56 protein-coding genes, 2 tRNA genes and 1 pseudogene (2 of these 59 cut by a window edge) are annotated in these 115,343 nt (G+C 46.0%); 24 read left to right on the forward strand and 35 right to left on the reverse strand.

The features are described 5' to 3' along the window. Together gltS and hutG are read right to left on the reverse strand one after the other, a co-directional pair. Positions 1 to 626 carry the 5' portion of a sodium/glutamate symporter gene (gltS, locus tag HP398_RS07280; RefSeq protein ID WP_017250271.1) on the reverse strand. It extends 562 nt beyond the left edge of the window, so 626 of the gene's 1,188 nt are visible here — the first part of the coding sequence; the start codon lies at positions 624 to 626; the stop codon falls past the left edge of the window. 12 nt (positions 627 to 638) lie between these two features. Then, positions 639 to 1,607 (reverse strand): formimidoylglutamase, encoded by a 969-nt coding sequence (gene hutG, locus HP398_RS07285; protein ID WP_173622259.1) that lies wholly within the window; start codon positions 1,605 to 1,607, stop codon positions 639 to 641. Positions 1,608 to 1,717: 110 nt separating this feature from the next. Here hutG and HP398_RS07290 point away from each other — a divergent pair, with 110 nt between their 5' ends. Continuing rightward, entirely contained in the window at positions 1,718 to 2,608 is an 891-nt protein-coding gene (locus HP398_RS07290; RefSeq protein WP_017250273.1) for a LysR family transcriptional regulator, read from the forward strand. A gap of 37 nt (positions 2,609 to 2,645) precedes the next feature. Here the strand turns inward: HP398_RS07290 and HP398_RS07295 are convergent, their stop codons facing one another. Beyond that, a complete protein-coding gene (locus HP398_RS07295; RefSeq protein WP_254475909.1) occupies positions 2,646 to 3,680 on the reverse strand; it encodes a hypothetical protein in 1,035 nt (344 codons plus the stop codon). A 160-nt stretch (positions 3,681 to 3,840) separates the two neighbouring features. Between HP398_RS07295 and HP398_RS30850 the strand changes: the two genes are divergently transcribed. Continuing rightward, positions 3,841 to 4,065 carry a hypothetical protein gene (locus tag HP398_RS30850; protein ID WP_017250275.1) on the forward strand — a complete coding sequence of 75 codons (225 nt, stop codon included), beginning with the start codon at positions 3,841 to 3,843 and terminating at the stop codon, positions 4,063 to 4,065. A gap of 109 nt (positions 4,066 to 4,174) precedes the next feature. Here HP398_RS30850 and HP398_RS07300 read toward each other — a convergent pair whose 3' ends face one another. The 13 genes from HP398_RS07300 to HP398_RS07360 all read right to left on the reverse strand — a co-directional run bounded on the left by HP398_RS07300 (position 4,175) and on the right by HP398_RS07360 (position 80,778). Then, the gene (locus tag HP398_RS07300) at positions 4,175 to 5,341 is read right to left on the reverse strand and encodes a cytochrome P450 (protein WP_017250276.1); all 1,167 of its coding nucleotides are present in this window, start codon (positions 5,339 to 5,341) and stop codon (positions 4,175 to 4,177) included. Between the two features lie 44 nt (positions 5,342 to 5,385). Further along, complete coding sequence (locus tag HP398_RS07305; RefSeq protein ID WP_254475911.1) at positions 5,386 to 6,675, reverse strand: hypothetical protein; 1,290 nt, start codon at positions 6,673 to 6,675, stop codon at positions 5,386 to 5,388. Positions 6,676 to 6,795: 120 nt separating this feature from the next. Beyond that, complete coding sequence (asnB, locus tag HP398_RS07310) at positions 6,796 to 8,613, reverse strand: asparagine synthase (glutamine-hydrolyzing) (protein ID WP_173622262.1); 1,818 nt, start codon at positions 8,611 to 8,613, stop codon at positions 6,796 to 6,798. A gap of 26 nt (positions 8,614 to 8,639) precedes the next feature. Further along, positions 8,640 to 14,654, reverse strand: coding sequence for a non-ribosomal peptide synthetase (locus HP398_RS07315; protein WP_173622263.1), 6,015 nt, complete (start codon positions 14,652 to 14,654; stop codon positions 8,640 to 8,642). Between the two features lie 54 nt (positions 14,655 to 14,708). After that, positions 14,709 to 22,067, reverse strand: coding sequence for a beta-ketoacyl synthase N-terminal-like domain-containing protein (locus tag HP398_RS07320; RefSeq protein ID WP_173622264.1), 7,359 nt, complete (start codon positions 22,065 to 22,067; stop codon positions 14,709 to 14,711). A gap of 18 nt (positions 22,068 to 22,085) precedes the next feature. Continuing rightward, positions 22,086 to 33,311 carry an SDR family NAD(P)-dependent oxidoreductase gene (locus HP398_RS07325; RefSeq protein WP_173622265.1) on the reverse strand — a complete coding sequence of 3,742 codons (11,226 nt, stop codon included), beginning with the start codon at positions 33,309 to 33,311 and terminating at the stop codon, positions 22,086 to 22,088. A 2-nt stretch (positions 33,312 to 33,313) separates the two neighbouring features. Next, entirely contained in the window at positions 33,314 to 54,838 is a 21,525-nt protein-coding gene (locus HP398_RS07330) for a non-ribosomal peptide synthetase (RefSeq protein ID WP_173622266.1), read from the reverse strand. Further along, entirely contained in the window at positions 54,835 to 66,765 is an 11,931-nt protein-coding gene (locus tag HP398_RS07335; protein WP_173622267.1) for an SDR family NAD(P)-dependent oxidoreductase, read from the reverse strand. Before HP398_RS07335 ends, HP398_RS07330 begins: the two co-directional genes overlap by 4 nt. Continuing rightward, positions 66,762 to 74,987 (reverse strand): SDR family NAD(P)-dependent oxidoreductase, encoded by an 8,226-nt coding sequence (locus HP398_RS07340; RefSeq protein ID WP_173622268.1) that lies wholly within the window; start codon positions 74,985 to 74,987, stop codon positions 66,762 to 66,764. The genes HP398_RS07335 and HP398_RS07340 overlap by 4 nt, the downstream gene beginning before the upstream one ends. 20 nt (positions 74,988 to 75,007) lie before the next feature. Continuing rightward, a complete protein-coding gene (locus HP398_RS07345; protein ID WP_173622269.1) occupies positions 75,008 to 75,823 on the reverse strand; it encodes a class I SAM-dependent methyltransferase in 816 nt (271 codons plus the stop codon). 1 nt (position 75,824) lies between these two features. Further along, a complete protein-coding gene (locus HP398_RS07350; protein ID WP_173622270.1) occupies positions 75,825 to 76,628 on the reverse strand; it encodes an alpha/beta hydrolase in 804 nt (267 codons plus the stop codon). A gap of 38 nt (positions 76,629 to 76,666) precedes the next feature. Further along, the gene (gene fabD, locus HP398_RS07355) at positions 76,667 to 79,933 is read right to left on the reverse strand and encodes an ACP S-malonyltransferase (protein ID WP_173622271.1); all 3,267 of its coding nucleotides are present in this window, start codon (positions 79,931 to 79,933) and stop codon (positions 76,667 to 76,669) included. Between the two features lie 83 nt (positions 79,934 to 80,016). Then, positions 80,017 to 80,778 carry a 4'-phosphopantetheinyl transferase superfamily protein gene (locus HP398_RS07360; protein ID WP_371736720.1) on the reverse strand — a complete coding sequence of 254 codons (762 nt, stop codon included), beginning with the start codon at positions 80,776 to 80,778 and terminating at the stop codon, positions 80,017 to 80,019. 370 nt (positions 80,779 to 81,148) lie between these two features. Between HP398_RS07360 and loaP the strand changes: the two genes are divergently transcribed. The 4 genes from loaP (at position 81,149) to HP398_RS07380 (ending at position 84,144) form a co-directional block, all read left to right on the forward strand. Continuing rightward, complete coding sequence (gene loaP / locus HP398_RS07365) at positions 81,149 to 81,682, forward strand: antiterminator LoaP (RefSeq protein ID WP_173622321.1); 534 nt, start codon at positions 81,149 to 81,151, stop codon at positions 81,680 to 81,682. Between the two features lie 199 nt (positions 81,683 to 81,881). Beyond that, positions 81,882 to 82,712: a lipase family protein gene (locus tag HP398_RS07370; RefSeq protein ID WP_173622322.1), complete on the forward strand. Its 831-nt coding sequence runs from the start codon at positions 81,882 to 81,884 to the stop codon at positions 82,710 to 82,712. A gap of 40 nt (positions 82,713 to 82,752) precedes the next feature. Continuing rightward, complete coding sequence (locus HP398_RS07375; protein WP_173622273.1) at positions 82,753 to 83,571, forward strand: lipase family protein; 819 nt, start codon at positions 82,753 to 82,755, stop codon at positions 83,569 to 83,571. 162 nt (positions 83,572 to 83,733) lie between these two features. Beyond that, positions 83,734 to 84,144 carry a hypothetical protein gene (locus HP398_RS07380; RefSeq protein ID WP_173622274.1) on the forward strand — a complete coding sequence of 137 codons (411 nt, stop codon included), beginning with the start codon at positions 83,734 to 83,736 and terminating at the stop codon, positions 84,142 to 84,144. 323 nt (positions 84,145 to 84,467) lie between these two features. On the opposite strand, the gene HP398_RS07385 is transcribed toward HP398_RS07380, so the two are convergent. Genes HP398_RS07385 through HP398_RS07395 form a run of 3 tightly spaced genes read right to left on the reverse strand, consistent with a single transcriptional unit; the run spans position 84,468 to position 85,672 of the window. Further along, positions 84,468 to 84,602 carry a cyclic lactone autoinducer peptide gene (locus tag HP398_RS07385; protein WP_017250293.1) on the reverse strand — a complete coding sequence of 45 codons (135 nt, stop codon included), beginning with the start codon at positions 84,600 to 84,602 and terminating at the stop codon, positions 84,468 to 84,470. Beyond that, a complete protein-coding gene (locus HP398_RS07390; protein ID WP_017250294.1) occupies positions 84,592 to 85,128 on the reverse strand; it encodes an accessory gene regulator ArgB-like protein in 537 nt (178 codons plus the stop codon). The genes HP398_RS07385 and HP398_RS07390 overlap by 11 nt, the downstream gene beginning before the upstream one ends. Then, positions 85,121 to 85,672, reverse strand: coding sequence for a hypothetical protein (locus HP398_RS07395; RefSeq protein WP_238144487.1), 552 nt, complete (start codon positions 85,670 to 85,672; stop codon positions 85,121 to 85,123). The genes HP398_RS07390 and HP398_RS07395 overlap by 8 nt, the downstream gene beginning before the upstream one ends. A 353-nt stretch (positions 85,673 to 86,025) precedes the next feature. Between HP398_RS07395 and HP398_RS31480 the strand changes: the two are divergent. Beyond that, positions 86,026 to 86,133, forward strand: a pseudogene (locus HP398_RS31480) (tyrosine-type recombinase/integrase); the annotation flags it as partial. Between the two features lie 368 nt (positions 86,134 to 86,501). Here the strand turns inward: HP398_RS31480 and HP398_RS30855 are convergent. After that, the gene (locus tag HP398_RS30855; RefSeq protein WP_254475913.1) at positions 86,502 to 87,770 is read right to left on the reverse strand and encodes a hypothetical protein; all 1,269 of its coding nucleotides are present in this window, start codon (positions 87,768 to 87,770) and stop codon (positions 86,502 to 86,504) included. Between the two features lie 745 nt (positions 87,771 to 88,515). On the opposite strand from HP398_RS30855, the gene HP398_RS30860 reads away from it, so the two are divergent. Next, a complete protein-coding gene (locus tag HP398_RS30860; RefSeq protein ID WP_371736721.1) occupies positions 88,516 to 88,629 on the forward strand; it encodes a putative holin-like toxin in 114 nt (37 codons plus the stop codon). Positions 88,630 to 88,730: 101 nt separating this feature from the next. Further along, the gene (locus tag HP398_RS07405) at positions 88,731 to 89,558 is read left to right on the forward strand and encodes a hypothetical protein (RefSeq protein WP_173622275.1); all 828 of its coding nucleotides are present in this window, start codon (positions 88,731 to 88,733) and stop codon (positions 89,556 to 89,558) included. A 350-nt stretch (positions 89,559 to 89,908) separates the two neighbouring features. Here HP398_RS07405 and HP398_RS07410 read toward each other — a convergent pair whose 3' ends face one another. Then, positions 89,909 to 90,421, reverse strand: coding sequence for a hypothetical protein (locus HP398_RS07410; protein WP_017250301.1), 513 nt, complete (start codon positions 90,419 to 90,421; stop codon positions 89,909 to 89,911). Positions 90,422 to 91,038: 617 nt separating this feature from the next. Here HP398_RS07410 and HP398_RS07415 point away from each other — a divergent pair. Both HP398_RS07415 and HP398_RS07420 read left to right on the forward strand, forming a co-directional pair. Further along, on the forward strand, positions 91,039 to 91,818 hold the full coding sequence (locus HP398_RS07415) for a S1 family peptidase (protein ID WP_173622276.1): 780 nt from the start codon (positions 91,039 to 91,041) through the stop codon (positions 91,816 to 91,818). Positions 91,819 to 91,853: 35 nt separating this feature from the next. Then, positions 91,854 to 92,354 (forward strand): DUF3221 domain-containing protein, encoded by a 501-nt coding sequence (locus HP398_RS07420; protein ID WP_254475915.1) that lies wholly within the window; start codon positions 91,854 to 91,856, stop codon positions 92,352 to 92,354. 448 nt (positions 92,355 to 92,802) lie between these two features. On the opposite strand, the gene HP398_RS30865 is transcribed toward HP398_RS07420, so the two are convergent. From HP398_RS30865 to HP398_RS07445, 4 genes are all read right to left on the reverse strand, one after another. After that, positions 92,803 to 93,516, reverse strand: coding sequence for a GNAT family N-acetyltransferase (locus HP398_RS30865; RefSeq protein WP_254475918.1), 714 nt, complete (start codon positions 93,514 to 93,516; stop codon positions 92,803 to 92,805). 148 nt (positions 93,517 to 93,664) lie between these two features. Continuing rightward, a tRNA-Val gene (locus HP398_RS07435) sits at positions 93,665 to 93,740 on the reverse strand. A gap of 25 nt (positions 93,741 to 93,765) precedes the next feature. After that, positions 93,766 to 93,842, reverse strand: a tRNA-Ile gene (locus HP398_RS07440). 419 nt (positions 93,843 to 94,261) lie between these two features. After that, on the reverse strand, positions 94,262 to 94,855 hold the full coding sequence (locus HP398_RS07445) for a phosphatidylglycerophosphatase A family protein (RefSeq protein ID WP_017250306.1): 594 nt from the start codon (positions 94,853 to 94,855) through the stop codon (positions 94,262 to 94,264). Positions 94,856 to 95,035: 180 nt separating this feature from the next. Between HP398_RS07445 and HP398_RS07450 the strand changes: the two genes are divergently transcribed. Continuing rightward, entirely contained in the window at positions 95,036 to 95,740 is a 705-nt protein-coding gene (locus HP398_RS07450; protein WP_017250307.1) for an alpha/beta hydrolase, read from the forward strand. Between the two features lie 2 nt (positions 95,741 to 95,742). Here HP398_RS07450 and HP398_RS07455 read toward each other — a convergent pair whose 3' ends face one another. Next, complete coding sequence (locus tag HP398_RS07455) at positions 95,743 to 95,901, reverse strand: hypothetical protein (RefSeq protein ID WP_017250308.1); 159 nt, start codon at positions 95,899 to 95,901, stop codon at positions 95,743 to 95,745. Positions 95,902 to 96,046: 145 nt separating this feature from the next. On the opposite strand from HP398_RS07455, the gene HP398_RS07460 reads away from it, so the two are divergent. Together HP398_RS07460 and HP398_RS07465 are read left to right on the forward strand one after the other, a co-directional pair. Beyond that, positions 96,047 to 96,556 (forward strand): YjcG family protein, encoded by a 510-nt coding sequence (locus HP398_RS07460; RefSeq protein ID WP_017250309.1) that lies wholly within the window; start codon positions 96,047 to 96,049, stop codon positions 96,554 to 96,556. 78 nt (positions 96,557 to 96,634) lie between these two features. Further along, positions 96,635 to 97,090: a GNAT family N-acetyltransferase gene (locus HP398_RS07465; RefSeq protein WP_017250310.1), complete on the forward strand. Its 456-nt coding sequence runs from the start codon at positions 96,635 to 96,637 to the stop codon at positions 97,088 to 97,090. Between the two features lie 105 nt (positions 97,091 to 97,195). Here HP398_RS07465 and HP398_RS07470 read toward each other — a convergent pair whose 3' ends face one another. After that, positions 97,196 to 98,095, reverse strand: a complete 900-nt coding sequence (locus HP398_RS07470) for an NAD(P)-dependent oxidoreductase (protein ID WP_017250311.1) — start codon at positions 98,093 to 98,095, stop codon at positions 97,196 to 97,198. Positions 98,096 to 98,295: 200 nt separating this feature from the next. On the opposite strand from HP398_RS07470, the gene HP398_RS07475 reads away from it, so the two are divergent. After that, complete coding sequence (locus HP398_RS07475; RefSeq protein WP_017250312.1) at positions 98,296 to 98,811, forward strand: TetR/AcrR family transcriptional regulator; 516 nt, start codon at positions 98,296 to 98,298, stop codon at positions 98,809 to 98,811. Between the two features lie 105 nt (positions 98,812 to 98,916). After that, a complete protein-coding gene (locus tag HP398_RS07480) occupies positions 98,917 to 99,339 on the forward strand; it encodes a DUF3995 domain-containing protein (RefSeq protein ID WP_017250314.1) in 423 nt (140 codons plus the stop codon). A gap of 62 nt (positions 99,340 to 99,401) precedes the next feature. Here HP398_RS07480 and HP398_RS07485 read toward each other — a convergent pair whose 3' ends face one another. Then, the gene (locus HP398_RS07485; protein WP_017250315.1) at positions 99,402 to 100,247 is read right to left on the reverse strand and encodes a PHP domain-containing protein; all 846 of its coding nucleotides are present in this window, start codon (positions 100,245 to 100,247) and stop codon (positions 99,402 to 99,404) included. Between the two features lie 106 nt (positions 100,248 to 100,353). Here HP398_RS07485 and HP398_RS07490 point away from each other — a divergent pair, with 106 nt between their 5' ends. Further along, the gene (locus tag HP398_RS07490; RefSeq protein ID WP_017250316.1) at positions 100,354 to 100,716 is read left to right on the forward strand and encodes a hypothetical protein; all 363 of its coding nucleotides are present in this window, start codon (positions 100,354 to 100,356) and stop codon (positions 100,714 to 100,716) included. Here the strand turns inward: HP398_RS07490 and HP398_RS07495 are convergent. After that, entirely contained in the window at positions 100,686 to 101,615 is a 930-nt protein-coding gene (locus tag HP398_RS07495; RefSeq protein WP_017250317.1) for an MBL fold metallo-hydrolase, read from the reverse strand. The genes HP398_RS07490 and HP398_RS07495 overlap by 31 nt on opposite strands. 9 nt (positions 101,616 to 101,624) lie before the next feature. After that, the gene (locus HP398_RS07500) at positions 101,625 to 102,347 is read right to left on the reverse strand and encodes a YitT family protein (protein ID WP_173622278.1); all 723 of its coding nucleotides are present in this window, start codon (positions 102,345 to 102,347) and stop codon (positions 101,625 to 101,627) included. A gap of 285 nt (positions 102,348 to 102,632) precedes the next feature. Between HP398_RS07500 and HP398_RS07505 the strand changes: the two genes are divergently transcribed. Both HP398_RS07505 and HP398_RS07510 read left to right on the forward strand, forming a co-directional pair. Then, positions 102,633 to 103,997: a hemolysin family protein gene (locus HP398_RS07505; RefSeq protein WP_173622279.1), complete on the forward strand. Its 1,365-nt coding sequence runs from the start codon at positions 102,633 to 102,635 to the stop codon at positions 103,995 to 103,997. Positions 103,998 to 104,068: 71 nt separating this feature from the next. Next, complete coding sequence (locus HP398_RS07510; RefSeq protein ID WP_173622323.1) at positions 104,069 to 106,483, forward strand: UvrD-helicase domain-containing protein; 2,415 nt, start codon at positions 104,069 to 104,071, stop codon at positions 106,481 to 106,483. 149 nt (positions 106,484 to 106,632) lie between these two features. Here HP398_RS07510 and fabI read toward each other — a convergent pair whose 3' ends face one another. The 3 genes from fabI to HP398_RS07525 form a co-directional block, all read right to left on the reverse strand. After that, the gene (gene fabI, locus HP398_RS07515; protein ID WP_016742464.1) at positions 106,633 to 107,406 is read right to left on the reverse strand and encodes an enoyl-ACP reductase FabI; all 774 of its coding nucleotides are present in this window, start codon (positions 107,404 to 107,406) and stop codon (positions 106,633 to 106,635) included. A 96-nt stretch (positions 107,407 to 107,502) separates the two neighbouring features. Then, entirely contained in the window at positions 107,503 to 107,670 is a 168-nt protein-coding gene (locus HP398_RS07520; RefSeq protein WP_174224066.1) for a hypothetical protein, read from the reverse strand. A gap of 39 nt (positions 107,671 to 107,709) precedes the next feature. Next, positions 107,710 to 108,435, reverse strand: a complete 726-nt coding sequence (locus HP398_RS07525; RefSeq protein ID WP_017250322.1) for a ZIP family metal transporter — start codon at positions 108,433 to 108,435, stop codon at positions 107,710 to 107,712. Positions 108,436 to 108,668: 233 nt separating this feature from the next. Between HP398_RS07525 and HP398_RS07530 the strand changes: the two genes are divergently transcribed. Continuing rightward, positions 108,669 to 109,286: a MerR family transcriptional regulator gene (locus HP398_RS07530; protein WP_017250323.1), complete on the forward strand. Its 618-nt coding sequence runs from the start codon at positions 108,669 to 108,671 to the stop codon at positions 109,284 to 109,286. A 154-nt stretch (positions 109,287 to 109,440) separates the two neighbouring features. Further along, on the forward strand, positions 109,441 to 110,529 hold the full coding sequence (locus HP398_RS07535) for an HD-GYP domain-containing protein (protein WP_017250324.1): 1,089 nt from the start codon (positions 109,441 to 109,443) through the stop codon (positions 110,527 to 110,529). Between the two features lie 41 nt (positions 110,530 to 110,570). Here the strand turns inward: HP398_RS07535 and HP398_RS07540 are convergent, their stop codons facing one another. Continuing rightward, positions 110,571 to 111,251: a TerC family protein gene (locus tag HP398_RS07540; RefSeq protein WP_017250325.1), complete on the reverse strand. Its 681-nt coding sequence runs from the start codon at positions 111,249 to 111,251 to the stop codon at positions 110,571 to 110,573. 86 nt (positions 111,252 to 111,337) lie between these two features. Between HP398_RS07540 and HP398_RS07545 the strand changes: the two genes are divergently transcribed. Then, positions 111,338 to 111,859, forward strand: a complete 522-nt coding sequence (locus HP398_RS07545; protein ID WP_017250326.1) for a hypothetical protein — start codon at positions 111,338 to 111,340, stop codon at positions 111,857 to 111,859. Positions 111,860 to 112,078: 219 nt separating this feature from the next. On the opposite strand, the gene HP398_RS07550 is transcribed toward HP398_RS07545, so the two are convergent. Next, positions 112,079 to 113,077, reverse strand: coding sequence for a hypothetical protein (locus tag HP398_RS07550; protein WP_217368554.1), 999 nt, complete (start codon positions 113,075 to 113,077; stop codon positions 112,079 to 112,081). A gap of 590 nt (positions 113,078 to 113,667) precedes the next feature. On the opposite strand from HP398_RS07550, the gene HP398_RS31485 reads away from it, so the two are divergent. Next, positions 113,668 to 114,486, forward strand: a complete 819-nt coding sequence (locus HP398_RS31485; RefSeq protein WP_483296510.1) for a DUF8189 domain-containing protein — start codon at positions 113,668 to 113,670, stop codon at positions 114,484 to 114,486. Positions 114,487 to 114,900: 414 nt separating this feature from the next. Next, on the forward strand, positions 114,901 to 115,343 hold the 5' portion of the coding sequence (locus HP398_RS07560) for a chemotaxis protein CheW (protein WP_017250329.1). It continues 31 nt past the right edge of the window; 443 of the gene's 474 nt are visible here — the first part of the coding sequence; it begins with the start codon at positions 114,901 to 114,903; its stop codon lies off the right edge, out of view.

Genomic DNA, 115,343 nt, shown 5'->3' on the forward strand with positions numbered 1-115,343 from the left:
GTAATCGCTTGTCCTTTTTCTTCTACTGTCTCTACTACTTCTTCCGTTTCTGTCGGCTTCAGATCGTATTTCGTAATCAAATATTTCACAGTCGGTCCGCCAACCAAGCCCCCTGCTACGAGACCAAAGGTAGCTGCTGCGATCCCAACCGCCAAAGCAGATTGAATGCCCATGTCCTCAAGTGTTTGTCCAAAAGCTCCAGCCGCTCCATGTCCACCTTCCATGGAAACAGCTCCTGCCATCATCCCGATCAGTGGATGAATGCCGAACACGGAAGCCAAAGACACACCAATTACGTTTTGTGCCAAAGCCAGAAATCCACAGGCGATCCAGTAAATAACGAGCAACTTACCGCCAAGCTTGATCAGCTTAAAGCTCGCTCCCAATCCAACGGTAGTAAAGAACGTGAGCATGAACAAGCTTTGTAAGGAAGTATCCAATGTAATTTGTAAAATTCCGGTCGCTTTCAAAACAGTTGCAATGACAGCGAACAACAAGCCCCCAACCACTGGTGCCGGGATACAAAACTTTTGCAAGAAACTAGCCTTTTTTACGAGGAATGTACCTAATACGAGAAGTGCTACTGCGAGAAAAATCGTCGTTACTTGATTAAGTGCTAACGTCATAGTTGTCTCCCCTTAGTTGTTCTCTAGTAATCCCATGATGGCTTCATTCGTCAAGTAAGCACCTAACTTTACTGTTCTTCCGTTTTCATCTAAAATCGGATTCACTTCACAAATATCAAAAGAAAGCGTTTTCTTATGAGCGGCAACGGTACGGATCAAAGTGCGGACAACCATTGGTGTTAAGCCAAAAGGAGAGGGAGCACTTACCCCTGGTGCAAAAGCTGCGTTTAAAACATCTGTACATAGCGTCAGCATGACATGATCGTGTTTTTCGATGAATTCGCTTACAGATAAAGTAATTTCATCCATTCGCGCGTCTGTTATCTCTTCTTCATACACATAACGAACACCGAGCTCATCTGCTTTATCAAATAGCTCCTGCGTATTTCCGAAACGCTGAATCCCTAACACAAAATAGCTGCTATTTTTGTCATGCTCTAGTATTTGCCGAAACATCGTCCCAGATGAAGGCTGAACTTCATAGGAACGCAAATCGAAATGAGCGTCAATATTGATAATGCCCAGAGAAGCCTCTTTACCAATATGCTTTCGGACACCTACGTAATGTCCATACAATGTCTCATGGCCTCCGCCTAAAATAATGGGCGTCATGGCTTTGGAAAAGATTGCTGAGACGGCGTTCCCCAATTCTTCCTGGGCAGCTTCTAGCTCTTCGTTTGGACAAGCAACATTCCCCACATCAACAATCCGTTTCCCTTCCTCCACTTTCCAAGGAAGACTTGCAAGCGCTTGCCGAATTGCGTTTGGAGCTTTGGCGGCACCTAATCGTCCTTGATTGCGCCTCACTCCCTCTTCACATTCAAACCCAATGATAGCGACTGTGCGATCCTTGGCCGCTTGCAATGTATCCAAGTCCGTTATTTCTACAATCTGATGGTAGCGAAAACTGCTTCTTCTCTCCGTATGGTCAGTCCGGCCGGTCCACAAATCTGCTGATACATTCTTTGGCAAGCTATTCATCCTTTCTGAACCTTTTGTTTATTGATTATATAATGACAAACTTATTATTTCTAATATATAATTTAAATAAATTGATAGCTTAAAGCTATAAATGAAGGTAGGCGATCCAGTTGGACATCAAACATTTGCACTATTTTGTGACAGTTTGCGATCAGTTGAGCTACTCCAAAGCCGCACAAAAACTGCATATTTCACAGCCTTCCTTAAGTAACGCGATCAAAAATCTGGAGCAAGAGGTCGGCTCTCCACTGCTCGAGAGAAACACGAGAAAAATGGAAATGACGGACGCTGGTAAAATTTTATATCAGAAATCGTTGCTGCTTCTTTCCCAAATGAACATGCTGAAAAAAGAGATGGAAGAAGTAAAGTTAACCGGAAGCGGCGATCTCATCATCGGCATCATTGAGTCCGTGAAGCATTGGATTCCAAAAGTCATTCGCGAATATCAGAGGCGTTTTCCCTCTATTAACATCAAGCTAATCGAGGTGCTGAGCGGGAAAGCTGTCAAGGAATCACTGCGGAAGTATCATACGCATTTACTCATAACCAACCAATTCATCGATGAAGAAGATATCGAATCCTTTCCCCTGTATGATGAGCGCTTAATGCTGGTGCTACACAAGGATCATCCTCTGGCGGAAAAGGAATTGATTCGATTGAAAGACTTGGCTAGTGAGCCATTCATCATTAGTACAGAGGGATTTCAGACGCGGGAGGATATTTTAACGGCCTTTTCGTTTGAACAAGTCAACCCGCAAATCAAATTTGAGATTGAGCGATTTGAAACCGCGTTAACGTTAGTGAGGGAGAATTTGGGGGTTACGATCATTCCTGAGAACTATTTGTCTGGATCAACAGATGCTTCGCTTGTTCGGAAAACGATTGATTCGCCTGCGTTGGAGCGGACGGTTTATTTAGCGTATTTGAAAAATCGTTATTTGGCCCCAGCGGTGCAGGCATTTTTAGAGGAGGTTCGGGGGAAGTTTCCTTCCAAAACATAGCCAATACCCTCTACATCACATAGAGGGTATTGGGTTACTACTTCTGAGGAATCGTCACCGTTAACTCTTCTTCCTTATTCTTCTGATAATCTTGCTTCCAGTAGAGGAGCTCTGTTTCACTCTTCCATTCGAGCGGAAAGTAGTCGGTATGATCATCGGCTTGAAGAAGCTTCTTCTGCTTCCCTGTAGATAATTCATACAACCAAATGTCTTCAGTCTCTTCATCTTCCATCCCGTATTTTTCTTTCGAGGTTATCCCACTTAATTGAGAAAATGCTGCCCTTTTCGAATCTGGTGAGAATCGGAATTGGGAAATATACGAGAAAGGCTCACTCATTCTATCGTTTGCTACCTGATAGATTTGTCCGCCGCGATGTCTGCTCGTTCCCGTATCCAATAAGAGATACTCAGAATCGGGAGACCATGTAAAGAAATAGCGGTCGATGACAGCCTCTTTTATTGGGGAGGGTGAATCGTTGCCAACCTTCCAAATGTATGCCTGACCATCTTCGGTAGTCCCCTTATAATAGGCAACTGCTTGAAAGTTCGGCGACCATTCGGCGTGAAATGTATCCTCGCTTGTATACAGCTTCTGCTCGATCTTGTTCATTTGCTGCCATGTTTCCGGATTCACCTGTATACTTTCGGTCTCCAAGGTTGTCAGTGGATAAGTAGCGGGATCAAAAAGATGATAGAAATACTTCAAACCATCTTTTCCATATACTTTTACATGGTGAGTCGAACGTTCATAGTAGCGGGCGTTTCGGCGATCCCCGTCCTTGTCGGGTAGGTGAAATGTGTATTCATCCTCTTTCCACTCCCCCTGATATGTTCCCCCTTTCACTTTTTCTATTTCACGGATTTTATTGAGTACTTGATAGGGTGACAGGGATTCTTTTTGTTGTTCTTCCACTGGTTGATTGGTAGGTGCTGTAGAGACTGAGCTAGAGGTAGGAAGTGGAGCGGGGATTGGTTTTGCTGTGGCCTCTGTTGTTTTCCCGGCGTTCTCCGATGTTATTGGCTTGTTCGGTTCATGTTGACACCCGGTTACCAATGCGATCGTACAGATCATCGAAAGCCATCTAATTTTGTTCAAAGCTTTTCTCAATGGTTAAGCGCCTCCAAGAGTGGAAAAAAGTAGAAAAATACATTTCGATTATACCATTTCACAATTCCCATATCCTTTTATATAATTGGGAAAGTCTTGAAAAAATTCTAAAGCAGGTGATCCTTTGGTTCAAGTAAGCGATGCTCCCTCTAACTTTATTGTGTTCCTCCCGTTACTAATAATCTTATTTTTAAACATCATTAACATTGTCATCAGTATCTGGGTATACCGCGATGCAAGGAGACGAGGGAATAGCAAGGAATTCGCTATCATCGGGCTTGTTGCATCCTTGTTTTTTCCGGTTATTGGGTTGATTGTTTATTTGGTGATCCGGAAAGATAAGTATTGAAAAATAAGGAATTCTCTTTTCCTTCTCTCCAAATAAAAAAAGCAGTTGAACAGGGATAACCTTCCTGCTCAACTGCTTTTTTAGATACGAAAACGGGCAAACGAGAGGATTAGCCTCTCGTCACATTGAGGATCAGATCGTTTTCAAATCCACCGATTGAGATGTCAGAATAGCACTTGATCATTTCTGTTAGCATCACCTTTGCTTCCAGTCTGGATAGTGGTGCGCCCAAGCATAAGTGGCAGCCTTTTCCAAAGGATAGATGCTTATTGCTATTAGGTCGATGGATATCGAATTGGTCTCCCTGCGCAAAGGTATTTTCATCACGATTGGCAGAACCGAGCCATGCCATGACGATTTCGCCTTTTTTCATCATACTTCCGAACATATCCGTATCTTCTTGAACCTTGCGCATCAAAACCTGTGCTGGCGGACGGAAGCGCAATACTTCCTCGATCGCTTGATCTACCAGCTGCGGATTCTCTCTTAATTCACGATAGACACCTGGTCGATCTAGTAAAAAGCAGTAGAAAACACTGAACAAGAGCGTACTTGTCGTGACATTTCCGGCAAGCAGCAAGCTGATTGCAATATCAATAATCTCGCGGTCAGATAGTTTTTGTCCTTTGTATTCTGTTTGCGTTAAATCGGAAAGAAAGTCTTTTGCCGGATTCTCTCTTTTTTCTTGAATGATCGGAGAGAGATAAACGGCCATTTCCTTCATGATTTCTTCCTTTTTGAGGTTAATATCCTCATACGTTTCGCGGGTTCCGGAAGAGATGAGCACATCGGACCATTGTTTGAACAGCATCCAATCACTGGACGGTACACCGAGCAAATCGGCAATGACAATCACTGGCATCGGAGTTGCGAGATCACCTAAAATTTTGATGCTTTGCTTTTCTTTTACTTCCTCTAGCAAATGACGTGAAATTTCTTGAATACGCGGTTCCCACTCTTGGAGTGTTCTGGTTGAAAATGCCTTTGTATAGAGAGCTCTCCTTTTTCCATGATCAGGCGGGTCCATCTCTGTGATCCCCTTTTCTTTCAATGCGAGGGAACCAGCGATTCGTTTGCCTGTATCGCTTGAAAAGAGGTGATAATCGGTCAGCACACGCTCTACATCCGCATACAGAAATACGTTCCAAACTTGTTGCTTTTCATCGTAATGTACCGGGCTATTTTTTCTCATTTCTGCATACCAGCCGTAGGGTTCAAACTGTTGTTGCAGATTCTCGGCACCTGATATTTCATTAGGGAATACTACTTTATTCATTTCATTCACTCCTTATCAAAATGGGTAGGTATTGCTACAAACGGCTACTCTTTGTATGACTTGATTTCCTCTAACATGGTATCCATGAGTTTTTCTATTACCCCAATGTCTGTGTTCGATTCAAAGAAGGAAATAGTGAGGGTTATGCAATCTTGATACGTACTGACTCCAAGCATCAGTCCTGGTGCGTAATAGGCTGGCGAGACGATATACGCACCTGCAACTTTCACATCATCGAATGATATCTGACTTGTACTAATCACACCGAAATTTGATAATATTGGCGTGCTGTTTCCATCTGCTACGATTTGTTTTCTTACATCCTGAATGATCTGCAATGTGTGATGGAACTCTAAATTTTCCACAAAGGCAAAAGTGTTTACCGCATCATGCAGAATCTCTTTATTATCGCGTTGATTTTTCATGAATTCGGCCACTTCTTTCACCTGATCTGCAAATGTCCCTGTTGCTTGATTCATGCAGGCGTGAACTACGCCAGACAAGTTGTAAATAGCGTCTGCCTTGCCTGTGGGTAAAAATTTTCTTACATTAACAGTGACCATGACTTTGATTTGCTCTGCCGGAACGTTCTCCATCTGTTGAGATAAAGCGCGCATATAGGCAGCCAATAACACATCATTTACCGTGAACCCTTTTTGTTTAAATCCTTGCACTAGCTCCAACCACTCTTCGCGCGGTATTCTGCGAATGGCTTGTCGCCTTTTCGCTGGTTCTCCAGGCGTAAAAGGAAGTGTTGGTCCCTGCGGTTCTGGAGCTTGCGGCATCCCGCCATTTGGGATACCCATCTCCTTGAACAAACGACTCTGATCTCTGCCCTCAGGGTTTGACTTGGGGACGTAGCGAGGGTTTTGGGCCAGCTCACTATATAACGAAGCTAGCAGGTGAACATACTCTATCAACCCTGCACCATCGCTGCATAGATGATTTAATTTGATGCAAATGATATCTTTGGTCCAGGTCCGTAGAATGCGAACTTTGACCATCGCATCAGCATCGATGTCTATTGGGCTCGACAGCCACTCCTGTACGGCTTTCTCTTCGGAATCGGACTCACTGAGAAGTTGTAAGGAACACCAACCGCTTGACGCCAAATCGCTGCGTCGCTCCCAATAGGGGCGGACTGAATCTTTTATAAAGCGGCAACCCATGATAGGTTCAGCAATGGTGCTTGCCTCCATCGCTTGAAGCAATCGCTGTTGATTCACATGTCCGTCCATTTCCAGCACCATTTGAAGTTGGCAATCGGAAAGATAGCTGACCATGTAATTAAACCTGTCACTTCCGTTTGCAGGCAGACGTTGTGGGATTGCCATGTTCTGATTTACCTCACTGACATTCATTTCCTCCACACCCCTTCAAACTTAATTTTTGAAAGAAAAACAGTCAGGAAAAATCATCCTGACTGTCCTTTTTATCAGCAAATCCACGGGCTTCTATCGAATGGAAATCTTGTATTCCTCTAACCACATATTGATCTGAACGAGGTATTCGATCAGCTTCGTTGATTGAGCTAGATTCATCGGTGCTTTTCCATCCAGTACAAATTGGATCACAGACTTATTAATCAATGGTAATAGAGGCGAATTAGGGTTCGTTAAAATTTGTTTCATATGGTCCAAAATCGCATGGTAATACTCTGGATGATAGGTCATCGGATATGCGCTTTTGTTGCGGTACAATACTTCTTGCGGCAAATATCCTTTATACGCTCTGCGAAGCAAGCCTTTTTCGATTTGATCAATATTTTTTACTTTCCATGGGACATTCCATAAATATTCAACTAGACGGTAATCACAATAAGGAACACGTACTTCAAACCCCGTATACATGCTCATTCGATCCTTGCGATCCAATAGCAGCGGAAGAAAGCGTGTGATAAAGAGGTACGACATTTTGCGCTGTTGCGCTTCCAATGCTGTCTCCCCTTCCAAAGGATGTACCTCTGCAATCCCTTCTTCATACCGCCTGCGAAGATATTCTTGTGGGCGGATTTTTTCGATGGCTTCTTCATTTAAAAATGAACTCCACCCGTCATGCTCCATCCAAGGGAATTTGCCTGAATTCAAGAATTTCTCCTTCTGAAACCAAGGATACCCGTTAAACACTTCATCTGCCGATTCACCTGATAGCGAGACGGTCGCGTTTTTCTTCATTTCACGACAAAACAAATAGAGCGACGTATCCGTCTCCCCTAATCCCGGCAGATCACGCGCTCTCAACGGCATATGAAAATGAGTAATCAGATCTTGAGCGTTGAAGGTAATCTCTTGATGCTTCGTTTGTACATACTCTGAAACTGATTTCGCCCATGGTGCATCCAAACTAATGTGCAACAAACCTTCTTCAAAATGCTGATCATTGTCAACAAAATCAACCGAATAGGTGTGCAACGTCTTCCCTTTTTTACGAAGCTCTTCAGCGGCTAAAGCTACTAAGCCACTCGAGTCCAAACCGCCAGACAGCATACTAACCAATGGCAGGTCAGAGATTAACTGACGTTGAACCGTGTCTTGTAACAGAGCGCGTATCCTTTCTGTCGTTGTATCTATATCGTCAGTATGCACGTTACTTTCCAGCTTCCAATAGGCCCTTGTTCTGATTTGATCCTTCGTGACTGTTACACAATGTCCAGCGCGAACCTCATTGACATTGCGGAAAATTCCAAATCCAGGCGTTCTCGCCGGACCGAGTCCGATAATATCCGCTAACCCATCCGCTTCTACTTCAGGCTTCACTTTTGGATGGGCAAGCAAAGCTTTCAGTTCGGAGCCGAACAAGAACGAGCTCCCTCGTTGGCAATAAAATAATGGTTTCACACCTAAGTGGTCACGCGCTAAAAACAATCGATGATTTTTTTCGTCCCAAATGGCGAATGCAAAAATTCCATTGAGATGACGGACACATTCCTCTCTCCACTCCAAAAAAGCGTGCAGTAATACTTCCGTGTCAGAATTGGTTTGAAAGGAGTGTCCGAGCAGCTCTAACTGGCGGCGCAGTTCCAAATAATTATAGATTTCGCCATTAAACGATAGGACACACGTCTGATCTCCTTCTCGGTAGATCATGGGCTGCTTGCCGCCTTCTGGGTCGATCACGATCAGGCGCCGATGCGCAATCGCTGCCCGAGGAGACAACCAATATCCCTCTTCGTCTGGCCCGCGATGCTGGATCGCTTGAGCCATTTTGTGCAAAATAGCATGCTGGGATGACAAATCGTCATCCCAATCAAGCCATCCCACAATTCCACACATAGTAACCTCTCCTCTTGTTCGCCAATTTAGTGTTGGGGATGATACGTTATCGTATTGATTAACTCGCTTACCTTTTGCTCTGGGGTCGTTACCAATCCTTCTAAAAGAGTATTCAAATGCTGCAGCATACCGCTAATCTCCTTATCGTTGAAGAAACGTCGATAATAGTTAATATGCAGGACTAACACTTGTTCATAGAAAAGGATTTCCACTCGTAACGGATGCTCCGTCTGAGCGATAGAATCATAGATGGTAGCACCGAGGACATCATTAAATCCTCTAAACACAGAAGAGAAATCAGGGAGCTGTTCGCTTACCAGATAACTGTCAAACAAAAGCCGATCTCGTGGGATATCGCACCACTCGTATATTTTTTTCAGCGGCGTGTATTCGTACTGACTCGTCTCTACTACCTTGGACTGCATGTTTTGGAGCCAAGACAAGAACCTCATGTTTTGCTCAATGCTCACGCGAATGGGCAGAATATTGAAGAAAAGCCCGACAGAATGCTCGACCTCCATCATCGCAATGCTGCGGCCGGAGAAGATCGTACCAAAAACAACGTCTTCCTTACCGCTGTAATGATGGAGCAGCAATGCCCAAGCCCCCTGCACCAATGTATATGGCGTCAGATGATACTTTTTGGACAAGGATAATAGCGCCGAGGAGACTTCTGGCGATACGATGAACCTTTCTTGAGAATAGGGAGGTTCATCGGCAGAGATATTCTTCCTGCTCGCTTGCGCCCATTCAAGAGTGGAGCTGGTCATTCCTTTCAGATTTTTCTTCCAAAACAACTCGGCATCCGTTAAGTCCTGCCCTTTTTGTAGCGCAACATAATCCCGATAAGGATAGACAGGCACAATATCAATCGCCGTCCCTTGGGAAAACGCTTGATAATATTCGAATAATCTTTTCACGATCAACGTATAGCTCCAGCCATCCTGCAACATCAGGTTGAAGACATAAATAAAGTAGTAGACATCCTCTCCTACTTGAAGCAGAGCAAGATGCGCATGTGGTGCATGGCCCATCTCAAATCCTTGTTGTCTAAGCTTTTGAATGTAGGATTGCAATTGTTCATGTTGATCATCTTCCGGAATGTCACGCCAATCTTCCTGTTTGATGTGGATATCCACTTTCTCATGCACGATCTGCATCGGTTCATCCAGCTCTTCCCAGATGAAGGAAGTTCGCAATGCAGGGAATTGTTGGATGAGATGCTTCCATGCCTGCTCGAAAGCAGATACATGGAAAGGGCCACCCTCTATGCGAAAAGCATGATGAACCACATTCAAACCAGGCTCTGGATGATGCTTGTATCGATAAAGCATATTCTCTTGCATGATCGTCAGCGGATAAACATCCTCCATGTATGGGTTATCTCCTTTTATCCGATCCAGCTGATGCTTATCCAATGTTGGTAACTCTACTGCGTTTGGAGTTCGCTTCGCGCTTTGGGTGGAGGCCCCACCTACAACCTCTGCTAGTTCAGCTATGGTCTGGAATTGGAAAATTTGCTGTGGAGTCAGTTCCAGACCGAATTGTTTTGCTCTCGCAACCACTCGAATGGTATGAATGGAGTCGCCACCCAATCCGAAGAAGTTATTATGTATGCCAACCTTATCCAAGCCCAATATTTCAGCCCAGACATTGGCAAGAATGTTTTCCGTCTCCGTCGTCGGTGGTACAAAATCTCCCTCCATCTCTGGCACTTCCATAAGCGGCGCAGGAAGCGCTTTGCGATCCAATTTTCCATTCATGTTCACTGGCATTTCCTTGATAAACTCAAAGATAGACGGAACCATGTAATCTGGGAGCTTATCCCGTAAATAACTGCGCAGCTCTGGAATGAACTGGCGAGCAACTCTGTCTGTCAAAGGATCATTCGCATACGTTTCGATCGGCTGGTAGTGTTTCGCTGGACGGTGCCACGCGGTGACCACTGTGTTACGCTGTCTTTTTTCTAGTAAATGCTCAGGTCGGAGCACAGCTTCATAGCTACCATCCTCTCTATCACCCATCCAAGCAATATCCACGCTGTATCGAAGCTCAGCGCCCAACTGCCAAAGCTCCTCAGGATCTATTCCAGTGCCTGGATGGTTTTGATCTGTTCTCAGTTCTTCTACCGTTTTGAGAACATCTTTGTCAGCAAGCAATGACTGGTATCGATTCGCCCTGTCCAACCGCAAATTTGGGATATTCGTAAGCCCTAAGATTTGCGGTTTATACTTGGTCATGATTTGACGAAGTCCATCAATATTTTGGAATCCCTCCTCATGCCAATCCAGCCAAGAAAAGTCCTCAATCGGCTGCACTTTTTTGCCGAGATGAAGAACCACATCATAGCGATAGCGAGTTAATTCGTTATGATGACTTCCTCGCTTTAACTTGATTTCTACATGGCTGATCTGATGCAGCTGCGCTTGAAGCGCATAGAAAAATGCAGGATCGATAACCAGCTCCTGCTCTTGTCTCATTCGCTTCTGCACGCGGTGCTGCAATTGATCGATAGTCAACGTCGCCGGTGACTTTTCCATCTCAACCTCAGTGAGGAAGGTTTGCAGTAAAGAAAGATTACGAACATCACCGACAAAGATTGCTCCTTTGTCATTCATGGCGTGTATGGCCTTTTTCAGCACATCCAACAGGTAGCTCGCATCCGGGAAATACTGCACCACAGAGTTGAGCACGATCACATCGAACTTCTGTCCCTTTAGCCCACGAAAATCATCCGCATAGCTCTTACGCAGTGTGACATTAGATAAATCCTCTCTTTGGTTGATCAGATTCGCCGTAATGTAATCCAACGCCATCGACGAAAAATCTGTTCCCCAATACTGCTCACAATGAGGCGCTATCCGGGATAATAACAGCCCTGTACCACACCCGATTTCGAGTACTTTTTTCGGTTGCAAGGCAAGGATACGATCTACCGTCGAATTGACCCATTCACGCATTTCTTCCGCTAAAAGGGGGTGACCCGTATAGCTGCTGTTCCAGCTGGTAATGTTGAAGTCTGCCTCATATTTATTTACATCATCATAGGCTTTATCAAAGACATCCTGCCATTCTGATACCTGTTCCGCTGGAAGCGCTTCTTCTTCTGTTGCCTTTTTCAGTTTTTCCTTGGCCTGTGAATCTGGCACGATATAAGATATCAACTGCTTATGCCCTGGTCTCTGCTCGGATTCATGAACGATCACAGCCGCTTTTTGTACATGTGGATGTTCATCCAATACAGCTTCAATCTCACCCAGCTCGATACGGAACCCTCTTAATTTGACCATAAAATCAATTCGACCTAGATACTCGATCGTTCCATCCGGCATGTAACGTGCCAAGTCACCTGTTTTATAAAGGCGTGCTCCCTCTTTTTTGCTGAATGGATCAGGGATGAATTTCTCTTCTGTCAGCTCAGGTCGGTTATAGTATCCGCGAGCCAGCTGTACACCACCGATGTGCAGCTCGCCGGCAACACCCACGGGAACAGGATTCAGGTGCTCGTCTAACAGGTAGATTTGGGTGTTTGCCACAGGACGTCCAATCGGCACGGATCTAAGCTTGCTTCCTTTTTGACATGCCCAGTACGTGACATCAATCGCCGCTTCTGTAGGACCATAGAGGTTGTGCAATTCCGCATCGAGACACTCGAAAAAGCGCTCCTGCGTTGCATAAGATAAGGCTTCGCCACTGCAAATGACTTGTCGTAGCGTATCGCAGCCGCTAATTTCTGTCTCCTCCAGGAACACCTGAAGCATCGAAGGAACAAAGTGCATGGTAGTGATTTTCTCTTTTTTGATCAAACGTGCCAAATAAGTCGTATCTTTATGACCTTCTGGACGAGCTACTACCATGCAAGCGCCCGTCATTAACGGCCAGAAAAATTCCCAAACCGACACATCAAAGCTGAAAGGCGTCTTTTGCATGACGCGATCGGTTTCATTCAGTTGATATTGTTCCTGCATCCATAAAAGTCGGTTGACGATACCGCGATGAGCATTCATCGCACCTTTTGGCTTTCCAGTGGAACCTGAGGTGTAAATCATGTACGCCAAATTGTCGCTGTTGACTCCGCTTGCAGGCGCCATATGGCTCTCCATGCTAATTGTCTCCCAATCTGAATCGAGGCAAATGAGTTGTCCACCGTATTCAGGGAGCGTGTTCTTCAGCTCCTCCGCAGTCAAGAGGAAAGAAGGATTCGCATCCGTGATCATGAAGGCAACCCGATCTTGCGGATAGCTTGGATCTAGGGGAACGTAGGCCCCACCTGCTTTGAGGATACCTAACAGCCCAATGATCATCTCAAATGAGCGCTCCATATAAATGCCCACAAGCGTTTCCGCGCTTACACCCTGTTTTACGAGATGGTTAGCCAGTTGATTCGCCCGTTGATCCAATTCACGGTAAGTGAGTTGCTTCTCTTCAAAAATAACGGCTGGGGCATCTGGTGTTTTGGCAGCCTGCGCTTCGATCATTTCGTGGAGGCACCTATCTTGCTGTGGGTAGTACGTCTTCGTATCGTTCCATTCGACCAACAGCTTTTGCTCTTCCGCAGTGGTCAAAATCGGCAAATCTGAAATCGGCTGGTTCGGATTCGCGACAATGCCTGCCAGCACGATTGTAAAGCTTTCTAACAAGCGACTAATTGTCGATTCATTAAAAATATCGGAATTGAACTCGACGTCTAGGTCAAGGATATCGCCTTTTTCTACAACCTGAATCCAGAGGTCAAACTTGGATGTGTTGTTACGGAACTCTTCAAATTTGACCAAGGAAAAACCTAATGCAGACATGTCCGATTTTTTCGGCATAGGAAAGTTCTGCAACACAAAGCAAACTTCAAACAGTGGATTTTGACTCATATTACGCTCAGGCTGCAATTCGTCCACTAATCGTTCAAATGGTACGTCTTGATGTCTGTATGCGCTGTTCGCTGTTTCTCTCACACGTGACAACAGTTCTCTAAAGCTTTGATTGCCGGAAACATCTGTTTTGAGAACCAACGTATTTACAAAAAAGCCAACCAGATTCTCCATTTCCACTCGGTTACGATTCGCTACGGGCACTCCCACCCGGATATCATTTTGCCCGCTGTAACGGTGCAACAATATCTTTAACGCGGTGATCAAAACCATATACAGCGTGGCATTTTCTTGCTCGCTCAGCGCTTTCATGGCATGTGAAAGGGAAGAGGGAATCTGTAGTTTTAGGCTCCCTCCTTGAAACGTTTGGATAGGAGGTCTTGTACGGTCTACTGGTAGCTCTAACGCGCTACTTTCTTTTCCAAGGGTTTCTCTCCAGTAAGAAAGCTGTTTCTCAAGCACTTCTCCTTGAAGCCACTCCCGCTGCCAGCTTGAAAAATCAGCATACTGGATCGGAAGCTCAGGCAATGGGGAAGGCTTGTCCGCAAGATATGCTTGATAAAGCAGAACCATTTCTCTGAAGAAAACTCCGACTGACCATCCGTCTATGATGATATGGTGAACGTTCAAAAGTAGAATATTCAAGTCTTCGCCGAGTCTGAATAAAGTAACACGCAACAACGGTCCCTTGGTTAAATCGAAAACATACATGCTTTCCTCTTTCGCGAGTCGGCGAAACTCATCCTCCCTCTGCGCCTCGTGATGTCCTGTCAGGTCGACAATAGGAAAAGGAATTTGCAAGGCAGGAGCAATGAGCTGATACGGCTCTCCGTTTGCGACTTGAAAGGTAGTTCGCAGGGCTTCATGGCGTTCCACTATCTCATTAACGCACTGCTCCATGATGTTTGTGTGAAGCTCACCCGATAGATGGAAGGCGGCAACCACATTATAGGCAGGACTGTTCGGTACCAACTGGTCTAAAAACCATAGTCTCTGCTGGGCAAAAGAGAGGGGCACGAAGCCCTCTCTTGAACGCCGCGGAATCCCAGTCTTTTTCGTCTCCAGTTTTGAGCCTTTCAGCTTCTCCAGCAATGCTAGTTTCTTCTCGGAAAGCTTCGATCTGCTCTCGGCAAGTATCTCATCTCTTGATTTAGCTGATTCCTTCTCATTGATCATCGGATTGCTCCTTCCCACATGGTGATTCTGCTGCCTTTTTTATAGATGAATTCATCAGCTTAATAGCTCCAAAATCGCCTCTTCTGGAAGCTCATCAATAGCAGCAATCAGTTCCTCTTCAATCAGCTCCGCCATCCCTGCCACGGTTGGCGCGGAAAAGAGATTGTCTAAATCCAAATCAACCGGGAAGCTATTCTTCAATCTGGAAATAATCTGAGTGGCCATGATTGAATCGCCGCCAAGATCTTGGAAGTTTTTGTGAATGTCAACCTTTTTCACGCCAAGTACCTCTTCCCACGCAGCAGCAATTTTTCTCACGAGTTCGTTACGTGGTGTATCATCATCGTCAGCAGGTATGACATCATGATGGATCACCGAGTTTTGGATTTCTGTCTCGCTCCCATCTGCTTCTTCCACCTGAACACGAGGTAGCTCAGTTGAGTTGGCTATGTCTGCTGCTCTGTGTTCGTGTTTTTCTACTGTCCGTTCGGAAGTGGCGGCTGCTTCTTGATGGGTTCGGTTGCCTACGACAACTTTGGGTAAACGGTATCGTTCCTTGGCAAAAGGATAGCTTGGCAGGCCTGATAGACGACTTACCATTCCTTTTGGATAGAGAGCTCCCCACTCTATTTCGTTACCATGAACCCATAGCTCCGCCAGCTTTTTGATCTTCTTGTTCAGAGCGAGATTGCGGATAAAATCCCTTCCCTCTTCGGTATCGCCGATCTTGATTCCGCCCGTTTTGTTTATTTCTCCGATAAACAGATCAGCCGTTTTCGCCCCATTACTTTGTATGAATTGCTCTAACTGCGCAATCAGCTGTTCCTTACTGTCTACCACGATTGCTACTCGATGAGACATCGATTCCCTCGCAGTCTGATAGGTATAAAGGAAATCTGTCAGTTTCACATCATGATGATTCTCTACAAATGCTTTTGTTTTCATGGCATAGGCCACCAATTGTTCACGTGATTCTGCTGACAGCACGAAGACTCCCGTCGCTATCTCTTGACCCACAACAGGAGCAGAGGCTCTTACCTTGCTTCTATCAAACTCTTCGATCACCAGATGAGCATTGGTGCCGCTGAAGCCAAAAGAGCTGACCGCTGCCAATCGAGAGCCTTTGGAATTGGTCTGCCAATCTTGCAGCTTCGTATTCACGTAAACAGGGCTGTTTTCAAAATCAATGTGTTCATTCTCTTTGACAAAATGGATCGAAGGGGCCATCTTCTTGTTTTTCATGCTGAGTAAAACCTTGATGACACTCAACACCCCAGCCGCCGCTGTGGTATGGCCGATGTTGGCTTTCAAAGAACCAATGGCGCAGAATCGTTTCTTCGGTGTGAATTGGCGGAAGGATTCACTCAGCGCATGAATCTCTACAGGGTCCCCTAATTTGGTTGCGGTTCCGTGTGCCTCGATATATTGAATGTCTTCCACATCCATCTGTTTTTTCGCGTAAATGGATTTTTGCAGGTCGCTTTGCGCTTGGAAGCTAGGCACGGTAATGCCCAATGTCCGTCCATCCTGATTGGTCCCACTGCCACGGATGACACCATAGATGCTATCGTTATCTCGTAATGCATCTTGCAATCTTTTTAAAATCACAACGCCAACGCCATCCCCAACTACAATGCCATTGGCTCCATTGTCAAACGGACGGCACTCCCCTGTAGGAGATAGCATCCTTGCGTTACTCATCGAAATAAACGGGGCAGGATGGGAATAAATCGTAATTCCTCCTGCGATGGCCAGATTGACCTCTTCCGTCTTCAGCTTTTGGCAAGCAATATCGATCGCCACCAAAGAGGATGAGCAAGCTGTGTTCACAGCCAGAGCAGGTCCTTTTAGGTCAAGGAAATAAGCGATGCGCGAGGCGAGTATACTCGTATCCGATCCGAGCATGCCAAAATGAGAGAAATCTTGTTCTACTGTCATTCCCGCCATTGCGCCAATGACGGTTCCAACGGGTTGTCCTCTCAGCATCGACGGGGTATAACCTGCGTCCTCTAATGCTTTATAGCTCTCTTGTAAAAGGATGCGCTGCGTGACATCCATTGATTGGGCTTCGGTAGGAGAAATTTTGAAAAACGCTGGATCAAAATATTCAATATCCTCCATCGCCCCGTATTTCATCGGAATATCTACTAATGCATTTTCTTTGAAAAAGGCACGCCATTCTGGATTGGTCACTTCTCTGATGCAATCTTTGCCCTGACTGACGAGCTCCCAGAATTCATCTTGCCCCCGGGCTCCTGCTGTGCGGCAGGAAATCCCAATGATCGCAATATCATCGGAAGCAGCTTTAGGTGGCTCGTAGGCAATATTCCGCGTCGAGACTCTCTCTGTATAAGCAGGCTTCTCGTCAAGATTTCCATGATTTTGGTTAAGCGATTCTGTCTGCGCTGATTGGCGCTCTGGTAGATGAGTCGCGATGTAGCTCGCCAATGCATCTAGCGTATTATGCTCAAACACAACACTCGTTGGTAGTTTTAGATGAAACTTGCTATTGATGGCTTCGGATAATGGAACGGCATTGAGCGAGCCGATTCCCAAATCCTTAAGGGATTCTACCTCTTCCAGCTCTTCTTGTCTCAAGCCTAAAATGGTCGAAAAGACCTGGATCAGATCCGCTTTGATTTTTGTCCGATCCGGAATGGACTGATCTGCTGCAAAAACACGTTTTTGTTCAGAATATTCAGATGTCATTGATTGATTTTGAGCATCCGACACGAATGGTTTACTTGCATGGAGCTGGCTTGGCTCGTATTGCTGCAAATGGCTAGCAATATAGCTTGCCAACGAATCTAATGTATTATGTTCGAACACAACGCTGGTCGGTAGTTTCAGATTGAATTTGCTATTAATCATTTCGGATAAGGCAACGGCATTAAGAGAGCCAATTCCTATATCCTTCAAGGTCTCTACTTCTTCCAGCTCTCCTGGTAGATGACCTAAAACGGCAGCAAAAGCCTCTACCAAAGATTCTTTGATGGTTTCCCTATTCCAATGAAAGCTGTGACCATCCTGATTTGGATTCGGGAGCGTTCGCGTTTGCTTTTTCGGATAAGGAATAGAACCGCTGTTTACCATTTCCGCTAATGCTTCTGGATACGGTCTTTTCTTCGATATTTTGCTGGCATTCCATTCACAACGCTTCGTGTACGCAAGATACGGAGCCTTTTTTAGCTTAAACAAGCAATAGCTGATCCACCCTCGTTCGAGAGAGATAGATTGATTCACTGTGTTGATATACAAATCTTGAACAGCTTTAGGTAGATGCTTGATGTACTGTTCCACGTCAGGATCATGCAAGGCGTTAGCAATCTGCGGCGATACGTCAATGATTTCATCAATCACCAACTGATGCTCCGCTAAAAGCTCAATCCATTCTTGCACGGTGGGAATGCTGACTTCTACGTTCTGGTCTACGATTGGTCCTCGCGTATTCGCTATGTAATCGATCAACAGAACGGTTCCCTCTTCGTTCAGAGAAGAAGAGATATTTTGAAATAATCCATGTTTATTTCGAATATGGAAGCTCACTTCAATCCCGACAATCATGTCGTAGAGATCAGGGAAGGCATCCTTGGAGCTGTCTTTGTTGAAAATTTTCGCACGAGCACCCAGATTTTTCTGCGCGATTCGTTGATTGCCAAGCTCTGCTTGCGCCTTGGTAATCGTAAATCCGTGGGTTTCTATATGCGGATAGAGCTCTGCTATTTGAATCACATCTGTCCCATGACCGCATCCAAAGTCCAACACTTTTTGCACGCGCGAAAAATTTTCTTTGCAAAAAAGTACTTGTCGCATCTCTACTTGCTTCTCTCTTACCATTTCTCTTTCCAACGGATATTTTTCCGGATTCAAAATGACGCGACTCATTGAAAAGCCTGGAATCTTCTTTTCAAATGGACATACGGTCAAGTAATCCTCCGAAAACTCCGCTTCGCTGCTGTTGGCGCTATAGGTGTAAATCTCAACGGCCTTGTTTTCGAATTCTGGATGAGCGGATGTCATGCTCGTCTCCCTCCTAGAGTGATTCGTTTGATTGCGTTCTATCCAGCACGTTCTCCTCTTAAATGGATAGGTTGGGAGCTTAGCTACTCGGGATAACTCCTTCCCTTCATGCAGCTTCTGCCAAGGGATGGGATTGCCTAGAACCCACCATTTTGCCAGTTCCCCTACATCTCTTAGTTCGATTGCCTTAGCAACTCGGTCTGGCATCCATTCTTTGTTTTCCTTGAGATCCCCAAAAAAGCAATGATCCGTCTCTGCTTGATGCTCCAACCAACGTTCTAATTTCTGGTAAAGTTCTGTTTGACTATTGGTGATGACAGCTAAACGGCAAGGCATTTCTTCTCTTCCGATTTGAAGGGTATAAGCTGTATTCGCTAGATCGATATGTTGGTGCTTTTGCAAATAACCAATCCAGCGATGAATGTACGCTTGCAATCTCTCTTTCGTCTTAGCCGAAAAAACAAACAGCTGAGGCTCTGAATCATTTACTCTACTTGGTGAATTTCGGTTGTATTCCTCAACGATAAGATGGGCATTCACTCCACCGCCGCCAAAGCTGGTAATGCCTGCTCGTCGGGGGACTGTCTGCCCATCTACAGTGACCTTCTTCCATTCCGATACCTCTCGCTGCAATTGAAAGGGGAGTTGATCAAAAGGAATAGTTGGATTCAAATCGTCAGGAATCAGGGTTGGAACCAGCGTCTGATGCTGTAACGACAAAATCACTTTCATCAGCTGCGACATACCGGAAGCTGATTCACAATGCCCGATATTCGGTTTGACCGAACCGAGTCGATAGTCCCCTTCTGTTCCTTGACGGTTGTGAAAAGCTTTCGTCACCGCTGTCATTTCGACCGCATCGACGATGTCTGATCCATAGGCAGACATTTCTAGATAACTAATGGATCGAGGGTCCAGTCCGCCTTCTTCCAATGCTTCTTCCATCACATCTGCAATTGGGGTGGGGCTTGGTGTCATGTAGCTATTGGCTTTGCCCTTATGGTTGACGGCGCTTCCTCGTATCACGGCATAAATATGGTCCAGGTCCTGTACAGCCTGATCGTAATCCTTGAGAACAACAGCACCCACTCCCTCACCAGGCACAAAACCTATTCCGCCGTTCCCAAAGGCAGCACTGTCAGATGTATGGGAGATGAGCTGTCCCACTGTCAGACCAAAGTAGGTATGCGGATGGGTGTACAGATTCACCCCACCAGCAATCGCCATGCTTCCCTTCCCGTTTCGGATGTATTCACATGCTTCATGAATCGCTACTAACGCTGAGGAACACATCGTATCGATCGGCATACTCGGACCCTGTAAGTTTAGATAGTAGGAAGCCCGATTTACCATCGATGAATATGAGGTTGTCGGAAAGTGATGGGTGGTTTCCGTGCTATACAGATGAAAACCTTGTTTCGTAATGCCACCAAATACCCCTGTTCGCTTTCGCAGTTCCGTAGGCATCTTCGATGAGGCATAGCCTGCATCTTCTAACGCCTTCCAACACTCTTCTAAATAGAGGCGCTCTTGAGGGTCTATATTTTCTGCTTCTCGCGGAGTCATATTGAAAAATAACGGATCAAACTGATCAAATTCTTCTAAGAAGGCCCCCCATTTGCTATAGCTTTTTCCTTGGGAAATGGCTTCCTCTCGATTTGGATGATAATACTCTGTCCAATCCCAACGCTTGGCTGGAATTTCTGAAATAGACTTTTTACCCTGCACCAAATTCTCCCAAAACTCATCCAATGTGTTAGCTTGAGCAAAGCGCCCACTCATGCCAATAATCGCTATTTTACCGGAGGACGCAGGCTTTGACGCCGTCATTTGCGAATGAGCAGATGACGCAAATGCTCTCGCTTTTCCTGGGATTCGTTTCCCTTCGATTTTCGGCAATGGAGAAAACTCAACATGATCTTCCGTTCGATTTGGCTCCTGCTTGTGATCATCCAATCCTGTGAGTGAAATCAGTGCTTCCCTTTGTGTCTCTAGTAAATGCTCGACTAAGTCATCTACTGTCTGATATTCAAAAAACAATGTACCGCTGATCGTTTCCCCGAAAATTTTCCGAAATTGATTGATCAGTTGTACAGATAAAATGGAATCCATCCCATATGCCTCTAAAGACTCTGAAGTATCCATTCGGTTACTCGGCATTTTCAGCGTTTCAGCAATCAACTGTTTGATGTATTCCATACTTTTTCCGCGCAGGACTTCCTCGATTGCCTTTCCTTCAGGAGCGGAAGGTATGTTCACTCTCTTTGGTTTTGGTTGTTCCGCATTTATGCTCGTTGCAGGTTTAGGCTGTTGTTTTTGCTGTTGGCGAATCACGCCGTCGCTTTCGGTAACAATAATCTGCTGCCCCATCACGTGCGCCTCTTCTGTTGGGAAAAAGACCGACTGAAATCCTTCTTCCTCCAATACTCTCTGCCACTTTGACGAAGATAGCCCAGGGCAGCCTGAAAGGCGCAGCTCTGGGTCTTCGTACAGCCACCATCCCTCCAACAAACCAAAGGTAAGATGGAGGAAGATGGTGTTTTTACTCATTTCATTCAGCAGTAGCAAGCCGTTCTTCTTTAAAACAGCTTTCGCGTTACGCAGCGTTTGGCGAATATTTTTGGTGGCGTGCAGGACATTGGCTGCAATGACAATATCATACCTGCCTAGATCAATTCCTTGTCCCGTCACCGACTCTTCTACGTTAAAAATCTGATAGGTCAAATAAGGATTGCTTGGGCCATACTCTTTTTCTGCATGTATGAAAAAGGCTTTGGACAGGTCTGTGTAGCAATATTCCTGGATATGCTCTTCATACACCTTTAGTTTTTGGAAAACAACAGCACTTGTTCCTCCCGTACCTGCACCAATCTCGAGAATGCGAATGCGGGCCGCAGAATCTTGGTTCAGCCGTTCCTCAACAAAAGCAACCACTGTATCAGCGAGAACTTCATTGAAGTAGTCGGAAACCGTGTTATTTTTGTATACCTTCTCGACTAATTCCATCGACGAATTGGGAAAGATGACTTCTGTGGCCCGCACTTTTCCAGTGAGAATTTGCGGTAAAGCACGCAGGGTTGCCTCGACTAGCTTGACTTGCGCATTCGTATCCGAATTCTTTAGCCAGACTTCTTTTTCTTGCTCCCATTCTTGCCAGACAGCCGTACTGGAAATGGGAGCAGTATCGATCACGGTAGATGTTGCGCGATCGTAAACGAGATAATCATTCCGAGCCAAAACAGAAGCCGTTTCTTCGAGCCACATGTCATATAAGTCAAGCAGACCGCTTTTTCTTTTGAGATCGCTGAGCGCTTGATTCTTTTCCGTAAAGCAGTCAAGCGACTGCATTTGACCCCATAGTAACTTTAAGAGAAGCTCGTCCATTTTGTTCATTCTAGGCACTCCTTCGGCTTACACGTATAGAACCGGTTTGTCCTGTTCTCTTTCTGATTGAGATTTCAGGGTGGTATTGACTAGAAATTCAGTGATGTGCTTAAGCGTTGGGTAGTCCATCATCACAGCAGGTGTCAGTTCAAGCTTGTACTTCTGATTGATTTTGGTAGAAAATTCGGTGAGCTTGACTGGATCGAAACCGTACTCCTTCCATTCAATATCCGTATCAATTTCTTCACTCTCTACCTTCAGGATTAGAGAGGCGAGTTGAATGATCGTAGCTAGTACGTTATCAAACAAGCTGTTCCTGTCCGTATTTGTTTCTGATGCAAAATAGGCTGCTGTGGGCATTTCTTTTACTTTTAACTTGTTTTTAATGCTTGCCATGCTGGAGGAAATTTTGGTTGAAACGACTGTAACAGATTCGCTTGTATGGATTCCTTCCATATCGAGTGGCTTGGTTGTTTTCATCAACGCCAATTGATTCATCGGACCTGATAGCAAAGCTTCCAATGCCTCCATCCCTTCTGAAGGTTCAATCGAGCCAATGCCGATCTGTTCCATTCGTTCCTGATAGCCCTTGGACGCAACGATTCCAACACTGCCCCAGTATCCCCAGTTCATTACTTTTACCGCACACGTCCATTCCTCGGCAAGCTGATGGGCGAAAGCATCTTTAAAGGCGCAGCCTGAAGCATAATTGCTTTGTCCAGGCGATTTGGTAAACGAGTTAATCGAGGAGAAAAACAGGACAAAATCCAATGGCTCCTCGCCAAATACTTGACTCATCCGCACACTTACCTCTACTTTTGGTACCAGTCCGGCTCGGAAGGCTGTCTCGTCCATATTCGCCAGACTTCTATCAAGGAGAACAATAGCGGAATGAATCACTCCGTTAATCTTGCCAAATCGTTTCTTGCTCTCTTCGTAAGCAGCTTGCAGCGACTCGCGATCCGTAGCATCGGCTTCGAAATAGAGCGGTGCAGGTCCTAGGGCAGCAAGTTGATTTATTTTGTTCTGAATCGACTCATCTTTCTTGCGGCGACCGATCCAAATGATTTGTGCTTGATAGGTGCGGATCATGTATTCGCTCCACGCTTGTCCAATACCACCCGCGCCTCCAATCACAACATAGACTCCATGCTGTTTGTAGACGGTTTGGTTAATGGAAGGACTCTGCACGGGCATTAGCTGCTGGCGAAACCACGCATGTCCACGATATGCCCAAGCGTTTCCATGAGCGTCGGAAGGTAAAGCAAAAATATCGCGTAGCGGCCAATCGGCATGCGCGTCCAAATCGACGAGTCTTACCTTCCAGTTCGGATATTCCTTCGCCATCGATCCGATCAACCCGTGGATGCTGGCATGCGTTGGATGAACCGTATCTTTTTTGTAGATAGCCTGCGCCTGAACAGTAATGATCGTCCAGCCCAAGTCTCTCGTCTGATACTCCAACGCAAGTAAAGCCTTGATCAAGCGGAAAACTTGAATAACGCCCCGCTCCTGCCCAATCATCAAAGACTCCTCTTTTACCGATTCCACTGGGCTGTTGGGAGCCACCCACATGAGATGATCGATCACACCCCGCTCTTGCAGCTTACTTGCGATAGCCTCAATAGAGTCATCTGACTGAAGCGGTAAAACAGTAGCTTGAGGGTAATGACGTTGAAGGAGACTTCTGTCCTTTTCTTCGGCGCAAACGATGACTACTTGATCACTTGTTGCTGGAATGACTTCCCCTTTTTCTACAGACACGGCGTTCCATACTGGCGTGAGCATCGTGGTTCCCATCAGCGGTGGAGTGGAAGTCACTATTTCCTGAGTCTCTCTCACCGTCGCACCCCGTTTTTCACTTCCAACTGCAAAACCTTTTATCCTCACGCCAATTCTGCCTGACTCATCACATATATCGATATCTATTTTCTTGTTCTCCGATTCATCACTGGATCGAATAAGAGCATACATGACAGCAGGATGATTTTCGAAGATCTCCAGCTCTTCAAGGGTAAACGTACCATTTGGTTGGATGGAGCTGGTGTTGTCAGATGATGTAGACTCCGTGATGAGATAACGAGATGACTGCAACAGAGACTCCAACTGGCTAGGATGGAGAACGAATTGTCCTGCTGGCTCCATGGCAATCGAAGGCAAGGAGAGTTTTACCAATACTTGTCCTCGTGTCCTGTATACTTGGTCAATCCCTTGAAACAGCTCGTAGCATTTTTGGGCAGTAAGCACCTCACTGCTCTCGGCTTGCATGGCAGGTATATCCAACATGGGTGCTTCAACGAGCGAAGTGAATTCGACCATACCTTGGCTGTGTACCACAGACCTGGTCTCCTCTTCTTTCGATTCGCTGTAGATTGCATAAGCAAGCACTCCAGTGTCCTCTGGATAGATACCCAGGTGTACCTGAACCAGATCATCGCCCACCAATAGCGGAACATCTGTAGCAACATGAGTCATTCGGATTCCAGATAAAGTCCCCTCTCGATCTCCTGCTGCCTGTTTCACTGCCGCCCGTGCCATCTCCAGATAAGCAGTGAGTGGAAAGAGGCGCTGCCCATTTCCAAGACGATCTGCCAAGAACGGCTCCTGCCCTGTAAAGCTGGAACTGTATCTCAGCTCATAGAGGTCAGAAGTGTTCTTATGAAGCAATGGATGGAGGATATCACCGCTAACGGAAGAAGCTTTAGTCCTACTTGTTGCCATTGGTTTTTGAACGTCTATCCAATAACGCTCCCTGGCAAAAGGATAGGTAGGCAAACTGACGCGGCGCGGCTTATCTTCGCTATATAGCTTATTCCAGTCAAAAGAGACGCCCTTAACCCAAAGATTCAGCAGTTTAGCGTATTTCCCCTTGGCAATCCATGTCTCCACTGTTTGCTTCATATCCTCATCAGCAAAAAGAGCTACCGTGTCATGATTGCGCTTCACTCGCCCACGATACAGCTCGGCAATGTTCTCTGCGCCTTCTGCAAACTGCGTTAGTTTTTCCGCAAGCTCACCCACTGATCGGACGATAACAGCCAAGCGTTCTTCCAGCGCTTCCCGCCCTACTTGAAGCGTAAAAGCGACGTCAGTCAATTGGGCATCGGTCAATGCTTCTTCTTTGATCGCCTTCAATAATCGATTCACTTGAGCGAACAGTCTCTCTTCGTTCTTCGCTGAGAGAACGATCATGTTTGGTTGCTGTGGCTGAATGCTACTATCGGGCTGTCTATCTTTTTCGAGATACTCTTCGATGACAATATGGACATTGGCTCCTCCCGCCCCAAATGACGATAGCCCAGCGATTCTCGGATACTCCTTGGTTACTCCGTTGATCTCCATGATGGGTCGCTTCCATTCAGCCAGCTGTTGCTGAACCATAAATGGCGTTTGACTGAAATCAATGTTTGGATTCATTACCTCAGCGTGCAGGGATGGTGCTATTTGACCGTACTTCATCTGAAGCAATATTTTGGTCAATCCTGCAATTCCTGCCGCGCTCTCCGTATGCCCAATGTTCGACTTGGCCGAGCCGATGGCGCAGAATTGCTTGTCTTTCGTGTATTGTCCAAATGCGCGAGTCAGTCCCGCAATCTCGATTGGATCTCCCAGAGCGGTCCCTGTACCGTGCGCTTCGATATAGCTGACGGCACGAGCATCTACTCCTGCCCGCTGCAATGCGTCGTGGATTACCTGCGACTGCGCGATTGGGTTTGGAACCGTATATCCATTTGTTTTGCCGCCTGCATTGAGCATGCTTCCCTTGATTACGCCGTATATGTGGTCACCGTCGGCAATCGCCTTTTGCAGAGGCTTCAATATGATAGCTCCCACACCTTCTCCATCTACGAAGCCATCCGCTTGGTCGCCAAACGACTTGCAGCAGTCACCAGCAGATAGCATAGTCGCTCCAGACAGTCGAATATAGTGGAACGGATCGACAATTAAATTGACCCCGCCTGCGATGGCACATTCACTTGTTCCGCTATACAGGCTTTCCAAGGCTAAATGGATCGCCGTCAAAGAAGAGGAGCATGCCGTATCCACTGCTAGACTTGGTCCTTGGAAATTGAACAAGTAGGAAAGGCGATTGGCAATCGACCAGTAGCTCGTTCCTGCTGGGTAATTTCCATTCATGACACCAACAAACACACCAATTTTTCTGCTTTCTCCTAATGTCGCAGGAGTATAACCCGCATCCTCCATACATGCGTATGCCGTTTCTAAAAATAAGCGCTCCTGAGGGTCCATTTGCTCCGCTTCGTTAGGCGAAATTTGGAAAAATAGCGGGTCGAATTTATCCATATCCTCGATGAAACCGCCCCATTTGGTGTACATGTATCCTCTTTTTCCTTTTTCTTCGCTGAAATATTCTTGCCAGTTCCAACGATCCTCCGGTACTTCCGTGATACAATTCTTCCCTTCTTTCAGGCGAGACCAAAACTCCCAGACATCTTCCGCTTGCGGATAACGACCTGAAAGACCAATGATCGCCACATCCTGTCTGGACGGCGCTGCTGGTTTTTCCGGTTGCGTATCAAGAGCTTGCAGGAAACGGCGAGACTTTGCCTTTCGAAATGCCGAGCCAGCTTGCTCTCTGGTTGGCTTTGCAGTAGCTGCTGAGTTGGTTACTTGCTTTTGAACAGGCTGCTGTTCATCTATTCCTACTAGAGCAAGTAGTTCATCCTTTTGTGTTGTCATGAAATGCTCGACCAGCGCATCAATCGTTTGATATTCAAAAAAGAGGGTCGTGCTGATCTGATGCAATTTTTTCCGTAAGACATTCGTCATTTGCACAATCATAATCGAATCAATGCCATACTCCTCCAGGGCGGCAGAAGAGTCGATCTGGTCAAATGGAATTTTCAGTGTTTCTCCGACCAATTGCTTGAAATAGGCGATGCTTTTCTCATGAAGCATATCCTCCGTGCTTGTTCCTCTGTCTGTAGCTGGAGGACTTGGCTGAGTAGAAGCTGAGGTCCCCATTGATTTCTGCTGTTGTTTGGACTTGCGGACAACGCCGTCACTTTCAGCAATTATCAACTGTGGATAGGAATCAACTCGATAGCCCTCATCTTTCAACACTTTCTGCCAACCTTCCAGAGGCAATGAAAGTTCTAGTAGAAGCAGACCATTCCTTTTTAAGAGATACTTGCAGGTACGCATGGCTTGGCGAATATGCTGAGCTTTGTGCAGATTATCAGCTGTGATAATCAAGTCGTATGCACCAGCGTTCATTCCTTGTTCACCTAACGCCGCTTCTGGATCAAAAACTTGGAAGCTCATATGCTCTTGATAGGCATGTAATTTTTGTAAAATCAAAGAACTGGTAGATTTTGTACCTGCTCCGATCTCGAGAATCCGAATTCTTGCAAATTGCTCCTGCTTCAACCGCTCCTCGATAAAGGCAGCCGCTACATCAGCAAGCCCTTCATTTTCATGGGCAGACAGCTGTAGCATGGATGGATAACGTTCAGGGTGAACATCCACCCATTCTTCTACCTTCATCCCTTCAATGACAATAGGCTTCGTTATCTTCATAAAAGCAATTTGATTCATGGCTCCTGCGAGAAGTGTCTCTACAGCTTGCATAGCTTCTGGAGGCTGAATAAGGCCAATGCCGATTTGCTCCAAACGCCGATAGATTTCTACCATCTCTTGATGAGACTCTTCCACTTGCCCACTGCTCCAATATCCCCAATTGATCAGTTTCACCGCACATGGCCATGCTTGGGTCAATTGATGAGCATATGCATCCTTAAAGGTACATCCGGCAGCGTAGTTGCTTTGCTTCGGAGCTTTCGTAACTGCCATGAGTGAAGAGAAGAATAATACGAAATCCAAAGGCTCCTTCTCAAACACCAACGCGATGTTCACACTCACATCAACCTTAGATGAAAGCACTGCTCGGAAACCTTCCTCTTGCATAGTCTCCAAGCTTTCCTCAACTAAGACCATGGCAGAATGAACAACTCCGTCAATCCGTCTATACGTTTGCTTTATTTGTTCATAAGCTTGTTCCAAAGCGTTCTGCTGCGTTGCATCCGCTGTTATATAGTCTGGTGCTGGTCCAAAAGCGGCAAGTCTATCTATCTTCGCTTGAATCTCTTCATTTTTTTGACGACGACCCATCCATATGATCTGGGCTTGATAGGTACGAATCATATACTCGGACCATGCTTCGCCGATGCCACCAGCACCGCCAATCACCAAATAAATGCCACCCTGCCTCAACTGTGTCTGATCGATCGGAGGATGGTCGATGGTAAGCAACTGTTGGCGATACCATTCTCCCTGACGATACACCCACGGACGACCCTGACGATCTCTTGGCAGCCTAAACATATCATCCAACGGCCATTCAGATTCGGCCTCTACATCCATGAGTCGAATCTTCCAGTTTGGATATTCCTTCGCCATCGAACCAATTAACCCGTGAATACTGGCGTGGCAAGGATTCACAACATCTGTATTCCGAATGGGCTGGGATTGAACCGTGATGACACTCCACCCCAACTCCTTACTTCCGTATCCCAAGCGAAGCAAGGCTTTAATCGTTCGGAAGCATAGAATCACTCCCTGATCTTGCCCCGCGATTAATCGATGATCCGCCAAGGAATCTATCGCATCAAAAGGAGCGATCCACACCATATGATCAATGGAACCAAGCTCTTCTAGTCGGTGTACGATTTCCTCAATCGTATTCTCAGCCTTAATGGACAACACTTTTGCTCGTGGATAGTATGGTTGAATCGCGCTCCCATTCTCTTCATTTCCCCCCACAATGACAACCTGTTCATCAGTAGTAGGGAAAAGCTGCCCCTTCTCAACGGGAGTCACATCCCACACAGCGGACAGCATGAGATTCCCCACCGGAGGCTCCAGTGAGGGTACGGGAGAAGCGCTGCTCGAAGCAACGTGATTCGCTGGCTTCCCGTCCTCCAGCACTCGCATGGAATATCCCTTTATTCGTACACAAACGGTTCCTTGGTCATCGCACAAATCAATATCTAGCTTCTGTACCTTGTCATCTGCGCTGCTGTTAGCACTGTAACGAACGTACGCCCACATTGAGGATGTGCACTTGTTGTGAATGTCAATTTCCTCCATGGCAAAAGGCAAGGAGGGCTTGCGACTGGAGTCGCCATCCGCTGATGGGGTATCTTCCCCACCCATCATTAGCCCGATAGATGCCTGCAAGGCAGAATCCATTAAGCTTGGATGCAGGACAAAAGGGTTCTCCATTTCGGAGACGGAGGCAGGCAAGGTTAGCTTGGCTAATACTTTGCCCTCCCCTACATACAAGGTATCAATTCCTTGATGTGCCGAACCATAATCCATTCCTATTGATTGAAAAATGCTGTAGCATAGTTCGGATGAAAACTCACGTTGGCCGCATTCTGCTTGTATGGATGGCAGATTCAAGGCATGCTTCTCAGCAACAGAATGAAGCATGACGCTCCCCAGACTGTGCACGACTGGTTCTGCATCCATAGCCTCCGACTCGCTATAGATTTCAAAACGAATTTCACCATTCTCTTCGGGAACAAGACCGATATGGATCTGTGCAGGTTGGTCCCCCACAACAATTGGCCGTGTCCAAACCACGTTTTTGAGTTGAATCTGGGCTGGTTCTTCGGTCAAGGCAGCCGTTGCTTGCTCTGCTGCTGCTCTCGCCATCTCCAGATAGGCAACTCCCGGCAAGATTCTCTGATTCTTCACGACATGATCCGATAGGAAAAACTCCTGACCTGTAAAAGTGGAGCTAAACCTCTGTTCAGAAAAATCAGAAGTATTCCGTTGCAACAGTGGATGAATCGCAGGTTCGCTCGTGAATGGAGCTGCTGTCTTGCCGCTTACAGATTTCATTTTGCTCTCTGGAATCCAATAACGATTCTTCGCAAATGGGTACGTCGGCAAGGGAACACGTCTCGGTTTGTTATTCAAATAAAGCTGTTCCCAATCCACTTCATAGCCTGTCACCCAACATTCAGCCATTTTTCTGATGCTGCCTTCTGCAATCCAGCTTTGGAATCCGGTTGACTCGTTGTTAGGCTTCAAGCTCCCTTCCCAACAAGTATCGATCGTATTCTCGCCTCTCGAATAAGCTTCCAATTTTCCGATCAGCTCAGGTATATCCTCGACGACAAAGGCTACTCGTTCCCTCATCCCTTCTCGTCCAACTTGCAAAGTATACGCCACATTTTCCAGATCGATTTGCGCTGCTGGATCAGTAAAATACTGACCTTCTCCCTCTATATCGTCTCGATGGTTATCTAGGAGAGAAGCGATGACGGAAGCAATGGAGCTGCTTTGATCGAACTCCTTGATATCTAGCTGAATATGCAGCTCCTCTTGCAGTTTTTGCGTTAGCTGTGTGATTTGAACGAGGTCTACTCCGTATTCATGCCACTCTTGTTCCATCTCAATGCTGTTTTCTCCCACGTGAATAATACTGGATAAAATCCCGCGAAGCTTCTTCTCCAGCATTTCTTGAAGCTGATTTCGCTTCTCTTCCGTGCGTAGTTGAGGGTGATTGTCTGTTGATACCCCTTTTAGAAACTCCGCTACTTTTTGCGCATAGACTTGCAATCGCTCCTTATTCTTGGCAGATAGTGGAATCATCACTGGGTGATTTTTATGGCCAATGGCTTGCGCTTTCGGCTTTGTTTCAGCTGGAATGTATTCTTCCAAAATAATATGGGCATTAGACCCCGAAGCTCCAAACGAACTTACCCCTGCTCGTCTCGGAACGGTGACTTTTTGACCGTTTTTCATGCTCTCCGATTTCCATTCTTCTGTCCGTTGCTGTACATAAAAAGGAGATTGCGCAAAATCAATAAACGGATTCACTTCCTTGGCATGTAAGGAAGCAACGAGCGTTTTATGGTGGAGCTGAAGAACAGCTTTTTGCAGACCGCTGATACCCGCAGCAGATTCTGCATGTCCGATATTCGATTTCACAGAGCCAATAGCGCAAAACTGCTGATCCTCTGTATATTGACGGAACGCTTTCACCAATCCTTGAATTTCAATGGGATCACCCAAAGAAGTTCCGGTCCCGTGCGCTTCCACATAACGAATCGTTCGCGCGTTCACACCGCTCTTTTCCAGGCATGCTGTAATCACTTCTGCTTGAGCAACAGGGCTTGGTACGGAAGGCCCGCTCACCGATCCGACGTGGTTCACACTACTTCCTTTTACCACGGCATAAATATGATCTCCATCCTCAATCGCTTTGTGCAATGGCTTTAACACGACGGTACCGACGCCTTCTCCAGAAACATACCCATCGCCATCCTTGCCAAAGGTATGACAATAGCCATCACTAGCGTGCATATCCATCATGCCATAGGACAAGTATTTTCCAGGATGCAAGGATAAATTGACGCCACCCGCCAATGCTACCTCACATTCTCCGCGCTTGATGCTCTCCAGCGCCAAATGAACAGCCGTCAGCGAGGAGGAGCATACGGTGTCAATCGCCATGCTCGGACCATGAAAATTGCAGAAATAGGAAACGCGATTGGCAATCGGTGCATAGTTCAACGATAACGGGAACATTTCTCCCCGAGACATCGCTTCCGCTCCGATTAGGGAATAATCCTTGTGCATCACGCCAACAAAGACACCAACCTGCCGCCTGTTACTGCTCCCCCGAGGCGGAACAATCGTCTTCGGCGTATAACCCGCGTCTTCCATCGCTTCCCAGCACGTTTCCAAAAACAAACGCTCTTGGGGGTCCATCGTTTCTGCTTCCCGCGGGGATATTCTGAAAAATGGAGAATCAAAGCAATCAGGGTCTTCAATAAACCCTCCCCATTTGGACATCTGCTTTCCAGAAGGGGATTTGAGTTCTCCAAACTGCTGCCAATCCCAGCGAGATTTCGGGACTTCTTTGATGCAGTCTTTGCCCTCTTTTAAATTCATCCAGAATTCATGGAGATTTCTGGCCTCTGGATAACGACCTGCCATCCCGATGATCGCAATTTCTTCATTGGCATTCGCTGTATGATTCTCGGAAGGTGATGATGCATCTACGACCTTTGCAGATTGCGGCAACTCTTGGCTACCTTCCTGTTTCATCAAATCAAGCCCGCTGAATACGGAAGCATGATTCTCGGCAAGATAGGCGGCCAACTCAGCGATATTCGTATATTCAAACAATAAAGTAGGAGCCAGCGGCATTCCTACTTTCGCTTCGACAGCCTTCACAACTTCCAACAAGCCCGGTGAATTAAGCCCCATTTCATAGTAACCAATCTGCGTATCAATCGACGCGGCTGGAACTTGTAATCGATCTGCCAGCAGTTGTTGCAAAAAAGTTTGTGCTTTCCTCACGAAGGCAGACTGTGGCTCATTCGATTCATGAAGGGGTTCTTTGATATCCCCTCGAAGCTGAGGTACTTCTTTTTTATTGGGATTGATCAGACCAGGATCACGAACTAACTTGCCCGCAAAATTTTGCAAATGCGCAATTTTTTTGCCTGATCGATCAAAGAACTCCATCGTCATATACATCAGTTCATTTTTTCGCTGGATGGATGAAGTTTGTACTCTGGCAAAGCAATGTTGCTGTAAAAGAGCTGTGGCCCGAAAAGATTCATAAAAAAGCGGCAAAAATAGCCGTTGTTCTTCTTGGATTACCGAGGTGAACAATACCATCGAGCCGATAGCGGACCCATCGATCAACGTCGGGTGAAACATGAACCCTTCCGCACTGGGAAGGGCATGTTTACCGAGAGATATATCCATTACCGCCGCTGAATCTGTTTCATATATCGTTCCTTCTGCCTTCATAAAACCTGTATGCACCAATTCCTGACGACGGCATTGTTCATATACGTCATGCAGATTGACTTTTTTGTTTGCAGCTTGCTCTAGGATGGGAAGATCCAGCGTTTCATCGAACTGCGCAGGAGCACTTTGATGCATATCAGCAGTGACATATAGCTTTTTCTCCGAGTCTAACATGCCGTTGCGCTGTGTCTGACCCTCCATCCGAATCTGCCACTGTCCTGCTTTGCCTTGCGTGCACCAAATGCTCAGCATGACATCATAATCTTGTCCCACCATGATCGGATGATAGATCGTTAGATTACGAAGCTCAAGCTCGCTGTAATCATGACCATTTTCTCGAAACATTTGATACAACAAATCAATATGAGCTAATCCAGGCAACAGTTCCTGACCGTGCGCTTTATGATTTTTGAGGATTGGATGGTTGATCGTTATGAGAAACTGATCATGCACTTTTATCCCTCCACTATTTGTCGCTTCCAGATACTGGTCGTATGGTTTGTTTTCTGGCTCTGATATGTCAGTGTTTTTGTTGAACGACCTGCCTCTTCACGGTAGACGTCAAATCGGTTTAACGTCGGAGGTGCAATCGACTGTCGTTTGTTCGGACGTGAGACTGCCTCCTCCCAGGATTGTAAGACGACGTTTGCGTTGGTCCCCCCATCCGCAAAACAATTCATCGCTGCTATTCTGGGCGAATCGTTCCATTCAGAAAGCTGTCGCTGAAAATAAAAAGGCGTTGACTCCATATGGAAATGGGTCATCGGCTCTTGCCCCGACAGGAACGGAACCAATTGTTGGTTTTTGAGCATCAGCACGACTTTTATCAAACTGGCAATCCCTTCTGCACATAATGGATGACCGATGTTTGGCTTGATCGATCCTAATCCGCAAGCGGTCGTATGAGACGAGCGATACACAGACTGAATCGCTTTGAGTTCAAGTAAATCTGTCACCTCTGAACCCGAGCCATTCGCTTCTATATAGCTGATTTGTTCCGGATTCACACCAGCTTTAGTCAGTGCCAACTGCATAACCTCTTTTTGGGCTTGCATATTCGGGGTGGCAGGACCTGCCGTTCGTCCATCATTGTTGACCGCTACTCCCTTGATGACGGCATGTATTTCATCACCATCTGCAAGTGCTTGCTCCACGGTCTTCAATAAAACCATTCCTACGCCTTCTCCCAATACGAGTCCGCCCGCACGTTTGTCAAAAATATGGAAGGCTGGCTCTTCGCTTAAAATCCCTCTTTGGTGGAACATCCGATGCGCTTCATCACCGCTTAACACGTTAACCCCACCTACGATAGCAGCCTCAATCTCTCCACTCCGAAGGGAATGAATCGCCATATTCATCCCGACCAGCGCCGAAGAGCATGCGGTATCGATGACCATACTCGGACCTCTAAGATCGAAGTACTGGGAAATATTTGTAGCCAAATAGTTTTGTCCCACGGTCATAATTGGGTTCTGTGTTTGATGCAGACGATCTTCACTTGGGCGATGATTACTTCTTGCCCCGATGTAGACGCCTACCGATTTTCCCTTGATGTCCTTCGGTGTGTATCCAGCCTGATGCCAGAGATGAAGACTTTCCTCCAATACCAATAAGGCTTGCGGGTCCATGGCCTTCGCATCTTCTTTTGCTATCAAGAAGAAAGAAGGATCAAAAGCAGTAATGTTGTCCAGAAGTCCTGCATGATAGGAATTTTCATAGCCCCAGCGTTCCTTGGGTACAACACCAATGGCTGAACGGCCCTCCGCTAACAAATTCCAATATTCTTCCACATTACGAGCACCCGGAAAACGGCACGAAAGCCCCACTACTGCAATGTCAGATGGATTTGCCTCCCTATATGGAGTAGCCTGACTACCCACCCTCTGGCTTTTCACAGTCTCACTCTGGACGGGCTGACTCTTCGGATCGTCGTTCCATTCAGGAGAAGTCAGCGTCTGATCGTCAGTGATGGAAGCGCCGTGATTGCTAGACAGCCATTCTGCAAGCGTTTCTATAGTGGGATATTCATATAAAATCGTCGGGTCCAAGTCCTTGCCTAACCATTTACTGATCTCATTCATGACTTGAGCCAGTAACACTGAATCGATCCCATAGTCTGGAAACTCTTTATCTATCTCCAATCTGGCAGGATCTATTTTCAGTTCCTTCGCAAATAGCTCAATCAGTCTTGTTTGTGCTGTCTTCACAAGATCCACTACGCTTTGCGTCGGCTTGCCTGCTGTTGGACGACGAGAAGACAGGCTCGCAGCAGAAGCTTCTTGCTTTTTGTGTCGCATCAACTGATGAGGTTCCCACAGCTCTTGGTTAATGACTGCCGGGAAAACAACGGGACCCATCTTTTTCAATAGAATATGATCCAACAATCGCAGTCCTTGCTCGTCAGTGATGTGTACCAGACCTGTTTGTTGATAGGCTTTGGTCGCAACGGCACCGATTCCTGTTTCCTTCCAACTTGGCCACTGAATGCTCATGATCGGGCAGGAATCCGTATGTGCCTCTGCAAAATAATCCATATAGGCATTGGCTAACGCATAATCACTCTGGCCCGCAGCCAGGGATGGAATGATTGTCGAAACAGATGAAAAGAGAACGAAGAACTGTAGAGGCTCGTCCTTGCAGTTATGGAAAATCGTATGCAGCCCAGCCACTTTCGGTTGTAATACCTGCTGAATTCCATCCGTCGATTTCCGAATAAACGCAGGATTTTGGTCATCGCTAAAACCAGCGCAATGAATCACCCCGCCAATCGGACCCATCGTCTGTTTCAAATCCTGCAAATGCTGTTGCCAAGCCTCTTCATCGGTTAAAGATACAGATAAGACTCGAACCTGCACGCCTTGCGCTTCCAAAGCTTGTATCGCCTGAATTTTCTTTGCTACAGAATTGCTTTGCTGCTGATAGGCTCCCCATTGCTCGCGTGGCGGCAGACTTTCTCGCCCTGTGAGCACCAGTTTTTTGACACCATAGCGCTCTACAAAATGCTTGGCACATAAATATCCAAGCCCTCGTGTACCTCCTGTGATCAATAAAACATGGTTCTCAGGGAAAACAAGCGCTGACTCCTGACTTTCTGCTACCATCTCTTCCTGCAAATAAGCGCTATAACGCTCACCTGATCGATAGCAAACCTCTGTTTCCTGATCATCGATGAGAAACTCTGCTACAATCTGCTGCGCCAGTTCTTCTCCATCAGCCAATGGATCTAAATCCACATGGCGTGATTGCAGATGCTTATATTCACTTTGCAGCATGCGGTACAAACCAACACGTGAGGCACCTGCCAAATTGACCGAGTCATTCTGGAAAGACTCCAAGCCTTTTGTCACACCCAATAACTTCAAGCCTTCCTTATGACCATTCTCAATGAGTTGTTGCAGCCATGGAATCCAAGCCAGCGTATAAGTCTGCTGCTGATGTCCACAACCGATCAAATCTACGATGCCATCATAGTTTTTCCACTCCATCTCATCCTGATGGAATCGTGATTCGAGCTCGTTCAGCTCCATGATTTCACTCTTAGCGAAATGGTTGGACAGTTGAATCGCCAAATGCTTCGTTTCATCCGTTGTGAAAATACCTATCGTCCGATGAGCTACCTTGGTTGGCATCACTGGGCAAGCCTTCCATTGCTTTTTCACGATGCGCATGTCAGAGTCAACGGGATGTTGCTCATATGTGGATAGGGATGTTGCACCTGTAAATGACGTATATCCACCAGGCACCCAATAAGCTTCTCTGCTAAAGGGATAGGTTGGAAGACTAATCCGGCGAGGCTTTCTCTCACCATACAAGCTGCTCCAGTCCAAGTTCAGCCCTTTCACCCAAACGTCCAGCAATTTTCCGTATTTGCCTTTGTTCATCCAGGAATCAATCATTTGCGGCATATCATCATCTGCTGCAAAGATTGCCAAGGTCTCTTTATGACGTTTTACCTGTCCGTGGTACAGGTCTTCAATGTCCTTCTGTCTTCCTATGAATTGCTTTAATTTCTCTTCAAGTTCCATCATCGAGCCCGCGATCACAGCCAAACGTTCTTCCATCGCTTCTCGTCCCACTTGAAGGGTATATGCCATTTCAGCTAAATTCGCATCAGACAATCCCTGTTCCGCAATGGCTCCGAGCAGTCGTTGTACCCGTTGATGAAGCTGTTCTTCATTTTTGGCCGATAAGAGAATCAAAGCAGGATTTTGCGGACTTGTCCGTACAGTAGGCTGTTCTTGCATTTTGGGAAGATATTCTTCTATCACCACATGAGCATTCGATCCTCCCGCACCAAAACTGCTCACACCAGCACGTCGTGGAACTTCCCGTCCGTCAATGACAGGGCGTTTCCACTCCGCCAGCTCTTGCTGAACAACAAACGGCGTCAAGCTGAAATCTATATTCGGATTGAGTACTTCGGCATGCAGGGATGGTGCTAATTGTCCATGCTTGAGCTGCAACAAGACCTTTGTCACCCCAGCAATGCCCGCTACACTCTCGCAATGCCCGATGTTGGACTTCGCTGATCCAATAGCACAAAACTGTTTGTCATTTGTATACGTTTCGAAAGCCTTCGTTAAGCCCGTAATTTCAATGGGATCGCCTAAAGAGGTTCCCGTACCATGTGCTTCCAGATAGCTGATCGTCCGAGGATCGATTCCGGCTTTTTGGAAAGCACGTCCAATAACCCGAGCTTGGGCATTCGGGCTAGGTACATTGTATCCATTCGTTTTTCCTCCATGGTTAACCGCTGTTCCTTTTATCACACCATAAATTTGATCTCCATCGGCAATCGCTTTCGCCAGAGGTTTGAGCAGGACTGCTCCCACACCCTCGCCAGGTACATACCCGTCACCGCCGATACCAAAGCTTTCGCATCGTCCCTTGCTCGATGCAAATTTTCCCTGTCCAAGCATCAAGTATTTATTCGGGTGAATGGAAACATTGACTCCACCTGCAATAGCAGCCTCACATTCCCCTTGCTGTAGACTTTGGCAAGCCAAATGAATGGTTGTCAGGGAAGAGGAACACATCGTATCTACCGCCATGCTAGGTCCATGGAAGTTGCAGAAATAAGAAACCCGATTCGCAATGGAGGCTGGACTTCCTGCCAGTGCCATCGGTCTGCCGAGCATCGTTTCCTGGGCTCCGTAGAGCTGGTATTCTTCGTACATGACTCCGACATAAACCCCGACATTACCGCCTAGACCCATGCCAGGTGTTGAGCCGAGAGATTCACGAGTATACCCGGCATCCTCTAACGTTTCATAGACGCATTCCAAGAACAAGCGCTCTTGCGGGTCCATGATCTCAGCCTCTCTTGGTGTGATATTGAAAAATAACGGGTCAAATTGATCTACACCGTCCAGGAAGCCACCCCACTTGCTGTAGGTTTTTCCTTGCTTTTTCTTATCTGCATCAAAAAACAGGCTGTGATCCCAACGCTCTTCAGGAATTTCTGTGACACAATCGTTGCCATCACGCAGGTTACGCCAGAACTCATTCATATTTCCAGCTTTCGGATAACGACCGGAGACCCCAATTATGGCAATGTCTAAGGCGTCGTTTGCTTGTTTGGTTGCTCTCGTCGTCTCTATCAATGCGTTGCCTCTGCTCCTGCGGTTGTTAATGATCGGTTTTGCCGTTGCCGCAACCATCGCTGGTGCAACGCTCGATTTTTTAACAGGGGATACCGTTGGTGCTTCTTTCTCTTCCATACCAAAGATGCTCATCATTTGCTCTCGATGCGATGCTAGGAAGTATTTCGCAATTTCTTCGATGGTTTGATATTCGAAAAATAATGTTTTCGACAGCGAACCAAACGTTTTTTCTAGTTCATTGGTTAATTGCATGACCATAATCGAGTCAATTCCGTACTTTTCCAACAAGGCGTCTGCTTCGATTCTATCTATTGGCAGCTTGATGACGGAAGAGACCAGCTTTTTGAAATAATAAATCGCTTTTTCCTTTGGCAAATGATGACTTGTTGGTTCGATGACGGTAGAAGCTTTGACGTCTTGTTCTGTTGTCTTCGGTCTTCCCACCACTGCTGCGTGGAGGCGTTGCAGGTCTCCTTCCATTACCATCACCTGATCTTTTCGAGAAGCTACGGCTTCATAAAATGCACGAATACCCGTCGCGGTCTGCAAAGCGATCATTCCAACCCTTTGTTTCACCATCTCCTCAACTGCTTCGTCTACTTGCATCCCGCCCTCTTTCCAGAGCGGCCAGTTGATGGAGACTGTTTGACCTTGACGTTGCTTTGCCTGCACCCGTTCATTCCGATATTTCGCATAGCCATCCATAAAGGCATTCGCGCAAGCATAATCTGCCTGACCAACATTTCCTATACTTCCTGCTATCGAAGAAAAGAGGACGAAGAAATCGAGAGGCTGCTCTTTACTTGCCTCATCCAAATTCGTAAGGCCGGCAACTTTTGGGGCTACCACTTGGTTCCATTCTTCTGTCGTTTTCTTGAGGATGAAGTTATCTCGAACGACACCCGCGCTATGGATAATGCCGTGAAGACCTCCGAATTCCTGTTGAATACTTTGGATGAGCTGGACGACTTCCTGCTTGTCCGTCACATCAACTTGACGATAGATAACGCTTGCCCCTGACCTTTGCAAATCATGGAGCATCGCTTGTTTATCTTCGAGAAGAGGAGAACGTCCTGTGAGAATTAAGGTTGCCTGTTTCGCTTGATTTGCGATTTCCCTTGCGAAAATCAACCCTAAACCGCCTGCACCACCCGTAATCAGATAGGTTCCTTGATCTCTCCATGGAATAGTGACTTCATCATGCAATAGCTTGGTTTCGCACCAGCCCAGTACATAGCGGTTACCCGCTTGATAGCGAATTCGGTCGTCCATAGGATGGCAGGCATTCTCTTGCAGCTTGTTTACGATTACTGCCGCATGTTCACCTGGGTTTATTTCCATGAATTGACCGACTACATTTGGATTCTCCTGCTGAGCTGTTTTCAGCAAGCCAGAAAGTCCGCTTACGTACGATTGCTCCGCTTCGTAGGGAACGACAACCTGTAATAACACTTTGCCAAGTATCTTTTGTTGAAAGATGCTTTGGATTTCCAAAAATACTTGGGAAGCATAGGTCTCGAACTTGTCCGCAATGCCATCCTGTTGGGATTGCAAAGGTATCAAGCGCACTTCGTCCATCTGTGCTACTATACTTGCGAGCGACGATTCAAAGCCTTCCGCCATCATCACGATATGCTGTGCATAGGTAGGAGTCTCCGTTTCCTGAACACCTGCCTGTTCCTTCCAGCAAGGATGAACCATCAGCATCTCTTGTGCCCCTGTGGTTTCGAAGTCTTCCACTTTGCCGTCCAGCTTACGAGATGAAAATCGCTTCATTCTGACGCAAACATTTCCTTGCTCGTCACATAAATCAATATCCAGCTTCTGCACAGGATCAGAAGCGCTGCTGCCATCACTGTAGCGAATATACACCCACATCTTCGGCGTGCATGGACTGAAGATTTCCAGCTCATCCAGCGCAAATGGTAAGAGTGGCTTTAACGAATCAGGCTGGTGAGAGAAGCTCCTGTCATCTGCCTCCATAAATAAACCAATCGCCGCCTGCAAAGCAGAATCCATCATACTTGGATGCAGCACAAACTGTTCTTCTGTCCCCAAAACAGCGAAAGGCAAAGACAGCTTTGCCAACACCTGCTCCGTGCCCTTATACACTTGCTCAATTCCTTGCAGCGCCGGACCATAATGGATTCCCATTGCTTTATAACCGCCATAGGATTGGCTGCCACTTAAGATGCCAAGGCTGCACGCGGCTTGTAACGTAGCGAGATCAAGCGTTGGCGTCTCGGCAACCGCATGGAATACGGCATTTCCCTGACTGTGCACAATCTCTTCTGCTTCATTTCCTGTATGCTCACTGTAGATTCGATAGCCAATCTCTCCACTGTCTTCCAGTTGAAGACCAATGTGAACATCGACAGGCTGATCATCGACAGCAATCGGCTTGGCCCACACCATATTTTTGAGCGTCAGGCCATTCTGTCCCGCCCTCAAGGCTCCCGCTGATTGATCAATTGCCTCGCGTGCCATTTCGAGATAAGCAACACCCGGTAAGAGCTGCTGTCCATTCACAACATGATCCGCCAAGAAAAATTCCTGTCCACGGAACGTAGAACTATACCGTTGTTCCAACAATTCAGACGTGTTTTTCTGGAGCAATGGGTGAAGGAAGAGTGTCCCTTCTGATGCTGCTGCAACTTCGCTCACAAATTGCGTATCCATCTGAGGAATCCAATAACGTTCTCTTGCAAACGGATACGTAGGCATGCTAATGCGACGAGGTTTCTTCTCACCGTAGAGCTTGTGCCATTCAACCACGCCTCCACTTACCCACAGATCAAGCAGCTTGGCGTATTTTCTTTTGCTTATCCAAGCATCGATTGCCTGTTTCAAATCTTCATCCGCTTCGAACACCGCAATCGTCTTTTTGTTGCCTTTCACCTGTCCACGGAATACGTCTGCGACGCCTTCCTGTCCATCTACAAATTGCGTCAGCTTTTCCTGAAGCTCTTGAATGGAGCTGGCCATCACAGCCAGGCGCTCTTCCATGGCTTCTCGTCCAATTTGAAGCGTGTAGGCAATAGCTGCTACATCCAGGTCAGAAATGGACTGATCCTTGATCGCAGCTAACAAACGCTGTGCCTGTTCGTGGAGCTGGCTTTCATTCTTCGCTGACAGGAGAATGATCGCTGGATTCGTGTGACTTACTTGGATAGCTGGACGTTGCTCATATTCTGGAATGAATTCTTCGATGACGATATGAGCATTCGAGCCACCCGCACCAAAGCTGCTCACCCCCGAGCGCCTTGGAATTTCCTGACCGTCAATAACAGGACGTTTCCATTCTGCCAGCTCATGCTGTACGACAAACGGAGTCGTGCTGAAATCAATATTCGGATTTAGCACCTCCGCATGCAAGGATGGTGCTAGTTGTCGATGTTTGAGCTGCAACAGGATTTTCGTTATCCCGGCAATTCCCGCTGCACTCTCACAATGCCCGATATTGGACTTCGCTGATCCGATTGAGCAGAATTGCTTGTCTGTCGTGTACGCTTGAAAGGCTTTTGTCAATCCTGCGATCTCAATTGGATCCCCTAAAGAAGTACCTGTGCCGTGAGCTTCCAAATAACTAATCGTCCGTGGATCAATTCCTGCCTCCTTCAAGGCACGTCCAATTACACTCGCTTGTGCATTCGGATTAGGTACGGTATAACCATTTGTTTTGCCGCCATGGTTAATGGCACTTCCTTTAATCACACCGTAAATTTGATCTCCATCGGCGATTGCTTTCGCCAGGGGTTTAAGCAGTACCGCTCCGACACCCTCACCAGGTACATAGCCGTCACCGCCAAGCCCAAAGCTTTCGCATCGTCCCTTACTGGAAGCAAATTTCCCCTGTCCGAGCATCAAATATTTATTTGGATGAATCGAAACATTGACACCACCCGCAATCGCAACCTCGCATTCACCTCGCAGCAAGCTTTGGCAAGCAAAATGGATGCCGGTTAGAGACGAGGAACACATGGTGTCTACAGCAACGCTAGGACCATGGAAATGAAAGAAATAAGAAACCCGGTTCGCTACCGATGAGAAGCTTCCGCCAAGGGCCATCGGTCTGCCCATCATGGTTTCTTGTGCACCATACAGTTGATACTCTTCATACATGATGCCTACATAAACACCGACATTACCGCCAAGTCCGAAGCCTTGAGACGAGCCAAGAGATTCGCGAGTATAACCTGCATCCTCTAAGGTTTCATACACACACTCCAGGAATAAACGTTCCTGCGGGTCCATGATTTCTGCTTCCAGAGGCGAGATGTTGAAGAAAAGCGGATCGAATTGGTCAACACCGTCTATGAATCCGCCCCATTTGCTGTAGGTTTTCCCTCGTTTGTTCTTATCCTCATCAAAATACAGGCTGTGGTTCCAGCGCTCTTTGGGGATCTCCGTAATGCAATCCTTGCCATCGCGCAGATTGTTCCAGAACTCTTGTGTATTCCGTGCTTTCGGATAACGTCCAGAAACCCCAATGATCGCAATGTCCAAAGCTCCTTTGGCTGGTTGGGTTTCCTTCTGTGTCGTAATGAACCGCGAGCCTTTTCGACTTCTTCTGCGATGGCTGTTCCTTTGCCTTTTCGATGTGTTTTCTTCTTTTGTCACGGATGCTGTTTCTTGGATAACAACGGTTTCCTGCTGTTCCGTGAGACCAAAGATTTCCATGAATTTGTCTCGATAGGTGTCCAAGAAATATCCAATCAATTCTTGAATCGTTTGATATTCAAAAAATAACGTTTTCGGCAGCGAGCCAAAGCTTTTCTCTAATTGGTTGGTTAATTTCATGGATAGAATCGAATCAATTCCGTATGTCTCCATCGCGACATCTTCTTCGATTCGATTCACAGGCAGTTGCAGAACCTCGGCAAATTCCTTTTTAACAAAATGAGTTGCTTTCTCTTGAAGGACATTTGGGTCCACAGTGGTGATCGTTTGTTTTTCATTTGGCTCTACCTTCGTTGGTGTGATCGATACCACTGGCTGCATCTGTTTGATCAGCATCTCTTCAAATTCTTCAAGTAAATAGGATGCAAGCTGCTGTAGCGTCGGACTCTCTACGAATACAGCCGGAATCAGCGCAATGTGATAGTGCTGATTAAGCTTGTTGGCGAATTCAGTCAGTAGTACCTGATTAAATCCGAGTTCAGACAGCTCCACTTTGACATCGATATCTATGGGGTGAACCTGAAGCAGCTCCGACACGATGTGCATCAAAGCAAGTTCCACTTTTTGCAACAGACTGCTGGTATCCACCGTGACCGAAGCTTCCGACCGGACAGGAACATGCTTCGATTGAGAACTGCTGACTGGTGTTTGCAAAAGCAGTGTTTGCTTGAGCTTAGCCAGATCACCTTCCATCACCATGACCTGAGCTTTTCCGGAGGCTAAGCCTTGGTACATCGCTGCAATACCCGTCGAAGTCTGCATAGCAACTACTCCCATACTTTGCTTCAACATGTCACCAGCCTCTACGTCTGCCTGCATTCCGCCCTCTTTCCACAATGGCCAATTCATGGACAATGTCTGTCCGTGACGTTGCTGTAATGCAACCAATCCATTGCGATAGTGCGCGAATCTGTCCATAAAGGCGTTGGCGCAAGCATAGTCAGCTTGTCCGATATTTCCCAAGCTGCCTGCCACCGAGGAAAACAACACCAGGAAATCCAGTTCTACCTCTTTGCTGGCTTCATCCAGATTGATGAGACCCGTAACCTTCGGACCCAGAACCGCTTGGACTTCCTCCCTGTTTTTCTTGAGGATATAGCTGTCACGAAGCACGCCAGCACTATGAATAATCCCATGAAGTCGCCCATAGTCCTGTAGAATCGTGCGGATCAATTCTGCCATTTCCTGTTTCTGCGTCACATCAACTTGACGGTATTCAACTCTTGCTCCCGATCTTCTCCATGTCTGGAGTTTCCCTTGCTTCTCTTCATCCAATGGGGAACGTCCTGTCAGAATCAGGTTCGCATGTTGAACCTTTTGTACAATTTCGTTGGCAAAAAGATACCCCAGTCCGCCTGCCCCGCCAGTGATGAGATAAACCCCACCGTCTTTCCACGGAATACTCGCCTCTTGTGAAGCATCCAGTTCTACCCACTCTGATACATATCTCTTTCCAGATTGATATCGAATCTGAACATCCAATGGACGGCGTACATTCTCCTTTATTTTTTCAGCAATCTCGAATTCGCTGTCGCCCGATTCTACCTCCATTACCTGTCCAATCAAGTTGGGATTCTCCAATTTTGCCGTTTTCAGCAACCCAGAGAACGCAGTGAAAAACGGCTGTTCTGCTCGCAAAGGAATGACAAGCTGAACCAATACCTTGCCGCGTACTTTTTGCTTGAAAATCTCTTGAATTTCCTCAAATACCTGCGTCGTATAATCAATAAAACGCTCGGCAATGCCTTTTTGTGAGGATCGCAAAGGAATGCAACGGACTCCATTCAAGTAGGTTTGGAGATTGTTCCAAGAAACGCGATCCGGTTCAACCATAATCACGACTCGCTGTGTATAGTCAGGGGCTTCGGCGTTGCTCACAACTGCTTGTTCCTTCCACTCAGGATGAACCAGCAGGGTTCCGAGTTTCCCATTGGAATCCAGCGTCTCTACTTCGCCTTCCAGTACTCGTGCCGAGAAGCCCTGCATACGCACGCAAACCGTTCCTTGGTCGTCACACAAATCAATATCTACTTTCTGAACCTTGTCTCCCGTCCTACTGCCGTCAGCCTGTCGAATCCATACCCACATCCGGGAGGTAGTCTGGCTAAAAATGCTCAGCTTCTCCAGTGCAAAAGGCAGGATTGGCTTCAGAATCGCTGTATCGCCTGTGCCAAGTAATAATCCGATAGAGGATTGTAAGGCCGAATCCAGCATGCTCGGATGCAAAACGTATTCTCCTTGCGTCTCGGCAACCTTGGAAGGCATTGCTAACTTGGCCAATACTTGTCCTTCTCCCACGTACACTTGCTCAATTCCTTGATGGGCTGGTCCATAGACAAGTCCCATTGTTTGAAAGGCTTCATAACACTCACTTGCATGAAGCGTGCGATAGCTGCATTGGGCTTTGATCCCATCGAGATTATGCGTGGGTGCAGCAGTGATTGCTGCAAACACCATACTTCCTTGGCTGTGTATTACCGATTCAGCCTGTTCTCTCTGCGGTTCGCTGTATATTTCATAACGAAGGTCTCCGTTATCCTCAGGATAAATGCCGATGTGCACCTGAACAGGCTTGTCTTCCACCACAATTGGTTGCGCCCAACCTACATTTTTAAGCTCTATCGTGAATTGCTCTTCTTCCAGCACTCCCGCTGCTAGATCCGCAGCAGCTCGAGCCATCTCAAGATAAGCAACCCCAGGCAGGATCTTCTTACCTTTTACAACATGATCCGATAAAAAGAATTCCTGACCATCAAACGTAGAGCTGAATCTTTGCTCACTGAGATCCGAGGTATTTTGATGCAGCAAAGGATGTAAGGAAGCAGTTAGACCAAGCGTACCTTGAGTGATAGTTGACGGTTGTTTCTTTGGTTCTGGCAGCCAGTAATGCTCTCTGGCAAAAGGATACGCTGGCAAGCTAATCCGACGAGGCTTTTCATCGTCATAAAGTTTATTCCAATCAAAATGCAAACCCTTCACCCAGAAATCGAGAAGCTTCGAGAATTTTTTGCGTTGCATCCATTTTTCAATCGCTTCTTGCAATTCCTCATCGCCTGCGAAGATGTCTGCTGTTTCTTTGCCTCGTTTTACCTGACCGCGATAGAGGTCCGTAATACTGTTATCACCTGCAAGAAAGCTACGCAACTTCTCTACCAATTCTGTAAGCGAGCTCGTCATCAGGGCCAGGCGTTCTTCCATTACCTCACGTCCTACTTGGAGCGTATACGCAATATCAGCCAGATCCACATCTGTAAAGGATTGCTCCTCAATCGACGCTAACAGTCTTTGAGCCTGTTCGACGAGACGCTCCTTATTCTTTGCCGACAGGACGATGATCGCCGGATTTTGCGGACTGATCGTAATCGAAGGCCGTTCCTTGACCTGAGAAATATATTCCTCAATCACGACGTGTGCATTGGACCCTCCTGCACCAAAAGAAGAAATCCCGGCAATTCTCGGGAATTCTCTCCTTTCTCCATCCACTTCCATGATCGGTCGTTTCCATTCAGCCAAGTCCTGCTGAACGACAAAAGGCGTTTTCGAAAAAGGAATATTCGGATTCAACTCTTGCGCATGCAAGCTTGGGACCAGCTGTTGATGCTTCATTTGCAGCAAAATTTTTGCCACTCCTGCTATTCCAGCCGCCGCTTCCAAGTGACCAATATTGGATTTAACGGAACCAATCGCACAATATCCCGTATCCTGCGTATCCTTGCGGAAGGCCTGAATGAGACCCGTAATTTCAATTGGATCACCTAGCTCCGTGCCTGTTCCGTGCGCTTCTATATAGCTTACGGTTTTGGCATGAACGCCTGCCTTATCCAACGCCTGGCGAATCAGCTCTCCTTGAGCAGTTGGATTCGGTACGGTATAGCCATTGGTTTTTCCACCGTGATTCACACTGGTTCCACGAATCAATCCATAGATATGGTCGCCATCTGCCATTGCTTTTGACAGTGGTTTGAGCAGTACTGTACCTACGCCTTCTCCCGGTACAAAACCGTTTCCGCCTTGCCCAAAGCTTTTGCATTGTCCATCTACGGAAAGCATATGCAGCGCTGACAAAAAGACATAGCTGGAAGGATGCAGATACAGGTTGACTCCGCCAGCAATCGCTAGCTCACAATCCCCGTTATACAGATGCTCGCACGCTTCATGAATCGCTGTGAGCGAAGCGGAGCACATCGTATCAATCGGCATACTCGGACCTTGGAGGTTGAGGAAATAGGAAACACGATTCGTCAGTGAGCTAAACGATGTGTGCGGGTAAATCAATTCACCCTGCTTCCATAAATCAGGTCCGTACAAGCTGTACCCTGTTTTTGTGATCCCTCCAAACACTCCGACTCGACGATTGTACTTTTCTGCAAGCAGTTGTCTCGTATAACCTGCGTCCTCCAGCACTTCCCAGCACGACTCCATAAACAACCGTTCCTGCGGATCGAAATGCATCGCTTCCCACGGGGACATATTGAAAAAGAGAGGGTCAAAGTCAGCGAATCCGTCTACAAATCCGCCCCATTTTCCGTAGCTTTTTCCTTCTGCCACAGCTTTGTCTGGGTCAGGTTCGAAAAAGCCATCCAATGACCAACGTTCCTCTGGAATTTCCGTAATGCAATCCTTTCCGGATTTCAGATTCTCCCAATACTCGTTCAACGATCGCGCTTTTGGATAACGTCCGCTCATGCCGATAATAGCAATCGGCTCCCGCGCTATCTGATTTCTTGATTGCACGGCTACACTGCCAGTCGGTTCATGGTTGGCTGTATCACGTTCGTTATGCGCCCGTGCTGTTGAATTTCCATGATTGACCGCACCCTGACGATCAAGCCCCGTCCACTTCATGCATTCCTGATGATGATCAGCGACGAGATAATCTGCAAGGGTGTTAAGAGTCTGATATTCATACAGGATGGTCTTGGACAATTCGCTAAAGACATCACCTAGCTTTTTATTCAGCTGGATCACCATAATCGAATCGATTCCGTATGTTTCGAACGGTTCGTCGACAGCGATTTTACCTGCCCCAAGCCTCGTCTCTTGACCGAACATCACTTTTAGCTGATAGAGCGTTTTATCTTTTAACACGCCTGTATCGACCGATAGCTTCGCATCCTGCATCGGTGTCGAATCGAGCTGCGACACGACAGGATTACCTAGCAAGTGTTCCTTGAGTGTTGGCAAATTGCCTTCGACAACCAACATTTGCACAGAGCCAGTAGCCACCCCTTGATACAGTGCCTGAATGCCACTTGCAGTCGGCATCGCTACCATGCCTCTTGCCTCCATGATCTTCTCTGTCGCTTCATCAACACGCATACCGCCATCTTTCCACAGCGGCCAATTGATAGAGAGTGTTTGGCCCTGTCGTTCACCTGCTTTCATCAATCCACGACGATACTTGGCGTATTGATCCATAAAGGCATTGGCAGCAGCATAATCGGCTTGCCCCGCATTCCCGAAGCACCCCACCCCAGAGGAGAAGAGAATAAAGAAATCGAGCGCCATATCCTTGCTTGCCTCATCGAGATGCACAAGTCCAGAAACTTTTGGCGCCAACACTTGTTCCAGTTCATCCGTTGTTTTTCTAATGATGAAACTGTCACGAATGACTCCCGCACCATGAATGATGCCAGTGAGGCTACCAAACTCTTGCTTGATAGATTGGAACAAATCTTCTACCGCCTGCTTTTGTGTGATATCAGCCTGACGATATTGAATATTGGCTCCTAGTGCTTTCCATTCCTTGCATTTGGCTTTCTTATCTTCATCCAAGGAAGAACGACCCGTGATTATCACAGTCGCTCCCTTCGTTCGCTCGGCGATTTCCTTGGCAAAAATCAAGCCTAATCCGCCTGCACCGCCCGTAATCAGATAAACCCCATCTTCTTTCCATACATGCTCCGCTTGCCCAGAAGATTTCATTTCTGTCCAGCCGCTCACCCAGCGCTTGCCATCCTGATAACGAATGTGCTTACTTTTCTCATCATTGCTGTTTTGTTTCAGCTTCTGGACCAAATCTGCTGGATTGACCTCTGCCATCACTTCAATAAGCTGTCCAATCAGCTTGGGATTCTCCAATTGAGCCGTTTTCAGCAAACCAGAGAGAGCGGAGAAGCATTGCTGTTCCTCTTTGTCAGGTACAACAAGCTGAACTAGAACTTTTCCCTTTGGTTTATTGGCAAGGATTCGCTGGATTTCCGTGAATACCTGAACGGTGTAGGCATGGAACCGTTCTGCGATACTTTCCTGCTGTGCTTGTGGTTGTAAGACCAGGCAGTGCACTCCGTTCATTTCGGATTCGATACGCTCTCTGAATTCCTCTGCCCATTCACAAAGGATCACGAGATGCTCTGCAAAAGCAGGCGAACCAGCTTTTTGGCTGATCTCCTGTTCGTTCCAGCATGTTTGGAGAAGCAGCGTTTCTGGCGTTGGAGTTGCTGAAGAGATTGGCGAAATCTGTACAGAAGCCGATCCCGCCTCCGTGCGCACATTCATGTTCGTTTTCGTATCCATCTCGGGAACCCCATAGGACTCCTCCGCAAAAGGATAGGTAGGAAGGCTGATGCGACGAGGTTTTGCGTCTTTATACAGGACTTCCCACTCGATATCCAGACCCTTGCTCCACAATTCGGCTGCTTTTTCTCCTTTGCCTTCTGCAAACAGCTTGGAAATCAACTCACGATTCGTCTCATTCTTTTTCAATAGGGAGACTTCATGGTTTGCTTGTTTTACGTTTCCGCTAAAGCTACCTGCTGCTTGTTCCTCTCCACTCAAAAAGTCACTCAGCTTTTGAATGAGTTCCGCTGTATCTTTGACAATAAAAATAGCCCTGCTCTCCATCGCTTCTCTTCCCACTTGGAGTGTATAGGCCAAATCTGCAATATGGACTTGTTCATGATTCCGGCTAAGGAAATCAATGAGTTGCTGGGCATACGCAAGTACTCGATCATCGTTTTTGGCGGATAACGGCACGAAATAAACGTGCTGGTTGTTATCATCGCTTACGCTGACACGCTTAGTTTCTGTCCCATTCTTCCGTTGTTCAAAAATCGCATGAGCATTCGTCCCGCCAAGTCCAAATGAACTTAACGCCGCTCTATGGGGAACAGGCGCATCCTCCCATTTTTTGAGCGTATCAACTACATAAAAAGGTGATTGATTCAAATTGATATTCGGATTCGGCTTTTCATAGTTTAGTGATGGAGGAATTTCATTATGGTATAAGCTTAATGCTACTTTAATGCAACCCGCTAACCCTGCGGCTGTATCGAGATGTCCAATATTGGTCTTCACCGATCCAAGTCCGCAGTACTGTTTATTGGATGTGTATTTTGTATACACTTCATTGAGCGCCGCAAATTCTATCGGGTCTCCTAAATAAGTGCCCGTTCCATGCGCTTCGATATAGCTAACTGTTTCAGGATGAACCTTGGTGTCGTCTAATACTTGCTGAATCACCTCAGCCTGACCTTTTATACTTGGCGCATAAAATCCGACTTTATCTGCCCCATCATTGTTGATGCGAATTCCTCTCATGAGGGCATAAATATGATCGCCGTCCTTGATCGCATCGGAAGCTTTTTTGAGGACAACCACGCCGACTCCTTCTCCACCGATCATGCCATCTGCTGACGCGTCGAACGTCTTGCAGTGACCATCACTGGAAAAGTTCAATCCAGCTTGATAGACATACCCTGTATAAGTCGTAGGAAAAATCGTCGCGCCCCCTACCAAAGCCACCTTTGATTCTCCCGCTTGCAGGCTGCGATAAGCCAGATGCAAACCAACCAGCGAGGAAGAACAATTGGAATGGACGGCAAAGCTCGGTCCCTTCAGCCCCATTTTATGAGAAATCATCGTCGGTATGGTTCCACCTTGCGCCAAAACCCACGAGACATATTCATTCGGGTCCTTCATGACATTCGGTGATTCCTTGGTGAAATGCGGCAAGAGTGCTTGATAATAGCTGTTGCTCGCCGACATAAAAACACCCGTCTGCGGAACCTGTTTCGGTGTATACCCTGCATCCTCCAATGCTTTCCATGAATGGGTCAATAACAGACGAAACTGCGGGTCCATAAATTCTGCGTCTCTAGCTGAAAGGTGAAAGAATCCTGGATCGAAGTGATCTTTTCCTTCGATGGTGGACTGCACCGGAATAAAGTTCGGGTTCTGTAAGTATTCATCAGGCAGGTGTAATTGATCGATTTCCTCATCCGAGAAGAAACGTACACTTTCTACGCCGTTCCGTAAATTCTCCCAAAACTCTCTATGATTTTTCGCTCCCGGGAAGTGGCAAGAGATTCCAATAATCGCGATGCTATCTTCATAGTATTCAGGATAAGTCTCCTCCACTTGTCCTTCGCTATACGCCATTGCCTGGTTCGGATTGACAAAATTCGCTTGCTCATCTGATTCATTCTCTTTCCTTGTTGCGATATATTCGCTAATTTCTCTAATATTGACGTACTTAAACAACGTGGTCACATTTAGATCGCACTGAAACTCTTCCGTCATTTTGGCTACAACCATGGTAGCGAGAATCGAGTCTCCACCCACATCGAAAAAGCCATCTTCTGTACTGATCCCCTCTACATTCAGGACATCCTGCCAAATTTTCAAAGTCCTTTGCTCAATATCAGATTGTGGCAGACTCTGCTTCTTCGCCTGTGTTACCACAAGCTTTTGATTTAGCAGCTCTGTGCGATCCACTTTTCCATTAGCGGTTAACGGGATTTTATCCATAGAAACAAAAAATGCCGGGAGCATATACTCTGGCAAATTCATTCTCAAATAATCCCGTAATTTTGAGGGCTCAAGCCGTTCATGGTTTGCACCTGCTTTCGGAACATAATAAGCAACCAACCGCTTATGATCTCCCTCTTCTTTCACCAACACCACAACGCTTTGAATCTGTGGATGAGCCATTAGTTGGCTCTCGATCTCACCCAATTCAATTCGAAAACCACGAATTTTTACTTGATGATCGATTCGGCCTAAATACTCAATCGTTCCATCAGGGAGCCAACGTGTTAAATCCCCTGTTTTGTACAACTTGGTTCCCGGTGTAAACGGGTTATCCACAAACTTCTCTGCGGTAAGCTCTGGGCGATTCAAATAGCCGCGAGCCAAGCCTTTTCCTGCAATACAAAGCTCCCCTGGAACACCAACTGGGACGGGATTCATATGGCGATCAACGATGTAGAGTTGTGTATTTGCGACAGGTCTACCAATCGGTGTATTGTTGCTAACCAGTTCATGTTCAGAGCAGGAGAACCATGCCGCATAAATAGAGGCTTCTGTTGGTCCGTAAATGTTTTCAATCTTCGCCTTTTGAAAAGTAGCAACCGTCTTTTTCACCAACTCTTTTGGAAAGGCTTCTCCTGCAACCATTACATATTTGAGCGGACAATGCTGCAGGAATGGCTGATTCTCTCCAGCGCCGTTCACGAAGACATTCAGCATCGCCGGAACAAAATTGACATGAGTCACGCGATGCTTCACGATAGATTCGGCTAACATTTCTGGAGACTTCTCCCCATGTGGCGGAAGAATGACCAGACGTCCTCTACCAATGAACCAGCCAAACAGCTCGGACAAAGAAACATCAAACACATAGTTGGTTTTGAGCAGATAAACGTCGTTCTCCATAACGGGATAACGGGATTCAAGGAAAAAGAGGGTATTGATGATACTTTCATGACTCACCATGACCCCTTTGGGTTTCCCTGTGCTTCCAGATGTATAAATCACATAGGCTAGATTGGTTGGGTTTACTACCCGGTTGAGTGTTTTTTGTCGCTGGGCTGTCTGCTCAACCTCTTCCCAATCCCTGTCTAACACGATGCATTTCGCATTTCCTCTTGCCGCTGACGATACCTTGTCCAAAAGGCGAGCTTGGGTAAGCACCAAACGGCTCTTACTGTCTTCCACCATGTATGCCAACCGCTCTGTGGAATAGGTTGGGTCCAATGGAACATAAGCTGCGCCAGCTTTCAGAATACCTAAAATGCCGATGACCATTTCCAAAGAGCGTTCGACACAAATCCCCACTGTAGCTTCAGGACCTGCTCCCTCGGCTTGCAAATAGATAGCCAGCTTAGTAATTTGTTCATCCAGTTCACGGTAGGTCAACGATTGATTGTCATAAACAACAGCCGCAGCATCTGGTGTTTGCTCGACTCGCTTCTCGAACAAATCATGGATGCATAAAGCCTGTGGGAATGCCGCTTCAGTCGCATTCCACTCAACGAGCAGCATGTTTCGTTCTTCAACAGAAATAAGTCGTATCTCATCCAACGCGATGTCAGGATTTTGGATGACTTCGTTTGCTATATTGTGATAATGCTCTGCCATCCGCTGTATCGTTGATTGGTCAAATACATGTGGATTGTATTTCAGATTCAATACAAACTCGGCTTCCTGCTCAAACACCTCTAACTCAAATTCATACTCACCCTCTTGATGAACACCCTCCATCAATTCGATGGCAAGCTTGTTTTGACATTCATCATAAAATCGCTGCAAGTTTTGCGATTGTAGAAAATTTTGGTACGTAAAGATGATATCGAATACTGGTGAATTCCCGTGAAGTCGAGGTATATTTGCCTCTCGAACCATCGCTGGAAAAGGATAGACAGCGTGATCCATCCCGTCAATCAGCGTAAGCTGCAATTCCCGAATGAACTGGGAGAAAGACCTTTCCCCCGTTACCTGACTGCGAATGGGGATCATATTGACAAAATAACCGATCAGAGAATCGAATCTTTCTTCTGGACGTCCCATCGTTGGCATACCGACAATCACATCTGTTTGACCTGTATAGCGATACAATAAGGCTTTAAAAATCCCTAACAAGAGAACAGATGCGTTCATGCGGTAATGCTTGGAGAGCTTCTTCACCTGCTGACTCAACTCTCGTGAAAATACGTGCGTAAAAACCTGCCCCTCAAAGCTTGGTGCAGAAGAACGTGGCCGATCGGCAGGAAGCTCCAGTTGTGGAAGCGTCCCGGACAATTGCTCCAGCCAGTAAGAACGATGTTCCCTACCTTCCCCGCTCGCCATCATGTCCTGTTCCCACTTTACAAAGTCAGCGTAACTGGTTGAATTCGGTGTTACTTTTGGCTGCTTTCCTTCAACCAGCTCGATATAGCTATGGACCAATGCTTGTAGTAATAACAAGGAGGAATGTCCGTCAAATATCATATGATGAATCGTAATCAGGACAAAATGCTCTTCTTCCGAACGCGACAATAGATGAATGCGAAGTAAAGAACCCTCTTCCAATGAAAAGGGTTCTTTTACTTTTTGCCTAAGATATGGCAACACATCCTGGGACGTTAGGTGTGAGATGTCCTCCTGCTCAATGGCAAGCGATTGCTCTAGGCGTTGAAGCAGATACGGAACACCATGCTTTTCTTCAACCGAACTCTGTAAAATCGGTTGCTGTTTACGTACAAGGTGGCAAGCCTGTTTAAATAAGGCTACGTCCCATTTCTGACGGATGCAAAAGCATAACGGAACATTATAAGCACTCATCGTAGGAGACATTTTTTGCAACATCCACAATCCTTGCTGCCCGACGGACAGAGGACTTGTAAACGATGGGTTTTCCAGCTCCAGAAGCTTCTCTTGGACTTCCGCAGCAGACAGCTTACCTTCTTTGTAAGCCATGAGGATTTCCCGTCGCATCATATCATCCCTCCTTTGTCGATTACCTGTTCGATCTCTTCCAAACTTAGCAGGCCTTCTTTGAATTTTTGCAACAGATTCTCTGTCCGTTCACTGCGAATCTGAGACGTTGCTTCTAAATCTGTAGTGGAAGCAATCTCTTTATGACTCAGCTCTCTTATTTTTAAAGCAAGTAGATGAGCTAAAGACTTCATCGTCGGGTTCTCCAGCACTTCCCGCCCTTTGATTTTGATATTCCAGCGCTGCTCTAAATGACGAATCAGTTTGGTAACCATGATCGAATCCACGCCATAGTCCAAGAAATATTTGTTTATGTTAATTTGCCCTTCCGAAAGATGTAACTCCCGAGAGAGAAATTGTGCCATATCCCGCTGAATGTTTTCCTCTGTTGGGCTGTCCGGGTTGATATCAATCGCGAACGTCGCTTTTTCCATAGGTTGACGGATCGTTTCAGTCCCAAGCTGCTCCCCCTCACCCTCTGAAGCGGAGAGCCAATAGCGTTCTCTAGCAAAAGGATAAGTAGGCAGAGAGAGTGTGCGACGCTCTTGTGGATACAAGGATTCCCAAGGAATTTTACCTCCCTGCGTCCAATGAAGGGCAAGCTTTTCCAGATTATTTTCTGCTAAAAGAACCTTCAACACCGTATCTCCTACCTTGCCTGAAAGAAGATTTCGCACGCCTGCCTGATCTTCATCGAGATCTCCTGTATAGATAGGAATCGATGCCGTTGGCTCACTGCCTTGCTCTACCGCTTCCAAAAACGCCTGTAATCCTTGAATCAATTCCTCTCGATTTTGAACCAGCATAGCCAACCTGCATTCCATAGCTTCTCGTTTCATTTGAAGCGTATAGGCAAAATCCGCCAAGGAAAACGCTTGCTGCTTGGCAAATGCAAGCATCTGCTGGGCAACGGCACGTAATCGCTCCGCATTTTTTGCCGAGAAAACCACGATCTGGGGTGAAGTGGTAGAAGAAATGGATTTCATCTCTGTCTGCGACGGAATATATTCTTCGAGAATTAAATGAGCATTTGACCCGCCTGCTCCAAACGAACTGATTGTAGCCCGGCGTGGAACCTCTCGTTCTTCTCCATTGATGCTTACCAGTGGTCGCTCCCACTTTTGTCGATCTTTTTGCAGATAAAAAGGCGTTTCTGCAAAATTGACATGCGGGTTCAACGGCTCCGCTTTTATAGAGGGAACCAACTCCTGATGCTGTAGCTGCAAGATCACCTTTGTCAGCTGAGAAATACCTGAAGCTGCTTCGGCGTGACCGATATTCGATTTGACCGACCCGATTGCACAAAAATGAACATCATCCGTCTGCTTCGAAAAAGCATTTGTTAACGCCTTCAACTCAATCGGATCTCCCAGCAGCGAACCATTAGCGGCGGCTTCCACATAACTGATCGTCCGTGGATTTATGCCCGCTCTAACAAAATTATCTTCCATCAACTGTGCTTGTGCATGGGGATTCGGCACCGAAAATCCATTGGTACGTCCGCCATGATTGGTCGCAGCTGATTTGATAACGGCTAAGATGGAATCCCCATCTTCCATTGCTTTGGCTAAAGGCTTCAATAGTACAGCCCCTACGCCTTCTGCTGGTAAATATCCGTCTCCATCTCCAAAGCTTCTGCTGTCTGCGTGGCTTCCAATCATTTGAGCCTGACTTAATCCTAGGTATTTCTTAGGATGGATCGAAACATTCACGCCCCCTGCGATAGCAAGCGTGCTTTCTCCCTTTATCAAGCTTTCGCAGGCATGATAAATGGCGATGGCAGATGAAGAGCACGCTGTATCAATCGCCATGCTCGGACCTTGCAGATTAAAGAAGTAAGAGACTCGGTTGGCAATCGAATGGTAGGAAGAGAGGGAAATGATAGAGCCCTTTTCCATATCCGTATCAAATGCGTGATACGGCTGATACATCGCCCCTACATAGACGCCGACTCTATTATCATATTGACGTTGTAACACCTCTCGCGTGTGCCCTGCGTCTTCGAGCAGATTCCACACGGTTTCCAGGAAAAGGCGTTCTTGAGGGTCCATCATTTCCGCTTCCCGCGGTGAAATATGGAAGAACAGCGGATCAAACTGATCGACACCGTCTATGAAGCCGCCCCATTTGCTGTATGCTTTTCCTTGTCTGTTCCGAGCCTCGTCAAAATACAAGCTGTGATCCCAGCGCTCTTGCGGAATCTCTGTAATACAATCTTTGCCATCCCGCAAATTGTTCCAGAACTCTTGTACATTGGCAGCCTGCGGATAGCGACCCGAAATACCAATAATGGCAATGTCCAGGTCAGATGTGGTTTGATTATTTGCATGCTCACGCGCAACAAACCGTGAGAAACGACGACGATGCTCTGTTATGGAGTCAGTAGGGGCAAGCACGTTAGCAATATTCTCTACTGTGCTTGTCTCTGCTGTTTTCCCGGCTCCCATAATCGCGAAGATTTTGTCTCCATGATGCGCCAAAAGATAGCCTGTCAAATCCTCTATGTTTTGGTATTCATAGAGCAGCGTTTTCGACAGCGAACCGAATGCTTTTTCCAATTGATTGGTCAATTGCATCGCCATAACCGAGTCGATCCCGTATTTCTCCAACGGAGCATCCTCATCGATTTTATAAGCTGGGAGCTTGATAACAGCAGAAATTTCCTTTTTCAGATACTCCCTTACTTTTGCCCGAAGCATATCTTGTTGCCCAACAGAAACAGGCTGTTGGTTCTCCATTTTTGCAGAGATATTTGCGCTCTCTACTGGTTGAAACTGTTGGATGAACCGATCCTGGTAGGCATCCATCAAGTGTTGCGAGACAGAAAAAAGCGTCGGGTACTCTACCAATACAGTTGGCGTAAGTTCAAGCTCATAGAATTGATTCAGCTTGTTTGTCAATTCGGTCAGCTTAATCTGGTCAAAGCCGTACTCATGGAGCTCAGCGTGGATTTCAATATCCTCTCTATCAACCTTGAGCAAATCAGCAACTATTTTCAGCAAAGACGCTTGAACTTCACTTTGCAAGCTGTTCGAATGAGCTGTTGGTGTCGACAAGGTCACAGAGACCCCCATCAGCCTTTGCTTCATTCGTACAAGATCGCCTTCCATTACCATCAACTGATCTTGTCCCGAAGCTAACCCCCGATACATGCAGTTGATACCCGAAGCCGTCTGCATAGCAACCATGCCAAGGTCGTCCCACAATCTCTTTTCTGTCTCTTCGTCTACCTGCATTCCGCCCTCTTTCCACAGAGGCCAATTGATGGAGATCGTCTGACCCTGCCGTTCACCTAACGTGATTTGTTCGTTTCGGTATGCGGAGTAGGTATCCATAAAGGCGTTGGCAGTCGCATAATCTGCTTGTCCCATATTGCCCAAGCTTCCAGCCGCTGAAGAAAAGAGCACAAAGAAATCCAGATTCAGCCCCTTAGTCGCTTCGTCTAAATGAACGAGTCCCGCAACTTTTGGCGCGAGAACTGCTTGTACTTCTTCTTTGGTTTTCTTTAGGATAAAATTGTCGCGAGTCACACCCGCACTGTGAATAATGCCGTGAAGATCGCCAAACTCTGATCGAATGCTTTGGACCAAATCCTCCACTGCCTGTTTCTGCGTGACATCCACTTGGCGATACTCGACTTTTGTCCCGGTGTTCGCAAGCATACGAAGCTTTGCTTGCTTCTCCTCAGTCAGCGCAGAGCGTCCCGTCAGAATCAAGGTGATGCCACGGGCTTTCTCCGCCATCTCTTCGGCAAAAATAAGTCCCAAGCCACCTGCTCCGCCCGTAATCAGATAAATTCCGTTGTCTTTCCACGGCATGCTTGCTTCATGCTGTGGAGCTGCCACTTCACTCCATCCCGCCATATATCGTTTCCCTAATTGATAGCGAATCTGGCTATCTGTTGGGCACAAGCTGTTTGCTCTCAGCTTCTCCGCCAATCCGGCTGAATCTTCTGTTGAATCGATTTCGATCAACTGTCCGATTACTTTCGGGTTTTCGATCTGTGCCGTTTTCAACAGACCAGCGATTCCAGCAAACAGTCGTTGTTCCGATCGGAGAGGAGCAACAAACTGAATCAGCACCTTCCCCTTTGGTTTTGCATGAAGAAGGGCTTTGATTTCTTCGAAAACCTGAACAGCATACGCTTGGAATCGTTCCGCCATGCCTTGTTGATCGGATTGCAACACAAGGAATCTCGCACCCTTTATCTGAGAGGAAATGCTTTCCAAAGAAATCTCCTCTGGTTCGCAGAGCATCACTACATGCTGTTCATATTCAGGAGCTTTGGCTTCCATAGGAATGGCTTTTTCGATCCAAGCAGGCTGAAGCATCAGCGTACTCGTGATTTTATCTGACTCCCCTGCACCTTTGCTGCCTTGTACAACTCCGGCAGCTTTTTCACCTTCGAGGCTCCTCGTTGTGAACCCCTTCATCCTTACACAAACCTTGCCTTGCGCATCACACAAATCAATGTCGAGCTTTTGCACTTTTTGGGTAGCTGCATTGCCGTCACTGTATCGAACCAACGCCCATACAGCAGCTGTAGAAGCACTGTAAATGTTCAATTGCTCCAAGGCAAAAGGCAGGGACGGCTGAAGGTCGGTAGTGCCCATCATAAAACCGAGCGATGCCTGCAATGCGGCGTCCGTGATACTCGGATGGAGGACAAATTTTCCTGCTGTATCCGTAACAGAGGAAGGCAAGATCAGCTTCGCCAGCACTTGGTCTGACCCGACAAACAGCGTCTCAATCCCTTGGTGTGATGGACCGTATGCCAGTCCTATCCCATGAAACGTTTCGTAGCATTGGCTAAAGCGATAACTACTCTTTGTGCACTGTGCTTGAATGGCAGAAAGGTCGAGCGTTGGCGCTTCCATAGCTGATCGTAGTACTGCTCTTCCCTGGCTATGTACTACTAGATTCTCCTCGGCTTCCCTTGGCTGGCTGTAGATTTCAAAAGTAATTTCACCATTCTCTTCCGGATATAGTCCCGTGTGTACTTGGATGGGTGCATCTTCCACAATAACTGGTTTCGCCCACACGATATTTTTCAATTGAATCACCGACTGGTTATCAGATCGGACACCTGCTGCCAAATCGACAGCTACTCGTGCCATCTCCAGATAAGCTACCCCAGGCAAGACCTTTTGCCCCTTCACGACATGATCGTTAAGGAAAAACTCCTGCCCTGTAAAAGTAGAACTATGCCGTTGTTCCGAAAGTGTCGACGTATTTTGATGCAGCATGGGATGTAGGGTAGCCAGCGCTCCTGCGGTAAAACCAGCTGCTTGTGAATCCACCTTTGGCAGCCAATAGCGCTCTCTTGCAAAAGGATAAGCAGGTAAGCTGATTCGACGAGGCTTCGTATCCCCGTAGAGTTTGTTCCAGTCAAAAATCAGTCCCTGTACCCACATCTGCAAAATCTTTGCGTATTTCCCTTTTGCGATCCATGTATCGATTGCCTGTTGTAAATCTTCATCTGCGGCGAAAACATCCATCGTTTCTTTATTCCGCTTTACCTGACCCATGAACAGGTCTTGTATTTCATCCTCCTCTTCCAGATAACCCGTTAGCTTTGCTTCCAGCTCAGAGATCGACTTGACGATCACAGCGAACCGCTCTTCCATCGCCTCACGTCCTACCTGGAGCGTGTAGGCAATGTCTGCTAGATCGTTGTCCGTCAGCACTTGCTCCCGAATAGCAGATAACAACCGCTGCATCTGCTCTAGGAGACGGTCTTTATTCTTGGCTGACAATACGATGACAGCTGGATTTTTTGCCGAGATGCTGAATTGTGGGCGGTGTTCCTCTTCGATGTATTCTTCCATGACGAGATGAGCATTTGCCCCTCCCGCCCCAAAGGAGGATATCCCCGCAATCCTTGCATATTCTCTCGTTACCCCATTGATTTCAACCACCGGTCGCTTCCACTCCGCCAGCTCTTGCTGCACGACAAATGGAGTCTTGCTGAAATCAATATTCGGATTCAGTGTGCGGGAGTGAAGGGACGGAACTAGCCTCTTGTATTTCATTTGCAGCAATATCTTGGTCAACCCTGCTATCCCTGCCGCACTCTCAGCATGCCCGATATTTGACTTGGCCGAACCAATCGCGCAGAACTGATTCTCCTTCGTGTATTCCTGAAAGATCTTCGTCAATCCGGCAATTTCAATCGGGTCCCCCAATGAAGTCCCTGTACCATGTGCCTCTATGTAGCTGACCGTTCGCGGGTGAATTCCTGCCTCTTCGAAAGCACGGCGAATCACTCTTGATTGAGAATGAGGATTGGGAACCGTATAGCCGTTCGTTTTTCCACCATGATTAATGGCGCTTCCTTTGATCACACCATAGATGTGGTCTCCATCTGCGATTGCTCTCGCCAGTGGTTTGAGCAATACCGCTCCGACTCCTTCGCCAGGTACATATCCGTCTCCGCCTTCCCCAAAGCTTTCGCATCGTCCTTTGCTGGAAGCGAATTTGCCCTGCGACAAATACAAATATTTGTTTGGATGAATAGAAACATTCACACCACCTGCGATCGCAACCTCACATTCACCGCGTTGCAGGCTGTGACACGCTAAATGAATTCCCGTCAACGATGAAGAACACATCGTATCGACCGCCATGCTCGGACCGTGGAAATTGCAAAAATAGGAGACGCGGTTAGCGATGGAAGCTGGACTTCCCGCAATCGTAAGCGCTCTGCCCAACGCCTGTTCAGCGGACGCATAGAGCTGATATTCCTCGTACATAACTCCTACGTAAACCCCTACATTGCCTCCCAAGCCATCGTGCTTGCCAAGAGCATCGCGCGTATACCCTGCATCCTCTATCGTTTCATAGACACACTGTAAAAATAACCGCTCCTGTGGGTCCATCAGCTCTGCTTCCCGCGGGGAAATATGGAAGAACAGCGGATCAAATTGATCGACACCGTCTATAAAGCCACCCCATTTGGAATACGACTTACCGACCTTGTTCTTTGCTTCATCAAAGTACAGACTGTGATCCCAACGGTCTTTTGGGATTTCGGTAATACAATCCTTGCCGTCGCGCAGATTTTTCCAATAGTCATGTATGTTCCAAGCTTGCGGATAGCGTCCAGAAATACCAATAATGGCAATGTCCAACGCTCCTTTTGATCGTTGGGTTTCCATGCGCAGGGACGCGAAACGTTGAGACTTGCGTTTTTTGCTCCTGCGCTCTGTCTGTACTGTCCTCTCGTCCACAATCGTTGTTTCTGGCTCTTGCGTGAGGGGAGCTTCCGCATTTCCCCTCATTCCCAGGATGTGCATCAGATTTTCACGGTAGTTTTCAACGAAATAACCTGTTAATTCTTTAATCGTTTGGTATTCAAAAAATAGCGTTTTTGGTAACGAGCCAAATCGCTTTTCCAACTCCTTGGTCATCTGCATAGCCACAATGGAATCGACACCGTATGTTTCCAACGAGGCGTCTGCTTCCATTTTCGTTGCTGGTAATTTGATGACGGAGGAAAGCAGCTTTTTTAAATAATGGGTTGCCTGTTCCAGTAGTGAGGAGGAATCCAAGGCATTCTCCTCTTCGAAAGAAACAGAAGCTATTGACGCTTCTACTCCTGCTCCAACAGATTCATTTGCGATCTTGCGCGTAGAAAAGCCCTTCATCCGCACCTGGATATTTCCGTTCTCATCACACAAGTCGATATCAAACTTCTCCACGATATCTCCAGCTTTACTGCCCTCACTATAACGAATGAGTGCCCACATGGAAGCGGAGCAAGCACCTACGATCTCCAATTCCTCAAGAGCAAAGGGAAGAATCAGCGAAAAATCACTGGTTGCCATCATCAAGCCAAGCGACGACTGTAGGGCTGCGTCGAGCAAACTCGGATGCAGACCAAATTGTCCTTGGGTCTTCATCACGGAAGAAGGCAGAGACAGCTTCGCCAGCACCTGCCCCTGACCGATCAAAATTTGCTCGATCCCACGATGTGCAAGCCCATAGTCGACTCCCATCTTTTTGAAAGCCTCATAGCATTGTTCCGCGCTGAGTGTGCTTAGGTTGCACTGTTCCCGCAATGCGGTGAGATCGAAAGGTAGAATATCTGGAATGGAGCACAACACGGCACTTCCCTGACTGTGTACAATCTCCGCTCTTTGCTCCTGGTCTTGCCTGCTATCGCTGTAAATTTCAAAAACAATCTCACCATTCGCCTCAGGATAGAGTTCGATATGAGCCTGAACGGGCTCTGGCCCGACAACCAAAGGTTGAGTCCAGACCACATTTTTGAAACGAAGTCCTTCCTGTTCTTGCTCCGAACTCAGACCTCCCGTCGCCAATTGTATCGCTGCCCGTGCCATCTCCAGATAAGCCGCACTTGGCAAGACACGTTGACCCTTGATGACATGGTCACTCAGGAAAAACTCCTGTCCCGTAAACGTGGAGCTAAACCGCTGCTCCATGAAGTCGGATGTATTTTTGTGTAACAAAGGATGAATCGAACCTCCCCCTGCGCTACTGCTAACAGGCTTGGCTTCGATCCAATAAGATTCCTTGGCAAAAGGATACGTCGGCAAACTGATACGACTCGGTTGCTCTTCCTGATAAAGCTTGTTCCAATCAATCGGTAAGCCCTTCACCCACAGGTCGAGAAGCTTGCTGTATTTGCCTCGTTCCATCCATCTCGCAATCGTTTCTTCCCATTCATCATCGGACGTCAAAATATCCAGCATTTCCTGATTTCGATTTACCTGCCCCCGATACAAATCAGCAATATGCTCTTGCCCTTCTACATAAGCTGTTAGTTTTTGTTGCAACTCCTTCACAGAGCCAGTAAGGACAGCAAGACGCTCTTCCATGGCGACACGTCCTACCTGAAGCGTGTACGCCATGTCGGCTAAGTTCGCATCAGATAAGGAGTGTTCTTGGATAAAGGCTAACAACTGATGAGCTTTCTCATATAACCTCTCCGCATTCTTTGCTGACAAAACAAGAATAGCCGGGTTCTGAGGTGTGATTTTTATACTGGATCGCTGTTGCTCTTCCGGAATATATTCTTCAATAATCACATGAGCATTGCTTCCCCCCGCACCAAACGAGGAAATCCCTGCAATTCGTGGATATTCATTGGTTGTGCCATTGATCTCAACGATTGGGCGTTTCCATTCCGCCAACTCTTGCTGAACCACAAACGGAGTCTTGGTGAAATCAATATTGGGATTGAGTGTGCTGGAATGTAAGGAGGGCACTAATTGCGCGTGCTTCAGCTGCAATAATATTTTCGTTACGCCAGCAATTCCTGCCGCACTTTCACAATGTCCAATATTCGACTTCGCTGATCCCAATGCACAAAACTGTTTGTCCTGGGTGTCTTTTTCAAAGGCGCGAGTAAGTCCAGCAACCTCGATCGGGTCTCCCAGCTCCGTCCCTGTTCCATGTGCTTCCAGATAACTGACCGTTCTTGCATGTACCTTGGCACGTTGTAAGGCATCTGCCACTAACTGCGCCTGCGCCTGCGGATTAGGGACGGTATAGCCATTCGTTTTCCCACCGGCATTCATCATACTTCCTTTGATGACCCCGTAAATATGGTCACCGTCGGCTATCGCCTTATCCAAAGGCTTCAAGACGATAGCGCCCACACCCTCTCCATCCACAAAACCGTCCGCTTGATCGCCGAAGGACTTGCATTGATCCGAGGGAGAGAGCATCGTCAAAGCTGACAATTTCATATAGTGGACGGGATCGACAATGAGATTGACTCCCCCTGCGATTGCACACTCGCTTGTACCGCTGTACAAGCTTTCCAAGGCGAAATGAATCGCTGTGAGAGAAGCGGAGCAAGCGGTATCCACCGCCACACTTGGACCTTGAAAGTTTAAGAGATAAGAGAGGCGATTCGCGATCGACCAATAAGTGGCTCCCGTCGGATAATTTCCATTCATCACGCCGACAAAAACGCCTACTTTTCTGCTTTCACACAGATTGGTAGGCGTATATCCAGCATCCTCGATACTCGCATAGGCTTCTTGTAAAAATAACCGTTCCTGCGGGTCCATCTCTTCGGCATCTTTTGGAGAGATTTGAAAAAATAAGGGATCGAATTTATCCATATCATCGATAAATCCGCCCCATTTTGAATACATAGATTCCTTTTTGCCTTTTTCTTCGTCAAAATAATTCTTCCAATCCCAGCGATCCTTCGGGATTTCAGAAATGCAGTTTTTCCCCTCTTTTAAACGGTTCCAGAATTCATCCACATTTTTCGCCTGCGGATAACGCCCGGAAAGACCGATGATCGCCACATCCCGCACCACAGATGAAGGCGAAATGGATTCCTTGCTTTCTTGTTCTCGAACGGATAAAAAGCGTCTCGTTTTTCTCACAGGAAGATTGGTATACGCCGTTGAAGCAGAAACGGTCATTTCCTCATTCTCTATCTCGCTCTGGTATGTTTCGTCAATTGCTTCCTGTGCTTCTAAACCTATTACCTTGATCAACACTTCCTTTTGCGTCTCGATGAGGTACTCTATCAAGGCATCAATCGTTTGATACTCGAAAAATATCGTACTGCTCATATTCGCAAAATCTTTGCGAAGAGAATTGGTCAATTGCACAACCAGAATCGAATCAATCCCATACTGCTCTAATGGGGCTGATGATTGAATCTGATGGGTCGGAATTCTAAGCGTTTCACCAATCAGCCTTTTCATATAAATCGTACTTTTTTCGCGAAGCAATTCCTCAGTGACTCTGCCTGATTTTTTCGCTGGTGTTGTGCGTACAGGCACTTGTTTCTTGAGTGGTTTCGTCTTCAACTTTGTGGCTTGCTTTTTTATAGGCGAATCCGCAACTGTTACCGCCGACTGCCTCGGCTGACTGCTACGACGTATAACCCCATCGCTTTCTGCAACAATAATCTGCTGGCATAAATCCAAATGCTCTTCTGCTGGCAAGAAAACAGATCGGTATCCTGCCTTCTTCAACATCTTTTGCCATGTTTCAACCGTTAACAAAGGGCATCCAGGAATACGCCATTCTGGATCATCATAGCGCCACCAACCATCCAGCAAGCCAAACGTCAAGTGAGCAAACAAGGTATTGCTCGTCAACTCATTCAGAATCAGAAAGCCATTTTTCTGTAAAGCTGTTTTGGCATGGAGTAAGGTTTGGCTAATATTTTTCGTCGCATGCAGCACGTTTGTGGCAATCACCAGTTCATAGGTGTCCGCAGCGATCCCCTGATCCTCAACAGGCTTTTCCACGTTAAATATCCGATACGTAAGATATGGATTTTCGGCTCCATACTCTTTTTCGGCGTGAAGTAAAAAGGCTTGCGAAACATCGGTATAACAATATTCCTCGATATGCTTCTGAAAGGGTTTTAGCCTTGGCAGTACGATCGCACTGGTTCCACCTGTACCTGCCCCGATTTCCAAAATTCGAATCCGTGCAGAAGCATCTTGCTCCGTACGCTGCTTCACATAGGTAACAATTGTATTGGCTAGCACTTCGTTAAAGTAGTCCGCAACCACATTATGTTTATAAATCCCTTCCACCAATTCCATCGAGGAATTAGGAAACATGATCTCTGTAGCTGGAATCTTTCCTAGTAAAATCTCTGGCAATACTCGCATAGTTGCCTCTACCAGAATCACCTGAGCTTTACTATTCGGGTCGTTGAGCCATGCTGTTTTTTCTTCCTCCCAATTTTTCCATGCTGTATCGAGATCAATAGGGGTGATATCGTTTGCGATGAGTGACTCTCCGTCGTACTCAAGATAATGGTTTTGCACGAGAACGGCTATGCTTTCTTCCAGCCATTTGCCGTACCTGTCATGCAATTTGGCTTTGAGTTCTGCTATTGTCTGTTTTTTTACCGTGAACAGCCCGATTGACTGTAATTGACCATAGAGTAGTTCACTGAGAAGCTTATCCATTGTGTTCATTTATAAGCCTCCATTTCAGATTGTCTGCGTTGAGACGAAAACTCTAGTTTGGGCATATCATTCTTTATACTTTCGATGTGTGATGCCAGTTTTTCTGGATAGATGTGAATCGATTTAACCGGATTTACCGTAAGCATGGCCTGTGCTTTCGTTGTTTTCACCAACGCGACTTGATTCATCGGTCCAGCAAGCAGGTTTTCCAAGGCCATCATCGCTTCGCTAGGTTCAATGGAGCCTAATCCTGCCTGTGCCATCCTCTCCTGATAATCCTTGGTGGCAACAATGCCTACATTCGCCCAGTATCCCCAATTCATCACCTTCACTGCACTGAGGCTATGCAACGAAAGCTGGTGTGCGAATATATCTTTAAACGTACAACCTGACGCATAATTGCTTTGTCCAGGAGACTTGGTAAATGAGTTGATCGATGAAAAGAACATGACAAAATCCAACGGCTCCCGATCAAATACTTGAGCAATCCGCACGCTTACATCTACCTTTGCCGAAAGTCCGGCACGGAAGCGCTCTTCGTCCATATTCGCGAGGCTTTTATCTAGCAGGACAATCGCAGAATGAATGACTCCGTTTACTTGCTTGTATCGCTTTTTGATCTCTTCATAGGCAAAATACAAGGACTTGCGATTCGTTGCATCCGCCGCCATATAGACAGGAGCAGGTCCGAGCTTCGCAAGTCGATCCACTTTGGCTTGGATCTCTGCATTCTTTTCTCGGCGTCCAATCCAGATGATTTGCGCTTGATAAGTACTGATCATATATTCGCTCCAGACTTCGCCAATACCGCCAGCACCTCCAATCACAACATAGACTCCCCCCTGCCTGTAGGAAGCATGTGCCCATTGCGGTTGACGTAATGGAATCAATTCCTGACGATACCATTTCCCTCCACGATAAACCGTTGCATTCCCCTCGGCATCTGGCGGAAGGGTGAACACCTCTTCCATTGGCCAAGCACGACCAGCTTCCAGATCAACAAGTCGGATACGCCAGTTTGTGTATTCTTTTGCCATCGAACCGACTAATCCGTAAAGACTGGCATGCATAGGGTTGACCACATCGTTTGGATGAATCGGTTGGGTCTGAAAGGTTACGAAACTCCATCCTAGCTCCTTGGTATCGTAGCCCAGCTTGAGCAGCGCTTTTAGCAAGCGAAACACATGAAATACACCGCGCTCCTGCTCGATGATGAGTGCCTCTTCTGCCAGATATTCTAAATCAATCCATGGAGCAATCCAGATGATATGATCAATCGAACCAACCTGCGCTAGCTTCACCGCTATTTCATCTATACTTTCTGCGGGTGTAAGCTCCATAATAGCTGCCCGGGGATAGCGTTGTTGAACAAGGCTTCGGTTCTCGTCATCCGCACAAACAATCAGAATACGATCACTTGCAAGTGGCGTTTCCGAACCACGGTCCATCACAACCTCTTCCCATACAGGACTGAGCAGCATCGTTCCAATCAGCGATTCGCTAGAGGTCTCAACTGGCGCATTCGTCGCTGTCCGATCGGTTTGGATCTCTCTTTCCAGTACCCGAGATGTGAATCCCTTCATTCGTACACAAATCGTTCCTGTGTCGTCACATAGATCCATATCGTATTTTTCTACCTTATCCCCCGCTTGGCTTCCGTCGCTGTATCGCACGTACGCCCACATCTCAGGGGTGCACGGGCTAATGATTTCAATCTCCTCCAGGGCAAAAGGCATCACTGGCTTGCGTTTTGCCCTACTATCCGACGACATCACGTGACGGGAAGAGAGTGTTAACTCCACAGAGGCCTGCAAAGCTGAATCCATCAAGCTTGGATGCAAGACAAACTGATCCTCTGAGCCGGTGACCGATAACGGTAAAACCAGCTTTGCCAAGACTTGTCCTGGCCCGACATATACCTTGTCTATTCCTTTATGTCCGAATCCATAATCAATCTGAATCGCTCTAAAGAACTCATAGAATTCCTCGGATGAAATCACATGCTCGCTGCACTGTGCTTGCAAAACGGGCAAATCAAGCATTTGCAACTCCGAAAGCGGACTAAGCACAGCATTTCCTTGACTGTGTACCACGATCTCAGCATCACTGCCCTCTGCCTCGCTATAGATTTGGTAGGACACCTCACCATCTTCTTCGAGAACGAGACCCGTATGTACCTGAACAGGCTGATCGCCTACAACAATCGGACGAGCCCATACGATATTTTGTAGTTTCATCGCCGTATCCCCGTGGACTCTCTCTCCTACAGCGTGCTCCATCGCGGTTCTTGCCATCTCAAGATAGGCAACTCCCGGTAACACCCGCTGCCCTTTGACTACGTGATCCGCCAAGAAAAACTCTTCTCCCGTAAAGGTGGAGCTAAACCGTTGCTCGGAGAAAGTAGAAGTGTTCTGATGCAGCATGGGATGGATCACGGACGCTGTGGTGTTTTTTGCTGCTACCCTTGCATTTGCTTTTGTTTCACTCTCAAGTACCCAATGGCGTTCCTTGGCAAAAGGATACGTGGGAAGTGAAATACGAGAATACGGATCGTTCGCAAACAGCTTGTCATAGTCCAATCCATATCCCTGCACAAACAATTCTGCAATCACAGACAACTGTTCCAAATATTCGCTCGCCTGACTCGTCCCATGCAAATTCTCGATGCTTTGATTACCGTAACGTTTCAATGCGGTTTGTTCACGATGATCTTTTTCATTTAACTCGGAAACAAAAGCCTGAGATACTTTTCCTGTGTCCAGCCACTTTTTCAAAAGCTGGACAAGCTCGGCTGTATGCTGAACCATGCAAGAGAAGCGGTGATGGAAATGTTTTCTGCCTACTAACAGCGTATAGCTGATATTTCCACAATCCGTCTCCGGTGCTTTTTCACAAAACGAAAGCAATTGGGCAACCTGCTGGCGTAGCTGTTCAAAAGTGCGCGCCGACAACACAATCAAATAGCCTGGCTTTTTCGCATGATTCCGCTCTACCTGAGGCGCCTCTTCGATGACCATATGCGCATTTGTACCACTGGCTCCAAAGGAACTGATCGCCGCACAACGTTTGGCTTGCGGCTCCACTGACCATTCCTTCAGGCTTGTATTGACATAAAATGGGCTGTCTGCAAACGTAATGTTTTCATTCCCTGCTTCAAAATGCAGAGATGGCGCGATTTGTTTGTGTTTCAATGACAAAAGGATTTTGATGACCCCTGCAACGCCTGCTGCGATCTGGGTATGACCAATATTCGTCTTGATCGATCCAATCGCACAAAATTCTTTTTTATCCGTATAGGCCCGAAAAGCGCGAGTTAGCGCTTGATACTCAATCGGATCTCCCAGCTTGGTTCCCGTTCCATGAGCCTCGACCATCGTAATTTGCTCAGGATTGATGTCGAATGTATTGTAGACATTGCGTTCCAAGCGCTCCTGAGATTTCGCACTCGGTGCTGTAATCCCATTCGTCGTCCCATCCTGATTGATTCCCGAGCCACGGATGACACCGTAAATATGGTCACCGCAAGCAATCGCTTCCGAGAGACGTTTCAGTACAACGACACCAGCGCCTTCTCCCGTCGCAAAGCCATCGGCCCGCTTATCAAATGTATGGCAGCGTCCTGTCGGTGACAGCATACCTGCTCGCTTGGCAGACAAATAGAATCCCGGCGTAGATTGAATGAAGACACCACCTGCCAATGCCATGTCGACCTCACCTGTACGCAAGGCTTGGCACGCCATATGAATCGCCACCAAGGAACTGGAGCAAGCCGTATCAATCGTGACGGCAGGTCCCTGCAAGTCCAGATGATAAGCAACCCGAGCAGGCACAATGGACTCCATATTTCCCCAGAAGGCTTGGGCAGGAGGATTCTCTCCCACGAGACGATCGTAATCACCTTTGGCACATCCTGCGTAGACGCCGCATTGGATTCCTTGCACGCCTTGACCTGCATAGCCAGCATCCTCCAACGCCTTCCAGGATTCCTCCAAAAAGAAGCGTTGCTGCGGGTCCATATAGTCAGCTTCCAGACCGGAAATGTTGAAAAAGAGCGGATCAAACAAGTCAATATTTTCTACAAGCCCGCCGTATTGATAGCCCTCTGCCTCGTCCAGTCCGTACGCTGATAAATCCCAACGAGTCACTTTCGTAAGCAAATCCGAACCGTTCACCAAGTGATCCCATAAGTCGTCAGTGTTGTCAGATGAGGCAAACGTACCGCTCATTCCAATAATCGCAATGGGTTCATTAAGGAACGCAGCTTTTTCTGATGCGCGCCCTTTTTCCGCTGAAAGCATAGGAGCTGCTTGAATGAATGGCTCAGTCTGAATAGCAGAGACGGAACCTTCCCTCTGCTCGGATAGACTGACTTCCTGTCCTAACGCATGAGCAATGACCTCTTTGTACTCAGACAAAATATAGCTAGCAAGTTGATTGACTGTACTGTAATCAAAAAGAATGGTCGTCTCTATTTCAATGATCATCGCTTGATTAATCTCTTGAACCAAACGAACCCCGAGAATGGAATCCAATCCATAATCTCTAAAAGGTTCGTCCACATCGATCGAATCGACATCGACTTCCAATGCGGTAACTAGCTTTTCTATAATCATATCCTTCACATAATCCGTCACCGTCTGCTCGGTCACCACAGACTGGCTTGGAATGTTTTGGGGTGCTGGCTGCGAAGAGACTTTCCCTTCTTCTTTTGCCTGATGGACAGTCTCGCGCGCGATAGGTGAAACAGTCGTATCGACACGAACATCAGGGTGGAGGACGCCATCGCTTTTTCCAAGGACAATCTGTTGCCCCAGATCATGAGCTTCCCGCGCTGGAAAAGAGATTGCGTGAAATCCTTCCTTTTCCAGTACCGTTTCCCAATCTGCCGGAGTTAAGGCAGGAGAACCTGGAATACGTACATCCGTATCTTCAGACAGCCACCATCCCTCCAAAAGACCAAAGGTCAGATGAAGGAACAAGGAATTACTGCTAATCTCATTTAAAAGAACCAAACCGTTTTCTCGTAAAACAGCTTTGGTATGGCGCAAGGTTTTGCGAATATCTTTGGTGGCGTGCAACACATTAGCTGCAATTACTAGATCGTAATAGCCCTCTCGAACGCCTTGCTCAGCAAAAGGCGCTTCCACATTAAAAATTTGATAGGTCAGATACGGAACGTTCGGTCCATATTCCTTTTGTGCGAACATCAAAAATGCTTTGGAGATGTCGGTATAGCAATATTCTTCTATAAACTGCTGATAAGGCTTCAGCTTTTCAAATACAAACGTGCTTGTTCCGCCTGTCCCCGCACCTATCTCTATGATGCGAATTTTTGCAGACTGATCTTGTTTCAACCGTTCTTCCACATAGGTGGCAACTGTTTCCGCTAGCATTTCATTGTAGTGATCTGCCACCGGGTTATTTTTATAAATATGTTGTACCAATTCCATAGAAGAGCCTGGAAACATGACATCCGTAGCAAGTCGCTTGCCTGTTACAATGTGCGGCAGAGATTTCATCGTTGCTTCCAGCAATCTGATCCGTACTTCCAGATTGGCATCCTCTCGCCACTCCACCTTACGTCGATCCCATTCTTCCCATACAGCATCTACCTCGATCAAAGTCGGATCAACCACCAGGCATTGCTCTCCATCAAAGCCATCGAGATAGCCGTGACGAATTAACATCGCGATAGTTTCTTCCAGCCATTTTTCATAACGGTGCTGGAAGCCTGTTTTTGCCTTGAGGTCGGCGACATTCACACTCTTGTCCGTAAACCAACCGATGGACTGCATTTGCCCCCATAACAGTTTGCAGAGAAGCTCGTCCATCTCCTTCCACAATTCGGGGTGGGTATTGGGCAAGCGATCCTGTCTCTTTGTTTTGGGCAGCCAATAGCGTTCCCCTCTAAATGGATAGGCTGGCAAAGGCACCCGGGTGTATTTGCTGTTTTTATATAAGGAGCTCCAATCCAGCTTGTACCCTTTTACAAATAAATCAGCAAGCGTGGACAGCTTCTCTTTCCTTGCTTGGGTGGTTAGCGAACTGTTCTCTACTACTTCTGTAATTAATTTTTCTCCGAACTCTTTCAAGCTCTTTTCTAGCTGCACAAAATCCGATTCATTATGGACAAAATAATCAGCAGCTGTTCCCGTTTCTTTTACTTCCGCGATTTTTTGCCGCAATTCCTCTACGTCCTTGGCAATAAACATGCAACGGTGCGAAAAATGGCTTCTCCCTGTGAACAAGGTATAGGAAATATCTTGTTCGTGAAAACGTCCCGCTTCTTTTGCTAACCAATGGGACATTTCATCCATTTTTTGCGTGAGAGCTAACTCGCTCTTGGCTGAAAACGGGAACAAGTAATAGGCTCCTGCTTGCTGCTTGCTTGATTGCAGTTGTACCGTCGGCGCTTCTTCCAGAATCAGATGACAATTGGTTCCGTTCGATCCTAAAGCGCTCACTCCTGCTCTTCGCGGAGTCGCGTCACTGGTATTCCATTCGATGAGCTCGGTATTGATGAAAAAGGGACTTCCGGTCAATTTGATATGCTTATTGACTTCCTTGACACTGATCGTCGGGGCGATCTTCTTATATTTCATCGCCATGACCACTTTAAACAAACTCGCCAATCCCGATGTCATCGTGGTATGACCGATGTTGGGCTTATGTGAGCCAATCGCGCAAAATTGTGTTTTATCGGTAAACGAACGAAATGCTTCCATCAATGCTTTCACTTCAATAGGATCACCCAGTTGCGTTCCTGTCCCATGCGTTTCGATATAACTGATCGTCTCCGGATCAACCCCTGCATTTTCATAGGCATCCACAATCAATTCTTTTTGGGCAAGCATGCTCGGTGCTGTAATACCGTTTGATTTTCCTGTCTGATTCACGGTCGAGCCCTTGATGATCGCATAAATATGGTCGCCATCTTCCATTGCTTTCGCAACTGGCTTCAGTACGACTGCTCCCAATCCTTCTCCAAACACCATTCCATTCGCATAATTGTCAAAGGTGTTGCATGTTCCATCAGGTGAGACCACGCCCATTTTGGAGGACATCACAAAAAAGTCAGGGGAGCTGTGAATCGCCACTCCGCCTGCAAGAGCCATTTCGGATTCTCCCCTGCGCAGACTGTCGCAAGCTAAATGAATGGCTACCAAAGCAGAGGAGCAAGCTGTATCAACAGCAAGACTTGGTCCCTTGAGATTTAAAAAGTAGGAGAGTCTTGCCCCTAACATCGACATTTCATTGCCTAGCATCGTTTGGGAAGAGATACCTTCAGCTAACACAGATTTCTCTTTGTAGTCTGAATGGCGCCCCCCTACAAACACACCTACTTTTCTCCCGGATAACTGTTCAACCGAGTATCCACTATCTTCAAAAGCTTTATAGGATTCTTGTAGGAACAACCGTTGTTGAGGGTCCATACTTTTTGCTTCGTCAGACGAAATATTGAAAAAGGATGCATCAAATTGATCAATGTCCTTGAGAAGCCCGCCGTAATATTGATCTGCTTCCCAACCACTGCGTGATATTTCCTCGATACAACTGTCGCCAGACGCAAGATGCTTCCAAAGCTCTTCCACCGAATCTGAGCCAGCAAATCTGCCTGCTATTCCGATGATCGCGATATCGGAGTGGCGAATTTCATTTGCTAAAACAGTAGGCAGGATTTGGCTGTCGTCTGCTACCATCTCTGACGCAAATTGCAGAGAGATATACTCAGCCAGCTCACCCACCTCTGTATAATCAAAAATAACTTCTACGCCAAGATGAATCCCCAAGTCAGCATTGATTGCTTCTATTAATTCAACCGCCAACACAGAATGAATGCCCAGCTCTATGAAACTTTTATCGAAATTAAGAGTTTCCACAGGTGTATCCAATAGTTGAGCCATGATTTTACCTATCTTGCTCGCAATCGTTGTTGAGCCATGATCAGCGTGGGTACGATCTGTTGCTTGAGTGATTTCCTGATATTTCTCGAAAATGTGCGTGGCTAGTTGCTTGGTATTCTCATGATCAAAAACGACCTCAATCCCCAAGTCAATGCCTAGCTTCCTATTCATCATCTCTACCATTTCTACAGACAACACCGAGCTGATACCTAATTCTATGAAGTTTTTATCGAAATCCAAGGGATTCGTCGTATCTTTTAATAAGTCGGTCATTACTTCTTTCACTATGGTTTCCACATCATGAAATGAATGAAAAAGTACCTTCATACTCGACTCCCCCCTTTCTTCTACACCGATTTCTCACCAACAGCCATGTATAGCTGTCTGAGAATAGAATGACCTTCCGTATTCAGCATGTTTCGCCATGCCACAGATAGCTTACCCAACGCCTTGCTGGATAAATAACCGTCACGCACCAACTGCACAGGAATGCCTACACCCTCCGACTTTAGAAACATTTCGTACCCGAGTAGCTCACTGTGAGCGCAAATGACTTCGAAATCTATATTTCCAAGTCCGCCTTGCTTGAGGACCGTTGGCAGTTCTCGACCGATTTTCGGGTTGCCGCCTTCCGCATAGCGTGCCGCACAATAGGCATCATACAGCTCTCGCAATTCTGGTACATGTGGGGTGGTCATAATGTGCATCTCGAAATCATTGTCGATAAATACCGCTTTGCCGCCTGGTTTTAATAACCTCGCCACTTCACGAACCGCACCGACTGGGTCCGGTAAATGTTCCAATACGAGTCTAGTAATGGCAAAATCATAGGAATCGCTAGGTAAGCCAGTTTCCATAATCGATCCCGCGACAATCTCAAATCGATCCGACTGCTTTTGAGTCAAATAGTTTCGTGAATAATCAACGAGAAGAGGATCAAGCTCCAATCCCGTCACTCTGCAATTTGGAAACTCCTGCATGACCTTTTCCATTACGAATCCTGGTCCCGAGCCTAGCTCTATCACCGACATTCCATCTGTCAGATCAAACTCGATATAATGCTTCAGCTCTTTATCCCAAAACAACTCCACCTGCGATTTCAAACGTTCTATTTCTACCTCAACATTCGTAGCAATGTTTGCGATTTGATAAGAACCTTCCATGTTATTCCCTACCTCCGCCATTCAGATAAATAGATTCGCTCAAAAAAGTCAAAATGTGGCCAGCAACAGCTTCCCATTCAGGATCAAGCATCATATCATGACTGATATTTTGGAACAGAACGGGTTCGATTCCGTATGTTTTGCCAATTCGGCGCGTTGTTTTCTCAGAAATCATCCGATCCTGCTTGGAGCCGAGAACCAGTATCGGAGTTTTCGCACGGACGGTTTTTGGAACAATTTTTCCATTCATCTCGGTTCTTGCTTTCAGTGATTCAGGCTGCAAGAGCTTCACCCACTCATCCTTTTTTTCAATCGGCAGCTCCTTGGAAAAAAAGACATTGGCGAGCAGTGATGCATCTCTTTTCTCGTTATATGTAAATAATTGCATAGCTTCTTTAAAGTTTTTGAACATTAATCGGAATAAGTCACCCATTCCACCATGCGGAGGAATCGAGGCAACCAGAACGGTACCTGAGATTATATCTGGATGCTGGTGCAAGATCTTCTGCACAATTCCTCCACCCATAGAGTGTCCGACCAGCACTGGCTTGCTTTTTAGACGCCCGATCACTTCAAGAACATCATCCGTGTAATCCTGAAGTGTGTAGGAATGAAGATTTTCATAGCCGTCACTTTCACCATGTCCACGAAGACTCAGCGCATAGGAAGAAAAGCCTTTGTCAGCAAAATAAGGAAGGAAGTTTTTTTCCCAACACCATGCTCCGTGACATGCTCCATGGACAAAAAGAAGAGACGCTTCGCTAGAAACGCCCTCAGGATGGTATTCTACTAGTTCCAAATTCATTTTCGCCGTTCCTTTCTTATTTGAGAGTCATTGCTTCTCTACTTGCTTGAACCTGTTAGGGCGTGGATACGCTGATTCAAAAGGTTGGCTGTCTCCTTGATCATCATTTCACCAATTTGATCAACATGACGGTCTCTCCAGTTTTCAACAGCCGTTCCCTTCACCCATTGATTAAAAGAACCTAACGCTGGACCGCAGTAAATCTGATAATCCACTTTATAGCTTTCGGCTCCGTCCAAAGCCCAGTCAAAACAACGGTTAAAATACCATTTGAAAAGTAATGCCATCTTGTATTTAGGCGTTCGTTCCGCTCTTTTCAGTTCCTGAGGCGGGCAAGTCGTTTTCATCTGCTCATACACCTCTTCAAAGCTGCGTTTAAAATACTTTTCCTGGAGCTGCTTCTTGGTTTTCTCATCGATCTCATCAAGCGAGTTGTATTGACGATAGAGGTCGTGCAACTTGTTCGCTCTGGCTGGAAAGAATAAGCCTTTTTTCAACACCTGAATTTTGGCTCCCATTTCAAACATTTCACCCGCCGGAGCATACTCTGTGTCTTGAACATTGGCCAACTGCAACGAATCCTTCACAGACTCGCTCGTCGCTGCCTCCACTGTGCACTGGTTAATCGAGCCTGTAACAATATAATCTGCCCCAAGCATGAAAGCGACCGCTGCAGCCTCAGGAGTTCCAATCCCTCCCGCAGCCCCGATTCTGATTGGCTTCCGGTATCCATACTTGTGCATCATGTTATCTCGTAGTCTGATCATCGCTGGCATCAAAGCAGAAGCTACACCGTGATCGGTATTTCCGCCAGAATCGGCCTCTACCGTTAACTCGTCCGCCATCGGAACTTCTCGTAACAGACTCGCTTCTTCTGTCGTAAGCTTATGTTCTTGCACCAATTTTTCTATCAGATACTCAGGTGCGGGACTTAAAAAGGCTTCCGCAACCTCAGGCTGTGATACTTTGGCAAAAATTTTGTTTGCCGCCTCCACTTGCCCGTTCATCCCCCGCTTTAATCCCTTGGCCCGATAGATGATCAACGCAGGGGTAATCGCCATAAACGCCGATGCTTCCATCACCCTCACTTGATAAGCAAGATACAGATCGACGGTTTTTTCTTCCATGGACGGGTCACTTGGATGATGCAACAAATTCATACCATACGGCTCGCCATGCTGTAGTTCACGTTGAATCTGTTGGATGGCACGCTCGATTCTATCTAGCTGTAAGCCACCGCTTCCGAAAAAGCCCATCATCCCGGCTTTCCCCATTTTAATGACCAGCTTTTCCGATGAGATTCCCTTGTACATCGCTCCTGCCAGGTAGGGATATTTCAGTTTGTAGTCCTGTTTAAATTGCTGATTTCCCAGCGAAAAAGCGGTAATCCCTTTTGGCTGCTCCATGCTGTTCGATATCTCTTGCTCCATGTTTTCTTTCTCTGCTTCCTCTTCTATGATCAGGGGTTCTGCTTCATTTCGTATCGTAGTAACTAACTTGGTCAACACAGTACCAGGACCAACTTCTTCTATTTCATTTTCCCCCAAGGCCAGGAGATATCGAATGCTGTCATTCCATTTCACTGGGTGTGTAATTTGTTCCACCAAATTTCGTTTCACATCGCTCTGTTTATAGGGTCTTGCGTGAACATTTGAAATCACAGGGATGGTCATACTGGAAAAGGCAAACTGATTCAAATAGTCCTCAAAGCGTTGCTTCGCATCACTCATGTAACGGGAATGGAATGCTCCGCTCACCTTTAAGGGGATGTATACTTTTACACCCGCTTCCTGAAAAACAGGGTTGGCCCGCTCTATATCTTCTTTTCGACCTGCAATCACAAATTGGAAGGGAGAATTGTGATTGGCAATATCGATACTGGTCAAATTATTTTCATGTAACACGCGTTCTACTTGCTCCAAAGTAAACCCGATCACCGCCGCCATACCTCCACCGACGGCCAGACTCATCAACTCGCCTCTTTTTTTCACCAAGTGTAACCCTGTCTCAAAATCAAACACCCCTGATGCAAAAAGTGCGTTGTACTCACCCAAGCTGTGCCCCGCCACATAATCTGGTTTTTTCCCGGTTTCCTTTACCTTTTTCAGATAGCTAAGCGCATTTACCACGTACAAAGCAGGCTGAGTAAACTGGGTTTTACTTAACTGTTTGTCCGGATCATGCAGACAAAGCTCTTTGATGGAATAACCTAATATCTGATCAGCTTTGGCCGTTATTTCTGGAAACTCATCAAACAGAGAGCCCCCCATTCCTTTTATTTGGGAGCCCTGCCCTGGGAAAACATATGTGGTCATTTTTCTGTCTTCCTTTCTGTTTGTATGCACACTTTTATTTGAGAATAGTTGCTTGATGCGCTCTACATTTTCACCATCCTTTTTAAAAGGAGTGATAATCGAGTAGCATTCTGATTGTGAATCTTGTCGCAGATTTCGCTTTGTAAAATTACTCAAATTTCCTGCTGGTCCCAAATCCAAATAGATGTAGCTTTGCTGTTTCTCCAGCTCTTGGACAGCTTTTGGAAGCTGCATTGGTTTTCTTACCACTTGCCAAAAGTAGTCAGCTGGCAGTTCCTTCATGATTTCACCGTGAACACACGAGACAAAGGGAATCTGGGGAATTCCAAACGTTTTCTGTTTCAATACCTCCCGATAATGTGGTTCAGCCGGATCGATGTAAGCTGAGTGAAAAGCATACGATACGGGTAGTCGTTGACAAATGATCCCCTTGCCTTTTACATAATCCTCCATGCGTTGTAGCTGATGACTGCTCCCGGCAATGACAAAATGCGAATGAAAATTCACCGCCACCAACTCACTATTTCGATGCAATAAAGGGTCTTGATCATACAAATCGGGATTGTGGAGAATCGCAAGCATACTCCCTTTCTGACAATACGTTTCGTAAAGGGTGGCTTGTTCAACCACGAGTTGTAGTAATTCTTCCACAGGCATGATCCCAGACACAGCCCCCGCCGCAAACTCCCCCAAACTGCTCCCCAGACAATAGTCAGGCTTAATTCCGCTTTCCATGAGAAATTGAGCCAGAGCGTACTCCACCATAAAAATGGCGGGATGCGTAAAAAGGGTGCGATCAAATATGTCGTCTCGACGCTTCGTGTCATCATATAACTGGGCAAGGACAGACTCCCCGATCAGGGAATGTACCTTTTCATCTAAACTAAGCATCCATTTGCGAAATACCGGATTCTGATCAAAAAGGTCTCTCCCCATCTGATAGTACTGAGACCCCTGTCCAGAAAACATAAACACAACAGGCTTTTCCATGTATGATGCACCCCTTGTTTTTAAAAACAGTTTTTTATAATAAAAACTCCCCACAGCCTGGTCAATTGACCGTTGTGGGGAATTCATAAGCGATTTGTCATAGAGTGTTCTATCTCCTGAAGTACATCTTTTACGACAGCAACACTCCACTCTGTCTTTTTCGGGTAGGTGATCGAACACACATAGTCACCAAGGATAAAGGATGCAGTACGGTATTGAGGAAAGTTTTCAAAAAGACTATAAACAACCCCATCCCTTGCCTCTACTTGGCTTATTTCATAGATATGAAAAGAAGTGGTTAAACCTGTTTTCAAAATTTTGGATAACGCTTCCTTGACTGTCCAGAAAAGAGTGAGAGTCGTTTCATAAGAATAAGGCAAGCATGAAAACAAGCTGCTCTCTTTCACAGTCATTTGCGTCTCCAGAACTTTATTTCTATCCACGCTAATTCTCTCCATATCAATCCCCATCGGTAGTTCTTCCGAAAAAGCAATGCCGGCTGCAAGATCGTCACAATGGGTGATACTCACCTGGACGTTGGTTGCATTCGGTAAGTTCACGACTGGTTGATGAAAAATGCCCTGTTCAATACATATTCGCTCTAAGCTTTCGTCTCCAACCAAAAACGAAACGGCTCTTTTGGCGACATATCTCCCTGTCAGGTAGCTTTTTACTCTCCGCTCATACTCCAGCTGAAAATAGTACTCGAATTCTTTTGGGTGCAAGAATTTTACTATTTTTAAAAAATCAGCGGGAACAGAGAAATAGCCCATGCACAAACTGGCACGATACTCTCTATCCTTACCTTTTATAACGAATTCTTTCGTAAAGATCTGTGGAAACACATGCAATTCAATCTCCGCCTTCCGTTCTCCTACTGTGCCAAAGGGCAGAGCTTCCCCAGTTCGTGGGTAAATAAATATACACACTACTGTTTCAACGTATGTCCTCCCTACGTTCCTTTAACGTGCCGAAACATCGATTAAATTCCCTAAGGGATTTTCCTTTCGATAAAAAACTTATACAGCTAACTCTTTATATTTATGCAGAAAGTTCCAACAACCACGTTTATTGCATAACGCGAAAAAATTGGATATATTTAGTATAATACCACAAATTTTAGGATTTTATCTACTCAATCATTCCTATTTTTGTGGAAGCAGTAAGCGCTCAAGATACTTGCGAATCTACTTCATAATGAAAGGATTACTCACCTTGAAATGGTATGCCATCTTTGTAGAATCTGGTAAAGAAGAAGTCGTTCAAAAGTACCTCAAACTCTATTTTAATGAGCAGTCTTTAAAGTCCGTTGTGCCGAAGAGATTGGTTCCTGAGAAAAAGTCAGGCATTGCGAATAGTGTCATGAAGAATATTTTTCCTGGATATGTACTTATTAAGACTGAAATGACTAACGAAATGTTCCACAAAATCAAAAAAATTCCTAGAAGTTTGCGTTTGGTCAATAACGGTAGTTACTATTCGCAAGATGAGGGTACTTATTATTCGAGCATTGATGAAAAAGAAATCACCCCGATCCTCCAACTCATGGGAAACAGTGAAGTTGTCGATTATTCAAAGGTTTATCTAGAAAATTCAAAGGTGATCGTAGAATCTGGTCCCTTAAAAGGACTGGAAGGTCTTATCAAAAAAGTGGATAAGCACAAAAACAGGGCTAAAATATTTTTAACCTTCATGGGAGTAGAGAAAACAATTGATGTGGGAATTGAAATCCTCTCAAAACCTTTGTAAGTGGGAAGCGTTTCGTACGCTTCCCCTTTTTATTTTCTTCATACAAGCACGCATTCCATCGTAAAGACATAGGCTCATGGTAAGTATCATTCGAGTAGGATTGCCCTGCATTCATTTGGGAGAGACAGACAAGATTTCCGATGTACGACTTTTCAAAAGTGTTGGATCCTTATTCTTGTTTGGAAAGGAAATTGTCTACATGGTTTTCTCGGACGAAGACAACATGTTTACTAGTCAGGCTGCCATTTTCCTAGCAGCCATGAGCTATCAGACTTATCCATTATATTTTGATGGGAAGCTCACCTTACCCAAAGGTTTTCAGCTTCGATACACGATTCAGGCTTTTGCAGATGTAGAGAATCCAACAGAACATGTATATGGTTTTGTGGCAGAATCTAAAGATGAAATCATCATTGCCTTCAGAGGGTACGCAGCATATCCGGCAGACCTTTTGGCGGCCTATGACATCCTCCAAGTCCCCTATCCTTTTGTTCCAGATGCAGGGAAAACCTCACGTGGATTTACCTGCCTGTATCAATCAACACGGGATCAGTTCATCAGAAAAATCAATCAGTTTCCCGCATCAAAAAAGCTGTTTATTACTGGCCACAACTACGGCGGCGCGCTAGCTGTACTAGCAGCTTTAGATATTGCGGTAAACACAAAGATTAGGCAACCAATCGTTTACACCTATGGTAGTCCACGTATTGGTGACCCCCAGTTCGCCTCACGCTTCAATCAAGTCGTTGTCAATAGTCTACGCATTGTAAATGTCCACGACTCTTTTCCTACATTCCCCGATCAAAAGTATCCGCCTCCTTTTACCCAGGAAGGTATCTATTATCAACATGTAAAAAACAAGTTTCCTCTCTCGTTTCAACTGAATAATACGCCTCGCAACGATAGTATCGCCTGCTATTTTCATAACCTCACTCAGCTTGACCCTGATTATGCCCAAACGCTCTGTGTGGAAAATCCGGGGTTTTGTCCCAATACCGATACGTGTATTCCGTTTTTAGGCAAATGCTAGCTTTTTTACAGCCTTGAAACTCAGAAAGGGAGACACATGAATGATCGATCGTATTTATAACAGCAAAGATGCGATTTTACTTGCGGCTATGATCCATCAGGCCTATCAGCTATTTGAAACAGATTCACTTGTCTTGCCAAAAGGGTATCGTCAGCTCTCGACTATTCGAGCATGGGCTGGTGTTGAGACTCCGGAGCCAGAGGTGTTTGGTTTTGTAGCCGAGTCATCCGACAGTATCGTTGTAACTTTTCGAGGAACACGCACGTTTAACGACAATGAGACTGATCAAGATTTGTATCAAGTCCCCTATCGTTTCGTCAGAAAGGCAGGAAAAACCCACCGTGGGTTTACTTGTATGTATCAATCCGCGAGAGATGAATTGATTCGGGAGCTGAGCAAGCTCTCCAGATCAAAAAAACTATTTGTTGCAGGGCACAGTTTAGGGGGAGGGTTGGCCGCCCTAGCTGGTTTGGATATTGCGGTGAATACGAAATTTGCGCATCCTTTTGTGTATACGTATGGGAGTCCTCGCGTCGGAGATCCTGTCTTTGCTTCGCGGTTTAATGAGACAGTAAAGAACAGTGTTCGGATCGTAAATGTTCATGATATTATTCCAACTTTGCCGTCCAAGGCGTACCCACCTCCGTTTACGAAGAAAGGATTGTACTACCAGCATGTGGATCGGAAGTATTTGTTGGATTTTCAGTTGAATAGTGTAGCTGTAAGGAATCATGAAATTGTTTGTTATTTTAAGTTTCTGGCGCAAGAGGAGCCTGGGTTTACGGAGAGGTTGTGTGCCGAGAATGAGGGGTTTTGTCCGGATACAGGGATGTGTGTGCCTTTTTTAGGGGGATGTTGATTCAATGGAATCACTCTCTTTTTTTATGCCCTCTTTATCACGCCGTGAGAGGTAATCTACAAAAAAACTTATTGATAACCATTTTCAATGATATTATAATGGTTATAATTTCCAAATATTTACTTTCGCTCATGGATGAGCAAAAAAGGAGGCATTACGATTATGAAAAAAGCCATTTTAGCAGGAGCATTAGGGATTGCAGTACTTTCAGGTGCAAATTTGCCAGGATTGGAAGTCTCAAAAGTTAACGCAGCAGCAACGGCTTTAGACATTCAAGAGGTTACGAAATACTATTCTCTGAGTTCATACGAAGTGACCCAAAAAGAATCTTTTCCGCTTAAAAAGGGTGAAGAGCTTACGATTTTTGTAAACAATTCAGGATTCCCGATTTCTTATACAGTCTTTGATGCAGATAATCAAGCGATTGGTACATACCAAGCTAATTCACCATACGGACGTGTATTCCAAGCGCAAAAAGACGGCAATATCTCTGTACAATTTCAAGCCGGAGCGAACTCTTCCTATATGAAAAAGATGAATTTTACAGCTAAATTCGCTCTTTCCAAGTTTTAATAAGCGTTAAGCGTATGTAAAACAGTAAGGGCTGTCTCAAAAGTCGATTTCTCGCCAAAGAGACAGCCCGCTTGGATTCATTAACAATTCGAAAATCAGCGTTGTTGACGTCAATAAACCAGGTGCAAAAAAAGACCCCCCTTGTCTACAGAGGGGTTGAAATTATTAGTAACGATGTGAAAGAAGCAGTCGATAAGTACAATACATTCAAACACGGATGTTCTGTTTATAGAGTTATGATTTACAATGGGGCAATGGGGCAACCAGTTTTCCCCGTTCGATGTTAAGTCGAGTGAGAAATGGTCTGTGTCGTTCATTGCTCCTTATTTCTTTAATTCCTCTGGAATTTCAGGTTTCCCCACGAATCCAAAGGATGCTGTAGTTACCGCCAGTACCGCAACAAATGAAGCAACTGCTGAAACATGTTTCGCTACGAACATCATCGCTTTATTTTTCATCTTTTCCACCTCCTTTCAGTGGAATTAGCGTCAGTGATTGCACAAAGAAGGTCTTAACCAGTGTCTCGCTGTCTATGAAAAATAATGAACTGACGATGATAATGGAGATGGTCTTGAGGAGCAAAGTCTGATTCTGTTTGAATAGTCGTGATTGCAATTCCATTTCTTGCGGTGCAAAAAGTGCTACTAGGACTAATGTGATAATAATAATCGGGGTGACAAAATCATTAGGTAGGGTAATGAGAGGGATTAATACAGCTCCCACTATACTTGTCATGGTGCAGTAGACAGACGATGAATAGTGAAATCCTCCTGAAAATTGGCGTAGTACTAAAAATCCAGCCAATGTGATTAATGTTCCTTGAAATGTCCCTATCATTAGTGAAATGGTAAGGCTACTCGTAATGATGAGAAGCATGTTGATGATAAGGATTAACCCAAATTTCATTGTAGGCACTGACTTCGTTTCATGTGGATTGATCGACTTTAGTTGGATTGCTATTCTTTCAGCAAGAGTTTCAATCATATTCCCCATCCCTTTTTATAGCCAGCCATGCCAGTATCGTGATTCCGATTGCCATCCCAAAGAAGATCCAGACTATGGAAGCAATTCCATATGTACTTGCTAATTTAAACAAGACCGTTATCAATACACCTGTTACAACAATCAGTGACAAAATAACCATGTTGATTCTATGGTAAATAAAGAAAGGCGCTCCGTCTCTGACAAATGTAAATTGCAGTCCAAATTTTCGAAGCCCATAGCATAATGCAAAGGTAAATAATGCGGAGATTGTCTGGAATATGAAACCTGTGTTGATGGTTCGATCCCGTAACGATTCGATTGTCTCTAGGGCTCCTATGACGGTCAGGAAGAACACTTCCACCATCTGAATCCCCAAGTATATTCCTGCTGTTATCATGGTCATTAAGGCAGCATGTCCCCAATTCACGTTCCATACCAGGATTAATGCCCCAAAGATGATGACGACTTGGGCTATGGTTGCATAGTCTCCATATGGCGTAAATTGTCGTAGCCCAAACGAGAATAGCATTAATACCAGACTCACAAAGAGAATCCTGTTGATATGCACCAAAAAACCAAACCTAAATAACGTAGTCATAAGAGCAAATATTGCGAGGTATTCCAATGTTGAAAATAGGACAAACAGCATGTAACTTTTTCACCTCAATTACTTATTGAGGGTTATATTCTACTAGAAACGACAGATTCCTGCTTGAATTTACCAGTTTTGACATTTTAGAGCGTTCAAGCGCCACTGAGCACGGAAAGTATATTTTTGAAGAAAAGAGAGCTTGAGGTACAAGTTATCAAGATAATAGCCTTGGCCTTTGTACGATATTAGAGATACTTCAATTCCCCCGAAATCTGAAGAGAACGTACAAACCAGTCATAAAGAGCGTAGACGCTCCAAAAATACGTTTCCATGACATAAGACATACTCATGCTACGCTTCTTCTTATTCAAGGTGCCAATCCTAAAGTGGTAAGTGAAAGATTAGGATATGCAATATCCGATTGGCTCAACGCTCTTACTCCTTCCAAATTCGTGTACCCAAAACAAAAACCGCCAGGTTATTTACCCGAGCGGCTTATTCATCGTGCTTAGCATTAATATAGTGCGTTTTTAGATTAACTTTCAAAAAACGTCAAAATTTTTGACAAAGTAGATAACACTCCCCGAAGGACTGTTACCATCATAAGCTATAACAAACTTATTATGTGCCAGAGCCACTGTGTAAAGGACTATCAGATAGAGACTTTAGATTAGGTTTATTTGGATATCGCGGAGTTTAAAAGTATTTTAGCCAAGCTGCTTGTGTAAGAGAACAACCCGCCAAGATGTTAAGCCTGGCGGGTTGTTTGCTATTGTATTTATTACAAGTCTGTTAAAATTAATTCAATGGTGCCCGTGTTTAGTTTTGCTTGAGAATCAAGATTTCTGTAGTAATTAACATAATGGTTATGCTTAAAAACTATCCCTGCGTCGTTATTTGTTACACGAACACCTGGTTCATATACAAAGTTATTTTTTGCTGTCCTCGTTCCTAACTTAAAATCGACAATCCACTTAGTATAATTATCGGATAAGCTTGATTCATCCTTAATATTTGCTGATTTAGTGTTGAAAGTCCAACTCACAGAAGGAACTAAACCTGATAATCCAACAGAAGCAGATGAGTCAGTATCAGTTGTATAGGGCCCATATGAACGAATTGTCTGTTCGTCAGCATCACTACCACTATGTCTGTATCTCATTGCTAATTCTCGAGTTTGATAATTATTTCTTGGTTCTGTTTGATTGAAAAACTTAACATCCCAAACAGAGACTTTCTCTCCCTTTAATGTTGACGTACCTTTTCTTATATAGTCTACGTTGCTGGTATAAACACCCGCGATCTCATTTCGATTATCATCTCTCACTCTATACGTGTAAGAATCGGAATATGTATCATCATCAGAACTCGCAGAAGCTTTTAATGATATAATATTCCTTGCACCTTCATTTTCAGCAAGTTCAACTTTTTGTTCAATTTCTTCACGAATTTCTTCTAAAGGGACTTCATCTAGTTGATCAAAAATGTAATCAACGTGTCTAGTGCCATCTTGTTTATAGACACCTACACCCATCAGTTTTGGTGCAACTCCTTCGTCTTCAGACGAGCGATTTATTTTGAGTTCAGTCTTTACATATTCCTTTATATCTTTGGGATCTATTTCTCCACCTTCATTATGGATGAAGTAATGAGTTTCTTCGCTATCATTATTATTCAACGCTTTTAACGATCGCGAGGAACGAGAGTCATCTAATGCGATCTCAACTATTTCTAGTTTTTTCAAGCGTTCTTTTGCCAATACATTGTCACTTATCCCAGGAGTTAACACTAATGTTGTAGCAAAGCAGACACACAAAAAAGATGCTAACTTCTTCATATAATTCCCATCTTTTTCCATTTTTCTTTCCGTGTTATTATATACGTGAAATTCTAAAAAAGGAAGATGAATAATAATGTTCAAATTATTGGAAATATTTATAATCGTTGTTTTAGGACTCTTTACTGGATTATTCTTTGGTGGAGGTAGCAACATAATACTAGGCGGTATATTTTGGGTTTTAATATTTATTTTACTAAAGCTATATGACAAGTAATTAAAACAGCCCTCCCCCGGAATATTCCAAAGGAGGGCTGTGCCACTATTTAGAAATGCCTACTGCATCACGCAATGCATTCGCCGCATAATGACCCGTATCTCGATCATAGTATGGTCCGGACTGTGTTCGAACCAGCTCCCCCTGTCAAAAAGACCGGGTCATCGTTTTTAATGCTAATTGATCTGTAAAACCCTTGAAAATCAAGTGTTTTTCTCGTTCGCATCTGAGTGAATCTTTGACGATTCAAGTCAGTTTTGTCCCCATTCGTCCCCACTATCCTACATGGTCCAGAAATCAGCCTGTTTCGCATTTTTGTTTACCCTCGTTAAGTGCATTTAGTATTCGTTGAGCAGTTTTCATAGTCGCTAGATATTCATTATCTGATGCTAGACGCGAATCAATAGTATTGTTTACCCCCGATTCTTTGCTCAACCACTGTTGCGTAAATCCTCTCTGATCTAGCCACTTTCGTAACTTCAATCTTTTCTTTCTTAATCCAAACACGAATACCACAGGATGGGCAAGGATTCAGAAGATTAAACTTGTCTGCGAATAAAAATTCGAGTATTGGACAATCCTTTCTGCATTTACTCATCATACACACGAAGTAAAGGAGAAGAAACGCTTGGACGCAGAAAAGTACACCTTGAAATTGGAAATAAACGGTATACTAATCCTACTCAATCGAATAGGCTTAAAAGGACGTTTGGCTAACCTCTCGGAAGGGAAGTCATGCCTGTGGAGGTTAGGAATACTTTGACGCTTATGATTGGTTTCGGCATGTTGATTATCGCATTGCTGGGGCTGGGTGAATCTATCGTCACTGCCATCAACCAAAAGAAACGTAAATAAACCTCCCTCCCAGGAAAGGTAAGAAGATGAGCGTTTACCCGAAAACTCACTGTTCAACACTTTTACATCTATTTTGATGCTAAATCTAGGAGGAGTTTGAAATGAAAAAAGTCACAAATGCAATAATCGTTGCAACAGTATTATCAGTAGGTTTTTTACCGGGGTTGCAAAAGGAAATGTCTGTAGCCGCTGCGGTAAAAAATCCAAGTCCAACTGTAGAACAAAAGAATCCATACTTTGTCGCTGGCATTGATGATGCGAAGGCATTTGAGTCATATTTTACTAGTCTGCAAAAAGAGATAAAAGCTGGAGACAAAAATAGTGTGGCGAATCGTTTCGAATTCCCGTTGACTGTAAGTAGCGAAAAGAACGGTGAAGACATAGAAATAATAATTAAAACCAAGCAAGAATTTATCCAAAAATATGATCAAATTCTAACCAAAAACGTCAAGGATGCTTTTTTAAACCAAAAAGTGAATGAGCTTTTTGTGAAATATAGCGGGGTAATGGTTGGAACAGGTGAGGCTTGGATTGCACCAAAAAATACACAAGAAAATACGAAAGAGCAGTACTCTGTGTATGCCATTAACGACAAGATGATCGGCGTGAAAGTCGATCAGGATGCTACAAATCCAATGAATAAAGATGCGTTTACTTTTTACGTAGACAAATTCTCAAAAGGTTACACACTTGAGAAGATGGAATGGAAATCAAATGAGAAAACGATTGTGAATACAGTTGAACAAGCGGTGGAAAACGCTTTTTCTGAGAGTACAAAACCTAAATTTACGATCGGTGGCTCCTTGCAGATTCTCAGTTTTAATTATGATGCTCAAAAGATGAAGGGTCAGAAGGGTGTCCTAACGCTCACTTTTAAAAACGAAGCAAATCAAGAATTGGTATGGAAAAAGGAAATTGTACTAAAGTAACAGTTGAGTATTTGAGACTCCCAGCTCTAAAACCTTGGCAATCAGTGGGATTCTTAAGTAGTATTCGGAAGATAACCTTTCTGTTAATCCTTCTCTAATTACCCCTTTATAAATTCTATGCTTCTTCATGCTCATCAATCTACTTCTTGTTGATTTTAGTGATAGGTAAAACATCTATGATATTCTCTAGACAGGCAGATGAATATGTAAAAAGAAGACTATCCCAAACTCAGGAAAATGACTGAGGGATAGTCTTCTTTTGCCTTTCATAGGTTCATTCACTCCTGATATAAGTGCATTTTCCTGTATTTTACCATTTGTAGTTTGTAAGACTGAATTAAATGTCACTTTCATTTGGATTTATTCCAATACCCATCCACTGCTATTGCTACAGTCCTGAAATATTGATCTCTCAAATAGGATTCCTGCTCCTCTTTATCATGGGATAAAAACCATTCTTGCTGCATATCCTCATCTCTAAAAACATTTGGTCGCCAAAATGCCAGCCCCAATTCATGAAAGGTATAGCTATATCCTAACTCCCAATCATTTCTATCATATGGAGAAATTTTATCAATTCGTTCAACTAAATCCTCTGCTTTTGTCTCAAACACATTAATATCCATAAGCAAACAGGTTATATCATGATCACCCTTAAAAGAAGACAGTTCTATGAATATAACTCTATCTTCCGAATCGTACTCTACCTTGAAATCCCCAACGGACTGCACCGCCGTTGAATCTTTCCTTGGATTGAAGAGTCTCACACCCTTTGCTTCGGCGTACTTTCTTACTTCCTCTCTAGTCATTCCTAACGTTATCTGCCCAATTCCTTTTCGTGGCTCAACTATGATCGTTTCCATGAGCATCCTCCCTTTTTATTTCTTAATATAGCATTAAATATCGATTGCAATATTAAATGGTTCTAGTACAAACTCGGGTTTGTAATTTCTAAATTGCCACTTCATTAGTTCAATAACAACTTGTAAATTAACAGGTACTAGCAATTTATATAATCCTTTTTTAGCTCTTTTATTGACATCTCTTTCAATCATTAATGTTAAGAAATATCGTGGTATGCAGATTACTCAAAAAGAGATGTCAAAGATGCTGCTGAAGTTGAATGAAGTAGGATTCAATGAACGTGAGCTTGAGATACTAGAGGATTGTAAAGCAAACAAAATAGAGAGCATTTTGGTTCGTAAGGTTGAACAAAAAAACCATTGCATATGAAAGTAACAAGTAAAACGATGAGTTAGTTATGAAATAGATCTCACTAACTGAGTGAATAATTGAAACTAAATTACAGAAAATATATTTATATTCGGAAATGTCAGTAAGATTGTTTGGTAGATTTAAAAATCGTAGATTGACCTTCACCTAAAATATACCTATTATTGTATTTTATAACAGAAATGTCTTTCAAAATTCAGCAAACCTTAAGAATAAAGGGTTAGATATAGTTTCTGTCAATGTTGACTTGCCAACTCAAAAAATTAACATTGGAGTAAAGGAAAAGACATCAGAAAAAAAGGCTGCAAAGCTTCTTATGGCAAAAATAGATGAAAAGGCTGCATTGGCTGAAATAGGTTTTGATGCTGACATTTTCATTATCAAGAAAGAAGAACCACGCAAGGCTCAGGCTCAGCCAAGCGACAAATTTAGACCAATTCAAGCTGGCTTAAGAATAAAAAATACTACAGAAGACAGAAGTTGCACTTCTGCGTTTTCAGTACAAAAGGATAACGATTTTTATGTTTTAACTGCTGGACACTGCACGGAAAATGTTGGGGATATATTTGAGCAAGGAGGAACAAGGTTTGGTAAAACTGCAGATGTTAATTTCGGTGGTAGTGTGGATGCAGCACTCATCGAACTAACAAAGGGATCTGATGATGCTACTTACTATGTTTTTGGAAATTATAAATCAGAATACAATACTATTACAGAGGTTCAGAGAACAAGGGATGAAACCATTGGAGATACTGTTTGCATTTCAGGAAGTCAAATGAAAAGAGTGAAGTGTGGAACGCTGAAATCAACTAATTGGAGGGGGAATATAGAAAGCCCCAATGGAGAGACACAATACTTTACTAACATGAGACAAGCTAGTTATTCAGAAGTACAAGGGGATAGCGGAGGGCCTATATTTTATGGTGGAACAGCAATAGGAGTTCATAGCGCGGATACTGGAGTTTTCACACATATCAGCGAAATAGAAGATTATTTTAACATTGATTCAATTTTTACTGGTAACTAGTTGAAATAAAGTTCCCCATGAGAGAAGGTTTTCTCATGGGGAACAAGAAAGGAAATGACACAATGAAAAAGGCTTTGATATTAATCATTGCAGCATTGCTCATAACTGGATGTGCCACTAATCACAAGAAGGTTGAAAAGCAAGCATTAACAGGATACGTAACTGAAAAAGATTATGAAAAAAAAGGTCTCTTAGTTATAGAAAATGATGAAACCAAGACGAGCGATGAGAATTTCTATGCAGCAGAGTGGTATTTCCCAAAAGAAGAAGCCGTATTCCTCGATAGCAAGGGGAATAGCATCTCGTATGATGAAATCGAAGTTGGTCACACAGTATCTACATGGTCAACAACACCATCAGCACAGTCTTATCCCAGTGGCGCAGAACTCAGTAAACTTATAATTAAAGAAGAAAGTAAAAATCCTATTGATCAAATGGATGAAAAAAGTGCGGTTCAACACGCAATCAATTACTTAAAGAACACACATAACGATGGAATCATTATTAAAAGTGCAAGTGGACAGAAAGATCATTAGCTGATAAAAGCAACCGACTATGATCATAAAACAGATACTACTCTAAAAATCAATGCACAAACAGGAGAAGTAAAAGAGATTTAAAATTTGTACCCTGCTGCAACTAAAGAAAGGAGGTGATAATTTCTCATAAAAGTGTCATTTTATTCGTTCAATTCACCTATCAATGGATCAATTAATGAACGAAATTCGTTAATTGAAATTCCAAAACCATAATGATTTAAAATATCAGTCAGCTCATTGTTATAGATTTCTGACTTGATTAATGCCAAATCACTCAGAAGTATATTTACTACTTCTCGATCTTCATTGTTCGATATAAGTTACTGTATTGTCTAAGTGTAGCGCGAGTTGGCTTTTCTTTGAAATTGCAGTAATACATTGCCATAAAGTGCTCAAATGTGACAACCTCTTTTTTGTCCATCTCTATCACCCTTTTCCAATCAAATTAACATTTCATCCATTCCCAAATGTTGCTGTCTGTCTTTTCTTCTTTCAATCTCCAACTACTCTTCTCATAATACTCATTCATTTTAGAAGTAGTCGGACATATTACCTCAATTGGGCACTCCCCCAAGATCTGAAGCATTTTATCCATTAACCTCTGTCCTCGATGACTTGGACGAATTGCAAACTGATATAGCGAAATAGTTTGATCAGACTTTCTAGGATAAAAGCGTAATGCTCCTACAATTTGGTTATCATCTATTGCTACAACGACTTGCCTTCTACGCACAGCAGCAAATGCTCCATCAGGACATAAAAATTCCCTATTAGAAATACCATCGTTATTTTCTTGAATGTTATTCTGAAAGAAAAATACAACATCATTCCCTAACCATGAATCAGCTAATGTTATCTTCATTATTCTAACCTCATCAAATCCCAATTTATGTAGAGAGTAGTTCTTTAATGGCTCTCCTGTAACGCAACATCCGTTCATGGTCATTTTTGTTGGATCTGGGATGCGGGTCAAGTCACAGTTATCTTCTAGGTCTGCCAGTTTAACGAACCTTGCTATCGGGTCAAGTTCCGCTCTTTTTACAATTTCCATGTAGGTCTCGCCTTCATTTCTAGTTAGAGCAACGACTGCTCCCACAATCTCAGGAGAAAATCCAGATTCGAGAAGACCTTCCTTAGAGCCTTCTCTAATTGTACTCATTCACACCCTCCTTCCTCATGAAGTCCCCATTTTAAAACGAATAGTATTTGCCACCCAAATCGTAGAATATGGAGGTTAGTGACTGTGGCTAATCAAAAGCATAAAATAAAAAACCCTTGATTCCTCAAGGGTTCTAACGTTCATACTATGGTGATCCGGACTGGGTTCGAACCAGCGACCCCCACCCTGTCAAGATGGTGCTCTCCCAACTGAGCTACCGGATCATGGGATATGTGTGTGATCGTTTAATGGTGGGCCCTGTAGGACTCGAACCTACGACCAATCGGTTATGAGCCGACCGCTCTGACCAACTGAGCTAAGGGCCCGAATCGTATCGGACGTCGATCACATTTATTACTATACAGCATCGTAAAATGGATTTCAAGAGGAAATGAATAATTTCTTGTAAAAATTTTCACTCGTACCAAAAGAACACTAAGAAACCCAGTGATATCAGTCTTGCTTTTACCATGTAAAAAGCCTCGTCATCTCGTTTCAGCTATATATGCTTACCCAAGACCCCAACAAAAAAGCCATTCCCCACCGCTGCGACCCACATCCCCCCTACTAAACATGGGGATTACCTACTTGATGGCATCACATCAAACATGACGCCATCAAGCATATGAGCTACACCAGTGAAGAATTGGCTTCTGCCAGTCTAAAGACGATCCAATAAAGGGTACAACAACAAACAAGATAATTAGGTAATGATCGAGACAAACTTCCTCATCGCAACCCTAACCTACCCCGCCTGCTCCGTCCCTTTCCCTTTCTCCTCGACACGCAGCTCGGCTTCCTGTTGCTTCAACGCCTCATTTCGTGTCAATTCCGCCTCCTGCTCATCTCTCATCCGATGGGCCATACGGCTAGACGCATTGGCTGCCACACTCGCCACGAGGTCGTCCAAAAATGTGTGAACACGTCCCTCTCCCGACTTGGTATCCAGCCTTTTAATCACCCCGACCTTGTGCTTATCCAAATGGCCAAAGGTGGTCACCGCGATACTTCCATATCCAAATACGGAGCCTAGCGCCAATGTTTCGTCGCATCCGAACAGTCCTTCATCTGACGCGATGATAGATTGGAGCGGCTCGGACAAGAGGCCCTTCTCTGCTAACGTATCCAACTCAACGCCAACCAGGATGGCGTGCTGCATTTCCCTTTTTTCCAAGACCGCTTTCACGCTCTCGATGCACTGCGCCATCGTGAGATCTGGATGGTAAGGTGATTGCATGAGATAGACGATCTCTGCGATATCATCCATCGTCACTCCGCGTTCTGCCAAACGTGCGAGAGCAGCGTTTCTGACTTCGATGCTGTGTACTTGCTTCTTCATATAAGAGACAACCCCTTCCACAAATCGAGTGAAGTCGTTTCCTACCATAGTATCACACGCTGACCAAATTGCGACAATCTTTCGCCCACAGCCTGACTGACCCTGCACCCAAACTGTTGGGCATGCCCGCTCACTCCTGTATAATAATGAATAGAAGATCCCAATAAGGAGGACACCGCAGTGGCCCTTGAGGAAATCATCTTGGAAAGCCGGCATTTGGGGACGCCGGAAAAGCTGATTGTCTACACACCCCAACGCTACTCGCCACTCTACTCGTATCCAGTCCTTTATGTGCAGGACGGAGAAGATTACTTGGCAATGGGCAGGATGGCTTCTTTGCTAGATCAATTGAATCGGGACAAAGAATTGCCTGATATCATCGCTGTCTTTCTCCCTGTTGAGAAAAGCAAACGGAACGACCGCTATCATCCGGATGGCAAGGAGCATATGGCCTACCGTCGCTTCCTCGCCGATGAAGTCGTGAGCTATGTCGATACGCATTACTCCACACATCCTTTGGGGAACGCACGAACACTTCTAGGCGAATCTTTGGGCGGGGTTGTCTCTCTGTTCACTGCTCTTCACTATCCCCATACGTTTGGACAAGTTGCCTGCCAGTCGATTGCCATGGACGCAAAGTTAAATCGTCTGATAGCTGAAGCTGAATTTTCCGTGCCGCAGACCATTTATTTGGAGATCGGGACGGAGGAAACGGCAGTAAGCACGGGCCGCGGCACATTGAATCTTCTTGCGGCAAATGAAGAGCTTCGCGAGATTTTGGGCACGAAAAAAGCCACCCTCGTTTATGAAACGTTTGAGGGTGACCATACGTGGGGCCACTGGCAGCGCAATCTGCCGCGTATGCTTAAGACGCTTTACGGGTAAACTTACCGTGGCTGTTCTTCTTGTGGACCTTCATCCTTGATAGTCGATACGAGTGCTTCTTCGAATTCTCCTTTTCGTATCGCAGTCAAGATCGTGAAGGTCAGCACAGACAGTAGAAGCAGAACCAGAAAAATGAATGTGATCATCATAGCCGTATACATGCAGTGCGGCACCTCCTTGCACTACACAGTCTTTCCTTTGACACAAGGAATATACAGACCCACGCTTAACATTACACAAATGAAGAATTTTCTGTTAAAATAATATCTTGTAGAGCATGATAGATAGTAAGGAGGAGTGGTTCTGATGATGTACAGTATCGTTATATTCCCATCTAGCAAGGTGCAAGAAGTAGCCAATTCTTACCGGAAACGTTATGACCCGGGCTATGCTTTGGTTCCTCCGTATATCCGTTTGAAGGAAGCCTTTGAGCTGGACGAAGCCAAGCTTCCTGAGCTGGTGAGCCATCTGGAGCAGGTTGCCTCCTCTACCGACAGCTTTTCGGCTCATTTCCATCGGGTATCTTCTTTCCACCCTACCAACAACGTGATCTATTTGGCTGTGCAAAACAAAGAACCATTTAACGAGCTGCATCAAAAGATTGCCAATCAGTGTGTGAATGAAAAAGAAACCTACGCATACGTACCGCATCTGACCATCGGGCGCGACCTGTCCGACGATGAGCTGCGGGATGTAACCGGCCAACTGAGCATGGCAAAAATTGACCTGAACAGCGAGATTGATCGCTTCCACTTGGTTTATCAACTCGAGGATGGCATCTGGAGCGTTTACCAGACTTTCCTTCTCAAAAAATAAACACCCTTTCCTCAATCATCAACCCTCCCTGCGTATCCGTCGTAGGGAGGGATATTTTCTAACAAAGGACGAATACCGATGAACCTGCAAACCTACCAGATCCAAAGAGTCACCACTGAACAAGAATTGGCGGATGCCCTGTCCGTACGCCGAGTCGTTTTCATCGAGGAACAGGAAGTACCAGAAGAGTTGGAAATAGATGAGCATGATACATTGGATAGCGGGACGATTCATTTTGTAGTCTACCGCGAAGGAAATCCAGTGGGGGCAAGCCGTCTCCGTACCTACGCACCTGGGGTAGGAAAAATTGAACGGGTAGCGGTTGCCAAAACAGAACGCGGTACCGGACTGGGCCGCCAAATCATGCTCGCGATGGAAGAGTTGGCCAAACAACACGGGTATGACAGCCTGAAGCTGAACGCACAGACGCAAGCCCAACGGTTTTATGAAAAGCTCGGCTATGAACCTTTTGGCGACTTGTTTGATGATGCGGGTATCGAGCATATTGCGATGGTCAAATCCATTCGCGAATAACAGAAGCTACGTGCAGCCCCATCCCTCAGATAGAAAAACAACCTCGTTTTCGCTATGATCATCATGCGAAGCGAGGTTGTTTTTCATTGGCACCCGAGAAAGGCATTAAATCAGCTGTGGTTTCCGGATTGCCTCAATCACTCGTTCAAAAGAGTCTGCACCGTGGCCCTCTGCTACTTTCTGTGTGGCCAATGCTAGCAACGGCGTTAACCAATCAACGGGGATTCCCTGTTCCTTACTGGCATGGATAATGTGTTCAAGTCCGAGTTTATTCGTATTCATGTTGGACACATCGGTCGTGAAGTTTCCTTCATCACGTGCACGTGCGGCAACCGGATCTGATAAGAGCGGGGCAATCAAGTGATGAATCCAGCTGGTTGCGTATGGAAGAAACTCTGTCGCCGTTATGTTTGCCGTACTTAACAAGGCATGCGCATGCAGAGAACCATACCAAGCGCCATACATCATGGTGAGCAGCGACAAATCGTAGATCAACGGCACGCCATGGTCTTCACTGAGATAGGCAGCGTTACCTCCCAGCAGCTTCAATGTCGGTTCATATGCTTCAAATAGCGCCTTCGACCCGCCGTAGAAAATGAGTGTTTCAGGCAGTCCAATCATTTGAGGAACAGCCATAATCGCTCCATCGAGATATTGCCCACCGCGCTCGCTTACCCACTTGGCAGACTTGCGTGCATCCTCCGGGGTTCCGGTGGTAAGGTTAACGATGACACGCCCTGATAATTCATTTTCCAAGGGCTCTAGCAGGTCTTGCATGACTTTGTAGGTCGATAAGCAGACAACGACCAAGCTGCTTGCCGTGATTACCTCTGCTACACTGCCCGCCAGCACTGCTCCCTTCTCGACGAGACCTTTGGCTCTATCTGCTGAACGGTTCCAGACAGTCGTTGGATGACCACCATTTAGAAAAGCATCCGCGAGTGCTACTCCCATATTGCCAAGGCCAATGACTGATACAGACGCTGGAATTGATGTTGATTTCATCGTTTGACACTCCATTCATTTTATACTTTGCAAGTGAGATGATCTGACGCTACATGCAAGATCTATCTCTCTTGATTGCGATTCTAAAGGTTTACACTAGTGTGAATGTCAATACAAAAATCAATGCTTCTTGACACTTCACTCCCGGTGGAATAACATGGAACCAGAAACATACGATACCGTATCTTTTGAGGTGAACCATGCAATACGTACGTGAAGATTGGATTCGGGCAGGACTTGATATGTTGGCTGAAGCAGGCATTGACGCTGTTCGTGTGGAACCTCTCGCCAGAAAACTGAAGATCAGCAAAGGGAGCTTTTATCATCACTTTCCAGATCGTCAAGCGCTACTGGACTCCATGATCGAATATTGGGAGGAGCATGCGACAGAGCGGATCATTCGAGCGCCACACGCTGACAACATGTCGTTGGAACAGCTGTTGTCGAGTGTTTTTAACAGCGAGCGAAAAATCGAAGCCGCTATCTACAACTGGGCGAAGCAGCATCCTGCCCTTTCCAAACGTCTCGTGGAAATCGAAAAGCGCAGAATCGGCTTCGTGGCCACATTATATGAGAAAAAAGGGCTGGCTTCCGCTGAAGCAAAGGCACGCGCCCAGCTCGCGTACCTCCTCTATGTTGGTTGGCTCGTGCGCCGAGAGCTAGAAGCACCTTTCGATATGTCCGAACCCTTGCATCATTTTATGACTTGGATTTGATTCCCCTCTCTGCCTGACAGGCTATACTGCGCAGAGATTTTTTTGCCCAAAACATACGGATGCGTATCTTTCACAAAACCTTTTAAATCAATAGGAGGCATTCCCATGACGCATGTTTTCCCCATCTCATCTGCTATCTTCTTAGTCATCGTGTCCTTGCTGCATTTTTATTGGGCCTTCGGAGGAAAATGGGGGACCGATTCCGTCATTCCCACAACAGCTGATCATTCACGTCGAACTTTTTCCCCTCGGAAAGGCGGAACGATCGTCGTTGCCTGCTTGTTGACTTGTGCCGCTTACCTTTTGCTTGCCCAGAGCGGTTATCTCCCACCCGTTATAACCCGTTCTTTGATTCAATGGGGATGCATTGTCTGTGCCGCTGTATTTGTCCTGCGGGCTGTGGGAGACTTCAACTACATTGGCTTTTTTAAAAAAGTAAAAAATACGAAGTTTGCTCGTCAAGATACGGCATTGTTCACCCCTCTATGCTTGTGGTTAGGGATATCATTTCTACTCGCCTTGTTATAGGTTCACAAAAAGCCCTCTTCCCATAAAAGAGAAGAGGGTCCTTACCATTACGTATGGATGAATTACGCCTTCCGCTTCGCCGCAATCGCACGTATCTGTTCAACAGCATCCATCGTTGCGGTATGAGAACCGAGCATCGCATGAAACGGCTCCTCTCCACGCCAGCCATGGAAATCAGAACCGCCCGTTATAACAAGTCCGTATTGTGCTGCCCATTTGCTGTAGCGCATTTTTTGTACCTCATCGTTGTCCGGGTGGTTCACTTCAATCCCGTCCAATCCGAATACAATCAACTCCTGGACCAGCTCATCATCGTCATACAGACCCGGGTGAGCCAGCACCGCCACTCCGCCAGCCTCTTTGATCAGCGTGATTGCTTCCTGCGGGGTAATGCGTGGAGGATTGACATAAGCAGCTCCCCCTTTGCCCAAGTACTTATCAAAGGCCTCCGCGATCGTTGAAACGATCCCCAGCTCAATCAGTTCTTCTGCAATATGCGGTCGCCCGATGTTTTTGTCCGTGCCCTGCTTGCGGCGGTATACCTTTTCCAATGAAATGTCGATACCGAGCTCCTGCAGCCGTGCTATCAGCAGTTGGTTACGCTCATGTCTTGTCTCTCGCAAACGGAAGAGACGCTCTTCAAAAGCTGGGTCTTCATACGGGACAAAATAGCCGAGAACGTGAATATCCTGCCCCTTCCCTACGGAGCTCACTTCGACTCCCGGAATGATTTCCACGCCGAGTGCGCGGGCAGCCTCCATTGCTTCTGGAATCCCTGCTACCGTGTCGTGATCCGTGATCGCCAGTGCAGCAAGTCCAGACTCCTTCGCCAAACGTACGTTTTCCGCAGGTTCGCAGGTACCGTCTGAAGCCTTTGTATGTGTATGCAAATCTGCTATAAGTTCCATCCTCGTCCACTCCTTCTTTTCTTTTTCTACAAGTCTGAATTGATATTGCCGTACATAGTATGAGAATAAGCTCGATTTCTCAATGGTTGAACCGAGGAGGATGTCCATGCGGTTAAAAAACAAGACCCTTACCGGTGTCGTTCAGCCACTCTCTTATGTTGACAAAATGCTGCGGCAACAAGGCTTTCATCGATCAGGCGGCGACAGTATGCCAACATACGATGTCGTCATGTACGACTCCGCCAGCAGCAGCGCATATTTTTTGCGCATCCCGACGAATTACACCAGCACAACGACCGGAAAAGGGGAACTGAATGTCAAACTGGGTCATCCGTATTTGGAAGCAAAGTTTTATATGAACACCGCATCCGAAGAAGTTTTTTTCATTCCCAAGGCCGTCCGCGAAGCTGCAGAGCATAAGCTAGCAGAAATCGCCGATTACCTTTCTGCTCCCTCCGCTCCATCCTGAACAGTTCTCCACAACCACCGATTATGTTCAAATCGGTATGCCACCCTCTTTGTTTTTTGAAGCCCGACCAAGTAACCCATAAACGCCGTCCGAAACAGGACGTAGCTCGAAGCATTTTCTATGGAAATGTGTAAACGCTCACACAGGAGAGTTAATGCTTCTTCTGGTGTTCTCTCCTCTACTAAAATGTCGCAGATCACCGAGAAAATCCGCTCATGCCAAGCAATATTTTTGTTCACGGCATCATGAGAGGTGGTGGTATATGCTCCGTGCCCAGGCAAGTATCCCCTGTAGTTGGTTGCAAGCAGTTTATGAAGACTGAGTAGAGTCTCATGCGCATCCACAAGAAACGGCAGCTTGTGCTTTTCCAAAACCTCTTCGCCTAAATAACTGTCGGCAGCGAAGCAAATCTCGTCACAGACGACGCCAACCTGTTGCCAGCTATGCCCCGGCAGAGAAAGGATAAAGAAAGGTACGCCATCTATCTCGATCCCTTCATCCAGTGGAAGGAGGTGGTCCACCCGAGAAGGTTGCGCCAGCAAAAACTTGTTTTTGAGATCCTCAAGTGGTGCTGCACCCACGTTCAAGTAAATGGGCTCAAGTATCGGATTCCGAATGATCGCCTCTTCCAGCGGTGGCGCATAGACCCTTGCTTCGGGCCAGCATCCGAGCAAGTAGGCGTTTCCACCGAAATGGTCGGCATGAGAGTGTGTCTGAATGATTGCACACAAGGGCTGGGCGATAACGTCCAGTCCTTTTTTGATTTTTTTTGCGTTTTGGGTATCCAGACCAGAATCAATCAGGATTGCTCCATGCTCACCAATGACGAGGCCTATGTTAACATGACCGGGAAAATAGCCGACACGCTCCGTTATCATTTGAAATGCTTGTCCAGACACAGCACTCCCTCATTTCATCCTTTTCCTATTTATTTTCTCCAAAATATCGCCTTCCCCTTCCCCGTTCCTATTTCTCGTGTTCTTGTTTACATAGAGCCGCGACGAGCGACCATCTATTTTGGGCGAAAGAAGCGGGCCAATGATCGTATACGGTGGTAAAGGTCGTCCGAGTCCACTGAACATATGCGTAGTCGCTGCCACTGCGACGATCGTCAGCAAAGAGAAAATCATTCTCTCCATCCCGATCGTCTGAATCGAGCCGAGTACGATCAGCCCATCGATTAGAAAAATCAGCAAGGCAATGCGCAGCTTGTATCGTCTGGCAAGAAATTGCGCGAGCAGGTCTGTCCCGCCCGTATTCGTCTCGTAGGCAAGCATCAAGCCGATCCCCATGCCAATTAACACGCCACCAGTAATTGCGGAAAAGGATGTTGACCATAGATTCCAACCACGCATATCCGAGAGAATATCTATAAAGAAAGCAGAAATCAGCATGCCGTGAAAGCTGTGAAAAAACAATCTGCGATCATAAAAAAAGACGATGACATACACAGGAATACTTACCAAAATCATCACGAGACCCGGAGGCATCTGCATGTAATACGTCGCCAACAAACCGATCCCAATCATGCCCCCGTCCATCAGGCGGTGCGGAACCAAAAACAGATTGACTCCTATGCCTAGAAGCACGCTTCCTGTGAGAATCGCTACACCTTTTTGCAGCCAGTACACGTTGCTCCCCTCCTTGGACCGTGCTCGTTTATATTTATGATCAGAAAGAAGCAGGTATGTCCAAGCATTGCCTAAGAATGCGCTCGTTCAAATCGGAACGTTTTGACTGTTCGGTTGACCTATTGGTATACTTACGAGTAACAAGAAAACCTGAGGCATGGCTCATGAAAAGCATATCCATTGCAGGTTTTAGATCGAATATTTATCCGTTTTTGGTCGTACATGTAAAATACCATTATCGTATCGGAGGTGAATTCTCCACCTTTCGCACTGCGGGAGGCGGAGGTGTGCTTGGAGAGTCCGATAGGGGAGATTACGCTGAATCTGCTGCTCGTGGTATTTTTGGTTCTTCTGAACGGCTTCTTCGTCGCAGCAGAATTCTCGTTGGTAAAAGTTCGCCAAACACGTCTGACTCAGCTCGTCAGTGAAGGCAATAACAAAAGTGCCCGCTACGCGCAAAAAGTCACGCGAGAGCTCGACGCCTATCTGTCCGCCTGCCAGCTCGGAATAACGCTGGCTTCATTGGGGTTAGGCTGGGTAGGTGAACCTGCCGTCGCCCATTACGTCGCGCCCGTCATGGCATTATTTCATTTCCCAACTTATTTGGTCGGTCCGACCTCACTTGCAATCTCCTTTGCTATTATCACATTTTTACATATCGTCTTCGGAGAGCTTGCGCCCAAGTCTTTGGCGATCCAAAAAGCAGAGGCCACTTCCCTATGGACTGCTGCACCACTCATGTTTTTCTACAAGCTGAGCTATCCGCTCATCTGGTTTTTAAACGGAGCAGCCAATTTACTGATCAGACGCCTTGGAATCGAGCCTGCCACCGAAAACGAATCTGCTCATACAGAAGAAGAAATCCGCCTTCTCATGAATCAGAGTCATAAAAGTGGTCACATTGACCAGACCGAGATGGCGTTGGTCGACAATGTCTTCGTGTTTTCCGAACGTCTTGCCCGGGAAATTATGATCCCACGGATTGATATGATTTGCCTTTACGACGACAACACGTTTGACGAAAACCTCGAAATCATGAGAGAGTCTCGCCATTCACGCTTTCCCGTCGCCCATGAGGATAAGGACAGGCTGATTGGCTTTGTGCACACCTCAGATTTTTACCTCTCTGCGTTGACGACAGGAAAGGCTGAGCTAAATGATTTTCTCCGCCCTCTATTGACGGTGCCGGAGTCTATGGAAATTAGCCATGTCTTGCGCTTAATGCAAAAACGCCGCTCCCAGCTCGCCATCGTGATTGACGAATACGGAGGTACAGCAGGGCTGTTAACGATGGAGGACATTTTGGAGGAAATCGTCGGTGATATTCAGGATGAGTTCGATGAAAATGAGCGCCCTGAAATTGAAGAAAGCTCCAGCAATACGCTCTCGGTTTCCGGCAAAACTCTCTTGACAGAACTGAATGATTACATATCGATTGAAGTCGTTTCCGACGAAGTCGATACCATTGCCGGATGGCTCTACAGCCAGTTAAATGAAGAGGTCGCGAAAGGCAAAACCGTCACATTCCAAGGCTATCTTTTTTCGATCAGTGAACTGGAAAACCATCGCATCACACGGGTGAGCATCACGTATTTGGGAGCAGAAGATTCGTCCGCTGTCCCGGAGGACATCGTGTCGTTACACTCCTAATCGAAAAGAACAACCATAATGGCAAGTGTCCCCTGCCGACAGGGGGCACTTCTTGTTTCCGAGGTGTCATGATGAACTACGCTTTACTAGACAACAAACCCATCCTGTTGCTACCAGAGAACTACAACCGCATACCGTTTTGGCGCATGGCTGCCCGGCAGGACAAGGTACGCTGTCCAGCCTGTGCATCAGCGCTTCGTCTTCATGCTGGCATTAGCTTTGAGCCGCATTTCTTCCATCCTGAAGGAGCAGAGTGCCCGCTTCTGACGGAAAATGGTCCAGCTCCTCTCGATTCGCTACAAGCGATTAACGAGACGGCTGCCACTGCCTTTCAGGCTGTCTTGACTGCTACGGCCGAAAAGGATCACAGCGACAGTGACGACAACACGAAAGAACCACTCGCTTTCTCAACCAAGGAACACAGTGCATCCATAGACGAAGTAGATACAGCGACCATCGGCTCCTTTCGCCTTCCGAAAAAGAGAACGATTGGCACGAGCACGACGCCTCCCCCGCCAGCTCCGAAGCCACCGGTTTTCCGCAAACGCTTGATGCCGAAGAAGACCATCTCTCACATGGCTGAGCAAATGCGTGATCAACCGCTGCATCCGGGACAACAGCAAGCGGTGCACGCTACCGAGGGACCTTTTCTAATCCTCGCCGGAGCCGGAAGTGGCAAGACGCGCGTTATGACGGCTCGCACGACTCACTTGATCTGTGAGTTGGGCGTAAAGCCGAATCAAATCATGGTCGTGACCTTTACGACCAAAGCCGCCGATGAAATCCGTCAGCGCATTGCCCGGCAGCTACCCGCTGGACAAGCACGTGAGCTGATTGCCGGTACGTTCCACAGCATCTTTTACCGAATGCTCCTACATCACCAGCCAGAACGCTGGGATCAGCAGCGCCTCTTGAAAAAGGATTGGCAAAAATGGCGGTTGATGCGTGAGACTGGCGCACTGCTCGGTCATGATGACCTTGCCACGTTAAAAGAAACAGAGATCACCGAAGCACTCGGCATTATCAGCCGTTGGAAAAACGAATACATCCTCCCCCATGAGGTCGCGTATCGGGAAGCAACGAACGATGCAGAAAAACGGGCGATCCAGCTTTATCCTCTGTACGAGGCCACGAAGAAAAAGCATCATTGGTTTGACTTTGACGACATGCTTATTGGCTGCTACGAAATGCTGCGCGATGATTCAGGACTCCTGCGCCGTTATCAGGAACGCATCACCTATGTGATGGTCGATGAGTTTCAGGATATCAATCGCATTCAGTATGAGACAGTCAAGCTGCTAGCTGCTCCACAAAACAATTTGTGTGTCATCGGGGATGACGATCAGTCCATTTACGGCTTTCGCGGCAGTGATCCCCAGTACATCTTGGGCTTCACCAAAGACTTCCCACAGGCGTCGACTTTTACACTCGAGGTCAACTACCGTTCCCATTCTTCGATCGTCAGTCTTGGCTACTCGCTGATCGGTCACAACCGGGAGCGTTGGGCAAAGGAATGTCAGTCCTTTCATCGCGAGGAAGGCGACACGTATTTATTCGAGCCGGAAGACGAAGAAGAACAAGCTTCCCGGATCGTCGATGAAATTATTCATCGTCGTGAGCAAGGAGCCATTTTGGGTGAATGCGCGATCTTGTACCGCACCAATGAATCTGCACGCCCCATTTTAGAGCGTCTGAGCGAAGCAGGGATTCCTTTTCATTACACGCAAGAGGAGGATTCCTTTTACCAACGCCAGACGGTTCGCTGGACGCTGAATTACTTACGGCTCGCGTTAAACCCGGATGACACCGATGCGCTTAAAGAAATATTGTCGACTCTCTACATCTCAGCCGAAATGTGGAATGCCTTGCGCAGCCAAGCAATCATCGAGGACAAGCCGATTCTGCACGTTCTTCCGCATTTGACACAGCTCAAACCGTATCAGCGCAAGCACATGCAGCAAATCAATGATATTCTCACCGCGTGCAAGGACGTTCCACCTGCTCAGGCATTGGAGCTCATCTTTGAGGATGGCAAACTGCGCGACTATCTAAAAAAACGCGCGAAAGACCGGGAAGATGGCCGGGAACGTTGGAGCGATGAGCTGCAACAAATACTGGCAGCTTCCAAGCGTCATGCGACAATCAGCGATTTCTTGGCTTATATCGATCAAATGGCGCGACAAGAAAAAGAGTGGCGCACGATGCGACCACTCCCGGACGAAGCTGTTCATGTTTTAAGTATCCATCGGGCAAAAGGTCTCGAATACGACCACGTTTTCTTGCCCGATCTGGTAGAAGGTGCCCTTCCTCATGAGTACACATTGGATGAGCTGCGAAAAGGCGGCTCCGGTGCTCTTGAAGAAGAACGTCGTCTCCTATACGTCGCGATTACCCGGGCCCGTCACAGCTTGTGTATCGGTATCCCCCGGGAGCGATTCGGACGAAAGACCCGCACCTCCCGCTTCATCGCCGAGATGGGCAGGTAAGTACTGAAAGCCGCCCCCCATATAAATCAAGAATTCTTCCATGTTCGTAATTAATGGAAACATAAAAAACAGGCCCCCTTTCACGCATTTTTGGTATAGTATGCGAGAAATAGGGGCCTGTTATTCTTTTTCGGGAAATTTGCTTCTGGTTAGCCGCCCATAATGCTGTAGCCAGCATCGACGTGCAGAATTTCACCCGTGATTCCTCTGGAGAGATTGCTGAACAAGAAGAGGGCCGTGTCGCCTACTTCCGATTGATCAATCGTGCGGCGCAATGGCGCTTTTTCCTCAATTTCCTTCAGCACGGAGTTGAAATTGCGGATGCCTTTTGCAGCAAGCGTACGGATTGGACCAGCAGAGATCGCATTGATACGAATATTCTCTTTGCCCAAGTCGTTTGCCAAGTAACGAACAGATGCATCAAGCGCAGCTTTGGCTACACCCATTACGTTGTAGTTTTGAATCACGCGCTCACCGCCAAGGTACGTCAAAGTCACGATGCTTCCGCCCTCGGTCATCAAAGGACGAGCAGCACGAGCAACTGCTACCAGGGAGAATGCGCTAATGTCTTGTGCCAGTGCGTATCCTTCACGGGATGTGTTGACATACTCGCCTTCGAGCTCTTCGGTTTTCGCAAACGCGATGCAGTGCGCTAGACCGTGAATAACGCCCACTTTTTCTTTGATCACAGCAAAAGCCGCTTCGACATCCTCATCCTTCGTGACATCGCAATTTACCAACAGCGACTCTACTCCCAATTTTTCCGTGAGTGCCGCCACGTTTTCACGCAGACGCTCCCCTTGGTACGTAAAAATCAGATTCGCTCCAGCATTATGTAAGGATTGCGCAATTCCCCAGGCAATGCTGCGGTGGTTTGCTACGCCCATGATGACGATGTTCTTTCCTTGCAACAATGTATTCATTATGTATCTGCCCCTTTCCCAACTTATTCCCCTGCATTATAACCGATCTTGTCCATGGATACGAGGGGATAAACGAGAGGGGCCGTACAAAAACATTTAATCGGTACTTCCGGCCTGATCGGTTAGCGCAGTTAGAGCTTCAGAGGAAGCCCACGATTCCTGCATTGGATTCAACGATGTCCCCATGACCGGGAATTCAGTCAGTGACTGCAAGAGATCGTCTGTTTGCAATTGTTCTTGATGGTTCATACTGTCAGTCCACACTCCCTTCCTCCAGACTAGACTGGCTAGGAATGGGACCTTTTATGCATGCAAGTGGTTCGCGTGTAAAAAGGCAGACAAAATCAAATACACGGCCATGGCACCAACAAAATAAACTCCGTACTGTGCCTTTTTGGTTTGTCCGATATAAGGGACGAGATGGCTAGCGGATACATACAAAAAGATACCGGTCGTCATGGCCAACATAATGCCAGACCAATTCGAAGGAAACATTTGCTCGGCAAAGCCAAAACTGAGAGCTCCTGCAATCGTCGCGATTCCAAGGGATGTCGCCCCCCAAAATGCTTTCTTTCTCGAGTTGGTCGCTGCCAGCAAAAGAGAGGCAATGGTCACGCCATCTGGAATTTTGTGCAGCAGCATCGCCACCAACACCGATACCCCTACTTCTGAATCCATCTGCAAGCTAGCGACTAATGAGACCCCTTCGACAAATGCATGCAATAAAAAACCTGTCATGACCCCAATGATTCCCGTGGAGCCAAACTCTCCGCTAGACTTGCTGATTAGTTCCAGAGCAAAAAGCATCACAAAGCCAACGAGCACAAATGGCATCAACCACAAGCTCTTGTCAGAAAAGACATGTGGCATCAAATCTAGTAGCGTTATCGCTAGCAGTAGCCCAGCGCCTGCACTGATCATCGCAAACAATGCCTCGGATGACCAGGCACGCAAACACAACAGCAGTCCTCCGATACTGCTCGCCAAGGCAGCAGTCAAAAGGACAATCCAGAAAACAGATTGCATCATCCGGTCCTCTCCTCACCCAACGAGCAAAAACATGGTTTCTCCTTCCATATGTACGCGCCTGTCCCGGTCATTATGAGCAGTCAACCAAATTTGACAAAATACGACGATCTGTCCGAATCGGACGAAAGATCACTAGTTTTTAGAACCTTTGTCGATTCTCTCTTACCCGGAAAATTTTGGTGCTATAATGAGTCCACCGGGAATACCGAGAGGAAAAAAAGGAGTGATTCTGGATGGATGTACAAGTTTGGATGGCTTCAAAAGAGGTAGCTGATCGCCTTGATGTGCATGTTCGTACACTGCGTAACTGGCTGGACTTGTTCGTACCTGCACAGGAACGTCTGAAAAATCCGCAGGGTCACTATTTGATCAGCGAAGCAGGCTTTGAACTGCTCAAGGAAGTAAAGGAAAGAAAAGACAGCGGCAACAGCTCGTTAAAAGATATTCAGCGCCAACTGATAGAAGAAGGACGTCTGTCCGAGGAAATGCTCCTGGAAGAAGAACTCACAGGTGCAGAAGAAACCGCCGTTACGATTAGCGCCACAAACAAGCTGGGAACAGGCATGCGAGAAGTGGAAGTGACTGTCCACGAGACACTCGTCCAATTTCAGCAGGAGCTCACACAGCTCTCCTCTATGAATCATATGCAATCGACCATTCTGCAAAAAATTGCGGATATAGAAGAAATGCAAGAGTCCCTTCGCTTGGAAATGCGTCGTGTTACTTTTGAACTGGATCTCATGCAGCAGCGCTTGACTCGTCGCAAGGAGCGCTATGCCCGCTACGAACCTCGCTGGTCACTCAACCCTTTCCGCTGGTTTACACGTTCAGATCGCGCAGCCGAGCAATAATCGTGTTTTTTTATACGGAAAAAAATGACAATTAAGAGAATAACCTCAACAGCGGTAGTCTCCCCATGTTCTACTGTGATAAAATGGTACTATATGAACTGACTGAAAATCAGGACTATTTACATTCCACCATAAAAGGACTGGGGCTTTCGTTGTGAGAAAATTGCATATTACTTCGGTAAAGCCGGGCGATGTCATCGCCAAGAGCTTGTTCCAGGAAAATGGGAACGTTTTGTTGGGGATCGGGGTACAACTAACCCCTCGATACATTGAACGGCTTGTTCAATTGGGAATTGATACCCTTTACATTCAAGACAAGCACACAGAAGATATCATGCCGGAAGATGTAATCCGCGATGAGACGCGTAAAGAAGCCGTGGATGCCGTGTACAAAACGATGACCACCCTCATGGATCAGCCGCAGATCAAGCGCCGTACGTCCGTACCTGATTTCGGGAGCAGTTTTCAAAAGGTTTTTCGGGAAATCTTTCAAGATTTGAGCAGTCGTAAAGATATCTTGGTCAACCTATCCAGTCTTCACGTATTGGATGGTTACCTTTTTCACCACGCAGTCAATGTCGCCGTTCTGTCTGGTGTGGTAGGGATGGCCAAAGGCTACAACCAGCAACAGATGATGGAGTTGGGCATTGGTGCGCTTTTGTTCGACATCGGCATGACACAGGTTCCTAAGGAGCTCTGGACCATGCGTACGGAGTTAAGCGCAGAAGAACGACAACGTGTCCAATACCATACCGAAGAAGGCTTCAATATTTTGCGGAATCAACATAATATCTCGGTCGTCTCCGCACACTGTGCGTTGCAGCACCACGAGAGATACAACGGAACAGGATATCCCCGTCAGCTCTGTGAGAAAAACATTCACGAGTATGCACGAATCGTAGCAATCGCTGATGTTTACGATGCCTTGGTTTCCCCGCGCCCATTTCGGAAAAGCTACTCGCCGAGTGATGCTACCGAGTATTTGTTCGCTACAGGAAACACCTATTTTGACCTCGACCTGCTCAAGCTATTCCTGCAGCACGTCGCTATTTATCCAATTGCTTCAACTGTAATGCTAAGTACAGGGCATACCGGGGTCGTTTCCAAAGTGAATCCATTGGCAGTGAATCGACCGACGATCCGTATTCTTACCAATGAAGATGGATCTGAAGTAGCCTCCACCTATGAAGTCGATCTCTACGATAAAGAATGGATGAGCGTGACGATCGTCAAAACCTTATAGGCCCGCGACAAAGCTGAGATTTATTATTCATCTCAGTTTTTTCATGCGTGGGTACGTGGTGTTTTCGTACGTTGCAAATATCCCGCAACTAACACGAGAGCGACCAATCCAATTTTGATCGCATATTCGAGCCAAGCCCTCCCCGCGATCCACTCATGCATTGTATCATCCATTAGAATCATATTCACCGCTGTTACAGCCAGGACACCTGAACCAATATAAACAAGCCATACAAAGCGCTCCATTGCTTTTAGAATGAGCTGGCTGCCAAAAATCATGAGAGGCACACTGATCAAAAGGCCCAGCACGATGAGGACGATATCTCCTTTCGCTGCTCCTGCAATGGCGAGTACGTTATCCAGTCCCATCATCACATCTGCCACCACAATCGTCTTGACCGCTTGAACCAAGTCTTCACTCGAGCTGATTGCTTCCTCTCGCTCGTCCTCGCGTAACAGGTTGTAGCTGATCCATAGCAGGATAATTCCGCCGATCATGTACAGATACGGGATTTTCAGCAAATAAACAGCAAGAATCGTAGCGATCACACGTACGATGATAGCAAGAAACGTCCCCCACAATATGGCTCGTTTTCGTTGTTCGATAGGAAGCTTCCGACAAGCGATGGCAATGACCACAGCATTATCTCCACTTAATACGAGGTTGATGGTAATGATGAGTAGCAGCGACGAAAAAAAGGCAGATTCAAACAAAGGATGCACCCTCCCAGAACTTTTTAAGCCCTACTCGCCACCCTTGTACGGTACCCCTGATTTTTTGTATGATGGTAACGAGGAGGGTTGTCGAAATGTCGAAACAATTCGTTATAGAAGCGATCATGTTGGCTATCTACGGGGAGTTGATGGTCCCATCGCAACCAGTAGAATATCTGATACCCGCGTCGACAATCTATGAATTGGACGAATTTATCCAGAGTCCTGAACCTATCATGCCCTACTCTGCTGATGATCAGTATGTCCGGCGGATTATGAAAGAAATGAGCCAATTTTTTGCCGATCCATTCAATCGCAAGCGAATGGAAAAAGGACTGATAGCCCCATGGTCCAAGGTTCCCTTTTCTTTTCCGAACGGTGTGACACTGACAGTCGTAAAAGTGGAGGACAACGCCATGTGGGGGGAGATATTTGATCCCGTAGAGACACAGCTATTGTTGACGGCCATGAAGTTTGAGGTCCCACTTCTCACAGACCAGCCTGATTATCAGGATCGGATATTGGAATATATCGTGCCTGTTCAATTTTACGATGTGGATGATTTTGATTTCGCGCTTGAGCAAGGAATCTCATTGAACGATCTTCGTGAACCATAATCATGAAAACAGACCGACGAGCCTGACGCTTGTCGGTCTGTTCTTTTTGAGACAAATGAAAAAGGTAGAAGGGAGCCGTCACTCATCAGTCAGGTTCTGCTGAATCAAAAGGATGATTCAGCTTGAAGTTGTCCCAACATTCGGTACAATCTCTGAAGCATGGCGTCTTGGCTGCCCTGCTCTCATCCTTCCTATCATTTGTATCCTGGCATCGAATAGTTAATAAGATTTGACGAATACCACTGGACCATTATGATAGAAAAAGCCACAGAATTCAGTGTATCTGCCTCTGCAAATGGTTCTTGGGTCATAACCTAAACCAATAAGCCGCCCACAATCATCTCTGTTTTTAGCTGGTGTCGCTCCTGGTTTGTGGCCCCACAACGCACCATGAGATCCATCCGTGACTAGCCGATAGAAGTGAAAATCCGAATCAAGTGGTCCGCCTGGTTTAATTACGCATCCAATCATCAATACGTTCAATGAGCTAGGTGAGCAGTGATGACTCCAACCATCGGCGTACAGACCACCCATCACTTCACTACAGGTATTTTCCCTTGCTGGACGGCCTCCGCGGAGGCCAGGGTGAGCCCAGCGCCCTCCCCCCAGATGATTACTGGCGAAGGCATAGCAATTATTATTAGCGATTTGATGAGGTTCATTGAAAGCGGTTACGTTATTATTGTAGTACATGGAAGCGCAGACCATTGATTCGGAGACTTCACTACTAGTATCTATGGTTGGATCAACAACTTCAGTGGGCGAAGGTAATAAAACGACACCACTTGCAGCCTCTTCACGCAGATTGTCCGTTACTTTACTGTTTTTCTTTTCTGATGTTTGCAAAAGCCACTCAGTAGCGAGGGCTTGCTTCGCTGGTTTACTTCCAACACGGAACTCCATGGGGAGTGGACTTTCCATTTCCCGATTGGTCCTGCTCCAAATCCCTTCATCCGTCTTAATCTCGCGGACAATAAATCCACGATAGCCAAGACCAAACTCCTCCTCAGGGGTATACACTGGTGAAATTTGCGTCGGGTCGGAGGTTATTATTTTAAGTAGTTCCTTCTCTTCGGTCTCAGACAAAATCCATTTGGGATTGGGCCTTCCTGAAAAGATATCTAGTTCTACTTCTAGCATGATAAATAACCCCCAATAATATTTTTGTCTTCGTACTACAAAGGGATTTACGCTTGCAATTGTTTGTTGCATTTTCATTCCGAATGTCTCCAAACAGTAGGCTGACCATTTCATGAAATATCATTCATATAAGAAGTAGAAAATTCTCCTAATTGCTTTAATCCAGATCCGAGTCAGCTAGATTGTCACATTGGAGTTAAGATAACGCGGTTTGGCTTGCGGACGGTCCCCCTATTAAAACACAGTCACATAAACGCCACGTCGGTGTTCCGCTAACAGCTACCACACCCTCAGTTTGAATCACTTGGATTGTAACTGCATGAGTGACAGAAGTGGAAATATTGTCATTCCACGTAAGGTTAGGATTCATCACGATACCGGCCCCTTTGTTTACGCTAATGCTTTTTAACCAAAAGTCGTCTAGTTCGGAAAGTATGGGGCGGTAGTAACACTACTTTCTGAACCGTATAAAGCTCATGAGGTAATCATAATCATGTAGTAATGTGAATCTGAGGTTACTAAACAATTGTAGTAACCTCAGATTCAGTTTTGTATAACAAGCAAAGGAGGCAGTCAATATGTACAGCGGACTCATGGCTTCGTACAGAGCTACCAGCTACGGCCCCACTCCAGCTGTATTTATCAGCAAGAACGATGGCACCCTCTGGATGGTCGATAAAGTGAACCGATACGACCCAAATTCCAGCTGGACGCCATGGCGCAAGGTGAGAGTTCCAGTTGGGGGTGTGACAGTAGGTAGTGTGTTTCCACGGGTGGGCGGGTTGCTGCAAGCGTTCGTCATCGCGAACTCAGATTCGAGCGTCAGAACGATGTGGGAGATTTTGATGCATCGCTGGTCAGACTGGCAATTATTCTGGAACGGTGCTGGCGTGACAAGCGTGGCGGCTGTTGCTCTCCCCGACGGGCGTCTCCAAGTCTTCGTTACCCTGAGGACCAACACGATCTTCACCACCCAGAAGAAAACGACCGCCGAAAACTCCGATTGGGTTCCATGGCACGAATTCACGCCGCCTGGCGGACATCGCATCAGGCGGATCTCAGCATGCATCCTGGCGGACGGACGAATACAACTCTTCGTGACTACTGGACTAAACGTGTTGACGACTTGGATGGTGCATAGACACGCCAACTCGGACTGGGCACCGTGGCGTGTTTGGTACGATACGAGGGAGGACGACAAGATCTCGGCAGGTACTCTTCCCGACGGGCGGGTGCAACTGTGGCGTCTCAAACTTGATGGACATCTGTCGAGCCGGTGGAAGACTGGCGGCCCGAACTCCGACTGGAGCCCATGGAGGTCATTCCACGCGCCTGGCCGGCCCGTCGCCTTCACTGTGGCACCGTTGAATGACGGGCGTCTGCAAGTGTGGGTAGCTGACCAATCTGGGGATATCCACACACAGTGGAAGGTTAGTACCGATCCAAATGCCGCTTGGACACCCTGGAAAAGATTTCGCAAACCGTAATCTGGCTGTAAAAGAAATCTTACTGTAAAGCAAATTTTTTGATTGATTTGAGATCAGCTACTGCTACACCCTTTCATAAAGTCCCATTATCGTAATAGCTCCGCGAGTCTAGAACTTTATTTTTCAGTCTACAACTATATTTTCTAGTCAAATACTGCACTCAATTCGAACGTACATTCTCTATCAAATCACCCTGAATAGATAATGCAGATTGGTTTTGACAGAACATTGAGCAAAATTGCCTTTCTCAGCTTTGGAGTCAGCATGACCATTGTTGTTCTCGCTTCCTTGCAGATCATCCCCTGAAACTAGTTCATAAGTCTTTGCCTGCCACAAAAAAACGTCCTGAATAGGTTTGTCCATGGTACAATATGGGTAAAGACATGGAAAGCGGTTCGGGGAGGAATAGTGCACATGGATTTGACGAAAAGAAGCAATGATTTGGAGGCAGAAGTAGCTGTTGACCAACAGATTTTGTTTAAAATGGGGAATGAATATTACGGACTGTCAATTTCACTCGTACGTGAGATTATCAAGCCACTTCCCATTACACGTTTTCCAAAATCTCCACCTTATGTCGAAGGAGTCATTGATCTGCGTGGGCGGATCTTACCGATAATCAACTTGCGGAAAATGTTTGATTTGGAACCTTTGGAACAAACGGATGATACTCGCTTTGTCGATTTGCAGATGGATGCGTTGAACATCGGGATTATCGTAGATGCGGTCTCGGAGGTCATGAATATTCCGCAGAACTTGATCGAGCCTGCACCACCGATTATCGCTGGTGTAGAGGGCAAGTATTTGCACGGCATTGCCCGTTTGAACGACAAGCTGATCATGCTGCTCGATGTGGA

The organism is Brevibacillus sp. HB1.4B, from assembly GCF_013284285.1.
Taxonomy (GTDB): domain Bacteria; phylum Bacillota; class Bacilli; order Brevibacillales; family Brevibacillaceae; genus Brevibacillus; species Brevibacillus porteri.

Bases quoted from the DNA above. Each gene is read 5' to 3' on its own strand.
- HP398_RS07350 (WP_173622270.1), bottom strand. From the start codon at position 76,628: ATGAATTTGGAACTAGTAGAATACCATCCTGAGGGCGTTTCTAGCGAA.
- HP398_RS07470 (WP_017250311.1), bottom strand. From the start codon at position 98,095: ATGAAATCAACATCAATTCCAGCGTCTGTATCAGTCATTGGCCTTGGC.
- HP398_RS07475 (WP_017250312.1), top strand. From the start codon at position 98,296: ATGCAATACGTACGTGAAGATTGGATTCGGGCAGGACTTGATATGTTG.
- HP398_RS07490 (WP_017250316.1), top strand. From the start codon at position 100,354: ATGCGGTTAAAAAACAAGACCCTTACCGGTGTCGTTCAGCCACTCTCT.
- HP398_RS07315 (WP_173622263.1), bottom strand. From the start codon at position 14,654: ATGATCAATGAGAAGGAATCAGCTAAATCAAGAGATGAGATACTTGCC.
- HP398_RS07445 (WP_017250306.1), bottom strand. From the start codon at position 94,855: ATGAAGAAGCAAGTACACAGCATCGAAGTCAGAAACGCTGCTCTCGCA.
- HP398_RS07295 (WP_254475909.1), bottom strand. From the start codon at position 3,680: ATGATCTGTACGATCGCATTGGTAACCGGGTGTCAACATGAACCGAAC.
- HP398_RS07340 (WP_173622268.1), bottom strand. From the start codon at position 74,987: ATGAAGGTACTTTTTCATTCATTTCATGATGTGGAAACCATAGTGAAA.
- HP398_RS07370 (WP_173622322.1), top strand. From the start codon at position 81,882: ATGGTTTTCTCGGACGAAGACAACATGTTTACTAGTCAGGCTGCCATT.
- HP398_RS07320 (WP_173622264.1), bottom strand. From the start codon at position 22,067: ATGAACAAAATGGACGAGCTTCTCTTAAAGTTACTATGGGGTCAAATG.
- HP398_RS07455 (WP_017250308.1), bottom strand. From the start codon at position 95,901: ATGTATACGGCTATGATGATCACATTCATTTTTCTGGTTCTGCTTCTA.
- HP398_RS07375 (WP_173622273.1), top strand. From the start codon at position 82,753: ATGATCGATCGTATTTATAACAGCAAAGATGCGATTTTACTTGCGGCT.
- HP398_RS07380 (WP_173622274.1), top strand. From the start codon at position 83,734: ATGAAAAAAGCCATTTTAGCAGGAGCATTAGGGATTGCAGTACTTTCA.
- HP398_RS07465 (WP_017250310.1), top strand. From the start codon at position 96,635: ATGAACCTGCAAACCTACCAGATCCAAAGAGTCACCACTGAACAAGAA.
- HP398_RS07335 (WP_173622267.1), bottom strand. From the start codon at position 66,765: ATGAACACAATGGATAAGCTTCTCAGTGAACTACTCTATGGTCAATTA.
- HP398_RS07545 (WP_017250326.1), top strand. From the start codon at position 111,338: ATGTCGAAACAATTCGTTATAGAAGCGATCATGTTGGCTATCTACGGG.
- HP398_RS07305 (WP_254475911.1), bottom strand. From the start codon at position 6,675: ATGGCAATCCCACAACGTCTGCCTGCAAACGGAAGTGACAGGTTTAAT.
- HP398_RS30865 (WP_254475918.1), bottom strand. From the start codon at position 93,516: ATGAGTACAATTAGAGAAGGCTCTAAGGAAGGTCTTCTCGAATCTGGA.
- HP398_RS31485 (WP_483296510.1), top strand. From the start codon at position 113,668: ATGGTCGATAAAGTGAACCGATACGACCCAAATTCCAGCTGGACGCCA.
- HP398_RS07480 (WP_017250314.1), top strand. From the start codon at position 98,917: ATGACGCATGTTTTCCCCATCTCATCTGCTATCTTCTTAGTCATCGTG.
- HP398_RS07530 (WP_017250323.1), top strand. From the start codon at position 108,669: ATGGATGTACAAGTTTGGATGGCTTCAAAAGAGGTAGCTGATCGCCTT.
- HP398_RS07385 (WP_017250293.1), bottom strand. From the start codon at position 84,602: ATGAAAAATAAAGCGATGATGTTCGTAGCGAAACATGTTTCAGCAGTT.
- HP398_RS07410 (WP_017250301.1), bottom strand. From the start codon at position 90,421: ATGGAAACGATCATAGTTGAGCCACGAAAAGGAATTGGGCAGATAACG.
- hutG (WP_173622259.1), bottom strand. From the start codon at position 1,607: ATGAATAGCTTGCCAAAGAATGTATCAGCAGATTTGTGGACCGGCCGG.
- HP398_RS07485 (WP_017250315.1), bottom strand. From the start codon at position 100,247: ATGGAACTTATAGCAGATTTGCATACACATACAAAGGCTTCAGACGGT.
- fabI (WP_016742464.1), bottom strand. From the start codon at position 107,406: ATGAATACATTGTTGCAAGGAAAGAACATCGTCATCATGGGCGTAGCA.
- HP398_RS07525 (WP_017250322.1), bottom strand. From the start codon at position 108,435: ATGATGCAATCTGTTTTCTGGATTGTCCTTTTGACTGCTGCCTTGGCG.
- HP398_RS07550 (WP_217368554.1), bottom strand. From the start codon at position 113,077: ATGAAAATGCAACAAACAATTGCAAGCGTAAATCCCTTTGTAGTACGA.
- asnB (WP_173622262.1), bottom strand. From the start codon at position 8,613: ATGTGTGGAATTGTGGGATGGCTTGATTGGGATGACGATTTGTCATCC.
- HP398_RS07390 (WP_017250294.1), bottom strand. From the start codon at position 85,128: ATGATTGAAACTCTTGCTGAAAGAATAGCAATCCAACTAAAGTCGATC.
- HP398_RS07460 (WP_017250309.1), top strand. From the start codon at position 96,047: ATGATGTACAGTATCGTTATATTCCCATCTAGCAAGGTGCAAGAAGTA.
- HP398_RS07330 (WP_173622266.1), bottom strand. From the start codon at position 54,838: ATGATGCGACGGGAAATCCTCATGGCTTACAAAGAAGGTAAGCTGTCT.
- HP398_RS07405 (WP_173622275.1), top strand. From the start codon at position 88,731: ATGAAAAAAGTCACAAATGCAATAATCGTTGCAACAGTATTATCAGTA.
- fabD (WP_173622271.1), bottom strand. From the start codon at position 79,933: ATGGAAAAGCCTGTTGTGTTTATGTTTTCTGGACAGGGGTCTCAGTAC.
- HP398_RS07300 (WP_017250276.1), bottom strand. From the start codon at position 5,341: ATGAATAAAGTAGTATTCCCTAATGAAATATCAGGTGCCGAGAATCTG.
- HP398_RS07420 (WP_254475915.1), top strand. From the start codon at position 91,854: ATGGGGAACAAGAAAGGAAATGACACAATGAAAAAGGCTTTGATATTA.
- HP398_RS07345 (WP_173622269.1), bottom strand. From the start codon at position 75,823: ATGGAAGGTTCTTATCAAATCGCAAACATTGCTACGAATGTTGAGGTA.
- HP398_RS07510 (WP_173622323.1), top strand. From the start codon at position 104,069: ATGAACTACGCTTTACTAGACAACAAACCCATCCTGTTGCTACCAGAG.